99 protein-coding genes and 1 pseudogene (2 of these 100 running past the window's edge) are annotated in these 115,343 nt (G+C 59.9%); 35 read left to right on the top strand and 65 right to left on the bottom strand.

All coding sequences use genetic code 11. The annotated features are described in order from the left end of the window. The 3 genes from HU724_RS00295 to HU724_RS00305 all read right to left on the bottom strand — a co-directional run. A protein-coding gene (locus HU724_RS00295) for a PEP-utilizing enzyme (protein WP_186568796.1) crosses the window boundary here: on the bottom strand, positions 1 to 1,697 show its 5' portion. It extends 754 nt beyond the left edge of the window; the window shows 1,697 of its 2,451 coding nt (coding positions 1-1,697); the start codon lies at positions 1,695 to 1,697; the stop codon falls past the left edge of the window. A gap of 9 nt (positions 1,698 to 1,706) precedes the next feature. Further along, positions 1,707 to 3,101, bottom strand: a complete 1,395-nt coding sequence (locus tag HU724_RS00300; protein ID WP_186568795.1) for a TIGR01777 family oxidoreductase — start codon at positions 3,099 to 3,101, stop codon at positions 1,707 to 1,709. 86 nt (positions 3,102 to 3,187) lie between these two features. Then, positions 3,188 to 3,652, bottom strand: coding sequence for a hypothetical protein (locus HU724_RS00305; protein ID WP_130911199.1), 465 nt, complete (start codon positions 3,650 to 3,652; stop codon positions 3,188 to 3,190). 144 nt (positions 3,653 to 3,796) lie between these two features. On the opposite strand from HU724_RS00305, the pseudogene HU724_RS27465 reads away from it, so the two are divergent. Next, positions 3,797 to 4,050, top strand: a pseudogene (locus HU724_RS27465) (DUF6124 family protein); the annotation flags it as partial. 3 nt (positions 4,051 to 4,053) lie between these two features. Here the strand turns inward: HU724_RS27465 and HU724_RS00310 are convergent. The 28 genes from HU724_RS00310 to tssA all read right to left on the bottom strand — a co-directional run bounded on the left by HU724_RS00310 (position 4,054) and on the right by tssA (position 37,364). Then, the gene (locus HU724_RS00310) at positions 4,054 to 5,421 is read right to left on the bottom strand and encodes a lysozyme inhibitor LprI family protein (RefSeq protein ID WP_186568794.1); all 1,368 of its coding nucleotides are present in this window, start codon (positions 5,419 to 5,421) and stop codon (positions 4,054 to 4,056) included. Between the two features lie 46 nt (positions 5,422 to 5,467). After that, positions 5,468 to 6,595, bottom strand: a complete 1,128-nt coding sequence (locus tag HU724_RS00315) for a lysozyme inhibitor LprI family protein (RefSeq protein WP_130911198.1) — start codon at positions 6,593 to 6,595, stop codon at positions 5,468 to 5,470. A 109-nt stretch (positions 6,596 to 6,704) separates the two neighbouring features. Further along, entirely contained in the window at positions 6,705 to 7,391 is a 687-nt protein-coding gene (locus tag HU724_RS00320) for a hypothetical protein (RefSeq protein ID WP_225927650.1), read from the bottom strand. A gap of 83 nt (positions 7,392 to 7,474) precedes the next feature. Next, positions 7,475 to 10,657, bottom strand: a complete 3,183-nt coding sequence (locus tag HU724_RS27470) for a glycoside hydrolase family 19 protein (protein WP_225927651.1) — start codon at positions 10,655 to 10,657, stop codon at positions 7,475 to 7,477. Positions 10,658 to 10,675: 18 nt separating this feature from the next. Then, the gene (locus HU724_RS00330; RefSeq protein WP_130911196.1) at positions 10,676 to 11,695 is read right to left on the bottom strand and encodes a tetratricopeptide repeat protein; all 1,020 of its coding nucleotides are present in this window, start codon (positions 11,693 to 11,695) and stop codon (positions 10,676 to 10,678) included. 5 nt (positions 11,696 to 11,700) lie between these two features. Next, on the bottom strand, positions 11,701 to 13,737 hold the full coding sequence (locus HU724_RS00335; protein WP_186568792.1) for a type VI secretion system Vgr family protein: 2,037 nt from the start codon (positions 13,735 to 13,737) through the stop codon (positions 11,701 to 11,703). A 28-nt stretch (positions 13,738 to 13,765) separates the two neighbouring features. Next, positions 13,766 to 14,767 (bottom strand): serine/threonine-protein kinase, encoded by a 1,002-nt coding sequence (locus tag HU724_RS00340; protein ID WP_186568791.1) that lies wholly within the window; start codon positions 14,765 to 14,767, stop codon positions 13,766 to 13,768. Continuing rightward, positions 14,764 to 15,492 carry a PP2C family protein-serine/threonine phosphatase gene (locus HU724_RS00345; protein WP_041476618.1) on the bottom strand — a complete coding sequence of 243 codons (729 nt, stop codon included), beginning with the start codon at positions 15,490 to 15,492 and terminating at the stop codon, positions 14,764 to 14,766. The genes HU724_RS00340 and HU724_RS00345 overlap by 4 nt, the downstream gene beginning before the upstream one ends. Next, the gene (tssM, locus tag HU724_RS00350) at positions 15,492 to 19,031 is read right to left on the bottom strand and encodes a type VI secretion system membrane subunit TssM (RefSeq protein ID WP_016772512.1); all 3,540 of its coding nucleotides are present in this window, start codon (positions 19,029 to 19,031) and stop codon (positions 15,492 to 15,494) included. The genes HU724_RS00345 and tssM overlap by 1 nt, the downstream gene beginning before the upstream one ends. 14 nt (positions 19,032 to 19,045) lie before the next feature. Next, positions 19,046 to 19,921: a type IVB secretion system protein IcmH/DotU gene (icmH, locus tag HU724_RS00355; protein ID WP_016772511.1), complete on the bottom strand. Its 876-nt coding sequence runs from the start codon at positions 19,919 to 19,921 to the stop codon at positions 19,046 to 19,048. Between the two features lie 5 nt (positions 19,922 to 19,926). Continuing rightward, complete coding sequence (tssK, locus tag HU724_RS00360) at positions 19,927 to 21,258, bottom strand: type VI secretion system baseplate subunit TssK (RefSeq protein ID WP_016772510.1); 1,332 nt, start codon at positions 21,256 to 21,258, stop codon at positions 19,927 to 19,929. Between the two features lie 2 nt (positions 21,259 to 21,260). Next, positions 21,261 to 21,761 (bottom strand): type VI secretion system lipoprotein TssJ, encoded by a 501-nt coding sequence (gene tssJ / locus HU724_RS00365; RefSeq protein ID WP_016772509.1) that lies wholly within the window; start codon positions 21,759 to 21,761, stop codon positions 21,261 to 21,263. A 5-nt stretch (positions 21,762 to 21,766) separates the two neighbouring features. Then, complete coding sequence (tagH, locus tag HU724_RS00370; protein WP_016772508.1) at positions 21,767 to 22,963, bottom strand: type VI secretion system-associated FHA domain protein TagH; 1,197 nt, start codon at positions 22,961 to 22,963, stop codon at positions 21,767 to 21,769. A gap of 18 nt (positions 22,964 to 22,981) precedes the next feature. Further along, positions 22,982 to 23,122: a hypothetical protein gene (locus HU724_RS00375; RefSeq protein WP_003229566.1), complete on the bottom strand. Its 141-nt coding sequence runs from the start codon at positions 23,120 to 23,122 to the stop codon at positions 22,982 to 22,984. 297 nt (positions 23,123 to 23,419) lie between these two features. Then, entirely contained in the window at positions 23,420 to 24,940 is a 1,521-nt protein-coding gene (locus HU724_RS00380) for a sigma-54 interaction domain-containing protein (RefSeq protein ID WP_122705536.1), read from the bottom strand. Positions 24,941 to 24,950: 10 nt separating this feature from the next. Continuing rightward, a complete protein-coding gene (tssH, locus tag HU724_RS00385) occupies positions 24,951 to 27,608 on the bottom strand; it encodes a type VI secretion system ATPase TssH (protein ID WP_039757338.1) in 2,658 nt (885 codons plus the stop codon). A gap of 11 nt (positions 27,609 to 27,619) precedes the next feature. Continuing rightward, entirely contained in the window at positions 27,620 to 28,627 is a 1,008-nt protein-coding gene (gene tssG / locus HU724_RS00390) for a type VI secretion system baseplate subunit TssG (protein WP_056790879.1), read from the bottom strand. Further along, positions 28,591 to 30,378 carry a type VI secretion system baseplate subunit TssF gene (gene tssF, locus HU724_RS00395; RefSeq protein ID WP_024014825.1) on the bottom strand — a complete coding sequence of 596 codons (1,788 nt, stop codon included), beginning with the start codon at positions 30,376 to 30,378 and terminating at the stop codon, positions 28,591 to 28,593. Before tssF ends, tssG begins: the two co-directional genes overlap by 37 nt. Positions 30,379 to 30,405: 27 nt before the next feature. Beyond that, a complete protein-coding gene (locus HU724_RS00400; protein WP_225927652.1) occupies positions 30,406 to 30,801 on the bottom strand; it encodes a hypothetical protein in 396 nt (131 codons plus the stop codon). Positions 30,802 to 30,823: 22 nt separating this feature from the next. Next, on the bottom strand, positions 30,824 to 31,240 hold the full coding sequence (locus HU724_RS00405; protein WP_186568789.1) for a hypothetical protein: 417 nt from the start codon (positions 31,238 to 31,240) through the stop codon (positions 30,824 to 30,826). Then, a complete protein-coding gene (locus HU724_RS00410) occupies positions 31,237 to 31,614 on the bottom strand; it encodes a hypothetical protein (protein WP_186568788.1) in 378 nt (125 codons plus the stop codon). Before HU724_RS00410 ends, HU724_RS00405 begins: the two co-directional genes overlap by 4 nt. A gap of 48 nt (positions 31,615 to 31,662) precedes the next feature. Beyond that, positions 31,663 to 32,007, bottom strand: a complete 345-nt coding sequence (locus HU724_RS00415) for a hypothetical protein (protein ID WP_186568787.1) — start codon at positions 32,005 to 32,007, stop codon at positions 31,663 to 31,665. Beyond that, complete coding sequence (locus HU724_RS00420; protein ID WP_225927653.1) at positions 31,997 to 32,821, bottom strand: hypothetical protein; 825 nt, start codon at positions 32,819 to 32,821, stop codon at positions 31,997 to 31,999. Before HU724_RS00420 ends, HU724_RS00415 begins: the two co-directional genes overlap by 11 nt. Positions 32,822 to 32,835: 14 nt before the next feature. Beyond that, positions 32,836 to 33,336 (bottom strand): PAAR domain-containing protein, encoded by a 501-nt coding sequence (locus HU724_RS00425; protein ID WP_186568786.1) that lies wholly within the window; start codon positions 33,334 to 33,336, stop codon positions 32,836 to 32,838. An 11-nt stretch (positions 33,337 to 33,347) separates the two neighbouring features. Next, a complete protein-coding gene (gene tssE / locus HU724_RS00430) occupies positions 33,348 to 33,755 on the bottom strand; it encodes a type VI secretion system baseplate subunit TssE (protein ID WP_007920274.1) in 408 nt (135 codons plus the stop codon). A gap of 9 nt (positions 33,756 to 33,764) precedes the next feature. After that, positions 33,765 to 35,240 (bottom strand): type VI secretion system contractile sheath large subunit, encoded by a 1,476-nt coding sequence (gene tssC, locus HU724_RS00435; protein ID WP_016772499.1) that lies wholly within the window; start codon positions 35,238 to 35,240, stop codon positions 33,765 to 33,767. A 25-nt stretch (positions 35,241 to 35,265) separates the two neighbouring features. Next, on the bottom strand, positions 35,266 to 35,769 hold the full coding sequence (gene tssB / locus HU724_RS00440) for a type VI secretion system contractile sheath small subunit (protein WP_016772498.1): 504 nt from the start codon (positions 35,767 to 35,769) through the stop codon (positions 35,266 to 35,268). Between the two features lie 32 nt (positions 35,770 to 35,801). Beyond that, a complete protein-coding gene (gene tssA, locus HU724_RS00445) occupies positions 35,802 to 37,364 on the bottom strand; it encodes a type VI secretion system protein TssA (RefSeq protein ID WP_056790892.1) in 1,563 nt (520 codons plus the stop codon). Positions 37,365 to 38,036: 672 nt separating this feature from the next. On the opposite strand from tssA, the gene HU724_RS00450 reads away from it, so the two are divergent. Next, positions 38,037 to 38,393 carry a hypothetical protein gene (locus tag HU724_RS00450; RefSeq protein WP_071172084.1) on the top strand — a complete coding sequence of 119 codons (357 nt, stop codon included), beginning with the start codon at positions 38,037 to 38,039 and terminating at the stop codon, positions 38,391 to 38,393. 97 nt (positions 38,394 to 38,490) lie between these two features. On the opposite strand, the gene HU724_RS00455 is transcribed toward HU724_RS00450, so the two are convergent. The 3 genes from HU724_RS00455 to HU724_RS00465 form a co-directional block, all read right to left on the bottom strand. After that, positions 38,491 to 38,766 carry an HU family DNA-binding protein gene (locus tag HU724_RS00455; protein ID WP_003213368.1) on the bottom strand — a complete coding sequence of 92 codons (276 nt, stop codon included), beginning with the start codon at positions 38,764 to 38,766 and terminating at the stop codon, positions 38,491 to 38,493. A gap of 190 nt (positions 38,767 to 38,956) precedes the next feature. Then, positions 38,957 to 40,105 carry an NAD(P)/FAD-dependent oxidoreductase gene (locus tag HU724_RS00460; protein WP_186568785.1) on the bottom strand — a complete coding sequence of 383 codons (1,149 nt, stop codon included), beginning with the start codon at positions 40,103 to 40,105 and terminating at the stop codon, positions 38,957 to 38,959. A gap of 20 nt (positions 40,106 to 40,125) precedes the next feature. Continuing rightward, positions 40,126 to 40,293, bottom strand: a complete 168-nt coding sequence (locus HU724_RS00465; protein ID WP_003177199.1) for a rubredoxin — start codon at positions 40,291 to 40,293, stop codon at positions 40,126 to 40,128. Between the two features lie 201 nt (positions 40,294 to 40,494). Here HU724_RS00465 and HU724_RS00470 point away from each other — a divergent pair, with 201 nt between their 5' ends. Together HU724_RS00470 and ubiA are read left to right on the top strand one after the other, a co-directional pair. Beyond that, the gene (locus HU724_RS00470) at positions 40,495 to 41,055 is read left to right on the top strand and encodes a chorismate--pyruvate lyase family protein (RefSeq protein WP_186568784.1); all 561 of its coding nucleotides are present in this window, start codon (positions 40,495 to 40,497) and stop codon (positions 41,053 to 41,055) included. Further along, positions 41,055 to 41,945: a 4-hydroxybenzoate octaprenyltransferase gene (gene ubiA, locus HU724_RS00475; protein ID WP_130888948.1), complete on the top strand. Its 891-nt coding sequence runs from the start codon at positions 41,055 to 41,057 to the stop codon at positions 41,943 to 41,945. The genes HU724_RS00470 and ubiA overlap by 1 nt, the downstream gene beginning before the upstream one ends. Positions 41,946 to 42,062: 117 nt before the next feature. Here the strand turns inward: ubiA and HU724_RS00480 are convergent, their stop codons facing one another. After that, positions 42,063 to 42,446 carry a COG4315 family predicted lipoprotein gene (locus tag HU724_RS00480; protein ID WP_133335608.1) on the bottom strand — a complete coding sequence of 128 codons (384 nt, stop codon included), beginning with the start codon at positions 42,444 to 42,446 and terminating at the stop codon, positions 42,063 to 42,065. Positions 42,447 to 42,597: 151 nt separating this feature from the next. Between HU724_RS00480 and phoB the strand changes: the two genes are divergently transcribed. The 3 genes from phoB (at position 42,598) to HU724_RS00495 (ending at position 46,176) form a co-directional block, all read left to right on the top strand. Beyond that, complete coding sequence (gene phoB / locus HU724_RS00485) at positions 42,598 to 43,287, top strand: phosphate regulon transcriptional regulator PhoB (RefSeq protein ID WP_007896474.1); 690 nt, start codon at positions 42,598 to 42,600, stop codon at positions 43,285 to 43,287. A gap of 138 nt (positions 43,288 to 43,425) precedes the next feature. After that, positions 43,426 to 44,712: a phosphate regulon sensor histidine kinase PhoR gene (phoR, locus tag HU724_RS00490; RefSeq protein WP_189691472.1), complete on the top strand. Its 1,287-nt coding sequence runs from the start codon at positions 43,426 to 43,428 to the stop codon at positions 44,710 to 44,712. A 123-nt stretch (positions 44,713 to 44,835) separates the two neighbouring features. Continuing rightward, positions 44,836 to 46,176, top strand: coding sequence for a hemolysin family protein (locus HU724_RS00495; protein WP_110644534.1), 1,341 nt, complete (start codon positions 44,836 to 44,838; stop codon positions 46,174 to 46,176). Between the two features lie 172 nt (positions 46,177 to 46,348). On the opposite strand, the gene HU724_RS00500 is transcribed toward HU724_RS00495, so the two are convergent. From HU724_RS00500 to HU724_RS00535, 8 genes are all read right to left on the bottom strand, one after another. Further along, on the bottom strand, positions 46,349 to 47,245 hold the full coding sequence (locus HU724_RS00500; protein WP_186568783.1) for a peptidoglycan DD-metalloendopeptidase family protein: 897 nt from the start codon (positions 47,243 to 47,245) through the stop codon (positions 46,349 to 46,351). A 316-nt stretch (positions 47,246 to 47,561) separates the two neighbouring features. Further along, positions 47,562 to 48,506, bottom strand: coding sequence for a response regulator (locus HU724_RS00505; protein ID WP_186568782.1), 945 nt, complete (start codon positions 48,504 to 48,506; stop codon positions 47,562 to 47,564). A 176-nt stretch (positions 48,507 to 48,682) separates the two neighbouring features. Further along, positions 48,683 to 49,444 carry a phosphate signaling complex protein PhoU gene (gene phoU, locus HU724_RS00510; protein WP_016772483.1) on the bottom strand — a complete coding sequence of 254 codons (762 nt, stop codon included), beginning with the start codon at positions 49,442 to 49,444 and terminating at the stop codon, positions 48,683 to 48,685. A 126-nt stretch (positions 49,445 to 49,570) separates the two neighbouring features. Further along, positions 49,571 to 50,404, bottom strand: a complete 834-nt coding sequence (gene pstB, locus HU724_RS00515) for a phosphate ABC transporter ATP-binding protein PstB (protein WP_133335602.1) — start codon at positions 50,402 to 50,404, stop codon at positions 49,571 to 49,573. Positions 50,405 to 50,548: 144 nt separating this feature from the next. Next, on the bottom strand, positions 50,549 to 52,219 hold the full coding sequence (gene pstA, locus HU724_RS00520; RefSeq protein WP_016772481.1) for a phosphate ABC transporter permease PstA: 1,671 nt from the start codon (positions 52,217 to 52,219) through the stop codon (positions 50,549 to 50,551). A gap of 16 nt (positions 52,220 to 52,235) precedes the next feature. Beyond that, positions 52,236 to 54,521, bottom strand: coding sequence for an ABC transporter permease subunit (locus tag HU724_RS00525; protein WP_186568781.1), 2,286 nt, complete (start codon positions 54,519 to 54,521; stop codon positions 52,236 to 52,238). A gap of 220 nt (positions 54,522 to 54,741) precedes the next feature. Next, on the bottom strand, positions 54,742 to 55,740 hold the full coding sequence (locus HU724_RS00530; protein ID WP_016772480.1) for a phosphate ABC transporter substrate-binding protein PstS: 999 nt from the start codon (positions 55,738 to 55,740) through the stop codon (positions 54,742 to 54,744). 233 nt (positions 55,741 to 55,973) lie between these two features. Then, positions 55,974 to 57,272, bottom strand: coding sequence for an MFS transporter (locus tag HU724_RS00535; RefSeq protein ID WP_186568780.1), 1,299 nt, complete (start codon positions 57,270 to 57,272; stop codon positions 55,974 to 55,976). A 377-nt stretch (positions 57,273 to 57,649) separates the two neighbouring features. On the opposite strand from HU724_RS00535, the gene HU724_RS00540 reads away from it, so the two are divergent. Next, positions 57,650 to 58,054: an acyl-CoA thioesterase gene (locus HU724_RS00540; RefSeq protein ID WP_003229628.1), complete on the top strand. Its 405-nt coding sequence runs from the start codon at positions 57,650 to 57,652 to the stop codon at positions 58,052 to 58,054. Positions 58,055 to 58,111: 57 nt separating this feature from the next. Further along, complete coding sequence (locus HU724_RS00545; RefSeq protein ID WP_186568779.1) at positions 58,112 to 59,011, top strand: D-hexose-6-phosphate mutarotase; 900 nt, start codon at positions 58,112 to 58,114, stop codon at positions 59,009 to 59,011. A gap of 202 nt (positions 59,012 to 59,213) precedes the next feature. On the opposite strand, the gene HU724_RS00550 is transcribed toward HU724_RS00545, so the two are convergent. From HU724_RS00550 to HU724_RS00570, 5 genes are all read right to left on the bottom strand, one after another. Continuing rightward, positions 59,214 to 59,750, bottom strand: a complete 537-nt coding sequence (locus tag HU724_RS00550; RefSeq protein ID WP_016772476.1) for a DUF3299 domain-containing protein — start codon at positions 59,748 to 59,750, stop codon at positions 59,214 to 59,216. A gap of 93 nt (positions 59,751 to 59,843) precedes the next feature. Next, positions 59,844 to 60,089, bottom strand: coding sequence for a GlsB/YeaQ/YmgE family stress response membrane protein (locus HU724_RS00555; protein ID WP_016772475.1), 246 nt, complete (start codon positions 60,087 to 60,089; stop codon positions 59,844 to 59,846). Positions 60,090 to 60,200: 111 nt separating this feature from the next. After that, positions 60,201 to 61,283 (bottom strand): 5-(carboxyamino)imidazole ribonucleotide synthase, encoded by a 1,083-nt coding sequence (locus tag HU724_RS00560; protein ID WP_186568778.1) that lies wholly within the window; start codon positions 61,281 to 61,283, stop codon positions 60,201 to 60,203. Between the two features lie 10 nt (positions 61,284 to 61,293). Further along, entirely contained in the window at positions 61,294 to 61,785 is a 492-nt protein-coding gene (gene purE, locus HU724_RS00565) for a 5-(carboxyamino)imidazole ribonucleotide mutase (protein WP_007920220.1), read from the bottom strand. A 335-nt stretch (positions 61,786 to 62,120) separates the two neighbouring features. Next, the gene (locus HU724_RS00570) at positions 62,121 to 63,029 is read right to left on the bottom strand and encodes a LysR substrate-binding domain-containing protein (protein WP_024014837.1); all 909 of its coding nucleotides are present in this window, start codon (positions 63,027 to 63,029) and stop codon (positions 62,121 to 62,123) included. A gap of 180 nt (positions 63,030 to 63,209) precedes the next feature. Here HU724_RS00570 and aspA point away from each other — a divergent pair, with 180 nt between their 5' ends. The 7 genes from aspA (at position 63,210) to HU724_RS00605 (ending at position 76,074) form a co-directional block, all read left to right on the top strand. Beyond that, complete coding sequence (aspA, locus tag HU724_RS00575; RefSeq protein WP_016772472.1) at positions 63,210 to 64,634, top strand: aspartate ammonia-lyase; 1,425 nt, start codon at positions 63,210 to 63,212, stop codon at positions 64,632 to 64,634. Positions 64,635 to 65,192: 558 nt separating this feature from the next. Beyond that, positions 65,193 to 66,641 (top strand): alanine/glycine:cation symporter family protein, encoded by a 1,449-nt coding sequence (locus HU724_RS00580; RefSeq protein WP_016772471.1) that lies wholly within the window; start codon positions 65,193 to 65,195, stop codon positions 66,639 to 66,641. A gap of 171 nt (positions 66,642 to 66,812) precedes the next feature. Further along, positions 66,813 to 67,817, top strand: coding sequence for an asparaginase (locus HU724_RS00585; protein WP_073470874.1), 1,005 nt, complete (start codon positions 66,813 to 66,815; stop codon positions 67,815 to 67,817). 244 nt (positions 67,818 to 68,061) lie between these two features. Further along, positions 68,062 to 69,057 (top strand): AraC family transcriptional regulator, encoded by a 996-nt coding sequence (locus HU724_RS00590; protein WP_110599772.1) that lies wholly within the window; start codon positions 68,062 to 68,064, stop codon positions 69,055 to 69,057. Between the two features lie 155 nt (positions 69,058 to 69,212). Further along, positions 69,213 to 70,238, top strand: a complete 1,026-nt coding sequence (locus HU724_RS00595; RefSeq protein ID WP_186568777.1) for a histone deacetylase family protein — start codon at positions 69,213 to 69,215, stop codon at positions 70,236 to 70,238. Further along, complete coding sequence (locus tag HU724_RS00600; RefSeq protein ID WP_186568776.1) at positions 70,235 to 71,329, top strand: polyamine ABC transporter substrate-binding protein; 1,095 nt, start codon at positions 70,235 to 70,237, stop codon at positions 71,327 to 71,329. Before HU724_RS00595 ends, HU724_RS00600 begins: the two co-directional genes overlap by 4 nt. Before the next feature lie 140 nt (positions 71,330 to 71,469). Beyond that, positions 71,470 to 76,074 carry a dermonecrotic toxin domain-containing protein gene (locus HU724_RS00605; protein WP_186568775.1) on the top strand — a complete coding sequence of 1,535 codons (4,605 nt, stop codon included), beginning with the start codon at positions 71,470 to 71,472 and terminating at the stop codon, positions 76,072 to 76,074. Here HU724_RS00605 and pdxR read toward each other — a convergent pair. After that, positions 76,031 to 77,584 (bottom strand): MocR-like pyridoxine biosynthesis transcription factor PdxR, encoded by a 1,554-nt coding sequence (gene pdxR, locus HU724_RS00610; protein WP_186568774.1) that lies wholly within the window; start codon positions 77,582 to 77,584, stop codon positions 76,031 to 76,033. The genes HU724_RS00605 and pdxR overlap by 44 nt on opposite strands. A 93-nt stretch (positions 77,585 to 77,677) precedes the next feature. Here pdxR and HU724_RS00615 point away from each other — a divergent pair, with 93 nt between their 5' ends. From HU724_RS00615 to HU724_RS00625, 3 genes are read left to right on the top strand one after another with little or no spacing between them, the layout of a single operon-like run. Then, on the top strand, positions 77,678 to 78,301 hold the full coding sequence (locus tag HU724_RS00615) for an FMN-binding negative transcriptional regulator (protein ID WP_186568773.1): 624 nt from the start codon (positions 77,678 to 77,680) through the stop codon (positions 78,299 to 78,301). A 10-nt stretch (positions 78,302 to 78,311) separates the two neighbouring features. Next, on the top strand, positions 78,312 to 78,758 hold the full coding sequence (locus tag HU724_RS00620) for a GNAT family N-acetyltransferase (protein WP_137214449.1): 447 nt from the start codon (positions 78,312 to 78,314) through the stop codon (positions 78,756 to 78,758). 12 nt (positions 78,759 to 78,770) lie between these two features. Then, on the top strand, positions 78,771 to 79,442 hold the full coding sequence (locus HU724_RS00625) for a GNAT family N-acetyltransferase (RefSeq protein ID WP_186568772.1): 672 nt from the start codon (positions 78,771 to 78,773) through the stop codon (positions 79,440 to 79,442). A gap of 120 nt (positions 79,443 to 79,562) precedes the next feature. On the opposite strand, the gene HU724_RS00630 is transcribed toward HU724_RS00625, so the two are convergent. Continuing rightward, positions 79,563 to 80,465, bottom strand: coding sequence for a homocysteine S-methyltransferase family protein (locus HU724_RS00630; protein ID WP_186568771.1), 903 nt, complete (start codon positions 80,463 to 80,465; stop codon positions 79,563 to 79,565). A 112-nt stretch (positions 80,466 to 80,577) separates the two neighbouring features. On the opposite strand from HU724_RS00630, the gene HU724_RS00635 reads away from it, so the two are divergent. Next, positions 80,578 to 81,396 carry an ABC transporter substrate-binding protein gene (locus HU724_RS00635; RefSeq protein ID WP_016772458.1) on the top strand — a complete coding sequence of 273 codons (819 nt, stop codon included), beginning with the start codon at positions 80,578 to 80,580 and terminating at the stop codon, positions 81,394 to 81,396. Then, complete coding sequence (locus HU724_RS00640) at positions 81,393 to 82,229, top strand: amino acid ABC transporter permease (RefSeq protein WP_016772457.1); 837 nt, start codon at positions 81,393 to 81,395, stop codon at positions 82,227 to 82,229. Before HU724_RS00635 ends, HU724_RS00640 begins: the two co-directional genes overlap by 4 nt. Positions 82,230 to 82,236: 7 nt before the next feature. Here the strand turns inward: HU724_RS00640 and HU724_RS00645 are convergent, their stop codons facing one another. Both HU724_RS00645 and HU724_RS00650 read right to left on the bottom strand, forming a co-directional pair. Then, positions 82,237 to 82,515 carry a helix-turn-helix domain-containing protein gene (locus tag HU724_RS00645; RefSeq protein WP_024014849.1) on the bottom strand — a complete coding sequence of 93 codons (279 nt, stop codon included), beginning with the start codon at positions 82,513 to 82,515 and terminating at the stop codon, positions 82,237 to 82,239. After that, the gene (locus tag HU724_RS00650) at positions 82,512 to 83,861 is read right to left on the bottom strand and encodes a HipA domain-containing protein (protein WP_186568770.1); all 1,350 of its coding nucleotides are present in this window, start codon (positions 83,859 to 83,861) and stop codon (positions 82,512 to 82,514) included. Before HU724_RS00650 ends, HU724_RS00645 begins: the two co-directional genes overlap by 4 nt. A gap of 359 nt (positions 83,862 to 84,220) precedes the next feature. Between HU724_RS00650 and HU724_RS00655 the strand changes: the two genes are divergently transcribed. Beyond that, a complete protein-coding gene (locus HU724_RS00655; protein ID WP_186568769.1) occupies positions 84,221 to 86,428 on the top strand; it encodes an autotransporter outer membrane beta-barrel domain-containing protein in 2,208 nt (735 codons plus the stop codon). Positions 86,429 to 86,637: 209 nt separating this feature from the next. Here the strand turns inward: HU724_RS00655 and oadA are convergent, their stop codons facing one another. After that, positions 86,638 to 88,446 (bottom strand): sodium-extruding oxaloacetate decarboxylase subunit alpha, encoded by a 1,809-nt coding sequence (gene oadA, locus HU724_RS00660; protein WP_186568768.1) that lies wholly within the window; start codon positions 88,444 to 88,446, stop codon positions 86,638 to 86,640. An 11-nt stretch (positions 88,447 to 88,457) separates the two neighbouring features. Beyond that, positions 88,458 to 89,873 (bottom strand): acetyl-CoA carboxylase biotin carboxylase subunit, encoded by a 1,416-nt coding sequence (locus tag HU724_RS00665; RefSeq protein WP_024014853.1) that lies wholly within the window; start codon positions 89,871 to 89,873, stop codon positions 88,458 to 88,460. A gap of 190 nt (positions 89,874 to 90,063) precedes the next feature. On the opposite strand from HU724_RS00665, the gene HU724_RS00670 reads away from it, so the two are divergent. Next, the gene (locus HU724_RS00670) at positions 90,064 to 91,026 is read left to right on the top strand and encodes a LysR family transcriptional regulator (protein WP_133335559.1); all 963 of its coding nucleotides are present in this window, start codon (positions 90,064 to 90,066) and stop codon (positions 91,024 to 91,026) included. Here the strand turns inward: HU724_RS00670 and HU724_RS00675 are convergent. The 3 genes from HU724_RS00675 to HU724_RS00685 form a co-directional block, all read right to left on the bottom strand. After that, positions 90,968 to 91,171 carry a PA3496 family putative envelope integrity protein gene (locus HU724_RS00675; protein WP_186568767.1) on the bottom strand — a complete coding sequence of 68 codons (204 nt, stop codon included), beginning with the start codon at positions 91,169 to 91,171 and terminating at the stop codon, positions 90,968 to 90,970. The genes HU724_RS00670 and HU724_RS00675 overlap by 59 nt on opposite strands. A 233-nt stretch (positions 91,172 to 91,404) precedes the next feature. Then, the gene (hexR, locus tag HU724_RS00680; RefSeq protein WP_007962240.1) at positions 91,405 to 92,271 is read right to left on the bottom strand and encodes a transcriptional regulator HexR; all 867 of its coding nucleotides are present in this window, start codon (positions 92,269 to 92,271) and stop codon (positions 91,405 to 91,407) included. Between the two features lie 127 nt (positions 92,272 to 92,398). Then, a complete protein-coding gene (locus HU724_RS00685) occupies positions 92,399 to 95,272 on the bottom strand; it encodes a GGDEF domain-containing phosphodiesterase (protein ID WP_186568766.1) in 2,874 nt (957 codons plus the stop codon). A 256-nt stretch (positions 95,273 to 95,528) separates the two neighbouring features. On the opposite strand from HU724_RS00685, the gene uvrD reads away from it, so the two are divergent. The 3 genes from uvrD (at position 95,529) to HU724_RS00700 (ending at position 99,432) form a co-directional block, all read left to right on the top strand. Further along, complete coding sequence (gene uvrD, locus HU724_RS00690; protein WP_186568764.1) at positions 95,529 to 97,712, top strand: DNA helicase II; 2,184 nt, start codon at positions 95,529 to 95,531, stop codon at positions 97,710 to 97,712. 300 nt (positions 97,713 to 98,012) lie between these two features. Further along, on the top strand, positions 98,013 to 98,888 hold the full coding sequence (locus tag HU724_RS00695) for a Tim44 domain-containing protein (protein ID WP_016772449.1): 876 nt from the start codon (positions 98,013 to 98,015) through the stop codon (positions 98,886 to 98,888). Positions 98,889 to 99,024: 136 nt separating this feature from the next. Next, the gene (locus HU724_RS00700; RefSeq protein ID WP_007954245.1) at positions 99,025 to 99,432 is read left to right on the top strand and encodes an SMI1/KNR4 family protein; all 408 of its coding nucleotides are present in this window, start codon (positions 99,025 to 99,027) and stop codon (positions 99,430 to 99,432) included. A 21-nt stretch (positions 99,433 to 99,453) separates the two neighbouring features. On the opposite strand, the gene HU724_RS00705 is transcribed toward HU724_RS00700, so the two are convergent. Next, on the bottom strand, positions 99,454 to 101,217 hold the full coding sequence (locus HU724_RS00705; RefSeq protein WP_186568762.1) for a cation:proton antiporter: 1,764 nt from the start codon (positions 101,215 to 101,217) through the stop codon (positions 99,454 to 99,456). Between the two features lie 278 nt (positions 101,218 to 101,495). On the opposite strand from HU724_RS00705, the gene HU724_RS00710 reads away from it, so the two are divergent. After that, positions 101,496 to 101,978: an acyl-CoA thioesterase gene (locus HU724_RS00710; RefSeq protein WP_016772447.1), complete on the top strand. Its 483-nt coding sequence runs from the start codon at positions 101,496 to 101,498 to the stop codon at positions 101,976 to 101,978. Between the two features lie 107 nt (positions 101,979 to 102,085). Here HU724_RS00710 and pdxY read toward each other — a convergent pair whose 3' ends face one another. Beyond that, positions 102,086 to 102,958, bottom strand: a complete 873-nt coding sequence (gene pdxY / locus HU724_RS00715) for a pyridoxal kinase PdxY (RefSeq protein ID WP_186568761.1) — start codon at positions 102,956 to 102,958, stop codon at positions 102,086 to 102,088. A 117-nt stretch (positions 102,959 to 103,075) separates the two neighbouring features. On the opposite strand from pdxY, the gene HU724_RS00720 reads away from it, so the two are divergent. Next, on the top strand, positions 103,076 to 103,489 hold the full coding sequence (locus HU724_RS00720; protein ID WP_038861179.1) for a DUF3301 domain-containing protein: 414 nt from the start codon (positions 103,076 to 103,078) through the stop codon (positions 103,487 to 103,489). 6 nt (positions 103,490 to 103,495) lie between these two features. On the opposite strand, the gene HU724_RS00725 is transcribed toward HU724_RS00720, so the two are convergent. After that, positions 103,496 to 104,461 carry a CobW family GTP-binding protein gene (locus HU724_RS00725; protein WP_130928007.1) on the bottom strand — a complete coding sequence of 322 codons (966 nt, stop codon included), beginning with the start codon at positions 104,459 to 104,461 and terminating at the stop codon, positions 103,496 to 103,498. A gap of 40 nt (positions 104,462 to 104,501) precedes the next feature. Between HU724_RS00725 and HU724_RS00730 the strand changes: the two genes are divergently transcribed. Next, on the top strand, positions 104,502 to 104,858 hold the full coding sequence (locus HU724_RS00730; protein WP_186568759.1) for an NADH:ubiquinone oxidoreductase: 357 nt from the start codon (positions 104,502 to 104,504) through the stop codon (positions 104,856 to 104,858). A 3-nt stretch (positions 104,859 to 104,861) separates the two neighbouring features. On the opposite strand, the gene HU724_RS00735 is transcribed toward HU724_RS00730, so the two are convergent. Beyond that, entirely contained in the window at positions 104,862 to 105,512 is a 651-nt protein-coding gene (locus HU724_RS00735; protein WP_186568758.1) for a DUF1826 domain-containing protein, read from the bottom strand. Beyond that, a complete protein-coding gene (gene zigA / locus HU724_RS00740; RefSeq protein WP_186568756.1) occupies positions 105,512 to 106,717 on the bottom strand; it encodes a zinc metallochaperone GTPase ZigA in 1,206 nt (401 codons plus the stop codon). Before zigA ends, HU724_RS00735 begins: the two co-directional genes overlap by 1 nt. 205 nt (positions 106,718 to 106,922) lie before the next feature. Here zigA and HU724_RS00745 point away from each other — a divergent pair, with 205 nt between their 5' ends. From HU724_RS00745 to HU724_RS00765, 5 genes are all read left to right on the top strand, one after another. Next, positions 106,923 to 107,300 (top strand): glutamine synthetase, encoded by a 378-nt coding sequence (locus HU724_RS00745; protein WP_186568754.1) that lies wholly within the window; start codon positions 106,923 to 106,925, stop codon positions 107,298 to 107,300. Positions 107,301 to 107,383: 83 nt separating this feature from the next. Next, positions 107,384 to 108,280 carry a GTP cyclohydrolase FolE2 gene (folE2, locus tag HU724_RS00750; protein WP_186568752.1) on the top strand — a complete coding sequence of 299 codons (897 nt, stop codon included), beginning with the start codon at positions 107,384 to 107,386 and terminating at the stop codon, positions 108,278 to 108,280. Next, a complete protein-coding gene (locus HU724_RS00755) occupies positions 108,277 to 108,945 on the top strand; it encodes a metal ABC transporter ATP-binding protein (RefSeq protein WP_122698756.1) in 669 nt (222 codons plus the stop codon). The genes folE2 and HU724_RS00755 overlap by 4 nt, the downstream gene beginning before the upstream one ends. Next, positions 108,945 to 109,814 carry a metal ABC transporter permease gene (locus HU724_RS00760; protein WP_186568750.1) on the top strand — a complete coding sequence of 290 codons (870 nt, stop codon included), beginning with the start codon at positions 108,945 to 108,947 and terminating at the stop codon, positions 109,812 to 109,814. The genes HU724_RS00755 and HU724_RS00760 overlap by 1 nt, the downstream gene beginning before the upstream one ends. An 11-nt stretch (positions 109,815 to 109,825) precedes the next feature. Continuing rightward, positions 109,826 to 110,701 carry a metal ABC transporter substrate-binding protein gene (locus HU724_RS00765; RefSeq protein ID WP_186568749.1) on the top strand — a complete coding sequence of 292 codons (876 nt, stop codon included), beginning with the start codon at positions 109,826 to 109,828 and terminating at the stop codon, positions 110,699 to 110,701. 83 nt (positions 110,702 to 110,784) lie between these two features. On the opposite strand, the gene HU724_RS00770 is transcribed toward HU724_RS00765, so the two are convergent. Continuing rightward, complete coding sequence (locus tag HU724_RS00770) at positions 110,785 to 111,303, bottom strand: DUF3617 domain-containing protein (protein ID WP_016772436.1); 519 nt, start codon at positions 111,301 to 111,303, stop codon at positions 110,785 to 110,787. A gap of 131 nt (positions 111,304 to 111,434) precedes the next feature. Between HU724_RS00770 and cls the strand changes: the two genes are divergently transcribed. Beyond that, positions 111,435 to 112,874 carry a cardiolipin synthase gene (gene cls, locus HU724_RS00775; protein ID WP_186568747.1) on the top strand — a complete coding sequence of 480 codons (1,440 nt, stop codon included), beginning with the start codon at positions 111,435 to 111,437 and terminating at the stop codon, positions 112,872 to 112,874. Between the two features lie 10 nt (positions 112,875 to 112,884). Here the strand turns inward: cls and cfaB are convergent, their stop codons facing one another. Both cfaB and HU724_RS00785 read right to left on the bottom strand, forming a co-directional pair. Then, a complete protein-coding gene (cfaB, locus tag HU724_RS00780; RefSeq protein WP_186568745.1) occupies positions 112,885 to 114,072 on the bottom strand; it encodes a C17 cyclopropane fatty acid synthase CfaB in 1,188 nt (395 codons plus the stop codon). Between the two features lie 177 nt (positions 114,073 to 114,249). Continuing rightward, positions 114,250 to 115,343: the 3' portion of a cation-translocating P-type ATPase gene (locus HU724_RS00785; RefSeq protein ID WP_186568744.1), read on the bottom strand. 817 nt of this gene lie beyond the right edge of the window; 1,094 of the gene's 1,911 nt are visible here — the last part of the coding sequence; its start codon lies off the right edge, out of view — the gene reads right to left on this strand; its stop codon occupies positions 114,250 to 114,252.

Consider the following 115,343-nt stretch of genomic DNA (forward strand, 5'->3'; position numbering starts at 1 on the left):
TCCCGATCGAAGCGCTGCAAACCGTTTTCAAGATTCAGCAAATGCCCGCGAGCCTTGCGTTGCATACGCAAAAACAGCGGCAACGAACGCAGCAGCTTCAGCGGTTGCCACGGCAGATGCGGGGTCGCGCCGCCGACTTCACCGGCGTAGTTAGCGGCGCTGATGCCCCAGTCGGCCAGCCGGGCGAGAAACAGATCATTGTTGATATAGGACGCGCCACCGAACACAGCGGTGAACGGCTCGTTGTCCTGCAACACTCGCGCATCCCAACGCGCCATGATCGCCGGGATACTCGCTGCCGCGCGGCGCTGGGCGTATTCCACCAACACGCTCGGTCGCGGCGGCAGGATCTCGGCGATGTTGGCGGCGGTCAGGTGGCGGCGCCAGCCGTAGTCGCTGATCGGCCGGTATTGCAGCAGCCACAATTGCGAGCCATCCCAGGCCCATTCGACGTCGCCCGGTACATAGTGAAAGACGCGCAACACGTCTTGCAGAAAGCGCCAGAGCAGGTCTTCGGTTAAGCCGGGGGATGGCATGAACGTGCCGCTGCGCCAAGCATCGCCGAGCCGCGAAAGCGTTGCCCGTGAGGGGCTGACGTGACCGTCGGCGAGCGATTCGAGATGGCCTTCAACCCATTCCAGTTCTACCGAGAGATGGCGCACGAACGCGATCCCGGAAACTAGCGGCGTGATGAATCGCTGCACCACCACTTCCTCGACGCCTTCGGCCGTCAGTTCGGCGATGCGTTTCGGCACATTGGCGGTCGGCTCGCGCAGATAGGTCGTGCTCAAACCGGCATTCGCCAAATCGGCCTGATCCTCGCCATAACTGGAGGAGCGCACCGCCCAGGTCACATCAGGTTGAGCAGCGAGAAATGCCGGCAGACGCGGATCGCTGCAGTCGTTGAGCGTCATCGCCGCCGGCACCGCTTGCCGCGCCAGTTCAGCCAGGCGCAAACGCCCACCCTTGGTATGCGCGACAAACCCGCGCTCGCCCGACTCCAGCCACTGCGCGAACTGCGCGGGCGAGTCGATCCATGGGTAATGACCCCAACCCGGTTTGAGGCTGATGGTCAGATCTGCACGAGCGAGAATCGCCGACCATGCCGCCGCTTGCTCGATGCCGAGCACCGCGTCCTGATCACCCCAAACCAACTCGACCGGATCGCTGATCCACTCCAGCAGTGGCAACGCGGTATCGGCCCGCACCAGATCCCAATGCGGCACGAATGCCCGGCAGCGCGCATAGCCGGCGCCCATGCGCTGGTACTGTGCGGGCGTCCAGGTCTGATTGGAGAACTTGCGCGCGAACAGCGTGGGTTTGTTCGACAGCAGCCAATGAATGGTCTTGCGAATCGGCAGCGGAGACATCAGCGCCGGCAACCGCCGCTGCCACAAAAATGCCCCAACCGGCGCCAACAGAACACTGCGCGAAAAGTGCCCGGGCCGACGTTGCAACGCGTGCAGCACCAGCAAGGCATTGACCCCGACCGCCATGATCGCGCTGCCCTTCTGCGTCATCGCCAACAAAGTCTGCGCGTAGTCCGCCAGATCCTCGCAAGGCGGCTGCGGATTCGCGCCGAAGCCCGGCAACTCCAGCGGCACGACTTCGTAGCGCTGGAAGTGCGGCAGCGCGTCATCCCACCAATCGGCAGCGCTGCCGTTGCCGGCCAGCAGATACATCAAGGGTTTGCTCATGGACGATCCTCAGGTCAGATCGCGCAGAGCAGCGTCGAGAGTTGGATAACGGAATGTGTAGCCGGCCTCGGTCAAACGCTGCGGCACCACGCGCTGACCGTCGAAGAACAACTGCGCCATCTCCCCCGCCAATGCACGCACTGGCGCGGCGGGAATGTGCAACCACACCGGGCGCTTGAGGACCTTGCCGACCTGCTCGGCGAACGCGGCCTGACTGACCGTTTCGGGCGCGACCATGTTGTAGATGCCACGTAGAGTGTCGTCGTTGAAAGCCCGCGCGATCACCTGAAGCACATCGTCGCGATGCACCCAGCTCATGATCTGCCGACCGTCGCCCATGCGCCCGCCGAAACCCAGGCGTAACGGCATCAGCAGCGGCGTCAACGCACCGCCCGGGCCGAACACCACACCGAGACGCAGCACCACCTGACGCACGCCAAACTCGGTGGCCGGTTGCGCGGCGGCTTCCCAACGCGCGCAGAGTTCGGCCATGAAGCCATCGCCCTTGCTGGCGTGTTCGTCGAGGCTTTCGCTGGCATCGCGCACGCCGTAGAAACCGATGGCTGATGCTTGAATCCATAGCGTTGGTTTGTGCTTGGTGTGTTTCAGCCAGGTTATCAACGCTTCGGTGGTGCCGACTCGACTGGCGAGCAGTTGCGCCTGACGTTTGGGAGTCCAGCGCGGGCCGGCGACAGGGGCGCCGGCGAGATTGATCACTACGTCAAAGGCTTCGTCGTGGCTGAGTTCGTTGAGTGAATGCATGCAGCGGATGCGACCGTTGAATAGATTGGCCGCGTTCAACGGATCGCGCGTCAGTACGCTGATGGAGTGGCCCGCGTCGAGTAATTGATTGACCAAGGCTTTACCGATAAATCCGGTGCCGCCGGTGATCAGCACACGTTTGAAAGCGCCACCGGCAAACGGGTTGGACAGGCTCGTTGTCTTTACTGCAGGAGACTTCCGGCGGTCATGCCGATACAGCCAGAACAGTGGCGGCAACAACACCAGCAACGCAAAACCGTCGAGCCACAGGTGCGACCAGACCTGTTGTTGCGCTGAGAGCCACATGTCCTGCGGCGCCCATAACAGGATGCCAGCGGTCAACCAGCCCCACATCGCCGGGGCTTTCAAGCGATTGCCCAAGTGCACCAGCGCGAGCATGTACAACGAATAACTTTGCAGCGTCGCGCCGAATAGCGCGAGCCACCAGACTTGTTGTTCGTGGCCGGCGGTGGGAACCGGATCGGCGCCCCAGAATGCGAGTTCGAGGGTGTGCAGATAGCCGTCGAGTAATCCGGAATGCCCGGCCCACGTCAGGGTGAGGCCGGCAAGAATGTGCACGATTGCGGCGGCGTATAGCCAGAGCACCAACGCTGGGCGAAGGGAGATCGAGGGGGCTGGCATTCCGTGTCCTGAGCGCGTTCCTTGGGGGTGGGGAGTTTAAAGGAAAATGGGTGTTTTCAGTCGCTCGAACACAATACGTTTTGTCGCTATCGCACTGAGTGAGCGTCAATCAAGACGAGCAGCTCCTTCAACCTAGCAATATCCTCCTCATAAAAGGCATTACATTGCGTCACGACCACATATTCATAGCCGGTCGCTTTTTCATGGGTGCTGCATACAATCCCCGGACCTTCCCCGCCATCCTGCCTTCCATACACGACATCCCGCGCATCCGTCAGCACCCAGCCTGACATTGCCAATTTCGTACTGGCTGATTCAGGAAGTCCATCGAAGTGCATGATTGCCTCAGCATTCGGCAGCTTGACAAGCAAGTTGTATGGCGACGATAAAGAACTCATTCCCACAGTTTTCGTGACTTCGGCGAGGTCCTTACCCCGCACGATAAACGTGGGGAGGCCGTCTAGATCACCTTCATAAGTTGACTGATGAAGTGGCGAAAGTTTCAGGACTGCAATTGCGCCCTTGCTGACACAGCTGACGAGCTCCAGCATTGGCTGAACGTCATGAAACTCGCAGGTGGAATCTTGAGCAAACAATGTCGGTGATAGAAGTGTCGTGCAGAATGCGAACACCCACCTCAAACAAGATTGGGGCAAGCTCAACTGAATGCCCCTGTACGCATTTCCATTCACTGAGTGCCACCTGCTCCAATACATTCAATTGAATCGCTGGAATCCAAGAAACTCCACAAAGCCGCCGAACGCGCCATAGACCACCACGTCAAACTGCCCACTGAACCAAACGCAACACGCGAGACCGGCCTCTTTAACCTCTCCCCGGCACCGACGCCGAAGCACTCATGGCCAACGCCTCCGAAGACCGCCTGTCCATAAGCGTCATTGCCTCAGACCTCGCCGACGACCTCCACGGCTCCCGCCGCTCGGTTGCACATTTAGTAGCATTTGCTCGGAGCTATTGGCTCAATCACTTCCGACCGAAGTCGCTTAGCAGCATCGAGACCTGACTCGTATCCCTTGTCGGCGGCTAGCTGATAGCAAGCCAAGGCACGAGGAATATCCTTCTCGCCGAGATCGCCACTCTTCCAGTAGTCACCAAGCGCGACAATTGCATGCGCTGACCCCATGGAGCCGGCACGAATAAGCTCTTTCTCAACATCAATTGGCCGCTGGCACGGTCCGCTTCCGGCCGTTTCATTGCCAAAACAATAGAAGCTTGCCAGACCCTCAGCGCCTCCTGGTGAATTCAAAGCTGCTGCTTTGAAAAGAGCCTCAACTTTGCTGTATTCCAACTGCGGAGCCATACCCGACAGACTCAGCCTAGCCGCAGACTCACTGGAAATAGGATCGCCTGAAGCAGCTGCACACAGGTAATTTTCCAAAGCCGCTTCAAAAAGCTCCACTGTGAGTCGATATTGCTCAAGACCACCCAAACTAATAAACCCTTGTGCACGCTGTGAGCAGAAATTTTCCTCACGACTCAATGAGCGCGTACTGGCTACAGAAAGCTCCTTTTCGGGAATCGACCAATCCTCAACCCCCTCAAGCGTCCAGCAGGCTTTACGCGAAAAGTTGAAGATCTTGATATTGCTGTTTCCGGCACGTTTATCCACAACGTCAACGTGACGATCATCTACCTTCTCGACTTCTATTCCTTCGACTTTCCCATCTGGCACCGCAGCCATTAAGGGAAACGCCATCTCGCGCCCCACCACTGCAGTGACGTGAGTCACTATCCGTCCTATATCCGACGTCCCCTTCAACACCAATAGCTTCACGGCCTGCGCAGTTAGTCGCTTCTGCGATTCGGCATTAGCGGAGAATGCTGGAAGAAACTGTGCAAAGTCTTGCGTAGGGCACGAGCCACGTCCAATTGTCGGGCCACTCCCGATATCGGACGCGATATTGTCCAAAAACACTGAACGGTCACGACTCATACTGGCGATGCAATTGTTCACCGCTGCCACATGCGCCGAAGAGCCCCGTTCCGCCTCCAACGCATCGACCTGGCAATCGGTATCGCGCAGTTTGATCCAGGCGCGCTGAGCCTCCTGAACCGTTGCCTTTTGGCTCGCCGCAAGAACTGGATCAGTTTGATACCCACCTTCGAGCCGAACCATCAGTTCTTGATAACTGGTATTCAACTGCTTATCTGCAGCAACCTTGGCACTCACAGAACATCTTTCCCTCTGAGAGTTCGTAGTGATATCGGCACATGCATCGTCAGCAAATGCATGTCCCCCCAACAGAGATAAACCACCAATCAGCACGGCGGGCAGCACCGGAATAAGATATTTACTCAAAGCAAATTCCAACAATATTTTGCGAAAGTGTATTTTTAATTCGAGCCTATTCTTCAAGGGAGATAGCCATTTTCAGAGTAGATCCATTCAGATAAACGACTGCTTCGCGCCCATTAATATCGACAGGGGTAGGATTCTGGATCATTCCTTCATCACTAGCCTTCGCAATTTTTGTTAACGTCTTATCCGCAACATTGGCACGCCAAATAGTTTCATCACCATTCTTGAAATAAAACGTCGGCCGTGACTTGCTCCAAATCGGAGCATATATATTCCAACCGGCCTCGGGCCGACCAGCCTGCGCTATCGTTTCATACCCTGAGATGTGCGAGTAGTACGCTTGCAATTTTCCATACTCACCACCCCAACCGAATGTCAAACCACTAACAGCATTTTCATCAGCATTTGGCCACTGCTGGAACAGCAAACTGCTTTCCAATGGCGGAGATTTTGAACCGAGCTTATAAACCATCCCCCGCAGCTGATTCTTAGAGAGCTGCTGTCGATAGTAAAACGCCCCATCCAAGATTCCCGCGAATCTTTTCCCTTCGTCGTTTGAACCCAAACTGAAAGCACCATCAAAACCGATATCTTTCGCAATCGTGTGCAATACCGGCCTGTCGTTGCGATCAACGTACTCATATAGATTACCCCGGTACGCAATCATCGCCGCATCAAAATGCCCTTCGAACACGATGACATGCAACATGCCTGAAATTGTTTCAGCGGAGATCACAAATCGTTCAACAGCCCCTTTTTCATTGGGAAGCCATGCTAAATCAATGACCTTCCATGAGCGTTCAAACTGTTTGTAAGGCTTATCCCCCAACATTAACTTAATATCTTTCTGAGTCGGCCTAGGCGCAATAGGAACCGGCGACAGAAAGCGTATCTGCCGAACATAAGAGTCCTCTAAACACTCCACTGACTCACAAGAGTTACGCTCCGACTCAAGCCATTCACTTTCGATTAATTGAAAAACCCGCCGATTTTTTATCGACTTGAATACTTCACTTAGCTTTTCATCCATTGCGGACAAGGAAGGAGAACGACAAATTTTCCTTTCTACGTCCGTTGAAGCTTTGCCACAGTCGGAACTCGCAGAAAATGCCACCGAACTGAAAAGCAAAAAAGCTAACGGTAAAAAGCTAGGGAGCGAATATATATTTTTCATTGATTCACGCTTTCAGGCATTGAACTTCGCAAAGCGGGTTGCGAGATGCTTGGGGCGTTCATTTATCCGCCGCTTCATTTGTTACCCTCTTTGCCAATGCTCGACGACATCAACATCCACCCGCATCGCCACACAAGATCCATCCGCGTATTTCTTTGCCTTTCGGTGTTTTAAACATAATCGAAAGCCAGCCAGCCTCAACAGCCTCCTGCTCAACCCTATCCCCGGAAACCAAATACATACGAGTGACATCGTCAAAAACTGGAGAGCTATAAATTGTAGCTTTTTTATTTATTGTCAGCTGAACCGGCACACCTTCATTCCATTTAGAAAACGCTGGAGTCGCAAGTTTATTACTAACAGACAATTGATCCTTGTAAGGAAATTCATACATTAGATTCTGGTAATCGTCTGCCAATATATCGCCACCCTCACCAAAATATTTGGAGACTCGCTCATCCCTTGAATAACCACTCTCGCTCTTTTTGTAAACATGCACGCTGTAATATTCACCAGAATATCTAACTCCGGTGTCTGAATGTATTCCCACACTGTGTATTACAAAAAGCTCTTTCTCGGAACTACCTTGAACATCAGAAAAAAATGCCGAGCGGACTTTTCCTGTGTCTGCCAAATACGGTAACTGCCCAACGAGCTTCTTAGATTTACTCAAACAATCAACATAGTTAACATCAATACCCACTTGATTGTTCGAATCTTCACTGCTCGCCTCATCCTCTATAGGAACGAGATCAAAAACAATCGCACCGTCTTTTGTCGGGATCGAATGGTACACTTTACTCTCAGGGACCTCGCAAGCTAGCGAAGCCACCGAAGACAGGCAAAATGAAACTAACAATGAAAATTTACATAAGCGCTTCATAACGAACAGCCCCCGAACACAACCTTGAATTTCTCAGCAACTTCTTTAGTAAACTTCTCTCGCTGATCAAGTTCTTTCAGCCCAGAGTTGATAATCCTAGTCACAGATTTAATCTTCGCATCTACATCAGGTGAACTTGCATCCGCAAGTGAACCAATACCTTTCGCCTTCCAAAACCATAGACCAGACTCTAATGCAACCCTCATATTGTCCTGTACCAGGTTCGGATTAGCATCGATATTCACACCTATCGCTACAGCACATTCACGATAGTTAGCATAGTGGGTCAAATGAAGAAGGCCTCTCCCCCTATAGTCGTTATGAGGGTACTGATTGCTACCAAAGCTATGTTTACCATACGCTGGATCGTTTGCAATCAGATGCTGATCTATATACTCAAGCTTCTCTTCTCTGGTTAGTGACATCCCCAGCCTTGCAAAACCATCATTAATAGCGGTTGGCGCCATTCTATATAGTTTCTCGGCTGTGTAGCTACGACGAGTGTAATTTAAACTTTCCCTAAACGCAGAAAATTGAAAAGTCTCGTGCTTACCCTGCCCCATTATATGAAATACCTGAGCACAGGTATTTACTCCATACTTAGGGAAAAGCTCGTTCGCCACCATGACAAACTCACTTACAAAAGTATCCGTTACGGAGGATGGACAAATACTCCGCATCAATGCATTTGTTAATGCTATATTACTGCCACACTTTTTGCAGACATTACTCCCGGACGATGGCATCATATTCCCAATGAGCGCGATTGGATGAAAATGCCATACAACTCCATCGCCTACCCCTTTAGATTGTATAGCTGGATCATCCCAAAATATTAAACTATCTATTCGTTCTTTTTCGTGCTTTAGAACAGATGGATAATTTTCTAGCATCGTGTCCAGCCGCGCCCATTTGGCAGAGTCCGACTTGGATTTCCACTCCGTAGGGTGATATGCAATTAGCTTTGACCAGTGATCTCTTAAATCCAGATTCTTAAGTGCAATCGGAAAATCCTCGGGAGTAACTTTTTGATCATTATTACCAAATCGATCCAAGCCCCTATATAAGTTCTGGAAGAACTCTGGCATATCATCAGGATCCAGAAAACCATCAGAATTTGAATTTAATTCCTTAACGATGCGAAAGCCTAGTTTTTCCCAGTCATGCTGACTAAGAAGCTCCGCGCCTTCTTTTTTGAGCAAACCTGATTTGCTCTCTGTATTATCAAATACGGTTACCTCATACCACTCTTCAGCGTCCTTATAGAGAACAGTTTTCCCGAGCTCTACAAATTTCTCATTCGAGATTGTCACGCTTTCGGTTACAGGAGGCTTACCTTTTAAGGTCGTATTTGCTGGCAAGTGTAAGTATTGCTTCCCTTGCTTCAAAGTTGCTTTATTTTTCAGAAAATCCTCAATTCTCGGATCTGCCGAAAAAATTTCAACGTGAACTTGATAATTTCTCGAAACCCCTCCATCAGGACCTGCTAATGTTTCATTCAAACCAAGAAAACCGATTATGTCACCTGCCTTAATTGCCGTGTCCATCGGCACAACCTTATCAAACTCCGTAGGAACCAACCCCAGCAATTGAACATAAGGCTTTTCAACACAAGCCCAAAAAGTTGCTGGGACAGGAGTAGAATGGCTTTTCAAACCGGTTGTAGCACTGGAAATACTTGGCACGAAGGAACATTCCGCCATTTTGTAAAGTTTAGAACCAATCTTCAGGTTAAAAACTTTTCCACTATCAAATTCTATTACGCTATTTGTACAAAGTACTAAATCTTCGTTTTGCCCCAGACTATTTACCTGTCTCATTGCAGCCCCAGCTACAGCGCCGTTACTCTGGGGTGAGGGGGCTACCCTTAAGGTAAGCCCAGAGCCGGAAACTATCGCTCTGACCTTGCCCTTCCAATAATCTGGCTTCTTCCGCTCCGGTGCAGTTATTGCTTTCCAGCTCGCACTGCCATCACCTCTTGGGTATGCAACACCGTTTTGCTTGTAGGCGAACCAGAAATCCTGTCCTGGCGTGCGTCCACCTACTGTACCTTTAATTAGTTTGCCTTTCGCGTGGATGTGATCAGAGTGCTCTTCAAGTATTTCAATTTCAGTTCCAGCAGAAATCGAACCATATTCGATGCAGCCAGTTGCGCCAGCAACATCGCTTCGAGCTTTAAACCCACTTGCGATCATCTTTATTTTTTGAGGGCCCGTCTGTTCCGGTTCATCCGCGTACCTCTGATATGGCAGCAAATGCATATACAGGCTATAAAATACGAGTTCATTACTAGTATTGGGCACGACCTCTTTATTAGGTGGTGATTTATAGTCGTGCTTGACAAGGCAGAATGAATTTGAGTACTCCAATTCCTCTGTAGCACTCGAACCTTCAAACTCCGTCTTTAAATAATCCTCATTCAATCGATAGGCTACGACGACACCATCTCCAATACAACGAATAGGCTCATCTCTCACACACTGCGGAGCAGTCTTATGCGTGATATGAATACCGCCATGCCAAAATCCATGACTCCCAAGTAAAAAGTTACCTGCGCTTTCACTCTCAAGTGCTTTGAAGATTTCTTCAGCATCCTTAAATTGCGATCCATCCGCTTTTCTAAACGGGTACTGAAAGTTCATTAATGGTGTAGATTCTACCGGTGCAGGTGCAGGTGCAGGTGCAGGTGCAGGTGCAGGTGCAGGTGCGGATCCTTCCCCCGTCCGAGTCGACTCCTTAACCCTTAGAAACTTTGTAGGGACTGGCCAAAAATATGCTTTGCTATAGGCACCAAACTTTGCAGTAGCTGGACCGGAGCTTTGCGCCCCAAAAAACTCACCATATTGAGAGTCCAGCGTACTATCATAGTGTTCTACGATACCCGTATGATTTAGCGTTTTATTATCTCGATTAGAGATTACGTTAATCCAGAGTACGATATCTCCTCGCCTCACATTAGCAGGACTAATTACATCATAGTATTGAAGTGCGGCCGCACTATTTAGCCCCGCCGTGTTCTGGTAAGGAACTTGATATCCAGCACCTGTGAGCAACAGGTTTACCATATGAGAGCAATCGACGATTTTTTTGCCATTTTCTACGACAAAACCATCCCCACCTTCCTTATATCTATAGTTAGCACTCGTATAGTTACTTGATAAATCTAGTGGCTCTGTCATTTCTGCTTCCTGCAATAATCAGTAGCAATAGCTGGCTTTAGTAATTTCAGCGGTCTGTTTATTTAGACGTTCCAAATGTGCGATAGACCCTTTGCTGCCTTTTTTGGCAGCCACTTGGTAGCACGCAACCGCCCGGGACATGTCCTTCGTTACCAGCTCTCCAGTTTCAAAGGCACGCCCGAGTGCATTTATCGCAAAAGCACTTCCCATACGGGCCGCTTGCGTCAGCGCTTCCTCAGCCTGTGCTGGATGCTGGCAAGGGCCATTGGAGGAAATATTGTTTCCATCGCAATAGAACAACGAGAGGCTCATCGCCCCCTCAGGCAGAGTGGTCGCTGCTGCCTTGAATAGCTGCTCAACCTTCTCCGTTTGCAACTGCGGAGCCATTCCGGAAAGACTCAAGCTTGCTGCATTCAAACTAGCCTGGGGATCGCCGGAAGCGGCTGCGCATAGATAGTTTTCCAAGGAAGCTTCAAACAACTCACCTGTGAGTCGGTACTGCTCCAGCCCCCCTAGACCTCTAAAGGCCTCTGCACGTTGAAAGCAAAAATTCTCTGCCTCGCTCATGCGGGGCTTGCTCGTCTCTACGAGATCTTTCTCACTGATCGACCAATCTTCAACCCCCTCAAGCACCCAACACGCTTGGAGAGAAAAGTTAAAAATCTTGATGTTGCTATTACCTGCTCGCTTATCCACTACGTTGAAATGATTATCGTCAATCGCCTCAACCTCTACGCCTTCAGTCTTGTCCGCGCCTACAGGCGCCATCAACGGAAACGCTAAATTGGTGCTAGTAAGCCCCATCGTTTGAGGCTCAAAAACCCCATGATCTCCCACCGGTTTCAAAACCAGCGACTTCACCGTCATTGCAGTCCACCGCTGCTGAGTTTCGGCATTCGCAGAAAACGCTGGCAGAAACTGGGAAAAGTCCTCGGACGGACATTCATCCGCATAAGCGCTGCCATGAAACAGGCTCAACAGCGACGCGGTGAAAACCGCCATCGTGATGCCATTGCTCTTCTTCAAAACACCATTCATGTCGATCACTCAGAAAACACAAAAAAAGCCTTCGGCTTAACCTTCTCAGGCGGCGCATTCAACAACGCCTGATCCATCAAACTCCCCGCCTTATCCTTATCCGCCGCCCCCGGCAGCACTGGCGGTTTAATCCCGATCCCCGTGCCGGACCCAGCCGAGCCACCCGCATTGATCTTGATCACCGGCCCAACCACCGTAACCCCACCGCCATCAAGCTTGATAAAGCTCCCACCCCCAAGAATGGTCAGCTCTGTCCCCGCCTCAATAACGATCTTGTCCCCAGCCTTGAGGTGTATCTCTTTCCCCACGCTGGTCAGCTGCGCAGTCCCCAGCTTCACATGCTGGTTCTGCCCAATCGTCAGGTGATCATCCAGCTTCGCTTCAACCTTGCGGTCGGAAATCGTGGTGCGGTGTTCTTCAGCCTTCAGCTCGGTGTAGGTGTTCTTAACCACCGTGTCATGACGCTCATTCCCGACCCGAATCTTCTGGTCGTGCTCAACGTTCTCATCCCAGTCGCGCTGCGCATGAATGTAGATCTGCTCCGCACCTTTCTTGTCTTCAATGCGCAGTTCGTTATACCCACCGCCACCCGGGGAGCTGAGCGTTTTGAACACACTGCGGGTCTTGTTCGCAGGCAAGGCGTACGGCACCGGGTTTTCCTTGTGGTACAGGCAGCCGGTTACCAGCGGTTGATCGGGGTCGCCTTCGAGGAAGGTGACGAGGACTTCCATGCCGATGCGCGGGATGCTGATGGCGCCGTAGCGGTCGCCGGCCCAGGAGCTGGAGACGCGTAGCCAGCAGCTGGTTTTGTCGTCGGCCAGGCCTTCGCGGTCCCAGTGGAACTGGACTTTGATGCGGCCGTATTGGTCGCAGTGGATTTCTTCGCCTTTGGGGCCGGTGACCATGGCGGTCTGGCTGCCGAGCACGCGTGGTTTCGGGTGTTCGAGGGCCGGGCGGTAGAACACGTCCCACGGGGTGGCGAGGAAGGTGTTGCGGTAGCCCTGGTGGAAGTCGTCCTTGTTGTCGGTGGTGTCGCTGGTCACGCCTTCTTCGAGGACTTGCGGTTGTTTGCCTTCGTGGAAGATTTCGGTGAGCAGCCAGAGGTCGTTCCACTCGCTGCGCGGGTGGTCGGACATTTCCATGAAGTGGCCGCTGACCAGTTTGGTCTGGTCGCCGCGACCTTCGGCCTGGCGGTAGTCGGCGCGGTGGCGTTCGAGGGCGCGCTGGCTGAGGAACTTGCCGCGCGCGCGGTCGATGAAGCGGCCGGGGTAGTCGTAGTCTTCGAGATCTGGCTCAGTGCTCTCGCCGTCCGGTTTGTACGCAGCTTCCATTCGCAGGCGCGGTTTTTCGAAATCGTAGTCGCGGCGCGTGGTGCGCGTGGTGCGGGTTTCCAGGCGCAGTTTGAAGGCTTTGATCACCGGCTCGTCGGCGACCATGCCGCTGCCCTGCACGTACGCAGTCGGCTGGCCGAGGTCGGGGAACACGGTCTGGTCGTCGCCGAACACCAGCAGGTGCGCTTTTTCGCTGTGCTGGAAGTGGTAGTGGATGCCTTCCTCTTCGCACAGACGCTGGACGAAATGCAGGTCGGTTTCGTCGTACTGCACGCAGTAGTCACGATCCGGGCACGGCTGGCTGAGCTGGAAGCTGTAGGCGTTGCTCTTGATGCCGTGCTCTTCGAGGATCAGCGCGATGATTTTCGGCGCCGACATCTGCTGGTAGATGCGCTGGTTGGTGCGGTGATGCAGGTATTGCAGTTGCGGCACGATCGAGACTTTGTAGCGGGTCAGGCGCTTGCCGGCATCGCCCTGGGCGACGCGGTAGATCTGCCCGTGAATGCCCGAGCCCTGTGGATCGAACGCGAGAAACGCCTGCTTGTGCAGCAGTTGTTCGAGGTCCAGATCGGGGTTTTCGCTGACCAGTTCGAGGTCGAAGCGATACGCCTGGCTGATGCCTTCGGTGCCGGTGAACGACAGCACTTGCAGGTCGCCGACGTAGTCTTCGACCTTGAGGCTGAAGTGGGTTTCGTTAGCTGAGTTGAACATCGTGTGCTCCCTGTTCGAATGTCATCCGTTACGCCCGAAGTCGCAGACGTTGCAGCCAGGACGAAGTGGCGCCCAAGGCGTCACGCAATTGTTGGGCAGTGATGGTGCGTTCTGCCGGGTTGAAGCTCAGCGCGGTTCGCAGCGCGTGCCAGCCGTGCTGGGGTAGATTCGCTGGGGCGCGCAGCTCGCGCTCCAGGTGCTCGTCGCGGGCCTGGGTCGAGGGTAAGCGGCGGAACGGGTGTTTGCCGCCCGCCAGTTCGTAGATGACGCAGGCCACGCCGTACACGTCCGCGCTGGCCGACAACGGTTGGCCCTCAAGCAGTTCGGGGGCGGCGTAGCCCGGGGTCCAGGCGTTGAAGCGCTCGCGGCTCAGGTGCGGCAGGCCGGGCAAGATGCCCTCCTCTGCCTGCCCCAGACCGAAGTCGAACAGGCGCAGGCCGTCTTCGCTGAGCATGACGTTGCTCGGCTTCAGATCACCGTGCAGCACGCCGCGACGGTGGGCGTAGGCCAGCGTGTCGAGCAGCGGCAGGACGATGTCGCGCAGTTCTTTCCACGGCAGGCCGAGAGGCCGCTCGCAGAGCAATTTGTCCAGGGTCAGGCCACGCATGTATTCCATGGTGATAAAGGCCCGCTGGCAGTCGGTGTCGACTTCAAAGGTGTGCGCACGCACGACATTGTCGTGGCGCAGACGCCGGGTCAGGGCGAACTCGCTGTAGAGCAAGGCACTGGCGTCCGGCGATTCGGCAAATTCTTCGCTGAGGATTTTCAGCGCAATGTAAGGGTCGGGATCGCCGAACTGCTCATGCAGCAGATCCCGCGCCCGGTAAACGGCGCCCATGCCACCGGCCCCGAGCAGACGCTCGAGGTGGTAGCGACCGGCGAGTACATCCGGCAGCGCACCGATGCTGGCCTTGGTCGGCGCCAGCAACGGTTCGGCCTTGTTGCCCTTGGCGAAGGCGAAGTAGGTCAGGTTGCTGGCCTGTTCTTCGCTGATCAGCAGGTCATCGATGGGCGATTCGAGTTCACTCATTGGCGGATCACCACGGCAGTCAGGTTGTCGCGCGCGGCGCCCCGCAGAGCGCCGTCGAACAAACGTTCCAGCGCCACGTGCGGCGCGCTGAGGCTGAGGGCGTTGCCGAGGGCATCGCTGCTCAGGCCCTGATACAAACCATCGCTGCAGAGCAAGAACACATCGCCCGGATAGACCTCGAGTTCAAGCACATCCAGGGTCAGTGTGTCGGCGGCGCCGACGGCTCGGGTGAGTGCCTGAGCCGCCGGGTGCGCTGCCGCCTGTTCGACGCTCATTTGCTGCTCGTCGATCAGCTGCTGTTGCAGCGAATGGTCCTTGGACAGCTGATACAGCCGCTGCCCGCGCCACATGTAGCATCGGCTGTCGCCGGCCCAGATGCAGGCCGCGCGATTGCCTTCCACCAGCAGCGCGACGACGGTGCTGCCCATGATGCTGTCGTGACGCCCGGCAGTGACCGTCAACTCCTGGCCCAAGCGCCGGTTCAGCCAGTGCAGGCACTGGCGGATGGCTTTGAGGCGTTCGTCGAAGTCCTCGTGTTGCGGCAACTCAGCCAGGCTGGCGACGATCAACTGGCTGGCGATGTCGCCACCCTGATGACCGCCCATGCCGTCCGCGACCACCCACAGCCCGTGCTGCGGGGAGTCGAGGAAGGCATCTTCGTTGCGCGCCCGCACCTTGCCCGGGTCGGTACGCGCCGCGCTGCGCCAGGGACTGGCCACCAGCATCAGAGCTGCACCGGCATACGGAAGGTGCGCAGCACGCCCATGTCGAACGGGTTCGGCGTGCGCTGGCTGGTCAGCAGGTAGTTGGCGCGCAGGCCGCCCACGTCGGCTTTCAGTACCAGCACGTCACGACCGTTCAGGTACTCGGTCTGCATCAGGTCGAACAGACGGAACAGCGACCATGGGCCGGAGTTCTTCTCGATACCGATCGGACGCCCGGCCATCTTGTCCATGACCAGACTGGTGCGACCGTCTTCAGCATCGGTCGGCCACTTGAAGGTCATTGGCAGGATCGGGCCGTGACGGTACTCCATGGTCTTGTCGCCGAACTTGAATTCGGAACGGCTGACCGCCGGATCGAGGGTGTACGGCTCCAGTTTGAACTGCACGGTCGGCTCGGCCGGGTTGATCGAGAAGAAGCTCTGGCGAATGGTCTGCGCCGCCGCCATCTGATCGAGGTAGACCTTCGATACCGGCAGGCTGTGACCGTCGACGCTGCGCATGCGGTAGTTGCCCGGATCGCCGCTGACGAACGGGCGCATGTAGCTGTCGAAGAAGCGGTCGACGGTACCTTGCGCACGGAAGAACTCACGGAAGTCGCTGATCGCCACGTCGCTGGTGCTGCTGGCGCTGAACGGATAGCGCTTGCTGATGGTTTTGCCATACACGCTGTACAGCTCGTTCTGATAACGGCCGTTCAGGTATTGATAGGCATCGTTGAGCACCAGGCGCCACGAGTCTTCGGCCAGCACGTTGAACCACACGCTCAGCGGACGCGGCAGACGACCGGAGGCATTGCGCAGGTTGGTCAGCGCATCACGCTGGCCGCTCATGCGCGTCTTGGCCATCTCGAACGCGGCTTGCTCCGGCGTGCTGGAACGGGCCAGGCCGGCCAGTTGCAGTTGCAGGTCGTTGAGCGCGCTGAACGCTGGCGTCAGGTCAGCGCCCGGGCCGTTGTTGTCATCGAGCAGACGATGCAGCGGTTCGAAGCGGCGTTGCAGGGATTTCTTCGCGGTGTCCGGCAGGTTCTTCGCGACGTTCAGCGCCGAAGCCTTGTCGGCGGCAGCCGCGGCGAGTTTGCCGACCTTGCCCAGTTTGCCTTTCTGCCCGGCCAGCGCATCGGCAGCTTCGCCGGCTTCATCGACCGGATCAGCCGCGGCTTCGAAGCGGGTGTTTTCACGTACTTCGGTGAGCAATGCGAGGACCGGCGAGTTGGCCGACGTCAGGCCCGCCAGTTGCTCGGCGCCTTCGCCGGCGTCGCTGATCGGTGGCAATGCGACCTGGCCAACGGCTTCGCTCCAGTAGTTGGCGTAGTCGCGGAAGTACAGCTGCTCGAGTTCGACCATCAGGCGACGCAAGTCCATGTCGCTGATGCCAGCGCCTTCGCCCAACACCCAGTTGTCACGCAGGATATCGGTGACCAGCGCCGCGCCCTGCACCGAGAAATACTGCTGATAACCCTGCTGGGTGTAGAAACCCGGGATCACGTATTCAGTGCCGATGAACAGCGAACCTTGTGGGCCGAGGTGTTGGCTGAAGCGATAGTCCGGCAGGTTGCGCGCCTGCTCGCGGAGCATGCGGTAAACCACGTTGGCCAACGATTCGCTGCGCAGGACCTGACGCGCCTGCGTGACCAGTTGATCGTTCAGCGGATAAATGAACGGCTGCTTGAGCAAGCGCTCGAGGTGAGTGTTCAGACCGTTCTGCACCGCGGTGTTGCCGGTGTAGCGCTGCGACCAGTCAGTGGCGACCCAGTCCTTGAGCCATGCCGCGTCGCGACGATCCTTCATGTTCAGCATCAGGTACGCGCGCAGGCTGTTGAGCAGGCGATCGCGGTCCTTCATGTTGGCGCGGATCTGCCCTTCGAGCATGGTCGCCACCCGTGGCAGCAACTGCGCTTCAAGCTCACGCTCGTAGGCGGTTTTCACCACCGGGTTGATCTCTTCGCCCTGATACAGGCCGCCACGTTCGTGGTACGACACGTCGCCCTTGCTCGGGAACACCTGAGTCGCTGCGTAGCTGGTGTCGAGCACTTTCAGCACGCCCATGGCGTCATCACGCGGCGTCACGGCCGAGCGTTGCTGAGTCCAGTTCTGCGCCAGCGTGCGCAGGTTTTCCAGACGCTCGTAGTTGGCCGAAAAGCCACCGGCCCAGAGCATGCCGAACAGTGCCAGTGCTGCCAGTGCGCCGACGTACAGCGCGCGCTGGCCCCAATGAATGCGGCTGCGCTCGCGCTTGTCCAGACCGGCCAGATCGGCCTCGGGGAAAATCACTTGGCTGAGCAAGTGGTGGATGAACCGCGAACGGCCGCTGCGCAGGGTCGGCAGCACACCGGCGTTCATGCCCAGGCTGGCGCCGATGCCGGCGGTAGTCGAGTCCATTTCCTGGGTCAGGTGTGGCGCGCTGGTCAGGTAGAAACCGCGCAGTTGCGTGGCGCGCTGATAACGGTTGCCGGTGAACGCCATGTCGACGAACAGGCACAGACGCTCGCCGATCTGCCCCAACTGATGCGGGAAGTCGAGGATGCGGCCACGGCGCTGAGTGTCGCGCTCGGAGTGCATGCGCATGATCACTTGGCTGTTCAGGCGGCGCAGCAGCTCTTCGAACTCGTTGCGCAGGACCGTGACGTCGGTGCCGACCTGATCCTTGCGGAAACTGGTGCCGAGCACCTGATCACTTTCTTCGCGGGTCAGCTGATCGAAGAATTCGTCGAAGCCGAGCAGCTTGTCCGCCTTGCTCAGGACCAGATACACCGGCACATCGACGTGCAGTTTCTGATGCACGTCCTGCAAACGGCTGCGCACCTGGCGCGCGAGGGTCTCGATGTCCTGCTCGCTGCCGCCGGTGAGGGTTTCCACCGGAATGGTCACCAGCACGCCGTTCAACGGACGGCCGCGACGACGCTTGCGCAGCAGCTCCAGCAGGGTTGTCCAGGCGTTGCCGTCGACTTCCGCGTCCGGTTGAGTGGTGTAGCGCCCGGCGGTGTCGATCAGTACACCGTGATCGGCGAAATACCAGTCGCAATGACGGGTGCCGAGGGTGTCGCGGGTCAGCTTGCGGTCGATCTTGTTGATCGGAAATTCCAGACCGGAGAAGTCCAGCAGGCTGGTTTTGCCCGAGGCCTGCGGACCGATCAGCAGGTACCACGGCAAGTCACTGCGCCAGCGCTCGCTGCGACCGCGATACAGGCTCGACGTCTTCAGGGTTTTCAGGGCGTCCTTGAACCGCGCCTTCAACTCTTTCTGTTCTTCGTCGATCAGCTCTTCGCGGCGGATACGGTCCTGGCCGTCCTCGCTTTCTTCTTCGGCTTTCTTGCGGATACCCGCGCGCCAGCTGACGAAGACCATGGTCAGGCCCCAGATCAGGAACAGCACGCTGATGGTCAGCAGGCGCGAGGTCGCGCTTTCCCAGAACTTGTAATCATCGACCGCCAACAACGGGCCGACGAACCACACCAGCAGCGCCACGAACAGCACCAGCAGCAGAGTCCAGACCCAGGTCTGGCGCAGGAAGGCGCCGACTTTCTTGAAAAACTTTTTCATCACACGTCCCTGTTTTACGGCTGCGCCTGCGGTTGCACCGCGGCTGGATCAAGCGGCTGATAAGGATGCAGAACGGTGTCGCGTTGTTCGCTCAGGACCCAGGCGAAGCCCGAATACATCACCACCAGGCAGACCAGAGTAAAGAGCACCACCATCCACGCCGGCACGATGCGCACCAGGTTGCGGCGCTGATCGTTGAGACCTTCCCAGTGCGGCGACAACTCGCGCGGCACGTCGCCACGCAACTGACGGATCTGCCGGTACAAGGCGTCGCGGATGCCTTCAAGCTCAAGCATGCCGCGTGCCTGTACGCGGTACTTGCCCTCGAAACCAAGGGACAGGCACAGGTACATCAGTTCGAGCATCGGCAGGTGCTTGACCGGGTTTTTCGACAGCCGATCGAGCAGCTGGAAAAACTTCTCGCCGCCGAAGGTTTCGTTGTGGAAGCTGCTCAGCAGGCTCATCTGCGACCATTCGCTTTCGTTGCCCCACGGCGTGGTCACGACAGCTTCGTCGACCACGGTGCAGAGCACGTAACGCGCGGCCATTACCTGGCTGCTTTCGGCGCCGTTGTGCAGGGCGCGCACTTCAAACAATTTCAGCCCGGCGGTCAGCCGCTCATTCAGCGCATACAGGTCTTCGCGGGTTTCGCTGTGCTTGAGACGCACCACTTCCGAGAGCAGGTCGGACGAGGCCGCGACCAGCGAGTTGAGGCTGATGTTGAACGCCTCTGCCGGACGCAGGCGCGCGGCGTAGATCATGCGTTCTTCCAGTTGCTCGAAACGCGGCGGCGCGGCGAAGTCGGTCAGCGGACTCGATGCCGGTCCGTGGCCCTGACGGTCGAGCAGGACGGTTTTGTCGTCCTGGTTGTAATCCGTTTCCTTGATCATGTCGGTCAGTTCCTGATGGCCCAGAATTTCAGTTCAAGCTCGGCGAATTCGCCGGACACGTGGAACGCGAAACCGCCGGAGCGCTCGAGTTGTGCCAGGTCTTCGGAACTGAGTTCGAGGATGAAATAGGTTTTGTTCGAGTGGAACGCGATCTGCCGTGGGGCCACCGGCAACGGTTTGACCTTGATCCCCGGCAAGTGCAGGTTGACCAGTTGGCGGATGCGCTCCACCGGGCCGACCTTGAGGTGCTGCGGCAAACGCTGACGCAGTTCTTCGGAGTCGCAGTTGGCACTGGCTGCCAGCACGAACGAGGCCGAGCCGAGCAGTTTGTGGTCGTGCAACGGCGAGACGATGATGCCGTACTGACGCGCCTGCAGGATCAACTCGATGGCGTGCTGTTCGAGCACCATCGACAGCACCTGACGGATCGCTTCCATCAGTTTGCGGAAGCTTGCGCCCTGATCGGCGTGGGAATAGCGGCTGTCCAGACGCGGGCGTTTGCTCTCGCCGGAGAAGGTCGCCAGATCGCCGAGCATGGTCAGCAGCGTGCGGTACAACTCTTCCGGGTGCACCTGCTCAAGCCCGAGGTAATGGCGCAGCAGCAGTTCGGTACGGTTGATCAGTTGCAGCATCATGAAGTCGCCGACTTCAGCGCCGCCGACCTTGCCGTTGGAGCGAATCCGCTCGGCAATGGTGTCGCCACGGTGGCTGAGCATGCTGATGACTTCTTTCAGGCACGACAGCAGGTAGCTGGAGGCGTGGGCCTGAATATAGGTCGGGACGAAATCCGGATCGAGGCTGATCACGCCGTCGGGCGTGGTGTCGAGCACGTCGCAGATTTTCAGCTTCACATAGGCCTGATCGCTCTGCTGCTCGCCGAGCAACAGTTTGAAATCCGGGCGACCGCAGCTGACCTGACTGGCGGAATCGTCGCCGGCGTTGGAATCGGCGACTTCCGCGTCATACGCGGTGTAGCGCGCGAGCACGTCGGATTGCTCCGGGCGCCGGGCCTCGATGTGGTTGCCGGTGACCAGCGGCAGCGCCAGATAGATCGGCGTGTTGCCGGTGTTCGGCGGCACGTCCAGCGCCAGCGGCTCAGTGTTGCCACCGAGTTCGAACAGGCTGCCGTCGGGCAGAATCCCCGAGGCTTCACTGATCACCAGTTTGCCCATGTTGAGGAACTGCAAGTCGATCTCCAGATTGAGGAAACCCCAGGTGTAGCCACCGAGCAATTGCGTGCGGGTTTTCATCTGGTGATCGTAATAGCGATCGTTGTGCTGGAAGTGCTGCGGACGCAGCAGCATGCCTTCCTGCCAAATGACTTTATGGGTGTTCATGATCAGTCATCCGCCTTGGCGAGCACTTGTTGGGTGTTGCGGATACCGGCCTGATCGAGGGTCAGATCAGCCTCGGTGAGTTCCAGCGGAGTGATCTGCACGGTGTGCCGCCATTGGGTATCCGGCAGGTCGCGATAGGCAGCGAGGATGCCTACGTAACGGCTGCCCTCCTCCACGCTGAGTTTCAGTTCCACGGTTTCACCCGGGCGCAGTTCGAGTTCTTCGCTGGCCACAAGATCCGGGTTGAGGGATTCCTTGGCGCGTTCGTAGAGGCTGAAGAAATCAGCGTTCTCGAAGGTCACCGGGTGCTTGAGTTCGAACAGACGCACGACGATCGGCGACGGCCGCCCGTTGAGGTCCGGGTTGAGCTGATCGCTGCCGGTCAGTTTCAGATTGATCTTGGTCACTTTCGAGTACGGCGACAGCGACGAGCAACCGGCCAGCAGCACCAGCACGGTGAGCGCAGTCAGCGTCTTGAAAAAAGCGGTCGAGCGGCGAGACATGCGCATCATCCTTGGTGGTCGGTGTGGAGGGTGGAGATCAGGCGGATCTGTTCTTCGTAAGCCTGGGCAAAGTCGCGGGCCAGCAGACGCTCGCTCCAGTCATCGTCCTGACGCAGCGCCTGGTGATAGCGGCCGAACGCTCTCCAGCGCCCGCCCGAAGTGGCGATCAATGGCTTGCTGTCACGCTCGAAACGCAGGGTCAGTTGCTCTGGCGAGAAGTGCTCCAGCGTGCCACGCACAGCGGCGCGACTGGCGGTCAGAAGAGCCACTTGGTGCGCCTGCAAATCACGGAATGCACGGGAGATCGCTTGCTCGGCCGGCAGATGGCCGGGCTTGCTTGGCTGCAACAGAATCTGCAGTGCTTCGCTCGGATCGACGGCGAATTTCAGCGGGTTCTTGTTGGTGCCTTGCACGGTGGTCTGGGCCAGACGCAGTTCGTTTTTCAGCTCGGAGCGGGTGCGCAGGCTCTGCTGCAAACCGCCGATGCTCTGGCGCAGCAGGCGCGCAGCGTTGAGCGCCAGCGCTTCGCGTTCGTCGTGGCTGAGGCCTTTGACGTCGACGCCCAGCGCCGCGCCGAAGTGTTCCCAAAAACCTTCGCTCTGACGCTCGACGGCTTTCGGCGCAGGCGCCGGCTCAGGTTCGACCGGGGCGGCAATCAGCTCCGGGACCATCAGGCTTTCCATGTCGATGCGCGCGTAGTCGGCACGTTGACGGGAGTCTTCCGGCTTGGCGGTAGGCGACAGCAGTTCGTCGATTTCCGAGTACACGCGCTCTTGCTGTTCGAGGGCGTTGAGCGGGTCGAGGTCAAGAAACGCGTCGTCCGGAATGATGCTGCCAGCGGCGCGCGGGCGGCCGACTTCGCCGTCGAAGGTCGCCGGGTCACGAACCAGCCGCGCACGGATCTCGAAGTCGCCGAGAATGTAGGTGCTGCCGTGCTCGATGCGCACCGGCTCGCCCTTGTGCAGGCGCGCGCCGCTGCTGCCGTCCTGGACACCGTTGCTGCTGGTGTCGGTGAGGAAGAACGAGCCCTCGCGGTAGCTGACAATCGCGTGATGATTGGACAGGTGCCGCTTGCGGTCAGGGATGATCCAGTCGCAGTCCTCGCCGCGCCCGATCACGCCGCCGGCCTGTTTGAAGGTCCGCTGGCACAGCTCGGTGGGCACGAACTGCTTGGTGTTCAGCATTTCGAAAACCAATTCCATGTTTGATGCTCCTTGCGGTCACTTGCCGCGATTGACCGCTTGCGGATCACCCAACGGGCGATAGTCGTTGTCGTTGAATTTGTAATTGCCGCTACAGCCGCCAAGGCCGCATAGAACGACGAGGGTCAGCAGGACAGCGTGCCAGTGACGAACAGACATCAGAGGGTCTCCAGGTGTAGACAAAGCACAAAGCGCCGACCCTTGCGGGCGGCGCTGAAATAAGTTTTTGAGGTGGGCTCGAAGCCTCTAGATCGGGGCCTTGAGCCATAGCCTGGAGGTACGGCGACCTCCCGTGGCGAGGGGACTTGTCCCCCTTGGGGTGCGCAGCGCCCCCATAACCTGCCAGCGCGATTTCTCAGTGAAACCGTATGTACCGGACTGCGACTGCTGCGCAGCCGGACGGGGATAAATCCCCTCGCCACAGGGTATGTGTTGGGTTCGAAGAAGTGCTGTAGCTCAACCATCAAAATCACCCAAATTGATATTCAGGCGCCCGAGGCGGTACAGCAGCGTGCGCCGTGGCAGGCCCAGTTCGCGGGCCGCGAGGGTCTGGTTGCCGTCGTTCTTGCGCAGGCAATCGAGGAGCAATGTGCGCTCGACCTGTTCCAGGCGTTCGCGCAGATTCAGGCCGCTGTTGTCTTCCGGCATCGCTTCCAGGCGCAGAGAAAAATGCTCGGCGAGCAACTCGCCGCCCTCGCAGAGCAACACCGCGCGCTCGACCAGTGCCTTGAGTTCGCGAACGTTGCCGGGGAAGTTGTAGCCGCACAGATGCTCCAGCGCCGAATCCGACCAGCGCACCGGATCACGCTGCAAAAACGTGCAAGTCTTTTCCGCAAAGTGCCGGGCCAGATCGAGGATGTCGCCTTCGCGCTGACGCAGGGCCGGCAGCTCGATCGGGAATTGTGCGAGGCGGTAGTACAAGTCCTCGCGGAACTTGCCTTCGCTGACCAGCGCCGCCAGATCACGGTGCGTCGCGGCGATGATGCGCACGTCAATCTTGTGCGTGTCGTTGGAACCCAGCGGACGAATCTCGCCTTCCTGCAACACGCGCAGAATCTTCGCTTGCAGCGACAACGGCATGTCGCCGATTTCATCGAGCAGCAACGTGCCGCCATTGGCCGCGTCGAACAGCCCGGCGCGATCGCGATCGGCGCCGGTGAAGGCGCCTTTGCGGTAGCCGAACAGTTCGCTTTCCAGCAGGTTTTCCGGGAACGCCGCGCAGTTCTGCACGATGAACGCCTGGGAGCGACGCGGGCCGCAATCGTGGATCGCCCGCGCCACCACTTCCTTGCCGGTGCCGGTCTCGCCACGCAACAGCACGGTGTACGGGCTGTGGAGGATCTTGCTGATCAGCGAGTAGGTCTGGCGCATCGCCGCGCTTTTGCCGATCAGGCCGTAGCCGCTGATGCTCGGCACGCTGCGAGTGGCGGTGGCCGATTCGGCGGCTGGCTGACGCAGGCGTTGCAGCAGATGCAGTTGGCCGAGCACGAACGAGCCGAGCTGGCCAAGGGAGTCGGCGAAACCCTGCAAGTCAGTGCGACGACGACTGGCACACAGCAACAAGCCCTCAACCGACTTGTGCTGATTGACCAGCGGCACGCACAACAGCGACTGCCACGGCGTGCTCGTCGCCGGCAGAAAACTGGTTTCGTGCAGGCTGCCGGTCAGGTCGTCGAGGCACACCACGCGGTTCTGGCACAGGGCGAATTGCAGCAGTTGTTCACCGTTGTAATCCGCCGGCAGGCTCGCCGCCTGACGCGGTTGCAGCGCGCCGTCGAGGCACTCGGCGTTCATCCCCAGGCAGGTGTGGGTGGCGTCGAGCAGATACAGCTGCGTCAGTTCGCAGCCGCTCAGCTCGGCCAGCCCACGGACGAATTCACCCAGCAGCGCAGCACTGTCCGCCGCCCGCGACAGACTGGCGAACTGCGCCAGCAACGCTTCGGCATAGACCAGCGGCTGCGGCACTTGAGTGAACATCACGCCCACCTCAGACGAACTCGCAGGTCACGCTGGAGTTGCCGTCAAGCGTGGCATGCACACGCTTGAGGCTCTCGCCGGTCGCCATCGCATCAAGCAGACGATCGGCGACCAGCGGCAGCACGTGTTGATCGAGCAGATGATCGATCAGGCGCGCACCGCTTTCGCTTTGCGTGCAACGCTCGGACAGGTGATCGACGAGGTTCTGGCACCAGCTGAACTCCAGCTGACGACGGTTCAGGCGCTCGCCGAGACGGCCGAGTTTGATCTCGATCAGCTCGCGCAGCACCGGGCCGCCCACCGGGTAGTACGGCACCACTTTCATCCGCGCCAGCAGCGCCGGTTTGAAGTGTTTGCTGAGTACCGGGCGAATGGTTTCTTCGAGCACTTCGGCGGTCGGCCGCGCGCCGTCTTCGCAGAGTTCGCTGATCTTGTCGCTACCGAGGTTGGAGGTCATCAGGATCAACGTGTTGCGGAAGTCGATCTCGCGACCTTCGCCGTCGTTGGCCACGCCTTTGTCGAAGATTTGGTAGAACAGGTTGAGCACGTCCGGATCAGCCTTTTCGACTTCATCGAGCAACACCACCGAATACGGCTTCTGGCGCACGGCTTCGGTGAGCATCCCGCCCTCGCCGTAACCGACGTAGCCCGGTGGCGCACCAATCAGACGCGAGACGGTGTGCTTTTCCTGGAACTCGGACATGTTGATGGTGGTGATGAAGCGGTCGCCGCCGTACAGCAGGTCAGCCAGGGCCAGCGCGGTTTCGGTCTTGCCGACGCCGCTCGGGCCGACCAGCAGGAACACACCGACCGGTGCATCAGGCTTGTTCAGGCCGGCAGCGGTGGCGCGCATCGAACGATCCAGCGCGTGCACGGCTTGTTCCTGACCACGGATGCGTGTGCGCAGATCGGTGGCGAAACTGGCGACCTTGGCGTTGTGCTCGCGGGCCAGTTGCGCCAATGGCACGCCGGTCCAGGCGCTGATCACTTCGGCAACCAGACGCGGGCAGACTTCGAAGCTGACCAAACGTTCTTTGACTTGCGCAGCGGTCAGTGCGGCGTGGGTTTCATGCAACTGAGCTTCCAGCGCTTCGACGCTTTGGCCTTCTTCAACTTCGGCGACCACGGTTTCAATCACGGTGCCTTCGGCGTCTTCTTCCACGCTGACGGTCGGCTCGACAGCTGCAGCCTCGCGAGCCTTGGCCAGTTGCTGACGCAGTTCCAGCAGACGCTCGGCCAGTGCTTTTTGCTCAGTCCACAGGGTCTCGAGCGCAACCATCTCGCTTTCGGCTTCGTCCAGACGCGCTTCCAATGCTTCCAGCGCTTCGTGGTCGATCAGCAAGCCAGCTTCGGCATCGCGGCGTAGGGCCTGGCGCTGACGGCCGCCTTCAGCCAGTTCGCCACGCAGGCGCTCCAGACTTTCCGGGGCCGCAGCGAGGCTGATGCGCACGCGGGCGCACGCGGTGTCGAGGACGTCGACGGCCTTGTCCGGCAGTTGCCGACCGGCAAGGTAACGCGCGGACAATTCAGCAGCGGACACCACCGCGTCATCGCGCAGATAGATGCCGTGGCTCTTCTCGTAGACCTGAGCCAAGCCACGCAGGATGGTCACCGCTTCGCTGACAGTCGGTTCGTGCAGTTGCACGGGCTGGAAGCGACGGGCCAGCGCCGGGTCTTTCTCGAAGTATTTCTTGTACTCGGCCCACGTGGTCGCGGCGATGGTGCGCAGTTCGCCACGGGCCAGCGCCGGTTTCAGCAGGTTGGCCGCGTCGGAACCGCCAGCGTTGCCGCCAGCGCCGATCAGCGTGTGGGCTTCGTCGATGAACAGGATGATTGGTTTCGGCGAGGCTTTGACCTCGTCGATCACGCCTTTCAAACGACGCTCGAATTCACCTTTGACGCTGGCGCCGGCCTGCAACAGGCCCATGTCCAGCGACAGCAATTCAACGCCTTTGAGTACCTGCGGCACTTCACCGGCAGCGATGCGCGAAGCCAGACCTTCGACGATCGCGGTCTTGCCGACACCGGCCTCACCGACGACGATCGGGTTGTTCTTGCGGCGACGGGCGAGGATGTCGACCATCTGCCGGATCGCGCCGTCACGGCACAGCACCGGGTCGAGTTTGCCGTCGCGAGCCTGCTGGGTCAGGTTGTGGGTGAAACGCTGCAACAGCGATTCGCCCTGCGCCGCCGGTTTGCCGTTAGCCGCCGGTTGCTCTTGTTGCGACAGGGCAAATTCTTTCAGGCGATCGATGTTCAGCTTGGCGAGCAGCGGCTGATAACGGCTGCCGGCATAACGCATCGGGTTGCGCAGCAACGCCAGGATCAGCGCGGCGTCTTCGACCTGGGTCTGGCCCAGCTCGAGGTTGGCCACCAGCAGCGCGTCTTGCAGCCATTGCACCAGTTCCGGGGCGAACACCGGGTTGCGCGAAGCGCTGTGCTCGACCCGCGACTGCAATGCAGCGGTCAGTTCACCGGCGTCGACGTCAGCATCTTGCAGCGCGCGCGACAGCAAGCCGTTCGGGCGCTCGAGCAAGCCCAGCAGCAAGTCTTCGACGAGGATCTTGCTGCCGCCACGGGCGACGCAACGCTCGGCCGAACGTTCCAGATCACGACGGGTTTCGGCGTCCAGCGCCTGGATGAGTTGTTGCAGGTCTACGTTGATCATGGCTCACGTCCTTAATGAATTTTGCTGCCCAGGGTCACCACGCCGTCCGCTTTTTCGCGGCCCAGCCAACTGGTCCAACCGAGGCGACAGGCGTTCTGCTCACCGATGCGCAGTTCGCGGATTTCTTCCTGGCGCAGGACCAGGCGAATGTCGTAATCGAGCGGGTCACGCAAGGTGAACCGCACCAGCGCGCAAAGCGGCTGGTAACCGAAACCGATCGGCAGGAACTCATGGAATCGCTGCCAGTCGAGTTCGGTGATGTGAATGCGGAATTTGCCGCTGCGATCGCGCACGTGTTCGCCCAGCACCAGGTCTTCGCCGAGTACGCTGTTGGCGCGGCCCAAACGATTGCGCTGCTCGTCGAGAATTTCCACGCGGCGCTCGATGCACTGCTCGATGACCAGGTCTTCGTGCTTGAAGTAGTAACGCAGCACGGCTTCGATCAGCGCCGCCGAGTGCGCGCGCAAGCTGAGCAGACCGAGGTACGGCAGCAGGCGTTTCCAGTTGAGTTCCTTGGCCTTGCGGATCTCGTCGCCACCCAGGCCGATCAGCGCAAAAAGTTGCGCCGAGAACGGGTCGATAGCGCCGCTCTGGAAGCTCGCGCGGTAGCGATACTTGCGCCAGATCGGCAGCATCAGCCGTTGCAGGCGATGGTGGAACAGGTCGAGGAAATTGCGCGTCGGGTTGCCGTCCTCGCTGTCGCCCAGAGCCTGTTCGCCATAGAACGCCGGCAGCGGCGAACCGGAGCCGACCAGGCCGATCAGGTTGAAGCGCATGCGGGCGCGCATCTTGCCGTGCTCTTCGAAAAACTCGACGCGATCGACGTCGCTGCGCGGAAAGCCCAGGCTCGGGTTGGCCTGGAACTCGACCTGGTCGTACAGATCGTCTTCGCTCAGATGCGGGTGTGCCTCGCGCAGCCGGTCGATCACCAGCAGCACGGCCTGAAACAGCGAGTACTCGCGTATTACCTTGGTCAGCCCGCTTAAAGCAGGGGCTGCAGGCCCATACGTGGTGTCCATTGGTACACCTCTCCCTGTGTGCTTTTTACCCGCAGCTCATGGAATGAATTGAGACTGGCGTAAAGCGCGAAAAACTCGTTGAGAACCGAAGCGAAGACGAACAGGTCGCCCTCGCCGATATAGCCTTCCGGGTCGATGGTCAGTTCGGTGCGCAAACCGCGCACCGGCAGACCACGATGCAGCCGGTCGACGTGATGATGTTTGATGTGCTTGAGGCCGCCGAGCAGGCGCTTGCTGACCTTCTCCGCGTGCTGGTCGTAGTAGCGCGGCAGGTCGTAGGTTTCCAGAATCACCTTCAACGCATTGACGTCCGCCAGCGACAGATAGTTAAGCGACATGTTGCTGATCAGCTTCCACAGGAAGTCGCGGTTCAGCGGCGGCGCGAAGCTCGGGGTGGCCGGGGTGATGTTGCGGAAACTGAGGAATTCCGGGGTCTGCTCGCTGGCCATGCAGATGTCGCCGAGCTTGAGCTTTTTCGGCAGGTTCTGGTTGGTGCACATCAGCTCGATCGACAGGGTTTCGTGGGCTTCGGTGTGGCGGATGCCGAAGCTCAGGTAAGTGTCGAGGCCGTCGTGCAGCAAGGAAGAACGCTGGCGAATGCTGTAATGCGGACGGCTGTTGGGCACGTCGAAACTTGGGTCGTGTTCGAAGGATTCGAACGGCACGTACTCCTGATAACCGAGGCCGCCGGGCTTCCAGCCAGTGACCGTTTCCACCGAGAACACGCCACAGTTTTCCAGGTCGTATTCGGCCGGCAGCAACAGGTATTCGTCCTGCTTGCCATCGAGACGAATCGGCAGCGCGTCGTGCTCGAACAGATTGACGATCGGCGTGCAGAACAGCTTGACGTTATCCAGGGTCGGCCGCATGCGCATGATGCCGCTCTTGCGAATGTCGAAACGCAATTCGAGGCCGCGCATCTGCTTGAGGGTGTCTTCCGGCAGCGCCTTGAGAATGTCCAGACCGTTGACGTCGACGAACAGGAACTTGTCCTGGAAGGCGAAGTATTCCTGCAGGTAGCGATAGCCACGGAAGGTGTTCAGCGGATACGGGATCAACGCTTCTTCTTCGGCAAAGCCCACCGGTTTGACCCGGTCGCCGGGAATCTTGAACGCCATCGGCTTGCCGCTGACGCCATCAATCGGCTTGCCGGCGCCGTCGAGCGGGATCAGTTCGATGCCGTCGAGGTTGCGCAGCAGGCTCAGGTAGAGCATCTGGCTGATGTAGCGCTCACCGGCAAAGTGCAGGCGCAACTTGCTCAGCTCCAGTTCGCCGAGGTGGCCGTCAGCGCTCATTTCCAGGCGCAGGCTGAGCAGCGAGCCATCGCCCTTGACCGAGTAGTTCAGCGCGGCCAAATCCAGCGGCAAGACTTCGGTCGGGTAGCAAGTGCGGAAGCGGCAGCGCACGTCTTCGATCGGCTTGCTCTCGATCGGCGTATCGCGCTCAACCAGCAGCGCCGGCCCGGAACGCTTGAGCGGATCGAACTGCAGAATGCTGAACGCCGGCAGCGGGCGCATGTAGTTCGGCCACAGCAGTTGCATCAGCGAATGGCTGAGCTCCGGCAACTCGTCATCGAGCTTCTGCCGCAGGCGCCCGGTGAGAAACGCAAAGCCTTCGAGCAACCGCTCCACATCCGGATCCCGCCCGGCCTGCCCCAGATACGGCGCCAGCGCCGGACTACGCTCGGCGAAACGGCGACCGAGCTGGCGCAGTGCGGTGAGTTCGCTTTGGTAGTAGTGGTTAAAGGACACGGGGTACCTGCCTGGTAGTGGAACTCATCAAAAAAATATCCTGTAGAGCGCGACCGTCACGCCGGCACAGACATAGCCGCCAATCAGCAGGAACGGCACAACCGAGATCCAGCCGTACGCCATGTAAGCATCATTCAGCGGTCGGACGATCAGACTGAACAAGCCATACAGCATCCAGGGCACGGCATAGAACGGGATGAACTTCACCGGCGCCCACCAAACCATCCGCAATGCCTGCTGCTCATTCCGGCGCTGCGCCGATCGGGACATCCACAGCGAAAAGCCCAGAAGCCCGGGAATTCCCCACCACAACAGGTATTGCCAATGAATCCCGGACGACTCGGATGTTGAATACTCGCCATTCCAGAGGTCATAGGAAGAAAACGCCAACACGGCCAGCAGTGGCAGCCACAATGCAGCCATGAAGAAGCTCAGTTGTGCGCGGCTAAGCATGGGTAGGGCTCACAAGCGAGTTCCGTCGCATCAGCACACATTTTTCCCAACGCAATTCGATGACCTGCGTGACCAGAATCGCCAACAACGTGACTCCGCCTTGGGCCACGGTGTAGAACAGCGCACGTAGTGGGTTGTGGGGCACCGTTATGAACAGAATCCAGACAACCATCAGAGCAAGCAGACCGAGCTTGGCCCACAGGTTCGGGATAATTGCGGCCAATGCGTTCACCCCGAGAAAGATGTAAATGAACATATAGTGGGCAATACCGTATGCCACACCGCGGGACGTGAATCCGCCGTTGAATGCCTTGTAGGCTACAACGACTGCGTTATTCAGAAACACGTAGGCCACGCAGCCCGCCGCATGGATCGCCAAGCAAAGTGCAAGGCGCAAGTAGATATTCATCGCTGCCCAACTCCCTGTTTTTGCGGCGTGATCGCCACACCCGTATAGACATAGAGCTCTTCACCGCCGTAGCCACCAATGGCCGCAGCGCTGAGTGGATGGCTATCCCGGGTGCCATATCGAACCCAACCCTCAGTCCACATCCCACCATTCTGGTGACGAATTTCAACGTAGTAGTCCGGCGCTTCGTGCTTCGTAATCTCGACGAACACCCCGCCATCCTCGGCCCCAACCCACAATGCATTTGGATGCGCGAACAGCTTTGGTTCGGTCGAGCTTTCCATTCGCAACAGCACAGCGAAGCCGACCAGAATCGTCAGCAAACCGACCGAAGATAGGAACGCGCCAAGGCATTGCCACGCTCTGATTTTCATTGAGCTGTTCCGCAAAAAAAAATCATGGGTAGATCGTTGTCTCGCCGATCATCTCTTCGCGCCTTGTTTCGCACTGCACCATGTTTTGAAATTCAAGCGATCAAATCCCTGGCAAACATTGGCTTTGGAAATAAAAATATAAGGCGCAGCCGCGTCATAAGAAAAATAATAATAATTCTCACCGTCCTGGCCGTAGATCCAATAGGAGGACGACCCTTGATTTATTTCATAGGGTTCGAAGGCAAGGATTGAAGATTCCGCAGGAATAAAATTAACGCGATCCATCAACAGCATCAGCGAGTTAGAGAAAATATTAGTCAACAAGACGCCCCCCAAAACCAAAACTCCGGCAACAAGCGCAATAGTGGTAGACGTCGACAGCTTATTTTTCATAAAAATACAACCACGCAGTGCCTGCTTTCGCTGCGTCTAATAACGCCATCGCATCGCTTGAATATTTTTCGGCAAGCGGGCCAGAACCGTTGTAGGAAGCAATGACTTTTTTCAGTTGATCTGCGGATAATGCCCCGGAATGACAACGAGTCCCGGTAGCCCGGTCAATCAGTTCACGTAGATGGCCGGCGCAATAGTAGAGGTCTGCCTTCCAGTCATCACCCGGGATTCTCGTGTCCTGATTCCAACCAAAAATCCGGTACTGAACGTCTTCGGGCAAAGGTTTCTTGCAGTAATAGTTCTCTGTGTATTTAACAGAGTTCTGCAATGTTGCGCGGCTCATGTTGGCAAAACCGCTGGACCCCCCAGCCAACTTGTCCGGCACGGCGTCAAAAGCCATATTGTCGACAATCGCTAACAGAGTGGTCAGCGACCGTTCGCCGAACTGCATAGTTTGCAGAAATTTACTACCCTTAGGTCCATTCTCCTGCTGAAGAATAACCGCAAGCAAAATATGCGGGATCCCATAATATTCAGCCGCCTGCTTAATCCAGACCCGAATTTCTGTATCAGAGAAACTCGCCTTGAGCATTTCTTTGGTTTTTGGCACATACCACATTATTTGCAACGGGGAAGGCAGCTCACCGGTATAGCTAGCGACACTGTCGTAGCCAGTCAGCGTTGTGACTTCTTTTCCATTACAGCGGCAAACTTGCAACTCTACTGGCGCAACATCAGAGGTTTTCGTGCTCGCGGCCGCGCCCGCTGGCACATATTCCTGCCCATCCTTACTGATTTTTTCAGCCTCGGCCATGAACGAGTACTCCCTCAGCTCTCAATAAAAACTTCAATTTTTTCGGAGGCTGTGTGTGCCTTCACGCGGTGAGTCAGACCCAACTCATTGGTGATTCCGCTTTCGAGAGATCCATCCGCTCGGCGTAGTAAGTACTTGGTATCCGCTAGCGGGTTCCCCAGGCCGTTTTTGAGTTGGAATTGAGCATCAAAGCCCGGAATGATCAAAGGCAACGGCGGCACAAACGGCGCCGGCGTATGCGAATTGCCAATAATCACCGTCCCGGACCCAGCCGTGACCTTGTTGCCGTGAGATCCAACCGAACCTACTGTCGCAGCCGGTTTGCCGTTGATCAAAACGGTAGTGGCAAGGTCGCCGACCAGCGCACCACCACACGCAGAGGCATCGCCTTGGCGGGCGGCCGCGAGGCCGTCGAAGAACACGTCGCCGGAACCGGCGGCGATCGGGTTGGTGCCGTGGCCGGGGAGCGGGCAAGCGGTGGGGTCGGATACGCGTGCTGCGGGTTTGCCAGACATCGGGGATCTCCTTAGGTGACCTTGACTTGACCGCTGCCATCCAGGCGCGCGGAAAAACTGACCTGACGCTTGAACCCTTCAACTTCCAGCAGGCCTTCGATACTGAAGGCCAGGCGCAGTTGATCGTGGTCACGCGGCAGGGAAATGACACGCACATTGCTCAGGCGTGGCTCGTAGGCTTCGATGAAGTTTTCGATAGCCAGACGGGCCTGACTCAGGGAGTCGTGCAGGCTCAGGCGCATGTCATTGAGATCGGGCAACCCGTAGTCGGCCAGCGTTTGCACGCTGCCGGCCCGGGTGCTGAGCATTTTGGCCAGATGGGCAGCCACTGACGCCATGGCACAAGCCTCAAGGCTGTTGCCCTTGCGTAGTTGTGCGTCGCCATTGAGGCGTTCGAACAGGCTGCCGTATCCGTCCATGAGTCGCTCTTACTCTTTGTCCAGCTTGCCAACCAGCGACAGGGTGAAATCGGCGCCCATGTACTTGAAGTGCGGACGCACGTTCAAGCTCACGCGGTACCAGCCCGGCTCGCCTTCAACGTCGCTGACGATCACTTGCGCAGCGCGCAGCGGACGACGGCCACGGACTTCGGCGCTCGGGTTTTCCTGGTCGGCAACGTACTGACGGATCCACTTGTTCAGTTCCAGCTCGAGGTCGGTACGCTCTTTCCACGAACCGAGTTGCTCGCGCTGCAACACTTTCAAATAGTGAGCCAGACGGTTGACGATCATCATGTACGGCAGTTGGGTGCCGAGCTTGTAGTTCAGCTCTGCGGCCTTGCCTTCTGCGCTGATGCCGAAGAACTTCGGCTTCTGCACCGAACTGGCGGAGAAGAACGCCGCGTTGTCGGAGCCTTTGCGCATGGTCAGGGAAATGAAGCCTTCCTCGGCCAGTTCGTATTCACGACGGTCGGAAACCAATACTTCGGTAGGAATCTTGGTTTCGATTTCGCCCATGCTTTCGAAATGGTGCAAAGGCAGGTCTTCAACCGCGCCACCGCTCTGCGGGCCGATGATGTTCGGGCACCAGCGGAATTTGGCGAAGCTGTCGGTCAGCTTGGTGCCGAACGCGTAAGCCGTGTTGCCCCACAGGTAGTGCTCGTGGCTGTTGGCAACGGTTTCCTTGTACACGAACGATTTCACCGGGTTTTCTTCCGGATCGTACGGGTTGCGCAGCAGGAAACGCGGCACGGTCAGGCCAACGTAGCGCGAGTCTTCCGAGGTACGGAAGCTCTGCCATTTGGCGAATTGCGGGCCTTCGAAGTGGTCTTTCAGATCTTTCAGATCCGGCAGGCCGGTGAAGCTTTCCAGGCCGAAGAATTTCGGCCCGGCGGCAGCGATGAACGGCGCGTGGGACATGCACGAAACGCTGGCCACGTACTGCATCAGCTTGACGTCTGGCGAGCTTGGCGACATGTAGTAGTTGGCGATGATCGCGCCCACAGGCTGACCACCGAACTGGCCGTATTCAGCGGTGTAGATGTGCTTGTACAGGCCCGACTGCATGACTTCCGGCGAATCTTCGAAATCGTCCAGCAGGTCTTCTTTGGAGACGTTGAGGATTTCGATCTTGATGTTTTCGCGGAAGTTGGTGCGGTCGACCAGCAACTGCAGACCACGCCACGACGATTCCAGCGCCTGGAAATCCGGGTGGTGCAGGATCTCGTCCATCTGACGGCTGAGCTTGGCATCGATCTCGGCGATCATGCGGTCAACCATGGCTTTCTTGACCGGCTCACCGTTGTTCTGCGGCTTGAGCAGCTCTTCGATGAACGCCGACACGCCACGCTTGGCGATGTCGTAGGCTTCGTCGTCCGGGGTCAGACGGGTTTCGGCGATGATGCTGTCGAGAATGCTGTATTCGCCGCTGGCGGCGCTCTTCTCTTGTGCTGCGCTAGTGCTCATTGTGTTGGCTTCCTTGGCAAGAGTCTCAGGCGTCCGGGGCTGCGGCGTTCAGGCCCAGCTCACCGAGTACGCGACCGCGGGATTCGTCGTCGGCGAGCACGCCTTCGATCGCTTTACGGAACGCAGGTGCGTTACCCAGCGGGCCTTTGAGGGCCACCAGCGCATCGCGCAGTTCCATCAGTTTTTTCAGCTCAGGCACTTGCTCGACCAGGCTGGCCGGGTTGAAGTCCTTCATCGAATTGACGCGCAATTGCACGGCCAGCTCTTCAGCCTCGCCATCTTCCTGCAGACGGTTCGGCACGCTCAGCGTCAGACCCAGCTCTTGCTTGGCCAACACTTCGTCGAAGGTCATCTTGTCGATGCTGATCGGCTTGCGATCTTCGATTTTGCGATCGTCCTTGCGGTGGGTGTAGTCACCGATTGCCAGCAGTTTCAGCGGCAGTTCAATCTCTTCCTGAGCACCGCCGGTGGCGGGTTTGAAGGTGACGTTGATGCGTTCCTTGGGGGCTACCGAGCCTTCTTTGGCCATGGCTTTTCTCCTTGCGGTTGTGGCCCTGGGGCCTATTCGAGTACCACTTCGAGGTCGAGGTGGCACAGCCTGCGATAAATCTCTTCCTTGCTTTCACGTACGGCGTGGTTCTGCGGCAACAACTCGCAGCAACTGTGCAGCAGGTGCAGCACTTGCAATGCAAGATCGGGCTCCCAGGCGTGCAGGCCTGAGTCCTGTAATGTCTGATCGAGGGTTTCGAGCTGGTTCTTGGCCAGTTCGTATTTCTTGGCCAGGAAACACAGCCGCGCGAGGGTGAACTGCCAGAAGAAGCGTTCGCGGCCACCGTGGGCCGATTGCAGACCCTGCTTGAGAATCTGCACGGCCGGCTTCAAACCTTCCTTGCGCAGAATCGGCTGGACTTCCTCGAGGGCCTTTTCCCAGGCGGGCTGGGTTTCGACGTTCTCGCTTTCGACCTTGCGCGGCGCGCTGGCGCTTTGCAGGTGCGGCATGACGTTGGCAGCGATCCACGCCCGGGTGGACGGATCAGCAAACGGCGCGCCGTCATGGAAGCGCAACTCGATAATGCCCGGCAGGCGCTGAATCAAAAGCGCGAAGTGGATTTCCACTTCGCGCATGGCCAGCTCGGCGTTGAGGTTCTGGAGACATTCCCAGACCATCCTCTGGCCATCGAACCAGAACGGCGCCTTCGCCAGGCTCGCCTCCAGTTCCACCAGCAGGTCGGCGTATTTGCCCTGATCGAAACGGTCCTGATAGAGCTTGAGCTTTTCCAGCGGCAGACCGCGCAGCACGGTGATCTGCTCGGCGTTGCGCTCGGGCACCGCGTCGATGGTCATCCACAGCAGCGTGCGATTGAGGCGCAGGGCACGCAGGTCGGTGGCTTTCTGTTTCAGCCACCAGGCACACAATGGCCGGGCGCTGTCCTGCTGGGCGCGCAGGGCTTTGTGCGCATCCCGCTCGTTGTCGATCGGCGCGCCAGGGGTGAGCAGTTGGGTCGCGGCCTGCTTGACCTGCGCCACCGCCGCGCCCACCACGCCGGGCGCCGGCTGGTTGTCGGCGGCGCGCTGAATCATGGTTTTCAGGCGGCGGGAGATCGGCAGCAGCAGCGGCGCGTCATCGCCCAGATGCTCAGTGCACGCGGCCTCAAGGCCGGCCAGGTGCTCGGAGAGCTGCCGGAACATCGGCAACTGCTCTTTGATCGCAATGTTTTCGGTGATGACCTGCTCGAGACGCGGCACCAGCCAGCCGATCGCGGCGGCACGGGTGCGGGGTTTGAGCGGGTGAACGTCGGCCCAGTTGTTTTCCGACAGATGGTGCAGCAGACCGAGGCCGGCGAGCAGCCCGGGGAAGGATTCGCGCTGGTACAGCGACCAGGTCAGCCAGGCGCCGACACGCAGATCCTTGGATTGGGTACGCAGCAGATTTTCGCTGTTTTCGCGGATTTTCAGCCAGTCGATCTGCCCGCTTTCGTGCATCGACGAAGCCTTGGCCAGCTCACTTTCCAGCGCCTCGAACTCGCTCGAAAAACGAACGTCTTCGCCCGCGAAATTCTCTTTGGAAACAGAGACTTTTGCGAGTTCGAGGTAATGGGCGGAAAGTTTGCTTGAGTAGGACATCCATGGCCTTTATTAAGGATTACAGTCATGCGCGCGAATGGAGTTTCAGCAACGCGGGACAGTATCGAAGAGCAGTTCAGCGACTCATCCAATTGAGATGTGCTCTTTCAAGTGGGCGCATCGTAATCACTATGATGGCCACTAGCAAGCATCTGATTAAACAACAAGACGAACTGTTCATTGCGGTCTGTAGGAGATCGCCCTATATGTCGCAGGGGTTTCCCTGAGGCCGATTGATATACAGCGCATTCACCATGGTCCTGCGAAACCATTGATCCAGAGCCTCCCGTTGCAGACGGGCGAGTTTACCGGACGCTCATGTCCTTGAGCGGCGTGCAGCATGACAAATCCGGAAAAAAATAGAAGTAGGAGACTTCTGAATAAAGACCGGCATCTTTTAACCTTTCGCAGACGACAACGAGCAACGAAAAAAGTGCCAGCAAAATGATGGCATTTCACATAATTGAAACTTGTATGTTCAACATATACGCCGCTCCACAGCGAACTCGATAGTTATTGATGTATTTTTCCCCGGCAATGCCTTCACCTCATGCCAGAAAATACTCTGACAAAACTCAGGGATACTTCTTACATAATTCATATCCTGCAGGCTTGGTTAAAGATCCGAGCCCAAGCAAATCCCCTTGAAACGCAGGTCTGGAGCTTTACTTCATGGAACTGAAACCACTGTTTTTCGCCGCGCTCATGTGGCTGCCCATCACCCACGCGTCAGCGGAAACCCCACCATTGGACGGCCATTACTACCTGACCGGCGCAATGGAAATGGGCGCCGAGTTGCTGTTGCGAAAGGACGGCACCTTTGATGCCGGTGTGGCGTATGGCAGCGCCGATGGCTTTGCCAAAGGCACCTGGAAAGTCGAGAACCAGACAGTAGTGCTGGAAAGCAAAACCAAGCCTGCCTCCAACAGCGATCTGGGCGGGCTGTTCCAGGACCTGCAACTGGCGATCGAGCCAAACTGCCTGGCCGTGGATTTCGGCAACGGCAAGGCCTGCTTCCGACGCCAGTAAGCCAACAGACAGCCACAAAAAATGGGCACCCGACCGCAATCGGTGTGCCCATTTCTCATTTGCGGTTCTCCCCGTCATTCAGGGGAGCACGCCGCCATCAAGGATTGACGCTGTCTTTCAACGATTTGCCTGGCTTGAACGCAACGGTGTTGCTGGCCTTGATCTTGACCGGCTCGCCGGTCTGCGGGTTTTTGCCGGTGCGGGCGCCGCGGTGGCGCTGCAGGAAGGTGCCGAAACCGACCAGCGTCACGCTGTCCTTGCGGTGCAGGGCGCCGGTGATTTCTTCGAGGACGGCATTGAGGACGCGGTTGGCCTGTTCTTTGGTCAGGTCGGCCTTTTCGGCGATTGCAGCGGCGAGTTCTGGTTTACGCATTAGTGAAGCCCCTTTGACGGTTTTTTGTTGTTATGTCCGTGCTGTTCTCGTTGGAACAGCGCCCAAGGCGCCGCAGGCTCTACTCTGCGGCAGACGGGAGTGAGAATGGCACGCCGCCAACGGCGGCGCCAGTCTCCCCAAGACCTTTGTCGGGGCAAAAGAGCGGTGTTTGCGACAGAACGACCGGCATTTACGCCAGCAGCGGCGGCAGCTGTTTGTTCAGGGCCAGTTTTTCCATGACCGCCCCGCCGGTCAGGGCGTAACCGAGCAACTGACCGTCGGCACTGTGGCACAGCGCTTTGATGTCGGCGCCCTGCCCTTCGACGCTCCAAATGCCTTCGCTGCCCCGTGGCGGCGGCGAAACCACCAGCGGGCACACCGGGGTTTTCACGGTGATCGGCATCGGACCGTAGCTGACGGCCGTCGGGTTTCCTGCGAGGGTTTGCGCCAACGCGCGCGCGCAACTCATCAGCGGCATCACGTAGAGCAGATTGAGCCCGTCGACTTCGGCGCAGTCGCCCAATGCGTAAATATTGGCGTGGGACGTCTTCAGGTAACGATCGACCATCACGCCGCGATTGATCTGCACGCCGGCAGCCGCTGCCAGATCGATGCGCGGGCGCAGGCCGATCGCCGAGACCACTACATCGCACGGGATGATCTGACCATCGGACAGGTGCGCTTCGAGGCCATCGGCGACTTTCTGCAGCCGGGTCAACACCGGGCCGAGGTGAAACTTCGCCCCGATACTTTCCAGCCCGGCCTGCACGGCCGCCGCAGCGGCGGGATGCAAGAGCATCGGCATGACCTGTTCGCACGGCGCGACCAGTTGCACTTCGTAGCCGCCGAGAATCAGGTCATTGGCGAATTCGCAGCCGATCAACCCGGCGCCGAGCAACAAAACCCGACGCTTGCCCGCCGCTGCGGCACGGAAGCGCGCGTAGTCTTCGAGATCGTTGATCGGGAACACCAGTTCCGCGCCGTCGCCTTCGATCGGCACGCGCACGGTTTCCGCGCCCCAGGCCAGAATCAGGTCGCGATAGGGCACGGCTTCTTCACCGATCCACAAGCGTTTGTGGCCGGCGTCGATGCCGCTGATGCGCGTGTGGGTGCGCACTTCGGCCTTCAACTGCTCGGCCATGACGCCGGGTTCGGCCATGCTCAGGCCGTCGGCGTCCTTGTTCTTGCCGAAACCGGTGGAGAGCATCGGCTTGGAGTAAGAGCGGCCGTCATCGGCGGTGATCAGCAGCAGCGGGGTTTCGCTGTCGAGCTTGCGAAACTCGCGGGCCAGGTTGTAGCCCGCAAGCCCGGTGCCGATGATGACGACTGGTGCGCTCATGCCTTACTCCTCTGATTTGCTTAGTTGATTTCGATCATTTCGAAGTCCATCTTGCCGACGCCGCAGTCGGGGCACAGCCAGTCTGCCGGTACGTCTTCCCAGCGGGTGCCCGGCGCGATGCCGTCATCCGGCCAACCATCGGCTTCGTTATAGATCAGGCCACAGACGATACATTGCCACTTCTTCATTCAGGTACTTCCTCAGGGTTCAGGCGTAGTGCCGGCGCGGACGGTCGATGGGTGCTGCGTTGCCATCCGGCTCAGGGCGTTTTGTACTGAGGGTGCCGCGCAGATGCAAGCCTGTTCGGCGCAACGGCGGCCGGCGCCGCTCAATCCTGTCGCCCGCCATGGTAAGCTCGCCGCCTCATTTGCGGCCAATAATGACTCATTGTGCAACATTCAAATGCCTGCCCCGCCCCGCTCTGGCTGACCCAGCAACGCCTGACGCCCCGCCCCGATCCGTTGACCCTCGACTGGTTGTTCGACGAAGGCTCGCTGACCCGCCGTTTGACCCGTTTGTCCGAGGACGGCTTCAGCGTGTCGCCGCTGTTCGAAGGCTGGGACATCTTGCGCGCTGATGAATGCGCGGCACTGGATCTGGCCGAGGGCAGCGAAGGCTGGGTGCGCGAGGTGTATTTGCGCGGCCACGGCGAGGCCTGGGTGTTTGCCCGCAGCGTTGCCTCACGGGCGGCCCTGCAAGGTGATGGTTTGCACATGGATGAACTGGGCAGCCGCTCGCTGGGCGAATTGCTGTTTTGCGATCGGGCGTTCCAGCGCCGCGCGATTGAAGTCTGCCGCTACCCTGAACAATGGTTGCCGCCAGCGGTGCAAGCCCCTGAGCTGTGGGGCCGGCGTTCGCGTTTCGACCGTGGCGCGCTGAGCGTGCTGGTCGCGGAAATCTTTCTGCCGAGCCTGTGGGACGCCGCCCGCGCCCATCCGGAGAACTGCTGATGTATCAGAGCCTGCTCAAGTCCCTCAACCGCCTGAACCCGCGCGCCTGGGATTTCGTTCAGTTGACGCGCATGGACAAGCCGATTGGCATTTACCTGCTGCTGTGGCCAACGCTGTGGGCGCTGTGGATTGCCGGCAAGGGTTCGCCGTCGCTGGCCAACGTGGTGATTTTTGTTCTTGGCGTAGTGCTGACCCGCGCCGGTGGTTGCGTGATCAACGACTGGGCTGACCGCAAGGTCGACGGCCACGTCAAACGCACCGCGCAACGGCCGCTCGCTGCTGGCCGCATCAGCTCGAAGGAAGCGCTGATGTTCTTTGCAGTGCTGATGGGCATCAGTTTTCTGCTGGTGCTGTGCACCAACGCACCGACGATCTGGCTGTCGCTGGGCGGTCTGGCGCTGGCATTCACGTATCCGTTCATGAAGCGCTACACCTACTACCCGCAAGTGGTGCTGGGGGCGGCGTTTTCCTGGGGCATGCCAATGGCCTTTACCGCTGAGACCGGCGAGTTGCCAGCAGCGGCGTGGTTGCTGTGGATCGCCAATCTGCTGTGGACGGTGGGTTATGACACTTATTACGCAATGACCGATCGCGATGACGACCTGAAGATCGGCGTGAAATCCACGGCGATTCTGTTTGGCGAGGCGGATCGGGTGATCATCCTCAGCTTGCAGGCATTGTCGCTGGCCTGCCTGATTCTGGCCGGGTCGAAGTTCGAGCTGGGGACCTGGTTCCACCTCGGTTTGCTGGTGGCTGCGGGATGTTATGCGTGGGAGTTCTGGTACACGCGCAGCAAGGACCGCATGCGTTGCTTCCAGGCCTTCTTGCACAACCATTGGGCAGGGTTGGCGATCTTTGTCGGGATCGTGCTGGATTACGCACTGCGCTGATGCATGACACCTGTGGGAGCGAGCCTGCTCGCGAAGGCGTCATGTCAGTCACCTCTGCAATAGCTGACACACCGCTTTTCGCGAGCAGGCTCGCTCCCACAGTTTTGTGCGTCGTGGTTACTTGGCCTTGGCGACTTTCCACGCGCCGTCCATTTTGCCGTCGCCGGTCATGTCGCCGGCCTTTTTGTCCATCACGAAGGTGTACAGCGGCATGCCCTGGTAGGCCCACTGCTTGCTGCCATCATCACGAGTGATTACCGTCCAGTCCCCCATCGACTTGTCATTCGCTGTCGCCATTAGCGGCGGCCAGTTTGCCGCGCACTTGTCATTGCACGCGGACTTGCCAGCGGAGTCCTTGGCAAAGGTGTACAGGGTCATGCCCTTGTGGTCGGTGTACATGCCGTCCTTTTCCATCGCCGGATCGGCCGCCATGGCCAGCCCCGGCAATGTCAGGGCCGCGGCCATCAGCAGGGCTTTGAACGAAGCAGTCATCTGAGTCATGGAAACCTTCTTTTGTGGTTGTCAGGATTCGGACTTAGAGCTTAGTCGAGGATGGGTGCAAATGTTGCCGGCCTGAAATACTGTCACACGACTGCAATAATTCCGTTATCTAATGCGGCGCAAGACAGTTAAATGACAAGAGGATTAAGGCATGGTTGGCAGGAGCATTCTGATCGTCGACGACGAAGCGCCCATTCGCGAAATGATCGCCGTGGCGTTGGAAATGGCCGGCTATGACTGCCTTGAGGCAGAGAACTCACAGCAGGCTCACGCCATCATTGTCGACCGCAAACCGGACCTGATCCTGCTCGACTGGATGCTGCCCGGCACCTCGGGCATCGAACTGGCCCGGCGCCTCAAGCGTGACGAGCTGACCGGGGACATCCCGATCATCATGCTCACCGCCAAGGGCGAGGAGGATAACAAGATCCAGGGCCTGGAAGTCGGCGCCGACGACTACATCACCAAACCGTTTTCGCCGCGTGAACTGGTCGCCCGCCTCAAGGCTGTGCTGCGCCGCGCCGGACCGACCGATGGCGAAGCGCCGATCGAAGTCGGCGGCCTGCTGCTCGACCCGATCAGCCATCGCGTGACCATCGACGGCAAACCCGCCGAGATGGGCCCGACCGAATACCGCCTGCTGCAATTCTTCATGACCCATCAGGAACGCGCCTACACCCGTGGCCAGTTGCTCGACCAGGTCTGGGGCGGCAACGTCTATGTCGAAGAACGCACCGTCGACGTGCACATCCGCCGGCTGCGCAAGGCCCTCGGCGACGCTTACGAAAATCTGGTACAAACCGTGCGCGGCACCGGTTATCGGTTCTCTACAAAAGCATAAAAGCAGCTGCAAGCTTTTAGCTACAAGCGGCAAGTAACAGCCGATCCGCTTTAGCTTGGAGCTTGCGGCTTGAAACTTGAAGCTGCGGCTAAGGACGCCTCTGTGAATCAAAACTGGCATGGCACCCTGATTCGCCACATGCTGTTGCTGGTCACCGCCTGCCTGGTGATCGGCCTGATCACCGGCTATTACGGCTGGAGCCTCGCGGCGGGTCTGGGGCTTTATCTGGCCTGGACGCTCAAGCAATTGCTGCGTCTGCACGAATGGCTGCGCCAGCATCAACCCGACGAAGCACCGCCCGATGGCTATGGTCTGTGGGGCGAGGTGTTCGACAGCATCTACCACCTGCAACGCCGCGACCAACGGGTGCGCGGGCGTCTGCAAGCGGTGATCGACCGGGTGCAGGAATCCACCGCCGCGCTGAAAGATGCAGTCATCATGCTCGACAGCGACGGCAACCTCGAATGGTGGAACCGCGCCGCCGAAACCCTGCTCGGCCTGAAGACTCCGCAGGACAGCGGCCAACCGGTGACCAACCTGGTGCGCCATCCGCGCTTCAAGGAATACTTCGAGCAGGACAGCTTCGCCGAGCCATTGGAAATCCCTTCGCCGACCAACGATCGCGTGCGCATTCAGCTGTACCTGACCCGCTACGGCAACAATGAACACCTGATGCTGGTCCGCGACGTGACGCGCATTCATCAGCTGGAACAAATGCGCAAGGACTTCATCGCCAACGTCTCACACGAGCTGCGTACACCGCTGACGGTGATCTGCGGCTATCTGGAAACCCTGCTCGACAATGTCGAGGAAGTGAACCCGCGCTGGAGCCGAGCCCTGCAACAGATGCAGCAACAGGGCGGGCGCATGCAGACGCTGCTCAACGACCTGTTGCTGCTGGCAAAACTGGAAGCCACCGACTATCCGTCGGACAACCAGCCAGTGCAGATCGACACACTGCTGCAATCGATCACCAGCGATGCGCAGCAGTTGTCCGGGGCGAAGAACCAGCGCATCAGCCTTGAGGCCAATGCCGGAGTGCTGCTCAAGGGCAGCGAGGCCGAGCTGCGCAGCGCGTTCTCCAATCTGGTGTTCAACGCGGTCAAGTACACCCCCGCCGAGGGCAACATCCGCATTCGCTGGTGGGGCGACGAGCAAGGTGCGCACCTGAGCGTGCAGGATTCCGGCATCGGCATCGACAGCAAACATCTGCCGCGCCTGACTGAACGTTTCTACCGCGTCGACTCCAGCCGCAACTCCAACACCGGCGGCACTGGCCTCGGCCTGGCCATCGTCAAGCACGTGCTGCTGCGCCACCGCGCACGCATGGAAATCAGCAGCGTGCCCGGTCACGGCAGCACGTTCACCTGTCATTTCGCCCCGGCCCAGGTGGCCAGCGCACGGGCGATCAGCGCCACCGAGTGATGCCGCCCGGCACACGCCACTAGGCAATCGCACGGTCAGCCGCTACATTGGCTGACTTGTGCCTGCCTTTCAGGCGCTGTTTCTCCCTACTTTCGAATCACACGGAACCCGCAAAACTCCATCATGGACCCTTCCCCTGGCTTGTCCCTCGCGACCATTTTTGCCGACTTCGGCATGATTCTTTTTGCTCTGATCCTGGTTTTGCTCAACGGTTTTTTCGTTGCAGCGGAATTCGCCATGGTCAAATTGCGCTCGACCCGGGTCGAGGCCATCGCTGAACAACACGGCTGGCGCGGGCACATCCTGCGCACCGTGCACAGTCAGCTCGATGCCTACCTGTCGGCGTGCCAGCTCGGCATTACCCTCGCCTCTCTCGGTCTGGGCTGGGTCGGTGAGCCGGCGTTCGCGCATATTCTCGAGCCGCTGCTGAGCGCAGTCGGCGTCGAATCGCCCGAGATCATCAAAGGCGTGTCGTTCTTCACCGCGTTCTTCATCATTTCGTACCTGCACATCGTGGTCGGCGAGCTGGCGCCCAAGTCGTGGGCGATCCGCAAACCCGAGCTGCTGTCGCTGTGGACGGCGGTGCCGCTGTACCTGTTCTACTGGGCGATGTACCCGGCGATCTACCTGCTCAACGCCAGCGCCAACGCGATTCTGCGTATCGCCGGGCAAGGTGAACCCGGCCCGCACCATGAACACCATTACAGCCGCGAAGAACTGAAACTGATCCTGCACTCCAGCCGGGGCCAGGATCCGAGCGATCAGGGCATGCGCGTATTGGCCTCGGCCGTGGAAATGGGCGAGCTGGAAGTGGTCGACTGGGCCAATTCCCGCGAAGACCTGATCACTCTGGAATTCAACGCGCCGCTGAAAGAAATCCTGGCGATGTTCCGTCGCCACAAGTTCAGCCGTTATCCGGTGTACGACAGCGAGCGCCAGGAGTTCGTCGGCCTGCTGCACATCAAGGATCTGCTACTGGAACTGGCGGCGCTGGACCACATTCCCGAGTCGTTCAACCTGGCCGAGCTGACCCGCCCGCTGGAGCGCGTATCGCGGCACATGCCGCTGTCGCAACTGCTGGAGCAGTTCCGCAAGGGCGGCTCGCACTTCGCCGTGGTCGAGGAGGCTGACGGCAACATCATCGGCTACCTGACCATGGAAGACGTGCTGGAAGTGCTGGTCGGCGACATTCAGGACGAACACCGCAAGGCAGAGCGCGGCATCCTCGCCTATCAGCCGGGCAAATTGCTGGTGCGTGGCGATACGCCGTTGTTCAAGGTTGAACGTCTGCTGGGCATCGATCTCGATCACATCGAAGCGGAAACCCTCGCCGGGCTGGTTTACGAAACCCTGAAACGGGTGCCGGAAGAGGAAGAAGTGCTGGAAGTCGAAGGCCTGCGCATCATCATCAAGAAGATGAAAGGGCCGAAGATTGTCCTGGCCAAGGTGTTGATGCTGGATTGATGGGAGTTTGGGGGGCTCTTGTGGCGAGGGGATTTATCCCCGTTGGACGGCGCAGCCGTCCCAAAACCATTGAATGCAGTCAGTTAGTACAGAGTTGCAATATTTGGGGCCGCTTCGCGGCCCAACGGGGATAAATCCCCTCGCCACAAAAACCCTCAACACCCTATCGCGCCTACTGTTTGCCCAACGCAAAGTTGGGCAACGCCCCCAGCGGCTGGTTGAACTGATAGGGAATCGACACCAGCCCTTCGCCGGTATTGCGCTGCACCACGAAGTGCAGGTGCGGGCCGCTGCTGTTGCCGGTGTTGCCCGACAGCGCCAGCGGGCTGCCGACCTTGACCCGCTGGCCTTCGCGCACGCTCACCGAACCCTGTTTCAGATGCAGGTACACGCCCATGGTGCCGTCGTCGTGCAGCACCCGGACGAAATTGCCGGAGGCATCGGTGCCGCGCCCGCTCTGGGAGTTCTCGGTCTTGACTACCACACCCGCTCGCGCGGCGATGATCGGCGTGCCCACCGGCATGGCAATGTCCATGGCGTAGCGGTTTTTCGGCCCGTAGTGGCTGTACTGGCCGTTGGCGCCCTGGCTCAGGCGAAACGGCCCGCCACGCCAGGGCAGCGGATAGCGATAGCTCTGCGCGGTGCCTGCGGGGTCGCCCAGCGAATACTGGAACTGCGGCGAATACACCAGCGGCTGGTCACGACTGATCGCCGTCAGCAGCGCCAGCCGCGTGTTGCTGCGCGGTGGCAGCACACGACGGATCGCTCGCGACGGCGCGCCACGCACATTGCTCGTGCCGATGAAGGCCAGGGCAACCTCAACCGGCGCGTACAGATCGTTGCGCGCAAATACCACATCAACGCCCTTCTGCTTCTTGATGTCCAGGTACACCTGGCGCTCGAGGCGCTCGACCATGCGGTCCTGAAACACGAACACTTTCGCGCCTTTGCTCGGGCGGTCGCTGTACGAGACCACGCCGTTGGCGTCGGTGGATTTGTAGATGGTCATGGCCATCGCCAGCTGGGAGGCCAGGCAGAGACCGCAGAAGAACAGCAGGCGCGCGAGCATGGGCAAAAGTCTGTCGAAGGAAGGCCTGGGAATCAGCCTAGCAGCTGAGACAGACCAGGCTAGTCGACAGATGTTTCAAATGATCGTCCCCACGCTCTGCGTGGGGATGCAGCCCGGGACGCTCTGCGTCCCCTGCACAGAGGACGCGGAGCGTCCGGTTGAGGCATTCCTTTGCTGCGCGTGGGAACGATCAGAGCACGGGAGACAAGTGGTGTTTTGGCTGGCCCCTTCGCGAGCAGGCTCGCTCCCACATTTGGAATGCGTTCCAGGGTGGGAGCGAGCCTGCTCGCGAAGGCGCCCTATCGGCCGACGAAGCTTACGCGCCGGGTACGAAGTGCTTTTGCGCCGTGCCACGGGCGATCAGGCGCGAGATGTAGTCGAGCTTCTGCGCATCCTGGTCGACGAAGCGGAAGGTCAGTTGCAGCCAGTCGCTGTCGGCTTTCTGCTCGTGGGCGACGATGGCGTGCAGGTAACCGTTGAGGCGCGCGATCTCGGCGTTGTCACCCTGCTCCAGATCGAGCACGGCGCTGTCGAGGATCTGCGGCAGGGTTTCTGTGCGCTTCACTACCAGCAGGGCTTCCTTGATGCTCAAGGCCTTGATCACGCATTGCTGAGTACCGCTCGGCAGGCGCAACTGGCCCTGACCACGACCGCCCACCGGCGCCTTGGATGCACCGGGCGCCTGAACTGGCGGGCTGTTGAGCAAACCGCGCGACGGCGCAGCGGCTGGAGCGGGGGCAGCAGCGGCAGCGGCAGCGGCAGGCCTGGCCGCAGCGCCGCCGACCACGGCCGGCTTGCCGCCGGTCAGTGCGCTCAGGGAATCGTTGCCGAATGCCGAATTCATTTTGGTCGGCGCGCTGTTCATCAAGGTGTCGAGCTTGCCGACCTTGTTCAGTGCCTGCTTGACCTTGGTCAGCAGCTGCTCGTTGGTGAACGGCTTGCTGACGTAACCGGATACGCCGGCCTGAATCGCCTGCACGACGTTTTCCTTGTCACCACGGCTGGTGACCATGACGAACGGCATGGTCTTGAGGTTGTCCTGCTCGCGGCACCAGGTCAGCAGTTCGAGGCCGGACATTTCCGGCATTTCCCAATCGCACAGCACCAGGTCGAACGCCTCTCGGGCCAGCATGGCCTGGGCCTTTTTGCCGTTGATGGCGTCCTCGGTGCGGATCCCCGGGAAGTAATTACGCAGGCACTTTTTCACCAGGTCACGAATGAACGAAGCGTCGTCCACGACCAATACACTGATCTTGCTCATCCAACACCCCTATTAAAATCCCGGCAAGCATAACGCTGGCTGATGGCACATTGCCAAAACTCTTCAGTCACGCCGGGACCTTTCGTTCGCGGGTGCTGCTTTTGATACGAATCCGCTTCTGAAAAGCAGAAACAAAAACGCCCGGCCAGAGGGCCGGGCGCTTTTCTCAGGCAAACTTACTTATCGTCAGCTTCGCCCGGAACATTAGCGGTTTCAGCGCTTGTGCCTTCAACTTCTTCTTTCATGCGCTTGAGGCCCATGTGGCGCACGTCGGTACCGCGCACCAGGTAGATCACCAGTTCGGAGATGTTGCGCGCATGGTCGCCGATGCGCTCCAGTGAACGCAGGACCCAGATGATGCTCAGCACCCGCGAGATAGAGCGCGGGTCTTCCATCATGTAGGTGGCCAGCTCACGCAAAGCGGTTTTGTATTCGCGGTCGATGATCTTGTCGTACTGCGCCACCGACAAGGCCAGATCGGCGTCGAAACGGGCGAAGGCGTCCAGCGCATCGCGGACCATGTTGCGCACCTGGTCGCCGATGTGACGAACCTCGACGTAACCGCGCGGCGCTTCGCCTTCTTCGCACAACTGGATGGCACGACGGGCGATCTTGGTGGCTTCGTCGCCGATACGCTCAAGGTCAATCACCGACTTGGAAATGCTGATGATCAAACGCAGGTCAGAGGCTGCCGGCTGACGACGGGCGAGAATACGCAGGCATTCTTCGTCGATGTTGCGTTCCATCTGGTTGATCTGGTCATCGATCTCACGGACCTGCTGAGCCAGGCCGGAGTCGGCCTCGATCAGCGCCGTGACCGCGTCGTTGACCTGCTTCTCGACCAGCCCGCCCATGGCCAGGAGGTGGCTGCGCACTTCTTCCAGTTCGGCGTTGAACTGCGCGGAAATGTGATGGGTAAGGCCTTCTTTGGAAATCATTGTTCGCTCCGCGAAAGTTGCAAGCTTCAAGCTGCAAGCTTCAAGCAGTTATGTGTAAGTCCTGATATCGCACCAATTCTTTCTTGCCGCTTGAAGCTTGAAGCTTGCGGCTTGCAGCTGCCTTAATCAGCCATAGCGACCGGTGATGTAGTCTTCGGTCTGCTTTTTCGCCGGATTGGTGAACAGGGTATCGGTGTCGCCGAATTCCACCAGTTTGCCCATGTACATGAACGCGGTGTAGTCGGACACCCGTGCCGCCTGTTGCATGTTGTGGGTAACGATGACGATGGTGAACTTGGACTTCAGCTCGTAGATCAGCTCTTCGACTTTCAGCGTCGAGATCGGGTCGAGAGCCGAGCACGGTTCGTCGAGCAGCAGCACTTCCGGCTCAACCGCGATGGTGCGCGCGATCACCAGACGCTGTTGCTGACCACCGGACAGGCCGAGGGCCGATTCGTGCAGGCGGTCTTTGACTTCGTCCCACAGCGCCGCGCCTTTCAAAGCCCACTCAACGGCTTCGTCGAGGATGCGCTTCTTGTTGATGCCCTGGATGCGCAGGCCGTAGACCACGTTTTCGTAGATGGTTTTCGGGAACGGGTTGGGCTTCTGGAACACCATGCCGACGCGACGACGCAGCTCGGCCACGTCTTCGCCCTTGCGATAGATGTTGTTGCCGTACAGGTTGATCGCGCCCTCGACACGGCAGCCGTCGACCAGATCGTTCATCCGGTTGAAGGTACGCAGCAGCGTCGACTTACCGCAGCCCGACGGGCCGATGAACGCAGTCACGCGCTGTTTCGGGATGTTCATGCTGACGTCGAACAGTGCCTGTTTCTCGCCGTAGTACAGGCTCAGGCCCGGTACTTCGATGGCAACGGTTTCCTGCGCCAGGTCCAGGCTCTGCTTGTCGCGGCCCAGGGCAGACATGTTGATGCCGTGGCTGTGTGTTTCGTGCTGCATGGGAGGCTCCCTGTGCTAACAAATTCGGTTCGGTTTTTGTAGGAGTGAGCCTGCTCGCGATTCAGGCGCTGCGGTTTGTCTATGAAACCGCGGTGATACCTTCGCGAGCAGGCTCGCTCCCACATGGAAATCAGTGCTGCAAAATCAGCTGTCCAGTGCTTTGTATTTTTCGCGCAGGTGGTTGCGGATATACACCGCCGACAGGTTCAGCGTCGCGATCACCAGCACCAGCAGCAGCGCGGTGGCGTACACCAGCGGGCGGGCTGCTTCGACGTTGGGGCTCTGGAAGCCGACGTCATAAATGTGGAAGCCCAGGTGCATGATCTTCTGGTCCAGGTGCAGGTACGGGTAGTTGCCGTCCACCGGCAGCGACGGCGCCAGTTTCACCACACCCACCAGCATCAGCGGCGCCACTTCACCGGCGGCACGGGCCACGGCGAGGATCATCCCGGTCATCATGGCCGGGCTGGCCATCGGGATGACGATTTTCCACAGCGTTTCCGCTTTGGTCGCGCCGAGGGCCAACGAACCTTCACGCACAGTGCGGGGAATCCGCGCCAGACCTTCTTCGGTCGCCACGATCACCACCGGCACGGCCAGCAGCGCGAGGGTCAGCGAAGCCCAGAGCAGGCCCGGCGTGCCGAAGGTCGGCGCCGGCAATGCTTCAGGGAAGAACAAGCGGTCGACCGAGCCACCCAGCACGTAAACGAAGAAGCCCAGACCGAACACGCCGTAAACGATCGCCGGTACGCCGGCGAGGTTGTTCACCGCGATGCGAATGACCCGGGTCAGAGTGTTCTGCTTGGCGTATTCACGCAGGTACACCGCCGCCAGCACGCCGAACGGGGTGACGATCATCGCCATGATCAGGGTCATCATCACGGTGCCGAAGATCGCCGGGAAGATCCCGCCTTCGGTGTTCGCTTCACGCGGGTCGTCGGAGAGGAATTCCCAGATCTTGCTGAAGTAGAAACCAACCTTGGTCAAGGTGCTCATGCCGTTTGGCTGGTAGGCATGCACGACTTTGCCCAGACCGATTTCGATTTCCTTGCCGTTGGCGTCACGGGCGGTCAAGGCGTCGCGGTTGAACTGAGCATGCAAATCAGACAGACGTGCTTCGATATCTTTGTAGCGCGCGTCCAGCTCGGCGCGCTCGGATTCCATGTCCGCTTGTGCGGTGGCGTCGAGCTTGCCTTCCAGCTCGAGCTTGCGCCCATGCAGTCGGATGCGTTCAAGACCGGCGTTGATCGCGCCGATGTCGGTTTTTTCCAGCGTCTTCAGTTGAGCCGCGAGATCGTTCACCCGATCGATGCGCGCTTGCAGTTCAGGCCATGCGGCCTCGCCCTCGGCGATGACCTTGCCATCCTGTTTGACGTTGACCAGATAGCCGTAGAAGTTGCCCCACTCACGACGCTCGATCGCCATCAGCTCGGGCGGCGTGGTCTGCTTGGTCAGCCACTCGCCGACGATCCACGTGAAGTCGTTGCCGTTCAGGTCACGGTTGCCGACCTTGATCAGCTCGCGGGTCATGAATTCCGGGCCTTCGTCAGGCACCGGCAGGCCGGCGCTCTTGAGACGTGCGCGCGGCACTTCTTCTTTCTGCACCACTTCGCCGATCACCAGGTGATTGGCCTGGCCCGGTACGTCGTAGTGAGCGTGGATCAGGTCCGCCGGCCAGAAGTGACCGAGACCGCGCACGGCAATCACCGCCAACAGGCCAATGGTCATGATGACCGCGATGGACACCGCGCCACCGCTGATCCAGACGCCCGGGGCGCCGCTCTTGAACCATCCTTTCAGGGAGTTCTGTTTCACAGACTTCTACCTTTGCTTAAAGCGACGAGTATTTCTTGCGCAGACGCTGACGAATCAGTTCTGCCAGGGTGTTCATGACGAAGGTGAACAGCAGCAGCACCAGCGCCGAGAGGAACAGCACGCGGTAGTGGCTGCCACCGACCTCCGACTCGGGCATTTCCACCGCGACGTTGGCGGCCAGGGTGCGCAGGCCTTCGAACAGGTTCATCTCCATGACCGGGGTGTTGCCGGTGGCCATCAGCACGATCATGGTTTCGCCGACCGCACGGCCCATGCCGATCATCAGCGCCGAGAAAATCCCCGGGCTGGCGGTCAGGATCACCACGCGGGTCATGGTCTGCCACGGCGTCGCACCGAGGGCCAGCGAACCCAGGGTCAGGCCGCGCGGCACGCTGAACACGGCGTCTTCGGCGATCGAGTAGATGTTCGGAATCACCGCGAAACCCATGGCCAGACCGACCACCAGAGCGTTGCGCTGGTCGTAGGTGATGCCCAGGTCGTGGGAGATCCACATGCGCATGTCGCCACCGAAGAACCAGTTCTCCATGAACGGACTCATGTACAGCGACAGCCAGCCCACAAACAGGATTACCGGAATCAGCAGCGCACTTTCCCAACCGTCCGGGACTTTCAGGCGGATCGATTCGGGCAGACGACTGAAGGTGAAACCGGCGACCAGAATGCCGATCGGCAGCAACATCAGCAGGCTGAAGATGCCCGGCAGATGGCCTTCTACGTACGGCGCGAGGAACAGGCCGGCGAAGAAACCGAGGATCACCGTCGGCATCGCTTCCATCAGTTCGATCACCGGTTTGACCTTGCGGCGCATGCCCGGGGCCATAAAGTACGCGGTGTAGATCGCCGCAGCGACGGCCAGTGGCGCCGCCAGCAGCATGGCGTAGAACGCGGCTTTCAGGGTGCCGAAGGTCAGCGGCGAGAGGCTCAGTTTCGGTTCGAAATCGGTGTTGGCGGCGGTCGACTGCCAGACGTATTTAGGCTCGTCGTAGTTCTCGTACCAGACCTTGCTCCACAGCGCGCTCCACGATACTTCCGGGTGCGGGTTGTCGAGCAGCAGCGGTTGCAGCTTGCCGTCGGCTTCGACGATCACTCGGTTGGCGCGCGGCGACAGACCGAACAGGCCTTGGCCATCCACCACCTGATCGACCAGCAACGTGCGGTGTGCGGTGCTGTGGAACACGCCGAGCTTGCCGCTGGCATCAAGGGCGAGGAAGCCTTTGCGGCGCTCTTCGGCAGCGATTTCAACGATCGGCGTGGTGCCCATCTGGAAGGTGCGGATCTGCTTCAGACGCTGCTCGCCATCGGTATCGCGAGCCATGAACCACTGGGCCAGACCGCCCTTGGAATCGCCGACGATCAGCGAAATACCGCCGACCAGCTGCGCGGTGGCGGTGACTTGGGCGTCAGCGTTTTCCAGCAGTTTGTAGCGACCATTGAGGCTCTTGTCGCGCAGGCTGAACACGTCGGCCTGGGCACGCCCGTTGACCACGTACAGCCACTGCTGGCGCGGGTCGACGAAGATGTTTTTCACCGGCTCGGTCATCTGCGGCAGATCGATGCGCGTCTGCTCGTTGGTGACTTCGCCGGTCATCATGTTTTCTTCGCTGGTCAGCGAAAGCACGTTGAGTTGCGAGCCAGTGGAGCCGACCAGCATCAGCGTCGAGTCGGTGGCATTGAGGCTGACATGCTCCAGCGCGCCGCCGCTTTCGTTCAGTGCGATCGGTGCCTCGCCATAGGGATATTCGATGGCCGGGCTGATGGTTTTCTTGCCATCGGGGTAGCTGACTTTATAGGTGTGACGGAACACCAACGCCTGACCATTGGACAGCCCCACGGCCACTAGCGGATGACCCGGCTGGTCTTCGCCAATGGACGTCACGGTAGCGCCCGCAGGCAGCGGCAGATCGACACGTCTCAATTCAGCGCCACTGTCGAGATCGAAGAACAGCGCCTGGCCCTTGTCGGATACACGCATGGCCACCTGATTCTGCTCTTCGAGCGAGATCATCAGGGGCTTGCCCGCGTCCTGCATCCAGGCCGGGGTGATCGAGTCTTTCGCGGTCAGGTCGGCGCCTTGAAACAGTGGCGCAACGACGTAGGCGAGGAAGAAAAAGATCAGGGTGATGGCCGCCAGCACCGCCAGGCCGCCAACGAGGACGTACCAACGGGTGAAGCGATCCTTGAGCGCGCGGATGCGACGCTTGCGTTGCAGCTCAGGCGTATTGAAATCAATGCGCTTGGGAGGGGAAGACGTAGTCATTGGGGAATTGGCCAGATCATTCATGCGCACACCCTAGCGATCCTGTATGACAGAAAGATGACAGTGCAGTGACGCAGCAAATCCGCCAGCCGGAAGTCCGGCAGCGGAGTCGAAAATTTGGTGGTTGCAGGAGCGCTTCTGCTCGCCAAGGCGTCGGGTCAGTCACATCGTTGGTACATGTGACCACCCCTTCGCGAGCAGGCTCGCTCCCACAGGAGTCCGGCTTCAGGCCGGCCTCAGGGTGTTACTTCTTGGCGACAGCGCCGCCTTCCTGCAGACCGAGGTCAGCCAGTGCCTTGGCAGCAACTTTGGCTGGCAGCGGGATGTAGCCGTCTTTCACTACCACTTCCTGGCCCTGCTTCGACAGCACCAGCTTCACGAACTCGGCTTCCAGCGGGGCCAGAGGCTTGTTCGGGGCTTTGTTGACGTAAACGTAGAGGAAGCGCGACAGCGGGTACTTGCCGTTCAGGGCGTTTTCTTCGGTGTCTTCGATGAACTCGCCGCCTTCTTTCTTGGCCAGGGCGACGGTTTTCACGCTGGCGGTCTTGTAGCCGATGCCCGAGTAGCCGACGCCGTTAAGCGAGCTGCTGATCGACTGCACCACCGACGCCGAACCTGGTTGTTCGTTGACGTTCGGCTTGTAGTCGCCTTTGCACAGGGCTTCTTCCTTGAAGTAGCCGTAGGTGCCGGACACCGAGTTACGGCCGAACAGCTGAACCGGCTTGTTGGCCAGGTCACCGGTCACGCCCAGGTCACCCCAGGTCTTGACGTCAGCCTTGGCACCGCACAGACGCGTAGAGGAGAAGATCGCATCGACCTGAGCCATGGTCAGGTGCTTGATCGGGTTGTCCTTGTGCACGAACACCGCCAGGGCATCCACGGCAACCGGGATTGCGGTCGGCTTGTAGCCGTACTTCTGTTCGAAAGCCTGCAGCTCGTTGTCCTTCATCTTGCGGCTCATCGGGCCCAGGTTGGCGGTGCCTTCGGTGAGTGCAGGTGGCGCGGTGGAAGAACCGGCAGCCTGAATCTGGATATTGACGTTCGGGTATTCTTTTTTGTAGTTCTCGGCCCACAGGGTCATGAGGTTGGCCAGGGTATCGGAACCGACGCTGGACAGGTTGCCCGACACACCAGTGGTCTTGGTGTAGCTCGGGATAGCAGGGTCAACAGCGGCGAACGCGTTGGCAGTCGCAACGCCAGCAGCGACAAAAGTCATTGCCGCCATCAAACGCTTCAGTTTCATGCCTTACTCCTAGCAGATAGGGTGTGTTAAGTCGGGGCCAAGTATCAGCAGGCCATGTGAACACTCTATGGCTGAAATATGACAATTGGATGAAAGGCCAGTATGTCGCGACAGATCGTTCCCACGCTCCGCGTGGGAATGCCGCCAGGGACGCTCCGCGTCCGCTTCCAGAGGTGACGCAGAGCGTCACGGGATGCATTCCCACGCAGAGCGTGGGAACGATCAGCCGTTAATCAGCGGCCGTTTTTCCAGAGCCACGCACCGACCACCATCCCCACGCCGCACAACACCGCAACATAGTAAGCCGGCCCCATCGCGCTTTCCTTCAGCAGCAGGCTCACCACCATCGGCGTCAAGCCACCGAAGATCGCGTACGCGACGTTGTACGAGAACGACAAGCCACTGAAGCGAACCACCGGCGGGAACGCTTTGACCATCACGTACGGCACCGCGCCGATGGTACCGACCAGCAAACCGGTCAGTGCGTACAGCGGGAACAGCCAGTCCGGGTGGTCGGCGAGGCTGTGGTAGAAGGTCCAGGAGCTGATCAGCAGGCCCAGGCAACCGAACACGAATACGCGACCGGCGCCGAAGCGATCAGCCAGTGCGCCGGCGCCAATGCAGCCGAGACTGAGGAAGACGATGGCCAGGCTGTTGGCTTGCAGCGCCGTGGTCGCCGAGAAGTGGTAGACCGTTTGCAGCACGGTCGGGGTCATCAGGATCACTACGACGACGCCGGCCGACAGCAGCCAGGTCAGCAGCATCGAAATGGCGATGGCGCCGCGATGATCACGCAGCACCGCGCGCAACGGCACTTCTTCGGCCAGTGCCTTGCGCAATTGCAGTTCGGCGAACACCGGAGTTTCGTGCAGCCAGCGGCGCAAGTACACCGAGAACAGGCCGAACACGCCGCCGAGCAGGAACGGGATCCGCCAGGCGTAATCCGACACTTCAGCTGGCGTATAAATGCTGTTGATCGCCGTGGCGACCAGCGAGCCGAGGAGGATGCCGGCAGTCAAACCGCTGGTGAGCGTGCCGCAGGCATAACCGATGTGCTTTTGCGGTACGTGTTCGGAAACGAAGACCCACGCTCCCGGCACCTCGCCGCCAATCGCCGCGCCCTGGATCACCCGCATCAGCAGCAACAGGATCGGCGCCCAGATGCCGATCTGCGCGTAGGTCGGCAGCAGGCCCATGATCAGGGTCGGCACGGCCATCATGAAAATGCTCAGGGTGAACATCTTCTTGCGCCCCAGCAGGTCACCGAAGTGCGCCATGACGATGCCGCCCAAAGGGCGCGCCAGATAGCCGGCAGCAAAGATGCCGAACGTCTGCATCAAGCGCAGCCACTCGGGCATGTCGGCCGGGAAGAACAGCTTGCCGACGACGGTGGCGAAGAAGACGAAGATGATGAAATCGTAGAACTCCAGCGCCCCGCCGAGGGCGGACAGCGACAGAGTCTTGTAGTCATTGCGGGTCAACGGTCGTGCGGGTTGCTCGGGCTGCGCGAGGCTCGAAGGCGCTGTGGTCATGGCAAGGGCTTCTCTTATAGTCGAATCTGTCGCCACAACAACGCTGGCGGTGGCTCGGACAGGTTCGGCACCATAGCAAATTGTTCGAAAAAGCACATAGAGGCGCGTAATTGACGGTCGAAATCAGAACCGGGTGGTCGTCGCGGGGTCTATCGACCGATATACTCGCCACCTGCGCAGGATTTGTAAGAGGTTGCTGTGCGAAAACGTTGTTGGCCCGTCCTTTGCTCGGGATTTAGCCTTTTTCGCAGAGTTTCCCTTTAGGCGCCTGATGGAAAACGTGACGAACGCAGTGTGTTCGGTGTTGAATCGTTTTTCTTGAAGACGGCTACCACCCGCAATACCCACGAAGAGTCACGGGTCAGAGGCCCCTCGGCATGATAGAGCTCGAACAAGAAGATCCGATCCCACAGGGCGACCTGGCCCTGCAAATCACCGCACTTCCCCGCGAAACCAACGGCTTTGGCGATATTTTCGGCGGCTGGCTGGTCGCGCAGATGGATCTGGCCGGCACTGCCATGGCCAGCCGGGTGGCCGGCGGCCGCGTTGCCACTGTCGCCATCGACCGCATGGCGTTCCTCGTCCCGGTCGCGGTCGGCGCGCAGTTGTCCTTTTATACCCAGACCCTGGAAATCGGCCGCAGCTCGATCCAGATGATGGTCGAAGTGTGGAGCGATGACCCACTGTCCAGCGAATGGCGCAAGGTCACCGAAGCGGTTTTCGTTTTCGTCGCCATCGACGGCAGCGGTCGCACCCGTTCGGTGCCGCCACGCGCGCGTTAAACCTCGCGGCCGTTTTGCGGTCGATAGTCGTCCCCAGTGTCTGATCGAGAGTTGCCCATGAACACGCCCAACGTTGAAGCCGTGAAACAGGATGAACTGAACTGCTGGCGCATCCGCCACGGCAAGGCCGAAGTGCTGGTGGCCCAGCAAGGCGCGCACATCCTCAGTTATCAGATCGACGGCCAGCCGCCGATCATCTGGCTCAACGACAAGGCCGAGTTCAAGACCGGCAAAAGCATCCGCGCCGGCGTGCCGGTGTGCTGGCCGTGGTTCGGCAAATTCGAACGCAACCCGAGCAGCGTGCAGGCCATGTACACCGGCGCGCAACCGGCCCCCGCGCACGGTCTGGTGCGGGCGATGGATTGGCAGTTGGGCAACATCGAGTCAGAGGCTGACGGCATCAAGGTCGAGTTCAAGCTGCCCTACCCGGAAGGTGGCCTGCCGGGCTGGCCCCACGAAGTCGATCTGACCCTGACCCTGCATCTGGCGGATCAACTGCATTACAGCCTGACCAGCCATAACCGTGGTACTGACAGCGTCACGCTGAGTCAGGCGCTGCACACCTATTTCGCCGTGAGTGACGTGCGCAATGTGCATGTCGACGGCGTGGCCGGGCTCAACTACATCGAGACCCTGGATGACTGGAACACGGCCAGCCAGAGCGGCGATCTGCATTTCGCCGGCGAGACCGACCGCATCTACCTCGACGTTCCGCCGCAATTGAGCATCGTTGATCCGACGTGGGAACGACGCATCGTGCTGACCTCTACCGGCTCGCGCACGGCGGTGATCTGGAACCCGTGGATCGACCGCGCCGCCGCTCTGCCGGACATGGACAACGATGGCTGGCAGCGCATGCTGTGCATCGAAACGGCGAATGTGATGGATGATCTGGTGACCCTGGCGCCGGGTGCGAGCCATACGATGGGTGTCAGCGTAGCTGCTACGCCGCTCTAGGAATGTGGCGAGGGGATTTATCCCCGCTGGGTCGCGCAGCGGCCCCCGCTTTTTTTAAATCAAAAGCTGGGGCCTGCTGCGCAGTCCAGCGGGGATAAATCCCCTCGCCACAGATAAATCCCTTCACCACAGATAAATCCCTTCACCACAGATAAATCCCCTCACCACAAAGGCTCGCTCCCAAATTTATGTGCGGCGCGCTTTAGAGATCAGCCTCCTGCACCACCCGCACCTTCTCCGCCTCCAGCGCATACGCCGCATCAGCGAGGTCATTGCTGACCTTCTCGATCTTCAGCGTGCCGGTCACCCACAGCGGTGTGTAGATATCGTCCAGCTTCAAACCCTTCGGATATCGCACCAGCACCAGTTGATTGGGCGGCGGTGGCGGTACGTGGATGCAGGCGCCCGGATACGGCACGAGGAAGAACAACGTGCTGCGGCCCTTGGCATCGGACTCCAGCGGCACCGGGTAACCACCGATGCGGATGTGCTTGTCGTTCATCGACGCCACGGTTTTCGTCGAATACATCACCGCCGGCAGACCTTTGGCCTGCTTCATCCCGCCTTTCTCGGTGAAGGTGCCGGTGGCTTCGGGGGAGTTGTGGTCGATTTCCGGCATGGCCTCGAGGGCCTTTTGATCCGACTTGGGCATCAGTTCCAGCCAGTCGGTTTCCGGCAGTTCGCCGGCGTGGGCGAGATAGCTGCCCAGCAAGAGGAGAGTCAACAGAAGACGGCGCATGAAGGTGCTCGGCAGGCAAAGGAATGGACGGTGAGTCGCCGTGCATTCTAGCCCTCCCGGCCGCGCTGGCCGAGAGGGCTTGGTCGCTTTCGATCAGTTCTTTTTGATCAGACCGTAGATCACCAGCAACACGACAGCGCCGACCAGTGCGCCGAGGAAACCCGCGCCCTCGCCCGCCTGATAGATGCCCAGAGCCTGGCCGCCGTAGGTGGCTGCCAGCGAACCGCCGATACCGAGCAGGATGGTCATGATCCAGCCCATGCTGTCATCGCCCGGTTTCAGGAACCGAGCCAGCAGGCCGACGATCAAGCCGATAAAGATGGTTCCGATAATTCCCATGGCATTTCCCTCTAATTTGGTAGATATGCCAAAGCCTAGACAGACTTTGGCATCCTGCCATGAGAGAACGGCGGCCCCTGAATGGTTCCGCCGCTGCCACATGAAACTGGTTTACTCGGCGATCAGCGCTTGGACCTTGATGATCTGCGCTTGCAGCGTGGCCATGTCGGCGCAGCGCAGGTTGGCATGGCCGACCTTGCGCCCGGCCTTGAAAGCTTTGCCGTAGTGATGCAGATGGCAGTCTTCGATGGCGATGACTTTTTCCACCGGCGGCACTACGCCGATGAAGTTGAGCATCGCGCTCTCGCCGACCTTGGCGGTCGAACCCAGCGGCAGGCCGGCCACGGCACGCAGGTGGTTTTCGAACTGGCTGCACTCGGCACCTTCGGTGGTCCAGTGCCCGGAGTTGTGCACGCGCGGGGCGATTTCGTTGGCTTTCAGGCCACCGTCGACTTCGAAGAACTCGAAAGCCATCACGCCGACGTAGTCGAGATGTTTGAGCACACGGCTGGAATAATCTTCGGCCAGCGCCTGCAACGGGTGATCGGTGCTGGCGACGGACAGCTTGAGGATGCCGCTGTCGTGGGTGTTGTGCACCAGTGGATAGAACTTCGTTTCACCATCGCGGGCACGCACGGCGATCAGCGACACTTCGCCGGTGAACGGCACGAAGCCTTCCAGCAGGCAGGCAACGCTGCCCAGTTCGGCGAAAGTACCGGCAACATCTTCCGGCTTGCGCAGGACTTTCTGGCCCTTGCCGTCGTAACCCAGGGTGCGGGTTTTCAGCACGGCCGGCAGACCGATGAAAGCGACGGCGGCTTCCAGATCGGCTTGCGACTGGATGTCGGCGAAGGCCGGGGTCGGAATGCCGAGGTCTTTGAACATGCTCTTTTCGAACCAGCGGTCACGAGCAATGCGCAGGGCTTCGGCGCTCGGGTAGACCGGCACGAATTGCGAAAGAAACGCCACGGTTTCGGCCGGGACGCTTTCGAATTCGAAGGTCACCAGATCGACTTCATCGGCCAGTTGGCGCAGATGATCCTGATCGCCGTAATCGGCCCGCAGGTGTTCGCCCAGCGCGGCCGCACAGGCGTCCGGCGCAGGGTCGAGAAAAGCGAAGTTCATGCCCAGCGGAGTCCCCGCCAGGGCCAACATGCGACCCAACTGGCCGCCACCGATTACACCGATCTTCATCTCAACAACCTCAGGCAATACGTGGGTCTGGATTGTCCAGGACGCTGTCTGTCTGCTCGGCACGGAAGGTTTTCAGTACCGCGTGAAATTGCGGGTGCTTGGCGCCGAGGATGCTCGCCGAGAGCAGAGCGGCATTGATTGCGCCGGCCTTGCCGATGGCCAGGGTGGCGACCGGAATGCCGGCCGGCATCTGCACGATCGACAGCAGCGAATCGACGCCCGAGAGCATGGCCGACTGCACCGGCACGCCCAGCACCGGCAGGTGGGTCTTGGCCGCACACATGCCTGGCAAGTGGGCTGCGCCACCGGCACCGGCGATGATCACCTCGATGCCGCGGCTTTCAGCCTCTTCGGCGTACTGGAACAGCAGATCCGGGGTGCGGTGGGCGGAAACCACCTTGACCTCGTACGGGATGCCGAGCTTTTCCAGCATATCGGCGGTGTGGCTAAGGGTGGACCAATCGGACTTGGAGCCCATGATCACGCCAACCAGTGCACTCATCGTCGCGCCTCTTCTCTCTGGAGCGCCCGCAGGCGCGTCATAAAACAACAAGCCACGCAGGTTGCGTGGCTTGATTGTACGAAAAATGGCCGGACGTGCCGGCCGAAGGCCGCGCAGTATACCGCAAAGAAAGCAATAAACAGCCCCCGAAACGACCATCTGTCAAATGAGCGAAACGCCCGGTTTTATTGACCTTGAGGTCAGCGAAAGAACACCGCAAAAATCCCCCTGTGGGAGCGAGCCTGCTCGCGAAAGCGTTGCGTCAGACGATACCTCAGCGCCTGAAACTCCGCATTCGCGAGCAGGCTCGCTCCCACACTCGATCTTCATCAGCTTCAAGCGCTTTGTGCGGCACCGCCTTCAAGCTTGCGCCACAGCAACCGCACGTTGGCCTTGCGCACCAGGGCGCAGCGGTACAGACGAATCTCCAGCGGCACATGCCATTGCGGGCCGCCGCACACCACCAGTTCACCGCGGGCCAGCTCTGCGCGCACGCTCAGTTGCGGCACCCAGGCAATGCCGAGGCCTTCCAGCGCCATGCTTTTCAGGCTGTCGGCCATCGCGGTTTCGTAGATCGTGGTGAAGCGCAACTGGCGCTGGCGCAACAATCCATTCACCGAACGGCCGAGAAACGCCCCGGCGCTGTACGCCAGCAACGGCACGCTGGCCTCGCCTTCCAGATCGAACAGCGGTTTGCCATCCAGATCCGCCGCGCACACCGGCAGCATTTCGGTCTGGCCCAAGTGCAGCGACGGGAAGATTTCCGGGTCCATCTGCATCGCCGAATCCGGGTCGTAGAACGCCAGCATCAGATCGCAGCCACCTTCACGCAAAGCGTGCACGGCGTCGCCAACGTTGGTCGCCACCAGCCGCGTGGCGATGTTCAGTCCTTCGTTACGCAACTGGGCGATCCAGCGCGGAAAAAAGCCCAGCGCCAGCGAGTGTGCCGCCGCCACCTGCATCACCTCGCCCTGCCCGCCTTCCAGATGATGCAGATGGCGCAGCACTTCGCCGAGCTGTTCGACCACGGTGCGCGCGGTCACCAGAAACAACTGCCCCGCCGCTGTCAGTTCGACCGGCGTGCGCGAGCGATTGACCAAGGTCAGCCCCAGCGCCGCTTCGAGGCTGCGGATCCGCCGACTGAACGCCGGCTGGGTCACGAAGCGCCGTTCGGCCGCCTGCGAGAAGCTGCGAGTGGCGGCCAGGGCACTGAAGTCCTCGAGCCATTTGCTTTCCAGATTCATCACGTCCTCCCGGACACGCACCAAAACAGGTCACACGTCTGCCGCACAGACGGCGTCACATGGGCATTATGCCGAATGTGCATAGGGCAGTGCTGAACAGCATTGGCCCAAAAATCCCCACAAGCCTAGCATTCGCAGCGTTCCGGCACAGACCGGGTCCTTATCGAGATGATTTCTATCATGTCCTCCGCTGCATCTTTCCGCACAGAAACCGACCTGCTTGGCGCCCTCGAAGTACCGGCCCATGCGTATTACGGCATCCAGACCCTGCGAGCGGTGAACAACTTCCGCCTCTCGGGCGTTCCGATTTCGCATTACCCGAAACTGGTTGTGGGCCTGGCGATGGTCAAACAGGCCGCCGCTGACGCCAACCGCGAGCTGGGTCACCTGAGCGAAGCCAAGCACGCTGCCATCAGCGAAGCCTGTGCCCGATTGATCCGCGGCGATTACCACGAAGAGTTCGTGGTCGACATGATTCAAGGTGGCGCCGGTACTTCCACCAACATGAACGCCAACGAAGTGATCGCCAACATTGCTCTGGAAGCGATGGGCCACGAGAAAGGCGAATACCAGTACCTGCATCCGAACGACGACGTGAACATGGCGCAGTCGACCAACGACGCCTACCCGACGGCGATCCGTCTGGGTCTGCTGCTGGGTCACGACGCGCTGCTGGCCAGCCTCGACAGCCTGATCCAGGCCTTCGCGGCCAAGGGCAAAGAGTTCGACCACGTCCTGAAAATGGGCCGTACCCAGCTGCAAGACGCCGTGCCGATGACCCTCGGCCAGGAATTTCGCGCGTTCGCCACCACCATGGGCGAAGACCTCGCGCGTCTGAAGACGCTGGCCCCGGAACTGCTGACCGAAGTCAACCTCGGCGGCACCGCGATCGGCACCGGCATCAACGCCGACCCGCGTTATCAGGCACTGGCTGTTCAACGTCTGGCTTTGATCAGCGGGCAACCGCTGGTACCGGCCGCCGACCTGATCGAAGCGACCTCCGACATGGGCGCCTTCGTGCTGTTCTCCGGCATGCTCAAGCGCACCGCGGTCAAGCTGTCGAAGATCTGCAACGACCTGCGCCTGCTGTCCAGCGGCCCACGCACCGGCATCAATGAAATCAACCTGCCGGCGCGTCAGCCAGGCAGCTCGATCATGCCCGGCAAGGTCAACCCGGTGATCCCGGAAGCCGTGAACCAGGTCGCGTTCCAGGTCATCGGTAACGACTTGGCGCTGACCATGGCAGCCGAAGGCGGCCAGCTGCAACTGAACGTGATGGAGCCGCTGATCGCTTTCAAGATCCTCGATTCGATCCGCCTGCTGCAACGCGCCATGGACATGCTGCGCGAGCACTGCATCGTCGGCATCACCGCCAACGAAGCGCGCTGCCGCGAACTGGTCGAGCATTCGATCGGTCTGGTCACCGCACTGAACCCGTACATCGGCTACAAAAACGCCACCCGCATCGCCCGTATCGCCCTTGAAAGCGGCCGCGGCGTGCTGGAACTGGTGCGCGAAGAAGGTCTGCTCGACGAAGCCATGCTCGCCGACATCCTGCGCCCGGAAAACATGATTGCCCCGCGTCTGGTTCCGCTCAAAGCCTGAGCCGACGCGAACTTGTAGCACCGCTCACCAGGTCGAGGGACTAGACACCTCTCACCTTTTGAGGGCTTGGGGATTTTGTCCCCGAGCCCTTTTTTTTAACTGTTTGATCCTGAAACCCGAACGTAGAGGACTGAACAATATGCACGTGAGCCCTTGTGGCGAGGGGATTTATCCCCGCTGGGCTGCGAAGCGGCCCCGATACCAACAATAAGGATGTACCAGAAACACCGCGTGCAATGGTTTACGACTGCTTCGCAGCCGAACGGGGATAAATCCCCTCGCCACAAACGCCAAGTGTTTCAAAGCTTCGTTTCGTCGCTTGCACCACTACCGTGCAGACGGGCGCGCCACTGATCGGTATAGTGCCGCCCCTCTTCGCGTGAGCGGTTGTCGGTAACGAGGCCATAACCCATGCGAAACCCGAACTAATAACAAAACCCGCGATATGGATCCGGGACGAAACCTTCGCCTCACCCGTCGTGCCGCGTGCATGCCGGTGTAACACGATGTTTCTCCGATCCAGCATTTGCACCCACAAAAAACAGCGAGGATAAATCCATGCTCGAAGTCATCAACGACTTCCTCTCAGGGAAAGTACTGATCGTGCTCATTGTCGGGCTCGGTAGCTACTTCACGATTCGCTCGCGTTTCGTTCAACTGCGTCATTTCTTCCACATGTTCGCGGTGTTCCGCGACAGCCTCAAAGGCAGCGCCGGGCAACTCAGCTCGTTCCAGGCCTTGATGCTCAGCCTCGCCGGCCGCGTCGGTGCAGGCAACATTGCCGGTGTCGGCATCGCCGTGACCCTCGGTGGTCCGGGTGCGGTGTTCTGGATGTGGGTGACCGCACTGGTCGGTATGTCCAGCAGCTTCTTCGAGTGCACCCTGGCCCAGGTCTACAAGCGCGCCGATGGCGACGGCCTGTACCGTGGTGGCCCGGCGTATTACATCCAGCACGGGCTCAAGCTCAAGGGCATGGCGATAGTCTTCTCCGTTCTGCTGCTGGTCACCTACGGCTTCGCCTTCATCGGCCTGCAGTCCTACACCGTGACCCACTCGCTGCAGAACGCCTTTGACTTCAACCCACAACACACCGGGATCGTCCTGGCGGTGCTGCTGGCCATCACCTTTATCGGCGGGATCAAGCGCATCGCTTCGGTCTCCGACCTGCTGGTACCGATCAAGACCCTGGCCTACATCGGCGTGACCCTGTACGTGATCGGCACCCAGATCGAACACGTACCGGCCATGCTGGAAACCATCTTCAAGAGCGCCTTCGGCCTCGACCCGGCCTTTGCCGGTCTGCTCGGCAGCGCCATTGTCATGGGCGTGAAGCGTGGCGTGTTCGCCAACGAAGCGGGCCTGGGCAGTGCGCCGAACGTCGCCGCTGTGGCCGCCGTCAAGCACCCGGGCGCGCAGGGCGTGGTCCAGGCTTTCAGCGTGTTCCTCGACACCTTCGTGATCTGCACCTGCACCGCGCTGCTGATCCTGCTGTCGGGCTTCTACACCCCGGGCTTCGAAGGTGACGGCATCGTCCTGACCCAGAACTCGCTGGCTGCCGTGGTCGGTGACTGGGGTCGCATGTTCGTCAGCGTCGCGCTGTCGCTGTTCGTCTTCACCTGCATCCTCTACAACTACTACCTGGGCGAGAACAGCTTGCAGTTCCTCAGCCGTAACCGCGCCCTGCTGATGCTGTTCCGCGGCCTGGTGCTGGCGCTGGTGGTGTGGGGTTCGATGCAGGACCTGACGACAGTGTTCGCCTTCGCCGACATCACCATGACCTGTCTGGCCTTCGTCAACCTGGTGGCCCTGGCCATGCTGTTCAAGGTCGGCCTGCGGGTGATGCGCGACTACGATGAGCAGCGTCGCGCCGGCGTCAAACAGCCAGTGTTCGACTCGAGCAAATTCGCCGACCTGGATCTGGATCGCAACGCCTGGCCGGTGAACCCGCCAGCAGCGGCGGGCCAGACTGAAACTGCGCCGCAAGGCGTACCTGCAGCGCAACGCTGACAGGTGAATGACGGGCGCATCCCCTGCGCCCGTCAGTTATTGTGATGCAATAACCTGTAGGAGTGAGCCTGCTCGCGATGGCGGACTTTCAACCAACATCAGTGTTGAATGACACACCGCTTTCGCGAGCAGGCTCGCTCCCACAGGACCCTCATCGTTTCGGAGAATCCTATGAGCTCGTCGACCTATCCCGCCGCTCAACACGTCATGGTGCTCTACACCGGTGGCACCATCGGCATGCAGGCCAGCGCCAACGGGCTGGCCCCGGCGTCCGGTTTCGAAGCGCGGATGCGCGACTACTTGCACAGCCAGCCTGAGCTGGTAGTGCCGCAGTGGCAGTTTCGGGAAATGTCGCCGCTGATCGACAGCGCCAACATGACCCCGGCCTACTGGCAGCAACTGCGCGAAGCGGTGGTCGATGCCGTGGACGTGCAAGGCTGCGACAGCGTGCTGATTCTGCACGGCACCGACACGCTGGCGTACAGCGCGGCGGCGATGAGTTTTCAGTTGCTCGGCCTGCATGCCCGCGTGTGTTTCACCGGCTCGATGTTGCCGGCGGGCGTGACCGACAGCGATGCCTGGGAAAACCTCGGCGGCGCGCTGGTCGCCCTCGGCCAGGGCCTGGCGCCGGGCGTGCATTTGTACTTCCACGGTGAACTGCTGGCGCCGACCCGCTGCGCGAAAGTGCGCAGCTTCGGCCGCCATCCGTTCAAACGCCTGGAGCGTCAGGGCGGTGGTGTGAAGGCGCCGTCGATCCCAGTCGCGCTGAACTACAACCAGCCGAAGCAACTGGCGAAAGTCGCGGTGTTGCCGCTGTTTCCCGGGATCAGTGCCGAGGTTCTCGACGGTCTGCTCGACAGCGGCATTCAAGGTCTGGTGCTGGAATGCTACGGCAGCGGGACCGGGCCGAGCGACAATCCAGAGTTCCTCGCCAGCCTTGGCCGCGCACGGGATAACGGCGTGGTGGTGGTTGCAGTGACGCAATGCCATGAAGGTGGGGTCGAGCTGGATGTCTACGAGGCTGGCAGCCGCTTGCGAGGTGTTGGCGTGCTGTCCGGTGGCGGCATGACGCGCGAGGCGGCGTTCGGCAAGTTGCATGGGTTGCTGGGGGCCGGGCTGGAAACGGCTGAAGTGCGTCGATTGATCGAACTGGATTTGTGTGGTGAGTTGATCTGAGCACGGCGCTGGATTGCCCCTCACCCTAACCCTCTCCCAGAGGAAGAGGGAACTGATCGTAGTGTCTTGCGCTATACACCGACCTGATAACAGTGTCGATTATGGATTCGGCGGCGGTGTCTCACGTCGGTGTATTTCTGCAATATCCCCCGTTCGGCCCCCTCTCCCTCTGGGAGAGGGCTGGGGTGAGGGCCTGCGGCATGCAACTTGCTGCGTTCCAGCCACCTCCAGGCTGGAAGATCCCATGCTCCACTCCCACCTCACCACCCTCAACGCGGTCTCGCTGATCCTCAACACGTTCAAGGCCGAAGGCCTGTCGAGTGAGGCGCTGCTGGCTGGCAGCGGCATCGTGGCGGCGGATCTGCAGCGTGCCGATACGCGCATCACCACCCATCAAGAGATGCAGGTCTGCACCAACGCGGTTGCGCTCAAGCGTGACATCGGTCTCGAATTGGGCCGGCGCATGCACGTGTCCTGTTACGGCATGCTCGGTTACGCCCTGCTGACCTGTGCCACCTTCGGTGACGCTTTGCGGCTGGCGATCCGTTATCCGGCGCTGTTGGGCACGTTGTTCGAACTGAGCCTGGAAGACGATGGCGAGCAGGTCTGGTTCGTCGCTGCTGATTACCGTGAAAGCCCGGCGATGGCGGTGTTCAACGCCGAATTCTGTCTGGTGTCCCTGAAAGTCATCTGCGACGACTTGCTCGGCCATCCGCTGCCGCTACGCGCCACGCGCTTTGAACATGCAGCGCCGGACTATCGCGCCAGCTACGCCGAACCCTTCGACTCGCCGCTGCACTTTTCGGCCAAGGACAACGCCTTCGCCTTCGACCGCCACTGGCTCGAGCAGCCGCTGCCGCTGGCCGACGCGATCACCCATCAGGCCATGGCCGAGCGCTGCCGCAAACAGAATCTGGAGTTCACCGGACGCCAAGCCTGGCTGGGGCGGATTCGTCAGTTGCTCAGCGCACAATTGAATGCCGCGCCGGGACTGGAAGGTCTGGCACAGCAGATGAAGTGCTCACCGCGCACCCTGCGCCGGCATTTGAAAGACATGGGCAGCAGCTATCAGGAACTGCTCGATGAACTGCGCTTCGAACGGGCCAAGCAGATGTTGTGTGAGGATCAGCTGCCGATCTATCGGATCGCCGAGACGCTGGGCTTCAGCGAGACCGCGAGTTTCCGCCATGCGTTTGTGCGCTGGAGTGGCGTGGCGCCGAGTCAGTTCAGACCGCATTGATGGCTGCTCCAGGCATGAGCCTGCATGAACAAGGGGCGAATTGCGGTCAGAGGTTTTGGCCATATCGATCCCCTTTTGGCCGCTCTCGACGTTCTCCGTTTCAAGTTGCGCCGCAACACTGGACGTCACCGAATCAGCCTTGCGGAGAACAACAAATGCTGACGATCTACTCAGACGATCACCACTTGCATCATGGCCGCTGCGAACTCATCGATGGCCAGCTCAAACCGTGCTTCGAGATGCCGTCGCGTGCCGACCATGTGCTGCAACGCGTGCAGAAGCAAAACCTCGGTGCGGTCGAAGCGCCGAAGGATTTCGGCCTGGAGCCGATCGCGCGCATTCACAGCCGTGACTATCTGGAATTTTTCAAAGGTGCATGGCAACGCTGGAGCGAGTTCAACACTGACGGCGACTTGCTGCCCTACACCTGGCCGGCGCGCACGCTGCGTGCGATCAAACCGACCAGCCTGCACGGCCAGCTCGGTTATTACAGCTTCGACGGCGGCGCGCCGATTACCGCCGGCACCTGGCAAGCGGCCTACAGCGCGGCGCAAGTGGCGCTTACCGCGCAGGCTGAAATCCAGCGTGGCGCACGCGCGGCCTTCGCCCTGTGCCGTCCGCCGGGACATCACGCCGCCAGCGACTTGATGGGCGGTTATTGCTACCTCAACAACGCCGCCATCGCCGCTCAGGCCTTTCTCGATCAGGGCCACAAGAAAGTCGCGATTCTTGACGTCGACTACCACCATGGCAACGGCACCCAGTCGATTTTCTACGAACGCAGCGACGTCCTGTTCACTTCGATCCACGGCCACCCGGAAGCGGAGTTTCCGTTCTTCCTCGGCTACGACGACGAGCGCGGCGAAGGCGCCGGTGAAGGTTTCAATTTCAACTATCCGCTGCCGGCCGGTTCCGGCTGGGATGTGTGGAGCGCGGCGCTGGATCAGGCCTGCGACGAGATCGATCGCTATGGCGCCGACATCATCGTTGTCTCTCTCGGGGTCGACACGTTCAAGGACGACCCGATCTCGCAGTTCAAACTCGACAGCCCGGATTACCTGGCCATGGGCAAGCGCATCGCCGCCCTCGGCAAGCCGACCCTGTTCGTCATGGAAGGTGGCTACGCGGTGGAAGAAATCGGCATCAACGCAGTGAACGTGCTGGAAGGTTTCGAACAATGAAAAAGCGACTGATCGCCTCGGCGCTGTGCGCGGCCCTGCTGAGCGCTGGCGCCCACGCCGAAGAACGCACGCTGCGCGTCTACAACTGGTTCGACTACATCACGCCCAAGGCGCTGGACGACTTCAAGGCACAGAACAGCCAGACCAAACTGATCTACGACATCTTCGACACCAACGAAGCGCTCGAGGCCAAGCTGCTCACCGGCAACTCCGGCTATGACGTGGTGGTGCCGTCCAACGTGTTCCTCGCCAAGCAGATCGAGGCCGGGGTGTTCCAGCCAATGGATCGCAGCAAGTTGCCGAACTGGAATCATCTCGATTCGAAACTGATGAAGCTGATCGAGGCCAACGACCCGGGGAACAAGTTCGCCGTGCCGTACATGTACGGCACGATCCTGATCGGCTTCAACCCGGCCAGGATCAAGGCAGCATTGGGCGATAACGCGCCCGTGGACAGTTGGGACCTGATCTTCAAAGAGGAAAACATCAGCAAGCTCAAGCAGTGCGGCGTCGCCCTGCTCGACTCGCCGTCGGAAATTCTGCCGCTGGCTCTGCAACACCTCGGCCTCGACCCCAACAGCAAGAAGCCAGCGGATTACGCCAAGGCCGAAGCGCTGCTGATGAAGATCCGCCCTTACGTGACCTACTTCCACTCCTCCAAATACATGGCCGACATTGCCAACGGCGACATCTGCGTGGCCGTCGGTTATTCCGGCAGCTTCTCGCAGGCGGCCAACCGCGCCAAGGAAGCGAAAAACGGCGTGGTGGTCGATATGCGCTTGCCCAAAGAAGGCGCGCCGATCTGGTTCGACATGCTCGCGATTCCCAAAGGCGCGAAGAACACCGAGGACGCCTACACCTTCATCAACTACCTGCTGCAACCGGCGGTGATTGCCCCGGTCAGCGATTTTGTCGGCTACCCCAATCCGAACAAGGACGCCACTGGCCTGGTCGATCCGGCGATCCGCAACAACCCGAACCTGTACCCGACCGACGCGGCAATGAGCACGCTCTACACCTTGCAACCGCTGCCGCGGGATGCCGAACGGGCGCGCACGCGGGCCTGGACCAAAATCAAATCCGGGACCTGACACCCGCCCCTTGCACGGAGACCCGCACATGCGGGTCTTTTTTTGCCTGGCAGATCTATGTACCGCACGCCCAAGCGGCGCGCCTTTTACCTTGCGCTGATCCGTCGCCCTTCCGGCGCGCCGACAGAGCAGGAATCGCCATGCCCGAAATCCCTAAAGCCAGTGCCGTCGATATCGTCACCCAACTGGTCACCGGCCCTTCGCTTCGCGAAGTCGCTACGAAAACGCTGCGCCAGTCCCTCAGAACCCTGTATCCGAACCTGGACATTGACCCGCGCCTGACCATGGTCGTGCAGCCTGCGTGGATCATCGAGGGCGAGGAAGTCGTCTCCGGTCGCCCGAAGGTCGAATCGCTGACCGATGCACTGGTGCGTCTGGGTCTGTCCGGCACGACCGTGACGTACCTTGATGGTGAAGATTATCTGACCCAGCAACCCGGTTGGCCGGCAGCCGTGAAACTGCCGGTGCGGATCGATGCCATCGGGTTGCTGCTCAATGAACTGGCACCGCTACTGTTCATTGCTTACAAGGAACAGCACGTTGATTACTGGGACGAGTTCACCTATCCCGGGCAGCCGCGCTGGCAACAGCTGTCGCAAGCGTTGCGCAACTTGTGGCAGCCGGATTCAAGCCTTGGCTGGGACGCCGATCAGATCGCCATGGCTCTGGCGGTGTACACCGAACCCGATCCGCAACAGCGGCTGGCGCCCGCCCCATATGCGGTCCGAGCATGCCTGATTGATCTTGACCGGGGAGACGGCGATCAGCGGGAGCACTGTGCCCTGCTCGACACAGCGGTCCTGATCGGCACGGTTGCACAGCGCACGCTGATCCTCACCTACGCCGTGACCCAGGGTTTTCAGCACTTCGACTCGCTGCAAGAGCTCGGCGCAGATCTGCTGCAACGTTTCGGTTCAACTACAGCGGGCGAAGACCTCAAATGGCGACTGGTCGAACCCCAGGGCAATTTCTTCGACCATCAGGCCTGCGCCCTGATCTCACTGGAGGCCGACGCTCTGGGCGAGATCAGTTTTTTCCAGGATTCGCCGCTCAACCGGGTCTATCCGCATACCGGCACGGCCGGCAAACCCGCGCAACCGCCAGCGCGCCTGGAACCACACTTCGAACGTCTGCGTCCGATGCTGCCGGACTGGCTGAACGACGCTTTGCCCATGGACCAGACCCGCTACAGCCGACACCTGCTGAACCTGACAACGGTGCATCACGAAAACCACGGCAAGTCCTTTCAGGATGAGGTCGTCAGCCTGCAGACCTTCGCCCGTAACGCCCTCAAGCAGCAGCTGCTCAAGGAACAGCCAGGCGCGAAAGACATCAAGATCGATGACATTGAAATCACCATCACCAGCCTGGTGGTCTGGGGCACGTTCGTGTTGCCGGGTCACACTCAGACGCAAACCCTGACCCTGCTGGAACTGGCCTTGCAAAACCTCGCAGGACTGCCACTGGGCAACAAGACCGTGCGCTACAAGAGCGGCGGCGCCTTGCCCGACTGGATGACGGTGGCCTGCCTGGAAAAGCTGGTCAGCACTGTCGACATTGGCAAGACCTACCCGGCGCACTTGAAGGCGCTGCTGATCGACGACGCAGAACAAGCATCGGCGCTGCAAACGCTGTACACCAGCCAGCTGCGCATCGAGCTGCCGCTGCTGGCGTTGCAACACAAGATTCAGCACAAGGCCGGCATTGATGAAACGGGTTATCGATACGTAGTGGCAGCACTGGCCACGACGGATGCGGAACGCCATGTCGACGGCGAGGAAATCGTCATTCGGCCGTTGGCGTTCATTGCTCGTCGCAGCAGCTCGACCGCTGACCGCGTCGCCAACATGTACGTCATCGGTCCGCGCGAAGCGAACAAAGGGCCATGCGTGCTCTATCGCCCGTTGTTCGACATGGCACTGCTGCAATATCCGGGGCACGCCAATCTGCTCTATGCGATCCAGCACTCGCGGCATTTGCGCGACTCGGTATTGGCCTGGCTGCCGGACGACGTACGCTTCAATTACAGCCAGTTCGTCTTTACCGCGAGGCTGCCGTCGGTGTGGACGATCCCGCAATTACTGGTCAATCCCACCACCGCGCTCGATATGTCCGGCCCCGTCGAGCTGGGCACTGAGGTGATAGCCCGCGATGTACCGGCGACGTTGCATGAAAACAACGTACAGGCCCTCATTACGCAGGCCGACCGGCAATCGGTCTCCGATGCCGAGGCTCGCTGGGCAACGCTCAAACAGGGTGGCTGGTTGATGCTCAACGCCGCCCTGCCATTCCTGGGCCGCAGCGTCGGCGCGGCAGCGTGGATCTGGCAGATCATGGACGACTTGCAGGAAGTCACTGACGTGGCCAATGAATCGTCCGGCAAGATCGCCTGGACCGCGATTGCCGACATCCTTCTCGCGTTGGGCATGGTCCTGGCGCACCGTGCGGCGGTCAGCGCCGCACCGGAATTGAAATCCATCGCTGCGATAGAGGAACCAACGACCACGGTGAATCCCGTCGGCAAGGTTGTCAAAGCGTTGCGCCTGCCAGACCTGGCCAGCGGCGAGTTGCCCAGCGCCCACACCACGTCCATCGACATCGTCACCGCACTGAAACGTTCCCCGGCAGCGCTTGCCGCGCTTCTCGACGCGTTCAAGGTCGACAAACCCAAAGGCCTGGGCGCAGCCGCCCGCGAAGGTGCGCATCGAGGCCTGTATGAACTTCAGAAAAAATGGTTCGCACAGGTTGGCGAGCGGTGGTTCGAAGTCACGCGCAATGAGCAGGGTCAGGTACAGATCATCGATTCAGGCCGGCAACCACAACGTACCGGCCCGACACTGGCGCGTACCGCCGGCGGTGAATGGGTCATAGATCTGCGTCTGCGCCTGCGTGCTGGTGGTCTGGAGAGCGTTCGCCGGGTAGCGCGAGGAAGCCGGGAGAAAGATGCGAAAGCTTTATACGACAAAAACATCGTGTTCGAAAAAATCCTGCCGACCAGGCAAACCCGTCTCGAAGCGGATCGCACCGCTCTGCGCGATGCGTCCTCACAGGATCAGGTAGAGGCTCGCAGGCGTTATATCGACACCCTGGAAGCGCAACACAAGGAATACGCAGCCAACATCCAGTTGATCAAGGAGCTCAATCTCAAGGAGCCCATTCCCAACTATCGCACCGTGATGAGCGAGCGCCTGCAGATGCAGCTGCTCATTGGGCATGAATGGCTTGAGCAGCATTCAACGGATTTTCAGCGGCGCGTCCTGGCGATGCAGACCATGGCCGGCGTCGACACCGGATCAGGATCAGATGCATCTGTTCGGCCTTACCTGGAAATGTCTGATATCACCGAAGGCATCATCGAAAAAATGGAGGCGGCACAGAGCTGCTTCAATGACATGACCCTGTTGGGAAAAGAAGCCGTCGAGGCAATGCGCGACTATAAGGACGCCTGGCCGGATTACTCGGTGACCGAGCTCAAGCAATTGCAGATCAGTCTGGGTCAGGAAGTCTGCATCAAGCCCGGCGACACCCAGCTCCACACGGACGCCTATCATGCACTGGCCAACGTGATCGCCGATGCCGCGCTCAATATCCAGAGTTCGCTTGACCTGAGCGCTGATGAAAGCCTGAGCAATCTGCGAGATCGCATCGACGCCCTGAGTAACGTCAGCGAACAGTTCTCCGCCGTCGACCGGCGCTTCGATGATCTGCTCATCGAGTACCCTGAACACATTTACCTGGACCGACTCAAGCGAGTGCAGACGCGCGTGCTCGCGTTCAAGGCCAGCGCTGACAGCAAACTGGCCGAGCTGCTGCGCTACCGGCATCTGCTGGTGCCGCAGGCCGGCTCGTCGCGACCCTCGGCGTCATCCTCGAATCGACGGATCATTCAGACCCGATCAAGGGGGACGCTGGTTGGCGAACGAAAAAAGAGTCTCGACGGACATGACACCGATCTGATCGAAGTACGCTCCAGCCTGACAGGCGTCATCGCTACGTTCGAAGAGCAAACCCCCGGTCTCTGGGTGGAGCAACGCACGGCGCCAGCGACACCGCCGACAGTCGCGGTCAGCCTGAGTAACGCCGTAACCGAAGGTCAGGCGCTGATTGACGGTCTGGCCGCATTTCACCGGCGCATCGAGGCGCGCCTCAAACGTGGCTCGCGGATTCCCGTGGAGGTCGAAGAGGAATATCACAACCAGGCCGCGCTGCTGCGCAAAGCCAATGCCGCGATCGATGAGGCGCTGACCGCCAGCAACCTCACCGCCAGCCTGCGTGAACCCTCTGAAACGCTCAACCACGCGCTCGACAAAGCGGCAAAGACGCTGGAGGAAAAAGGCACCAGCACGCGTATCCGGCTGGTCAAGCAGCAACCGCCGACGGCGGCCGGGGTCCAGTGGCTCAAGGACAAGGGGGAAGTGAAGATCTCCAAAATCCTGACCCGACGTCGTCTGCGCCGCCATGAGCATGACTTTCTCGACGAATATGAGGTTCGTGATGCTCACACCGCCAAGGTCCTTTGCTACGCGCACTTCCACTACAGCAGCGTCGGCGCCGCCCTTGGAGCCTTCGTGCGCGGACACATGAAAACAGTCGCTCAACAACGAATGGGTGGCGCTTACGCGCCGGGTCTTCTGGATAATCAGGCGCTGATCCAGATCCATCGCAGCGAGATTTCCAGTCGCTCGGCCGAGGCACTGTTCTTCACTCCCGCCACGCCTGTCGCAACCGCGTCAGCGCCGTTCTGATCGCAGGCTCCGGCACGGCGGCAAAACCCAGCACCAGTCCCGCGCGCTGATCCATGGCCGTGGACGAATCCGGTAGCCAGTAACTGCTCAAGCCGTTGATCTCGACATCGACATCAGCGGCTTGCGCGATCAGTTGTTGCTCGCGCTCGACGCTGTCGACCGGCACGGTCAGGTGCAACCCGGCAGACACGGCAGGCAGCCGGCCGACACCGGCGATCACAGTCGGCCAGCCTTCGAGCAGGCAATTGCGCCGACTCAGTGCCGCCCGACGCATGCGGCGGATATGCCGCTGAAAATGCCCGGCGGCCATGAATTCGGCCATCACCGCTTGCGTGCTGACTTCCGAATGCCGCACATCGACGGCGCGGCGTTGCGCGAACGCATCGACCAATGCTGGCGGCAACACCAGGTAGCCAAGACGCAGCGCCGGAAAGGCGACTTTGCCAAATGTGCCGACATAGAGCACGCGGCCCTGGCGATCCAGTGCTGCCAGTGGCGCGAGCGGTGCGCCGGTGTAGCGGTATTCGCCGTCATAGTCATCTTCGACGATCCAACCGCAGACACGTTCGGCCCAGGCGAGTAATTCAAGACGCCGGGCGAGGCTCATGACCACACCGGTCGGGTACTGATGCGAGGGTGTGACGTAGGCCACACGGCAGTCAGTGAGTCCAGCCATTGCGCTGCAATCAATGCCGTCGCTGTCCACCGCCACCCCATGCAATTTCGCCCCCGCTACAGCGAAGGCATGTCCGGCGGCGCGATAGCCCGGATTCTCGATCACCACGCCGTCCCCAGGCTCGACCAGCAGCTGTGCACAAAGGCTGATGCCCTGCTGCGCGCCACTGGTGATCACAATTTGCTCAGCCGTGCACTGCATGCCGCGCGAACTGCGCAAATACGCAGCAATCATGCCGCGCAGCCGCGCGTCCCCGGCCGGGTCGCCGTAACACAACTGCTGTAGATCCGGTTTACGCCAGAAAGCCGCGTTGAGCTTGGCCCAGACCTCGAACGGAAACAGATCGAAGGCCGGCACACCCACCCGAAAAGCCCGCGGCGGACCGCTCGGTGGTCGCGGCAAATGATGCTTTTCAATGCGGGAAAATCCGTCACTGTGGATAACTTTGCTGGATGGATTCACAGGTAAATCCAGCCAGTTTGTGGATAAGGCTGTGGGTAAGCCTGTTGACAAGCCTGTGGATGAATTTGTGGATAGTTTTTTCTCAGGCGTGGATGCGTGAGCCAATTGCGCCACGTAAGTACCGTCGCCCACGCGCCCTTCGATAAAGCCCTCGGCATACAACTGATCGTAAGCGCGCACCACGCTGTTGCGGGAAATGCCCAGCGCCGAGGCCAGATCTCGGCTGGCCGGCAATCGCGTGCCACTGGCCAGACGCCCATCCAGCACCCGCAGGCGCAAAGACTGATAGAGCTGGCGACTCAGACCTTGGCGGCGATCAAGCTCGATACCGGCCGGATTGAAAGGCATCGACAAGGGTGGCAAATCAGGCATGGCGAATGGACCTATGAAATGGCTCAGCAATGGCTCTTACAACGGACCAATAGCCTGCCTAGGATGCAGGCATTCGCCAAGGAAAATCTGTCCATGTACACGCCACGCGCCTTTGCCATCGAAGACTTGTCCCAATTGCACGAACTGATCCTCGCCACGCGCCTGGCCATTCTGGTCAGCCACGGCGAAAGCGGCCTGCAAGCCAGCCACGTGCCGGTGCTGCTGCATCGCGAGCAGGGTGAATACGGCACGCTCTACGGCCATCTGGCCAAAGCCAATCCGCAGTGGAAAGACCTGCGTGACGGCGCCGAGGCCATGCTGATCTTTGCCGGCCCGGACGCCTACGTCAGCCCGGGCTTCTATCCGAGCAAGGCCGAGCACGGCAAGGTCGTGCCGACCTGGAACTACATCGCCGTGCACGCCTACGGTCAGGCCGAGACCTTCAGTGATGGCGGCCGCTTGCTCGACATCGTCAGCACCCTCACTGACCGTCACGAAGCGGGCCGCGCCCAGCCATGGTCGGTGGACGATGCGCCAGCCGAATACATCGACGCCATGCTCAAGGCCATCGTCGGTTTTGCCATTCCCATCGACCGCCTCGAGGGCAAACGCAAGCTCAGCCAGAACCGCAGCGCCGAAGATATTGCCGGGGTGCGCGAAGGTCTCGCCGCCAGCCCCGACGCCAATGATCAAACCCTCGCCCGCTTGATGCGCTAAGGAAATCCGCATGACTCAGATCGATATTCGCCCGGTCAGCGCCAACGACCACGCCGCTTGGCTGCCGCTGTGGCAGGCGTACCTGCGCTTCTACAACACGGAACTGCCGGACGCTGTCACCCAAAGCACCTGGCAGCGTTTTCTCGACCCGAACGAACCGACCCACGCCGCCCTCGCCTGGGCCGATGGCAAAGCATTGGGCATGGTGCATTACATCTATCACCGCTCGAACTGGAGCATCGAAAACTCCTGTTATCTGCAGGATCTACTGGTGGTGCCCGAGTCCCGTGGCACCGGTGTCGGTCGGCTGTTGATTGAGCATGTCTACGCTACCGCCAAAGCCGATGGTTGCTGCAAAGTCCACTGGCTGACCCATGAAACCAACGCCACCGCGATCCAGCTCTACGAGCGCATCGCTGAACGCCCGGGCTTCATCCAATTTCGCAAGGCACTGTAAGGAGACGCGCACATGACCGCTTCACTCGCTGACTGGAAAGGCGTCCCCGCCCCTTCCACCACCCTCCTCGAAGGCCGTTTCATCCGCCTGGAAAAACTCGACCCGGCGCGCCATGCCGAGCAGCTTTACGCCGCCCTCCAAGGGCCGGGTGCCGATCCGAAGCTCTGGGATTACTTGCCTTACGGTCCGTTTCGCGAGCGCAGCGCGTTCAACGACTGGCTGAACAATCATGCGGCCAACAGCGACCCATATTTCTTCAGCGTCATCGACCGCGCGACTGGTCAGGTGCAAGGCATCCTCAGCCTGATGTCGATCGTCCCGGCGCAGGGCCGCATCGAAATCGGCCACGTCACTTTCGGTGCGCCAATGCAACGCTCGCCGAAAAGCACCGAGGCGGTGTACCTGCTGGCCAAGTATTCGTTCGAGCTGGGTTACCGGCGCCTGGAGTGGAAGTGCAACAACGGCAACGCCCGCTCCAAATACGCGGCCGAGCGTCTGGGCTTCAGTTTCGAAGGCGTGTTTCGCCAGCACATGGTGGTCAAGGGGCAGAACCGCGACACCGCGTGGTATTCGATTCTGGATGCGGAATGGCCGGCGATCGGTGCTGGGTTCGAGCGCTGGCTGAGCGATGAAAACCAGACGCCTGATGGCCAGGTGAAAGGCTTGGCCGAGTGCCGTAGCTGATCATCACAAAGCCCCTGTGGGAGCGAGCCTGCTCGCGAAGGCGCTGTGCCAGTCACTGAAATATTGACTGACTGACCGCTTTCGCGAGCAGGCTCGCTCCCACAATTGGCGGGGTCTTTCTTAACGACGCAGTTCTTGCGCCAGCACCGCAATGTGCTCCGGGCCGATCCCGCAGCAACCACCCAGATGACTGGCGCCGCGCTGTTGCCAGTCCAGCGCCCAGTGCAGATACCCCGGCGGATCGAGATCGTCACGCAACGGGTCGAGCCCGTCGTTGGCCGTGGCTTCTTTCGGTTGCGGAGGAAACGCGTTGGCATACGCGCCGATATTGATCGTGACGCCGAGACGCTCAAAGGTTGCGCGCGCCGCGTCGATGGCCGCGCCAATCACTTCGGGCTGACTGCAGTTGAACAGCAGGGTTTCGACGCCGAGTTCAGCCGCCAGCGCAGCCGCTTCGGCTACCGGCTCACCGGAGCGCAGGCGTGGCACTTCATCGGTGTCTTCATCCTTGAGGGTGAACGACAGCCAGAACGGTTTGCCGTCCTTCGGCAACCCGGCGTGAATGGCCCGCGCCTCGATAATCGAACTCTGGGTTTCCGCCAGCCACAGATCAACATGCGAGGCCAGCCCATTGATCAGCGGCGTCAGCAGCTCGCTCACGCGATCCGCTTCGAACAGATCCGGACGATACGAACCAAACAGCGGCGGCAACGAACCGGCAACACGCACTGACTTGCCGGATGCCTGCACCGCCCGCCGTGCCAACTCCCCCGCCAGTGCCGCAAGCGCCTGGCCTTCAGCCGCAAAGCGCGCTTCGCCAATGTGAAATGGCACCACCGCGTAACTGTTGCTGGTGATCACGTCCGCGCCGCTGTTGATGTACGCGGCATGCACCGCCTCGACCGCCTGCGGCGCTTCACTCAGCGCCAGTGCCGACCACTCCGGTTGGCGAAACGGCGCGCCGGCGCGTTGCAACTCGCGGCCCATGCCGCCATCGAGAATGACCCTGTTTGCTGCGCCCATATGCTTTTCACTCATATGCTTATGAAAATAACTCACTATCAGAGTCGTTCTTATAACTATTTAATACGCACCACTCGGTTAATAACAACCTCTTTTTCAACAGGAAGCGACTGTGAAACTCCAACCGCTATTGGCCCTGGGCCTGACCATTCTGGCCTCCACCCAAGCCTTCGGCGGCGCAACGCTGGATCGTGTCGAACAGAAAAAAGAGCTGGTCGGCGTGCTCATGGAAAGCTATCCGCCCTTCTCGTTTCTCAATGAGCAGAATCAACTCGACGGTTTCGATGTCGACGTTGCCAAAGCGGTGGCGGACAAGCTTGGCGTCAAACTGCGTCTCGAAACGCCGTCCTGGGACGTGATCGCCGCCGGCCGCTGGAGCGGGCGCTACGACATCTGCATCTGCTCGATGACCCCGAGCAAGGCCCGCGCCGAAGTGTTCGACTTCCCTGTCGAGTATTACGCTTCGCCAGCAGTGATCGTGGTCAACGCCAAGGACGATCGCATTCACAGCGCCAAGGACCTGAGCGGCAAAAAGGTCGGCCTGACCAGCGCCTCCAGCTACGAAAGTTATCTGAACAAGAACCTGGTCATCGAAGGCGCCGAGGATACGCAGTTGCAGTATCCGTTCGAGGATGTGCAGATCGCTCCGTACGACACTGACAACGTCGCCTTCCAGGATCTGGGCCTGGGCGCCGGCGTGCGCCTGGATGCGATCCTCACCAATCTGGTCACCGCGCAGCCGCGCCTGAACCAGGACCAGCGCTTCAAACTGGCCGGCGAACCGCTGTACTCGGAACCGAACTCGGTGGCCATCGAAAAGGGTGACCCGCAGTGGGACGCCAAGGTACGCGAGGTGTTCGCGCAACTGAAACAGGACGGCACCCTGAGCAAGCTGTCGCAGAAATGGATCGGCGCCGATATCAGCCAATGACTTCCTTTCCGACCCCGCCACAGCCACCGCAACCGGTGGCTGAAACACGCCTGCAAAAGCTCTTTGGTTTCCGTACGCGCCTTTACCTGACGTGGGCGGCGCTGTTCTGCCTGTTCGCCGGATTTTTTCTCAGCTTCGATCTGAAGTTCGCGATCATCCTCGACAAGCTGCCCAACCTCGTTGGCCTGAAGCTGGCGCCGAACGGCTTCCTGCAAGGCGCAGCGCTGACGCTGTTTCTCTGCGCCTGCTCGATCATCGCCTCGTCGCTGCTCGGTTTCATCACCGCGCTGGCGCGCCTGTCGAACAGCGCCGTGGCATTTGGCATCGCCAGTTTCTACACCTCGTTCTTCCGTGGCACGCCACTGCTGATCCAGATCCTGCTGATCTACCTCGGCCTGCCGCAACTGGGCATCGTCCCCGGCGCCATCGTCGCCGGCATCATTGCCCTGTCGCTGAACTATGGCGCCTACCTGAGCGAAATCTTCCGCGCCGGCATCCTCGGCGTCGATCACGGCCAACGCGAAGCATCCCTGGCGCTGGGCCTGCGCGAAAGCGTGATCTTCTGGCGCATCACCCTGCCCCAGGCCATGCGCACAATCATTCCGCCGACCACCAACCAGTTCATCTCGATGCTCAAGGACTCGTCGCTGATCTCGGTAATGGGTGTCTGGGAAGTCATGTTCCTCGCTCAGTCCTACGGGCGCTCAAGTTATCGCTACATCGAAATGCTCACCACGGCGGCGATCATCTACTGGCTGATGTCGATCGGGCTGGAGCTGATTCAGGCACGGATGGAGCGGCATTACGGCAAGGCGTATGTGCGGCGTGGCTGAAGCGTATTCAAACGGTGTCCCGACGTATCCGCACAACGCCCATTTTCATGCCGAACGGGCGGAACACCGCGTTCAGCGACTTCAGCGTCTGATTGCCTTCGCCATGTTCGATATGCACCAGCGTGCGCACTGAAATCTTGCACATCTTCGCGAACTGAGTCTGATGCAGACCGGTGACTTCGACCCGTAAACGGCGCACGGCGTCACCGATTTCCAGAGTGCCTTCGGCCAGTGATTGCTGAATGCTTTCGATGAGCGCCGTGCGCTCGAGGACGGTCAGACTCATTGCAGGTCCCACTCTTTCAAACGTTGCTCGAGGTTTTTCAGATGAACGCTCGGGTGATTCATGGTTCTGGCGGGCAAACCGCTGGCCGCAAGAATATCCGGCAGTGCGGCCAGACGGCGGGCATCCGCGCGCAGGCCTTCGAACAGCGCCGAGGCATCCAGCCTCGCCAACGAATCGTGCGGATCTGCGCTATCGGCCAATACGCGGCAGACACCTCGCCAATCGACATCGCCCGCCCGCTCCAACTCTCTTGGCCATTTGGTCGTACGAGTCACGCCTTCGTCATCCATGACCATCGGGGCGAGGTCATAAATCGGCGCGAGCTGGAAAGCGTTCTCTTGCCGGATGATCGCCGTGTTACGACCGTGGTTATCGGAGTTTCCGAGGATTTTATTGATCAGGTCGCGACGCAGATAATCGGCGACGAGGACGGGAATCTGGCTGGCCTGACCCGCTTTGCGCCAGAGCCCGGCGAGCATGCGGATCACTTCCAGATGATTCATGGCGCTGCCTGGCGTCGTCACTTCTGCCAGCGAATAAATCGATTCGACGGCAAAACGCGACACCGCCCCATCTTTCACTTGCCGATCAAAACGCCGCATCCACAAACTCGGTTTGTTCGCCTCTTCCAAGGCCAGGCCTTCTGCCGCGACCGTTTCGATGCCCAATGTCTGCAGCGCTTTGTAGTAATGGAATTCGCTGCGCAGGATGTCTTGGTCGGTCTGCCCGCCCCTGTTTCTGGCAAATTTCACGAACCAGTGCTGTCGCACTTCTTCATCGTCCAGTACCGCATCGGGATACAGAAGCCCGGCGCTGTTCTCTGCCAGTAATAGCTTCGGCGCTTCACCACCTGCCCCCGTCGCGCCACCGATGGCCGCGCCTAGCTCGTAGGCATATTCAAGAAAGCGGTTGTCGCGGCTAATGACCTCCTCGCGCTTGAATCCGATCGGCTTTCTTTCATCGACTGCTTCCGCCGATTCCTTTATTCGCATGTTGCCAATGGGAGCTGGTGTACTGCGGCCCAGCAGAAACAGATCGGCGCTGATCTCGACGGGTCTTTCCTGACCCAGGCGGGCGAGCAGAAACCGCTTGGCTGCGCCTGCCGGTGCGATGTCGTGGACAAAGGCTGGCGTCTTCGCGCGCCGACCTTCCCAATCCAGCGGGTACAGGGCACTCACGGCTTGGGAAAAAGGCGACCCGATCGACTCGATGTTTTCCACCAGATAGCCCGCTTCATAACCAAAACTGCAGCGGCTTTCGAAGCCTTTTTCCGGATCATCGAAGTCAAGAATCATCGCGTCGTGCCATTGCCCGGCGGTGAAGATCTGAAGCGTCAGTTCGTACATGTTGATTCCATGTGCATTTTAATGCATTTCAACGAGGAAGGATCTCTTACACATGCAATATAGTGCATTCAAATAAGCCCATGCACCGCAAAATCTGCAACAAAATGCAGATTAACTCTCGCGATCGGATTTATGGCTGCAAAATAATGCAGATACGCGATTGAGGTCACGCCGTCATTAGTAGAAAGCCGTAGGAAAAAGAACGGATGACGCTGCGCAAAAGCGTCGTTTGCCCAGCCCGCTGAGAGTTTTTCTACAGAGCCATCCGATGTCGCCTGCGTGGATGCGCGAAGCGGCCGACATCGGTTTTTTTCGGGCAGCAATAGAGTTGGGTCTTCTCGATAAGGAGGTCGAACTTGATGCCCACTCAAAACCTATTCGCACCAAAACACCTGGCTCTGGCTATTTCACTGGCGCTCGGTGGCGTAGCACTGGCTAACGCCGAGCAATCCACTGAAGCAATAGAGCAGCCCCCAAGCGTGGAAGCGACGGAGCAGCTCGAAGCCAACCCCAAACAACAGGCGATGGAACGGCTCCAGGGTTTTCTCCACGACGCGAGCACCGTTCCGATCACCTTCACGACACCGGAAACCGTGTTCAAAGGGACTGACGTCAACGACTTGATTACCCTCACAGACGGCGCAAGCTTCACTGGCCGGCTGGATGGCGGCAAGGGCGATAACGTGTTGTTCCTGAATGCTGCGGATGGCGGCGCGTTGAACGACACGCGCAACTTCAATGGGTTATTCGTCGCCCAAGGCAACTGGACGCTGAGCTCAAAGGGTGATTTTCATGAAGGCGTCCTGGTCAACAGCGGTGGGGCAATGACCAACCTTGGCAGCATCAAGGGTGATGTGTATGTCCAGAATGGCGGCAGTTTCGCCGGTAAAGGCACGGTGGGAAATCTTGAGGTGGGTGGGCTGCTCACCGTCAATGCAGCGCTTGGCGCACCTCGAGTGAAGGGTAATTTGCACTTGGCGCCTGGTGCCGAATTGGCTTACGAGGTCACTCCCGCTGGTGGTCAGACGATCAAGGTCGACGGCACAGCTCAGCTTGACGGCGCCACCCTGAAAGTCGTCGCGGCGGGTGAATATCCGCAGAGCAGCCAATACAAAATCATCGAAGCCCGTGAGGTGAAAGGCGAGTTTGGCCGGATCGAGAACGATCTGGCGTATATGACGGCCACGGCTCAATACAACAAGAAATCGGTTGGGCTGACTTACGCTCGAAATGATGTACCGCTTGAAAGCTTCGCGCCTACAGAAAATGCAGAAGCACTTGCAGGCAGTATTATCGGGCAAGAAGCGTTAACTCCACCCGATGCACCGGCCTCAGCACCTACATCGCCAACGCCCGCTCCAACTTCAGTTGCAGCGGTGATCGAATTGCCAGTGCCAGTCCTGACCTCAGTCGCAGACTCAATTGAAGACTCCGCGCCAGCGGCATTATCGATACCAAACGAAAGCGTGGCTGCGCAAACCGGCGAAACTGCTGCACAACCCGCGCCTGAGCTTGCAAAACCTGCTAACGCAGCCGTCGCCGCATTGCTGATCAGCGACAAAGCCACGGCGCCCATCGCCCTCGACCAACTCGCAGCCGGCAGCAACGCCAACCTCGCCAAAGCCACGCTGAGCAGTATCACGCCGGTCAGTACGAGCATGCTCTCGGCGATGCGGCAGCTGGACAACCGTTCCGGCTCTACTGACGGCTCGCGCAGTTCACCGCGTCAGGCCGCAGGCAACGAAGACTCCGGGCGGGTGTGGATTCAGGCGTTGGGCCACGGCGGCAAGGTTGATCGCGACGCTGACGGCATCCTCCAACATGCCACGCAAGGGCTGGTCGTGGGCGCTGACTGGCGTCTCGATGAGCACTGGCATGTCGGCGTGCTCGGCGGCAAATCGCAGACGAAATTCGATGCCCGCCAGTACGACGGCGACCTCGATAGCTGGCACTTGGGCGCCTACGCCATGCGTCAGGATGGCCCGCTGTCACTGCGCCTCGGCGCGACCTACGCCAGCCATGACGGCAGCAGCAAACGGCGGGTCGCGTTCAAGGGTTTCAGCGATCGTCTCAAGGGCAACTACGACGCCCATACTCAACAGGCATTCGCCGAAGCCGGGTTCAATCTGGGCCGGGATAGCGTCACCCTCGAGCCCTACGCCAGCCTCGGCTATCAGCGTTATCAACGCGACAGCTACAACGAAAAGGGCGGCGACGCGGCACTGAAAGTCTTCGGGCAGACTCGCGACAACTTCAGCAGCACCTTTGGCCTGCGGCTTGCGCAGATCAATACGCTGGATAACGGCATGCATTTGACCCCGCGCTTGAGCGCAGGCTGGAAACATACCTTCGGCGAGATCGACAGCGACACCCGCCAGCAACTGCGCAAGGGCGGCAAGCGCTTTGAAGTGACCGGGGCGGCACTGGATCGGAACAGCCTCGCGGTGGATGCGGGGCTCGACCTTGGTCTTTCGGCGGCGCACACACTGGGCGTGGGCTTAACGGGTGAGCTGGGTAATGACAGCCGATCGTATGGCGTGGCGGGTCAATGGCGCATGGCGTTCTGATGCATTAAGCACGCCTCCTGTGGGAGCGAGCCTGCTCGCGAAAGCGCTGGATCATGCAAAGATGCTATTGGCTGACCTGGCGCATTCGCGAACAGGCTCGCTCCCACATGTGATCCCTGGCAATGACCTGACAAGGTCGAAAATTACAGGCAAAAAAAGGGGAGCACATGCTCCCCCGAGGTTTAAAGCGTTGGATCGCGACTGTTATCTCAGCCTTCGATCTCGATGAGGATTTCGCCCGGGTTGACCCGGTCGCCCTTGGCCACATGAATCGCGGTGACCTTGCCGGCAATGGCGGCCTGGACTTCGGTTTCCATCTTCATCGCTTCGGTGATCAGTACCGCCTGGCCAGCCTTGACGGTGTCGCCCTCCTTGACCAGCACATCGACGATGTTGCCGGGCATGGTGGTGCTGACATGGCCTGGTGCCGAGGCCTGTTTGCGTTTGCTGCTGCCGCCGCCAACGAATTCGTTGAGCGGTTCGAACACCACTTCTTCCGGCATGCCGTCGATGGACAGATAGAAGTGGCGCTTGCCTTCAGCCTTGACGCCGACACCGGTGATGTCGACGCGATAGGTCTCGCCGTGGACGTCGATGACGAACTCGGTCGGCACGCCTTCGCCGCCCGCCGAGGCAACGGCGCCCGCTTCCGGGATCGGCAACAGCACTTCCGGCGTGAGGGTGCCGGCGGCACGCTCCTCGAGGAACTTGCGGCCGATGTCCGGGAACATGGCGAAGGTCAGTACGTCTTCTTCGGACTTGGCCAGTGCGCCGATATCGGCACGCAACTTGGTCATTTCCGGCTTGAGCAGATCGGCCGGGCGCACGTCGATGACGTCTTCGCTGCCGATCGCCTGACGCCGCAGCTTTTCATTGACCACGCCCGGCGCCTTGCCGTAACCGCCCTGCAGATACAGCTTCACTTCGTTGGTGATGGTCTTGTAGCGCTCGCCGGCCAGCACGTTGAAGAACGCCTGGGTGCCGACGATTTGCGAGGTTGGGGTCACCAGCGGCGGGAAGCCGAGGTCTTCACGCACGCGCGGGATTTCTGCGAGCACTTCGCTCATGCGGTTCAGAGCGCCCTGCTCTTTCAACTGGTTGGCGAGGTTGGAAATCATCCCGCCCGGCACCTGGTTGACCTGCACACGGGTGTCGACGGCGGTGAATTCGCTTTCGAACTGGTGGTACTTCTTGCGCACGGCATAGAAGTACAGGCCGATTTCCTGGAGCAGTTCCAGATTCAGGCCGGTGTCGTACTCGGTGCCCTTGAGCGCGGCGACCATTGATTCGGTGCCCGGGTGGCTGGTGCCCGAGGCGAAGCTGGAGATTGCGGTGTCGATGTGGTCGGCACCGTTTTCGATCGCCTTGAGCTGGCACATGGCGGCCAGACCGGCGGTGTCGTGGGAGTGGATGAACACCGGCAGCGACTGCTCGGCTTTCAACGCGCGCACCAGTTCACCGGTGGCGTATGGAGTCAGCAGACCGGCCATGTCCTTGATCGCCACCGAGTCGCAACCCATGGACTCCATTTGCTTGGCCTGGGTGACGAAAGCATCGATGGTGTGCACCGGGCTGGTGGTATAGGCGATGGTGCCTTGCGCATGTTTGCCGGCCGCCTTCACCGCTTCGATGGCCACGCGCAGGTTACGCACATCGTTCATCGCATCGAAGATGCGGAACACGTCGATGCCGTTCACCGCTGCCTTGGCGACGAAAGCTCTGACCACGTCATCGCTGTAGTGGCGATAGCCGAGCAGATTCTGCCCGCGCAGAAGCATTTGCAGACGGGTGTTGGGCAGCGCCGCACGCAGTTGGCGCAGGCGCTCCCACGGGTCTTCCTTGAGAAAGCGCACGCAGGCGTCGAACGTCGCGCCGCCCCAGCATTCCAGCGACCAGTAGCCGACCTTGTCGAGCTTGTCGCAGATCGGCAGCATGTCTTCGGTGCGCATGCGGGTGGCGAGCAGCGATTGGTGAGCGTCGCGCAGGATGGTGTCTGTTACGAAGATTTTCTTGCTCATTCTTGTATTCCTCACAGGCCTGCGTGGGCGGCGATGGCGGCGGCGATGGCCAGGGCCAGCTCTTCGGGTTTGCGCTTGATCGAGTAGTTGGTCAGTTCCGGGTGGCTTTCAACGAAGCTGGTGTTGAACTGGCCGCTACGGAATTCCGGGTTGCGCAGGATTTCCTGGTAGTAGGCGGCGGTGGTCTTCACGCCCTGCAAACGCATGTCATCAAGGGCACGCAAGCCACGGTCCATCGCCTCTTCCCAGGTCAGCGCCCAGACCACCAGTTTCAGGCACATCGAATCGTAGAACGGCGGAATGGTGTAGCCGGTGTAGATCGCCGTGTCGGTGCGCACGCCCGGGCCGCCGGGGGCGTAGTAACGGGTAATCTTGCCGAAGCTCGGCAGGAAGTTGTTCTTCGGGTCTTCGGCGTTGATACGGAACTGCAACGCAAAGCCACGGTGCTGGATGTCTTCCTGCTTTACCGACAGAGGCAGGCCGGAAGCGATGCGAATCTGTTCGCGGACGATGTCGATGCCGGTGATTTCTTCAGTGATGGTGTGTTCCACTTGCACCCGCGTGTTCATCTCCATGAAGTACACCTCGCCCTCGGCGAGCAGGAACTCCACGGTGCCGGCATTCTCGTAACCCACTGCCTTGGCCGCACGCACCGACAGGTCGCCGATATAGGCGCGTTGTTCCGGGGTCAGCTGCGGGCTTGGCGCTATCTCGATGAGCTTCTGGTTGCGGCGCTGGATCGAGCAGTCACGTTCGAACAGGTGCACGACGTTGCCGAAGCTGTCGCCAAGGATCTGCGCTTCGATGTGCTTGGGATTGACGATGCATTTTTCCAGGAACACTTCCGCCGAACCGAACGCCTTGGTGGCTTCGGAGATGACCCGGGGGAAGTTCTGTTCGAGTTCTTCGCGGCTGTTGCAGCGACGGATACCGCGACCGCCACCACCGGAGGTGGCCTTGAGCATTACCGGGTAACCGATGCGGTCGCCCTCAACCAAGGCTTCTTCGATGCCGGAGACGTTGCCCTCGGTGCCGGGCGTCACCGGTACGCCGGCCTTGATCATGCTGCGCCGCGCTTCAGTCTTGTCGCCCATGCGCCGGATGACTTCCGCCGACGGGCCGATGAATTTGATACCGCGTTCAGCGCAGATTTCCGCCAGCTCGGCGTTTTCCGACAGGAAACCGTAGCCGGGGTGCAGCGCATCGCAGCCGGTTTCCACGGCGAGGTTCACCAGCTTGCGCGGGTTCAGGTAACCGGCCAGTGGCTCGGCACCGACGCTGTGGGCCTCGTCCGCACGCTTCACATGCAAGGCATGGCGATCGGCGTCGGAGAAAATCGCAACCGAGCGAATGCCCATTTCGGCGCAGGCTCGTACGATGCGTACGGCAATCTCACCACGGTTGGCGATCAGGATCTTTTTTATCACTTGGAGGTTCCCTTGAGCCGGTGGCACCACGACCTGCTGGAGCCAGGTCGACGCGTGACCAAATGTTTCAATTCAGTCGCAGGTCCACACTAGCGCCGCTGAGGGATTAACAAAAATGAATAAAAATTGGGTCAGGCATAAGTAAACACTTATAGTCGGAACATCCGTGTGCCTTGAGAGCCTGAATAAAATGCGTAAGTCATTGATGCGTATGACATTGCGTCAGTTGCAGATCTTCAATGAGGTGTGTGATCTACGCTCCTACAGCCGCGCCGCCGAGGAAATGTCCCTCACACAACCGGCCGTGAGCCTACAGATTCGGCAGCTTGAAGAGCTGATCGGTCAGCCGCTGTTCGACTATGTCGGCAAAAAACTCTACATGACCGAGGCGGCGGAAGCGCTTCAGCGTGCCAGTCGCGACATTTTCGGGCGGCTGGAAAACCTCGATATGCAACTGTCGGACATGCAGGGTTCGCTGCAGGGTCAGCTGAAACTGGCAGTGGAATCGAGCGCCAAATATTTCGTGCCGCATCTGTTTGCTGCGTTCAAGCGCCAGCATCCGGAAGTCAATTTGCAGCTGACCGTGGTCAACCGTGGCCAGGTCATCCGCCGCCTCTCGGACAACCGCGATGATCTGGTGATCATGTCGATGGTGCCGCAGGACATGGGCCTGGAATTTCTGCCGTTTCTCAACAATCCGATTGTCGCCGTGGCGCGCCCGGATCACCCGCTGGCGCACATGGGCCCGTTGCGCTTGCAGGATCTGGAGCCGTATACGCTGCTGATCCGCGAGACGGGTTCTGGCACGCGTCTGGCCTGCGAGGAATACTTCAAGGAAAAGCGCGTGCACTTCACCCAGACCCAGGAGGTAGCGTCCGCCGAAGCCCAGCGCGAATGCGTGGTGGCGGGTCTGGGCCTGGCGCTGCTGACGCGCCACGCCCTGAACCTGGAGCTGGCGACCGGCGGCTTGGTCGAGCTGCCGGTCGAAGAGTTGCCGCTGCTGCGCAGCTGGTGTCTGGTGCAGGCCAAAGCCAAGCGGCTGTCACCGGTGGCGCACGCCTTCCTGGCGTTCATCCGCAGCGAGCGGGCGCAGATTATTGCGTTGGTTGAGCGTTTCGACGGGAAGCTGCGGGCGTCGCCTGCCAGTGCGTGATCTCGGGAAAATCGCCGATCTCGGCCTGAAGCTGGCGAAGTTGGAAGCGATCTTCGATTGCGCGGCGAAATTCCATGCGGCGCTGATCTTCCTGCTGACGACGGGTTTTCGCGGCGCTGTTGCGTTCTTCGTAGGGCTGAGCCATTTCGAGTCTCCCAGGGCGAGTACGGGAGTTTCACGATAGGCGTGGGGGATGACGGTTTGGCTGCGCGGGGATGACAATGTGATGAAATGTGCGCAGGGATGTGCTGTTGTTGAAGACGCTTTCGCGAGCAGGCTCGCTCCCACATTTGATCCCGTTATGACCCAGAGTTTGTGTTCTCGGGAGGTCCCCTGCGGGAGCGAGCCTGCTCGCGAACAAGGTTGGAACGACCTTGCTCAATCATCCAGGGCTTTCACGGCTTTTGGAGACAAACGCAAACTGCGCAGACTGCGCTTGACGCTCTTGAGGTGATTGACCAGGCTCGGCCCGCGCGCCATGGCCACGCCCATCGCCAGCACGTCGATCACCACCAGGTGCGCGATTCGCGAGGTCAGCGGCGTGTAGATCTCGGTGTCTTCGTGCACATCGATCGCCAGATTGACGGTCGACAGTTCGGCCAACGGCGTCTGGCTCGGGCACAGGGTGATCAGCGATGCCCCGCTCTCGCGAACGAGGTTAGCGGTGATCAGCAAATCCTTGGAGCGCCCTGACTGGGAAATACAGATCGCCACATCGGTAGGCTTCAGCGTCACAGCCGACATCGCCTGCATGTGCGGATCGGAATACGCCGCCGCGGTCAGCAGCAAACGGAAGAACTTGTGCTGTGCATCCGCGGCCACCGCACCGGACGCTCCAAAGCCGTAGAACTCGACACGCTGCGCCTGGGACATCAACGTCACCGCACGCTGCAACTCCACCGGGTCGAGCTTCTCGCGCACTTCCATCAGGGTGTGCAGCGTGGTGTCGAAAATCTTCAGGCTGTAGTCGGCGACGGAGTCGTCTTCGTGGATCGCGAACTGGCCGAAGCTGGCGCCGGCGGCCAGGCTTTGCGCCAGTTTCAGTTTGAGATCCTGAAAGCCGGAACAACCGATGGCGCGGCAGAAGCGCACGATGGTCGGCTCGCTGATGCCGACGCTGTGAGCCAGGTCGGCCATGGAACTGTGCATCACTGCCGCAGGGTCAAGCAGCACGTGGTCGGCGACCTTGAGCTCCGACTTGCGTAACAGGTGACGTGACTGGGCAATGTGTTGCAGCAGATTCAAGGGGCTGGACTCTTCTTGTGGGCAAGGATGTAGCAAGCTTGTAGTTATACTACATGAATGGGCATTTTGCCTGCTCAATGCGTAACTCAATGTCCCGGCATCAGGCACGCTGAGGAGCATGTAGCCCTTACTGCGGGTTTTTCTGATCACGCAAAAGCCCGGCCAGACAAGCAGCGTCTACCGGCCGGCTGATCAGATAACCCTGCACCTCGTCGCAGTGTTCGGCGCGCAGAAATGCCAGCTGATCCTCACGCTCGACGCCCTCGGCCACGACTTTCAGGGCCAGCCCGTGGGCCATGGCGATGATCGCGCGAGTGATCGCTGCGTCCGCACTGCCCTCGCTCAAGCCGCGAATGAACGCCTGATCGATCTTCACGTAATCCACCGGAATGCGCTTGAGGTAACTCAACGACGAATACCCGGTACCGAAATCATCGATCGCCAGTTTCACTCCCAGATCGCGCAGTTGCTGGAACGTCGCAATGATGTGTTCGACGCTGTCGAGCAAATGACTTTCGGTCAGCTCCAGCTCGAGGTAGTGCGGCGCCAGCCCGGTTTCTTCCAGCACCTGCCGGACCAGACTGACCAGTTTGCCCTGGCGCAGCTGATGCACCGACAGGTTCACCGACACGCGGATCGGCGCCAGGCCCTGACGCTGCCATTCGCACGCTTGCCAACACGCCTGGCGCAAAACGAATTCACCGATCGGCCCGATCAGACCGGTCTCTTCGGCCAGGCCAATGAAATCCGCCGGCGGCACCTGGCCCATGCCCGGATGATCCCAGCGCACCAGCGCTTCAGCGGCATTCATGCGGCCGGTTTGCAGGCACAGTTTCGGTTGGTAGAACACCGTCAGTTGCTGTTCTTCAATGGCTCTGCGCAGGTGGTTTTCCAGCTGCAAACGTTCGAGTGTGCTGGCTTGCAGACTGTCGGTGAAGAACTGGAAATTGTTGCCGCCCAGATGTTTGGCATGCTGCATGGCCATGTTCGACTGGCTGACCAGCGCCGAGATCTCACGCGCGTTGTCCGGCAACAGGCTGATGCCCATCGAAGCGCTGACCACCAGTTCATGCCCGTCAACGCTCAGCGGCAAACGCAGCTTGGCCGACAACCGCGTCGCGACCCGTGCGAGGCTCGACAGATTGCCGTAGGCATCGAACAGCACGGCAAATTCGTCACCGGACAGGCGCGCAATGGTGTCGGCTTCCGGCAAGGCATTGACCAGCCGCCGGGCCATCTTCTGCAGGAGCTGATCGGCGACTTCATGGCCGAGACTGTCATTGAGCAATTTGAAGCGATCGAGATTGATGTGCAGCAGCGCCAGACTGCGGCGCCCGCCCTGGCGCACCCGCTGATGGGCTTCGTGCAGACGCTCGCGGAACAGTGACCGGTTGGCCAGGCCGGTGAGCTCGTCGTAATGGGTCAGATAGCGCAGGCGTTCTTCCGAGGCCCGCCGCGCCGAGAGATCGGCGAAGAAGCCGACGATGTGGCTGACATTGCCACGGCTATCACGCACGGCATTGAGTTGCAGCCACTGCGGATACAGCTCGCCGTTCTTGCGGGTTTCCACGAGTTCGCCCTGCCAACTGCCGTACTGCTCCAGCGCATGACGGATCGCCACGTAGTGACGACGGGCATCGCGGCTGCACGGCAACTCGACGACGTTGCGCCCGAGCATGTCGTCTATCTCGTAACCGGTAACCCGGCTGAAAGCCTGGTTGATCGCGATCAGCGCGTATTCCGGGTCAAGAATCACGATGCCTTCGCTGGCCGCTTCGAACACCGTCGCCGCCAGCCGCTGCTGCTCTTCGAGGCTTTTGCTGGCGCTGATATCGCGGCGAGTGCCGACCATGCGAATCACCCGGCCGTTGGCGCTGCGTTCTACGGCGCGGCCACGGTCCTCGATCCATACCCAATGGCCGTCGCCGTGGCGCAGGCGATATTCGACCTGATAATCCTCGGTGCGCCCCTTCAGATGCTCGACCAGGGCGAACTTGAGTGACGGCACATCTTCAGGATGCAGTCGTGGCTTGAGGTCGCGCAGCAGCGCGGTGACGTATTCCGGGGCGAGGCCGAACAGTTCCTGAATCTGTGTGTGGTGGACTTCGTCGGTCTGCAGGTTCCAGTCCCACAATCCGAGCTCACTGGCCTTGAGCGCCAGCGCCAGGCGCGCTTCGCTTTTGCTCAGGGCCTGATTGGCGGCATCCAGTTCGCGGCTGCGCTGGGCCACGCGATCTTCCAGATCGACCTGCGCTTCACGCAACTGCGCCTCGGCACAGCGGCGCTGTTCGATCTCTTTGCCCAGCTCCTGATTGAGTTGTTCGCTGCGCGTCTGCGCTTGCTGCAAATGCTCGATCAGGTGCTGATTCTGGAAACGCCGAAGCAATCCACGGTCGATCAGCCGATTGACCTGCCACGCCACCACGCTCAACGAACCGAGCAGGATCAGACCCAGCCAGCCCCAGCCCCGGGCCTGATCGTCGCCGCCCCAGAACAGGTAGCCGATCGCTGGCAGCAGGCACGGCAAGGTAAACGAGAGGAACGCCGGCAGGCTCACCGCGTAGGCGACACTGGCCGACAGCGTTGCCGCGCCGATCAGGCCGAACACCCAGGCTTGCTGCATGAAGTTGTCAGCGGGTACCAGAGCGATGCCGGCTCCGGCCAGCGTCAGACCGGTCATGGTCGAACCGAGCAGGAACATGCGGAACCAGATCGGCTGGGCCTGACGATCGGGAATCGCCGAATCGAACGCGGCTACCTGAATCACCCGCAGCGCGACCAGCGACAGCAGCCACACCAGCCAGACGCTGACCACGAAGTAGCGCTGCGGGCTCCAGAGCAAAGCGGCGCAGACCAGACCATTGATCAACATGAACAGCGTGGGCAACAACGAGCCCTGATACAGCAGACGCGTGCGCTCCACCGCCATTTCGACGGCATAGTGCTTGCGGATCACCCGGGGGTCCACGGAGGGCCCCGACAGTTCGGCGCTGAGGATCATGGGCAACGTTCTTGTTCTTATAGGAGGGCGTGCGCCCGAAACGTGCACGGAGCATACACAAGCCGATCCCGATGCCAAACTGCTGCGGATGACAATTGCAGGGAAATTTTCCGCCGCTTGCGCACCGCTGCAACCCCTCAGGCGAGACGGGCCGAAGCCTGCAGCCAGTGACCGACCGGTCGTCATCGGCAGCACATTCATCGGCTAATGCAACGCACGGTTTGCCCGGGCCTGCGGCGCACCCTAGAATGCCCCGATGCGCGATGATCTCTCCCTTCTGCTGAACTCCCTCAACGATGCCCAACGCCAGGCCGTAGCGGCCCCCGTTGGCCGTCAGTTGGTCCTGGCCGGCGCCGGTTCCGGTAAAACCCGAGTGCTGGTGCACCGTATCGCCTGGTTGATCCAGGTCGAAAACGCCTCGCCTCACTCCATCCTGTCGGTGACCTTCACCAACAAGGCCGCTGCCGAGATGCGCCATCGCATCGAGCAGTTGCTGGGCATCAACCCGGCCGGCATGTGGGTCGGCACCTTCCACGGCCTCGCGCACCGCTTGCTGCGGGCGCACTGGCAGGAAGCGGGCCTGAGCCAGACCTTCCAGATTCTCGACAGCGATGACCAGCAGCGTCTGGTCAAGCGGGTGATCCGCGAGCTCGGTCTGGACGAGCAACGCTGGCCGGCGCGTCAGGCGCAGTGGTTCATCAACGGCCAGAAAGACGAAGGTCTGCGGCCGCAACACATTCAGGCCAGCGGCGACCTGTTCCTGGCCACCATGCGCGGCATCTACGAAGCCTACGAGGCGGCGTGCCTGCGGGCTGGCGTGATCGATTTCTCCGAACTGCTGCTGCGCGCCCTCGATCTGTGGCGTGATCACCCGGGTCTGCTGGCGCACTACCAAAAGCGCTTCCGGCATATTCTGGTCGACGAATTCCAGGACACCAACGCCGTGCAGTACGCCTGGTTGCGCCTGCTCGGCAAGGGCGGCGACAGCCTGATGGTGGTCGGCGACGACGACCAGTCGATTTACGGCTGGCGCGGGGCGAAGATCGAGAACATCCATCAGTACTCTTCCGACTTCCCGGACTCCGAAACGATTCGCCTGGAGCAGAACTACCGATCCACTGCCGGCATCCTCAAAGCCGCCAACGCGCTGATCGCCAACAACACCGGGCGTCTCGGTAAAGAGCTGTGGACCGACGGTGGCGATGGCGAAGCGATCAACCTGTACGCCGCGTTCAACGAGCACGACGAAGCCCGTTACGTGGTGGAAACTATCGAAAGCGCGCTGAAAACTGGTCTGGCCCGTAGCGATATCGCCATTCTGTACCGCTCCAACGCCCAGTCGCGGGTGCTTGAAGAAGCCCTGCTGCGCGAGCGCATCCCGTACCGCATCTATGGCGGTCAGCGCTTCTTCGAACGCGCGGAAATCAAGAACGCCATGGCCTACCTGCGCTTGCTTGAAGGTCGCGGCAACGACGCGGCGTTGGAGCGAGTGATCAACGTACCGGCGCGGGGCATCGGCGAGAAAACCGTCGAAGCGATTCGCGAGCATGCGCGACACAGCGACGTATCGATGTGGGAAGCGATGCGCCTACTGGTGGCCAACAAAGGCCTGACCGGTCGCGCCGCCAGTGCGCTCGGTGCGTTCATCGAACTGATCGAGAACCTCGCCGCCAAGTGCGCCGAGATGCCGCTGCACCTGATGACGCAAACCGTCATCGAGCAGTCCGGCCTGATCGCTTATCACGAAGCGGAAAAAGGTGAGAAAGGCCAGGCCCGGGTAGAAAACCTTGAGGAACTGGTCAGCGCCGCACGCAACTTCGAGAACACCGAAGAAGACGAAGAACTGACGCCACTGGCGGCGTTCCTCGGCCACGCTTCGCTGGAGGCCGGCGACACTCAGGCCGACGAGCACGAAGACAGCGTGCAGCTGATGACCCTGCACAGCGCCAAAGGCCTGGAATTCCCTTACGTGTTCCTCGTCGGCATGGAAGAAGGCCTGTTCCCGCACAAAATGAGCCTGGAAGAACCGGGGCGTCTTGAAGAGGAACGGCGTCTGGCTTACGTCGGTATCACCCGGGCGATGCAGAATCTGGTCATGACCTACGCGGAAACCCGGCGCCTGTACGGCAGCGAAACCTACAACAAGGTGTCGCGTTTCGTACGGGAAGTGCCGAAAGGCCTGATTCAGGAAGTGCGTCTGTCCAACAGCGTCAGCCGACCGTTCGGCGGCAACCAGTCGATGAGCGGCAGCAATCTGTTCAGCGGCAGCGAGATACCGGAAACCGGTTTTGTGCTCGGTCAGGCCGTACGCCATTCGATCTTCGGCGAAGGGGTGATCCTCAACTTCGAAGGTTCCGGCGCCCAGGCCCGGGTACAGGTGAACTTCAGCGAAGGCAGCAAGTGGCTGATGCTCGGCTACGCCAAGCTGGAAGCGATCTAATCACCGGCACTCAACCCATGTGGGAGCGAGCCTGCTCGCGAAAGCGCTGTCACATCAAGCAATCATTTGCCTGACACGACGCCTTCGCGAGCAGGCTCGCTCCCACAGGTTATGCGGCGCAAGTGCATCAATCCCTCTGAACCTATCGCCTTTTCCTACAGACAAAAGTACATCGGCTGATTGCCTCGCCAAGCTGAACGCGACCTGTCAGGCAAAAGCCCGAAACACTCTCTCGCTAGCCAGTAACACTTCAGCTGTGCAACATGGCGCGCGTGTCTCCACAAAACGGGAATACCCTTTATGAAACGTTTTCTTAGCATCGCCATGGCGTTGTGCATCGGCCTGACGATGAGCCTCGACGCCAACGCCAAGCGCTTTGGTGGTGGCAAAAGCGCCGGCGCTGCGCCGACGCACCAGACCAGCCAGATGGCTCCTTCTTCTCCAGGCGTGGGCGGCGCAGCAGCGACCGCTGGCGCTGCCGGTGCTGCTGGCGCCGCGGCCAAGGCCGGCGGTGCGTCGCGCTGGCTCGGCCCATTGGCGGGCATCGCCGCCGGTGGCCTGCTCGCGTCGATGTTCATGGGCGACGGCTTCCAGGGCATGCAGATCTTCGACATCCTGATCATGGCGCTGATCGCGTTCGTGATCTTCCGCTTCATCGCCGCCCGTCGTCGCAAGCAGCAGGAGCAATTCGCTCCGGCCGGCGCGCCGATGCAGCGTGAAGTGTTCGAGCAGAAGCCTGCCGCCATGGGTTCGATCTTCGGTGGTTCGGCTGCTCCGGCTGCCGCCCGTCCAGTGATCAACGCACCGGCCTGGTTCAACGAAGAGCGCTTCCTTGAAGCTGCGCGCAGCCACTTCCAGTCGCTGCAGCAGCACTGGGACGCCAACGAAATGGACAAGATCGCCGAGTTCGTGACCCCGCAAATGCTTGAGTTCCTCAAGCGTGAGCGTGCGGATCTGGGCGACGGCTTCCAGTCGACCTACATCGACAACCTGCAGGTGCAGCTGGACGGCGTCGACGATCGTGCCGACAAGACCATCGCCACCCTGACCTTCACCGGCGTGTCGAAAACCTCGCGTTTCGACCAGGGCGAAGTGTTCAGCGAAAGCTGGAACATGGAACGTCCGCAGGGCGACAACCAGCCTTGGCTGGTCGCCGGTATCCGCCAGAACGGCTGATCCCTGCTGCGCTTCACTTGCGGTAACAGAACCCCGGCCTCGGCCGGGGTTTTTCATTTCACGGTTGCATCTATGGCGAGCTACTGTATAAACCGGCCCATATAAACCGCGCCATTCAAGCAAGAGGATCCCGGACGTGGAAGAAATCATCGAACAACTGCGCGAAGCCAACGAACCCGTGCCGGTTCCATTGGAATTGCCAGACGAAGACCAATTGGTGGAGATCGAAGAAGAACTCTTCATCAACATTCCGTTCGTCTTCAAAGAGTTTTTGCTGACCGTCAGCGACGTGGTCTATGGCAGCCTCGAGCCGGTGACCGTCACCGACCCGCAATCGCACACCTATCTGCCGGACGTTGCCGCCAATGCCTGGGACGCCGGCGTGCCGCGCGACCTGATCCCGATCTGCCAGGACGGCGACGACTACTACTGCGTTGAAGAAGACGGCACCGTGGTGCTGTGGTCCGGCGAAGAAGAGCTGATCACCGAAGAATCATGGGAATCGGTGTGGCACTGGGCGCGGGACGTCTGGCTGGAAAGCTGATCCGCCACACGCCCCGGCAGGTCAATGCCCCGACGACTCCTTATGGTTGTCGAGGGTTTCCAGCAGCGCCACCTGCATGCGCGTATGCACGCGGATGAACCAGCGCCAGAGCAGCGCCGCCACGGCGGCCGCGACGACGGCGATCAGCACCAGCAGCTTGTTGGTCGGCAGGATACTGGCCGACAAGGCTGCCAACAGCAGGAAAATCACCAGCAGCGAGAGAATCGGGATCACTTCGGCGATCACCCGGCGCACTCGCTGCGTGTGACGCCCGGCCATCTCCGGCTTGACGCCCATCTCCGCCAGCAGCATCGACAGCGCCTTGAGCTTGCGATAAGCCGCGATCAGAAATGGCAGCGAGACCAGCAACGCCCCGCCCCAGATCAGTGCCTTCTGCCAGCTCGGATCGCTGATCCAGTCCTGCAGCCACAACGAGATGCGCTCGGCGAAGTATGCGCCGGCAAAAAAGATCGCAATCACCAGAGCCAGATTGACCCCGACCTGCAACAGGATCCGCCGGATCATCGACGCCAGCAGCGCACCCTCGCCCTGCGGTTGAATACTGCGCAACCATTCGCCATACATGCCGAGCACCCGCCCGAGCCGCTTGGGCACAGCGGCCGAGAGCTTGATCGACAACGGATCCGCCGCGCGAATCAGGTACGGCGTCAGCAGTGTGGTGATCACAGACACGGCTACGGCGACCGGGTAGAGGAAGTTGCTGGTCACCTGCAAGGTCATGCCCAGCGCGGCGATGATGAAGGAAAATTCGCCAATCTGTGACAGACCCATGCCGACTCGCAGCGAGGTCCGTCCGTCATTGCCGGCGATAAACGCACCGAGGCCGCAGGACAACATCTTGCCCAGCACCACGGCCACGGTGATCACCGCGATCGGCCAAGCGTATTCAATGAGAATCAGCGGATCGAGCATCAGCCCGATGGCGACGAAAAAGATTGCGCTGAACAGGTCGCGGACCGGCTCGACCAGCCGTTCGATTTTCAGCAATTGCCGGGACTCGGCCATGATCGCGCCGATCAGGAAAGCCCCGAGCACCATGCTGTATTCAAGCTTGACCACCAACAGGCAGAAGCCGAAACACAGGCCGAGCACGGTGATCAACAGCATCTCGTTGCTTTCGAATTTCGCCACATAAGCCAGCAGACGCGGCACCAACAGAATGCCGATGACCAGCGCGACGATCATGAACAGCGACAGCTTGCCGACCGTGGAAAACACTTCACCCGAACTCACCGTGCCGCTGACGGCGATGCTCGACAGCAGCGCGATGATGCCGATGCCAAGGATGTCCTCGACAATCAGCACACCGAAGATCAACTGCGCAAAGCGCTCGTTCTTCATCTTCAGGTCATTCAGCGCTTTGACGATGATGGTGGTGGAGGAGATCGCCAGAATCGCGCCGAGGAACAACGAATCCATGGTGTTCCAGTCGAACCAGCGGCCGATTTCGTAGCCGATCCAGATCATCAGGATGATTTCGAGAAACGCGGCAATGAACGCCGTGGCGCCGACCTTGAACAGCTTGCGCAGGCTGAACTCCAGGCCAAGGCAGAACATCAGGAAGATCACCCCGAGTTCGGCCAGGGTCTTGATGGTTTCTTCGTCGTGAATCAGGCCGAACGGCGGCGTATGCGGGCCGATGATGAAGCCGGCGACGATGTAGCCGAGCACCACCGGTTGCTTGAAACGATGAAACAGCACGGTTACCACCCCCGCGACCAGCATGATCACTGCCAGATCCTGAATGAAACTGATGGCATGCATGGCGTGGGCTCCTTGATGACGAGGCGCGCGGACAGACGTCAGACATTCTGCGCGAGCAGGGTAAAAATCCGCTTTTAATGTAGGAATTGCCCTTGGGCAGGGCTTTTGCAGGTTAACACCGCGACTTCGCTCTGGAAGCCGGTGCAATATATGGAAACAGATCGCTACCAGCGTGACGGCGGCCCGCCGCGCGGCGTCCCGATAACGGTGCTTTTTGAAAAGCCACCAGGTGCCCGCAGAGGCGCTTCCTGCAATCAGCCTTGATCCGTGAGAACGTTATGGAACCCGGAAACGCCCAGCTGTCGATGACGGTACTGATGACCCCCGACATGGCCAACTTCTCTGGCAATGTCCACGGCGGCACCCTGCTCAAATACCTCGACGAAGTGGCCTACGCCTGCGCCAGCCGTTATGCCGGGCGCTACGTGGTGACCCTGTCGGTGGATCAGGTGATTTTCCGCGAGCCGATTCATGTTGGCGAACTGGTGACGTTCCTGGCCTCGGTCAACTACACCGGCAACACGTCGATGGAAGTTGGCATCAAAGTGGTCACCGAAAACATCCGCGAACGCTCGGTGCGCCACACCAACAGCTGCTTCTTCACCATGGTCGCGGTGGATGATCAGCGCAAACCGGCCGCCGTGCCACCGCTGCAACCGCAGAACAGCGAAGACAAGCGCCGCTTCATGCAGGCGCAGCAGCGCCGGCAGATTCGCCAAGAGCTGGAAAAGCGTTATCAGGAAATCAAGGGCGACGCCTGAAACGGATAGCGCTCAATTGATCGCTTTCGCGAGCAGGCTCGCTCCCACATCTGGAATGCATTCTTCCTGTGGGAGCGAGCCTGCTCGCGAATAAAGACGACTCGGTCTCAGAGACTGATCGCTGTAGCCTCGAACTTCACCCGCGGATGCGCAATGCGATCCTGCGCCCGCACCAGTTGCAGCTCATAACTGGCGCACGCCTGGGTTTCCAGCAACACCTCATGCACTGCTGCTGCGGTGAATTCGAATGCCGCCAGCAGGCTTTCGCCCAGCAACACCCGCGCCAGGAACAGACCAGAGGTCAGATCGCCGACGCCCACTGGCTGACGTGGAAACGCCAGCAATGGACGGCGCAGATGCCAGCTGCCCTCGGCGGTCACCAACAACATTTCGAAGCCATCCGCCGGTTTGCCCGGATAATCCAGATGCTTGACCAGTACCGCTTTCGGCCCGCGCGCCAGCAGCGCCCGTGCCATCGCCAGGCAATCGAACAGCGACTGCGGCTTGCGCCCGGAAAAACTGTCCAGCTCCAACTGGTTCGGGCACATGATGTCCGCCACGGCCGCGGCCTCATCCAGGAGGAAGTCGCTGACCTCGGTGGGCACGCTGCAGCCTTTCTCCGGATGGCCCATCACCGGATCACACAGATACAGCATCTTTGGATTGACCGCTTTGATCCGCGCCACACCGCTGAGAATCGCCCGTCCCTGCGCGGCGCTGCCGAGGTAACCGGAGAGCACCGCGTCGCAATTGCCCAGCTCGCCAATCGCAGCGATGCCTTCGATCAGCTCGGGAATCTGCCGCGGTGCCAGCACTTCACCGGCCCACTGACCATACTGGGTGTGGTTGGAAAACTGCACGGTGTTGAGCGGCCAGACGTTGACCCCGACCCGCTGCATCGGAAAAACCGCAGCGCTGTTGCCGGCGTGGCCAAACACCACGTGGGACTGGATGGCGAGCAGATGAGGCGTACGTTTCATTCGGGTCATTCCGTAAAACGATTGAAATTCAAGCCGCGCAGTATGCGACGAAACACAGCCTGTACGACAGACCGGCGAGACAGTTAAGCTGACGCCATCTTTTGGAGTTCGATGTCGATGCTGACCCTGGAAAACATCTTCGTGCTGATGCTGTTCGCCGCCGCTGGTGCCTGGCTATGGCACAACCACGGCTTGCGCGAGCGCGCGCTGGAGCGGGTCAAACAGCATTGCACCAATGTTGGCGTTGAACTGCTGGACGGTAACGTCGCGCTAAAAAAGATCGGGCTGATCAGGGATGCCAACGGTCGCCGACGACTGGCGCGGGTCTACAACTTCGAGTTCACCGTGACCGGCGAAAGCCGCCACAACGGCACCGTCACCCAGTTCGGCGCGCACAGTGCGCAGATTGAACTGGCGCCCTACCCGGCGCCGTTCGACGACACGCCGCCGGTGGTCGAAGTGCACAAGCCTCGCGCCGAAGTCATCGAGCTGAGCCAGTGGCGCCAGGAACATACCAAGTGGAAGCCTTGAGCTGACTCACTGAATCCGGCATTCAGCCAAACCGGCTTGCAGCTGTTCGATGTTCTGCGGTTCAGCGAAGATCAGCTCGATTCTTGAGTCTTTTCGCCATTCGCTGGCTTGCCAACTCAGCTCGGCATGCTCCAGCGCATTGCCCGCAACCCAGCCATCCGTGCTGTGGATAACCAGTTTCGCCCGCTTCCAGTCAAGCGCGCTCAGCCAATAGGCGATGCGTACTTGATCAAATACCTGCCGCGGATGCCAGCGCCAACCGATGCTCCACCCACCCTCCTGCGCCTGACTCAGGCAAATCGGTTCGGCCGGATCGCTCCAGACCGCTGGCAGCTGTGCCAATCCAGTGGGCAGCGGCAGATGCCCTGCGCCTTCGTTTGCTTTTGCTTTCAGACCCGGCAGCTCGCTCAGAGGCAGTTGCGCTTGCTGCGTCCAGATCAGCCTGACGGGCGGCAACTGGCTGGCGATTTTCTCTCGAACCGCTTCATCGAGATCTTCGGCCTTGTTCAACAACAGCAAACCCGCGCTGGCCAACGCTTGCTGCTGAGCGTCCGGCAGGGTTCTACCCGCGTGCAGTGCCTGAGCGTCCAGAACCAGCACACATGGCTGAACCGCCAGCACGCCCAGCCACGGCGCCTCGTTCAATTGCTTGAGCAACTGCGCCGGATGGCCCAGCCCGGATGGCTCGATAAACAGTCGATCCGGTCTGGCCTTGCGCAGCAGGCGGCCGAGGCCGATCTGGAATGGCGCGCCATTGACGCAACACAGGCAGCCCCCGGCCACCTCACCCAGTGCGATACCATCGGCGTCATTCGTCAGCAATGCAGCATCCAGACCGATCTGGCCGAACTCGTTGATCAGCACCGCCCAGCGCTCGTCCGCAGGCCGTTGCGCCAGCAACTGGCGAATCAGGCTGGTCTTGCCGGCGCCCAACGGGCCGGCGATGACGTGGGTCGGAATGTTCTGCAACATGGCGGGTACTTTCTGCGGACAGTTATTGAGGAGATCGAAGATGCGCTGGTCGGGATGGTCGTTGCTGTTGGCGCTGCTGTCGAGTGAAGCGTGGGCCGAGGCCTGCGTGGTGCACACGCAGGGCGAACGGCTCGACGTCAAAGTCTGTCAGCAGAACCGGACGATTCCGCAGAAATTGTTCAATGACGGCTTCTGCCAACCGACGCTGGCCGGGCAGAAGGTCGAGGTGCAATACGTCGACCAGTGCCCCAGCGGCGCTTTCGGCGTGTGCAGCAACGCGCAAGTCGCCAATATGCCCTATCGCCAGGATATCCACTATTACGGCGTGGCCACTGACGCTGCGTATCTCAAGCCGTATTGCGAAGGCCAGAGCCAGGGCGCCTGGCGCAAGCCCTGAATTTCAGCCGAGCCAGTCGAGGGTCAGCAGCAGACGGCGCTCACCGGGCGCCGGTTGCGGCGAACGATGGATCAGGCCGAAGCCTTCATTGCCGTGCCATTTTTCGCCTTTGAGCAACGCGACGTCGCCGCTGTTGAGCTGGCGAATCGACGCTGCACCTTGCGGTTCGGCATCGGCCTGGCCAAGTTGCAGGCGATCCATCGCGCCCTCCTCAAGCCATTGGCTGCCGATGCCAGCGTAAGTAGTGATCAAGCGCACCGGCACGTGATCGACGTGGAAACGCGGACACATGGCCTTGTCCAGCACACGCAAACGCACGCCGATACGCCGCGCACCGAGCAGGCAGGCGAAGGCACTGATCAGCCATTTAAAATCGCTCACGAAACCTTCGAAACCTTGCAGATCACGCAGCCCTGCAGCCAGACCGGCGAGATCCGGTTCGGCATCTTCGTCGGGCAATTCCAGACACAGCGACTCGGCCAAGGGCTCGTTGAGTGACAGCACCAATTGCGCAAAATCGGCAATGTGCACGGGTAGCTGGCGCTGCCAGACGGCGAGATTGGTCTGGTCTTCCAGGATTCGCGTCAACGTTTGCGGTGTCACACCCTGGTGCTGCTGACGGGTAAGAAGCGACTGATCTTGGAGTGCGAGCATCAGGCGGCCTCTTCGTGCCAAGGGCCGAATGGATCAGGCAGCGAACGCCAGCCTTCTACACCCATGGCCATTTCTTCGTCGGTCAGCAGACAGGCATCGAGTTCGGCGGAGAGCTGTAGGAAATCTATGTTCTGACCGATGAAAACCAGCTCCTGGCGGCAATCTCCTACGCTTGGAATCCAGTTTCCCATGATCGCCTGGGCGCTTTCCTGATCTTCGGGCCATTGATTCTTTGGCACGAAACGCCACCAGCGACCGGCGAATCCATGACGCATCAAGCCACCGGCCTGGGACCAGCTACCGGCATCGGTGGGTTTGCTGGCGAGCCAGAAGAAGCCTTTGGAGCGCAGCAGCTTGCCGTTCAGCCAAGGCCGATCAATGAAGCTGAAGAAACGTTGCGGGTGAAATGGCCGGCGCGCGCGGTAGGCCGTCGAGGCGATGCCGTATTCCTGTGTTTCCGGGACGTGCTCACCGCGCAATTCCTTTAGCCATCCGGGCGCTTGTGCGGCCTGATCGAAATCGAAACGATCGGTGTTGAGGATTTTTTCCAGTGGGATTTCGCCCATCACCATTGGAATGATTTCAGCCTGGGCATTGAGGCGCTTGAGGATGGCGGTGAGTTCTTCACGCTCGTGCTGGCTGATCAGGTCGATTTTGCTGATCAGCAGGACGTCGGCAAACTCGATCTGCTCGATCAACAGATCGGTGATGGAACGCTCGTCTTCTTCACCGAGAATCTCGCCGCGAGAGGCGAGGCTTTCGGCCGCCTGGTAATCGAGCAGGAAATTCACACCGTCGACCACGGTGACCATAGTATCGAGGCGAGCAATGTCGGCGAGGCTTTGCCCCTGTTCATCGCGGAAGGTGAAGGTTTCAGCGACCGGAAGCGGTTCGGAAATGCCGGTTGATTCGATCAGCAGGTAATCGAAACGATCCTCGCGAGCGAGTTTGCTGACTTCTTCAAGGAGGTCTTCACGTAACGTACAGCAGATACAGCCATTGCTCATTTCGATGAGTTTTTCCTCAGCGCGGTTCAGGCTGACATCACGCTGGACTTCACTGCCATCGATGTTGATCTCGCTCATATCGTTGACGATCACCGCAACGCGCAAGCCGTCTCGGTTACGTAGTACGTAATTCAAAAGTGTACTTTTTCCCGCGCCGAGAAATCCTGAAAGTACGGTGACGGGCAATTTGGCTGACATTGGATAATCCTTATAAATGGCAGCCGATTTGCGCTTTGAGGTGCGCTTGGCGTGTTGCGCTTCATTTAACCGGGTCAAAGAAGGCATACGATTGATCGGCAGCTCAGGCTGGTTGCTGCCTATGTTATAGTATAACAACTCGAGCTTGCCAGTCCGACGCAGGAGATTTCGCAAATTGCCGCACCACCGATCGTGGAAACTCGCGATGAACAATGCTCTGAAATACTTGCTTTTGAGCTTTGCTACGTCGCTGGCCGGTCAAGCCCAAGCGCAAATGCCGGCGCTCGCGCACTGCACACGCAGCGCTAATCTGCTGGCCTGTGTAGACGCCGACGGCAATGCCTATAGCGTCAATACGGTAGGTTCCACGCTTTACCTGCGCGGATTCGAGAAGGACGGCCATCGCTATTGGGCGCAGACCAACAGCCGCTTCGGCCAATTAACCTTTTTTACCGGGATTGCCTCCGATGGCGAGGCTTGGGTTGGCTACACCCGTCGTGTCGGCTGGACGACCATCAACCGTTTTTCCAGCTCGGGAGGGAGCAGCGCCAGATTCACTTGCAGCCGGATGACGGGCTGCTAGTGAAAACCTTTTCATGAAAAAAGCATCGCTGAATGGATTGTTATAATGTAACGTAAATAGAGATCAACACGACGGTCTCAACCATGAATGCTCTTACTCTCCCGGATATCGCCGCCCAATCTGCGCGTCAGGCACTGCCACTCGATTGGGTAGGCATGCGTGGGATTGCTCTACCCGTTGTGCTTGAAGGCCACCGCCTCAGCGCCAGAGTCGACGCTGGCGTGAGTCTCGATGATGGTGAAGCGCGTGGCATTCACATGTCGCGCTTGTATCTGGCACTCGAAGCCCTCGAACAGCGAAGCCTTTCTCCCGCTCTATTGCACCAAATACTCGGGTGTTTTTTGGCAAGCCACCAAGGCTTATCCGAGTGCGCATATCTGAATATTCACACCGAATTGTTGCTGAAGAGACCCGCCTTGGTCAGCCCCTTGGCTGGCTGGAAATCCTATCCGGCGACGATTTCAGCAAGCCTGAAACAGCAAATGTTCCACGTGGAACTAAAAATTGAACTGCCCTATTCCTCGACATGCCCGTGCTCCGCAGCCTTGGCAAGGCAATTGATCCAGCAGCAGTTCGTCGATGATTTCGCCAACAAGTCTCTGCAACACGCGGATGTCTTGGCATGGCTCGGCTCAACCAAAGGGATCGTAGCGACACCGCACAGCCAGCGCAGCTATGCGCAACTGCACCTGCATCTCGACAATTTCATCGACGAGCTACCGCTGACCGCGATCATCAATGACGCTGAAGCAGCCCTCGGCACCGCCGTGCAGACCGCAGTGAAGCGCCCCGACGAGCAAGCCTTCGCACTCGCCAATGGGCAAAACCTGATGTTCTGCGAAGACGCCGCGCGCCGCCTCAATCTGGCACTGCAGCGCACGCCCGGCATCAACCAATTCCACATCCGCGTGATCCACGCCGAAAGCCTGCATGCCCATGACGCCGTCGCCGAAAGCAGCTGGCGACGGGAGCAAAAATGATCCGCTGCCAATCCTTGGTATGGGGCGCACCCGGCCAACCGCTGACGACGCCTTTGAGTCTTGAGTTCGAAAGCGCCAGCCTGACCGCAATCATCGGCGCCAACGGCTGCGGCAAAAGCAGTCTGCTGAAAGTCATCGCCGGTTTGCAGAAGCCCTTGGCCGGCAAGGTGGAAATGGCTGTTCCACGCCAAAGCGGCATTTCCTTTCTGCCGCAACAGCAACATTTGGATCGGCAGTTTCCAATCAGCCTCGAAGAGCTCATCGCCGCAGGTTTCTGGGGCCGTCGGCTCTCGACACAGCTGCGCACGCAGCGACTGAAAAACGCATTGGAAGACTGGCATTTGAGTGGGCTCGAACAGCGTCCGTTGATGGCCCTGTCCGGCGGTGAGCTACAACGTGCCCTGCTCGCGCGACTGAGCCTTGCTGACGCCCCGGTGCTGTTGCTGGACGAACCGCACGCCGCACTCGACGAACTCGGCCAGCAATTGCTCTGGCAACACATTCACCACTGGCACGCCGAGGGCCGGACACTGCTTGTGGTCTGCCATGACCTGGCGGCTGTCCGCCAACACATTCCGCATACCCTGCTGATCAAAAACGGCCACTGCGTGTACGGAACCAGCCGAGAACTGATCCAGCCAACACCGCACATGCAGGTCGCCTGATGCTCGCCACCGTCAGCCATTTCTGGCAGCCGTTCAGCGAATTCGTGTTCATGCGCCGCGCCTTGCTCGGCGGCCTGGTGCTGGCATGCAGCACGGCGCCCTTGGGTGTTTTTCTGATACTCAGGCGTATGAGTTTGATCGGTGACGCCGTCGCCCACGGCATTCTCCCTGGTGCAGCGCTGGGATTCTGGTTTGCCGGTTTGAGTCTTCCCGCACTCACCCTCGGTGGCTTGGGAGCCGGGCTGAGCATGGCCGGACTCGCGGCCTGGATCACCCGGCGAACGGGGTTGCGAGAAGATGCCAGCCTCGCCGCGATCTATCCGATCTCACTGGCCAGCGGCGTTTTGATCCTTGGCATCGCCGGCAAGCGCCTCGACCTTCTGCACTTGCTGTTCGGCTCAGCGTTGGCCGTAGACGGGCCGACACTGACCGGCATGCTGTGGGTCTCGGCGGTCAGCCTCATGGCGATGGCGGCGATCTACAAACCTCTGCTGCTGGACACACTGGACCCATTGTTCTTGCGCACGGTCAGTCGCCTCGGGCCGCTGGCTCATGGCGTGTTCCTGACTCTGGTCGTGCTGAATCTGGTGATCGGCTTTCAGGCCATCGGCGCACTGATGGTAGTCGGCCTGATGATGCTTCCGGCTGCTGCGTCGAGATTTTGGAGTCGCCGCCTACCGCTACTGATCGCCATCGCCGCGGTCATGGGCTGCGTGTCTGTGTGGCTCGGCTTGCTGCTGTCGTTCTACTACTCGCTGCCCAGCGGCCCGGCCATCGTGCTGGTCACGGGGGTCGGCTATCTGCTGTCGGTGGTGTTCGGACCGGTTCACGGTTTGCTGCGCCGCCCGCCTTTGCTCACATCCCAATGAGGTGTTTCCCGATGCGCGCTCTACTCGTGCTGTTCAGCCTGATGCTGTCGATGTCCTTGTCAGCCGCCGAAAAACTGCCGGTGGTCACCAGCTTCAGCATCCTTGCCGACATGGTTCATCAGGTCGGCGGCGAGCACGTTGAGATCACCAACATGGTCGGCGCGGACGCCGATGCGCACACCTACGAGCCGACACCGGACGATGCCAAGGCGTTGCTCAAAGCCAAAGTGATCATCAAGAACGGCCTCGGTTTCGAACCTTGGCTGGATCGCCTGGTGACCAGCACCGACAGCAAGGCAACGGTGATCAGTGCCAGTCGCGGGGTGATTCCACGTTCGCTCGATGAAGATGGCGAAACCGTTCCGGATCCACACGCCTGGCACAATCTGGCGAACGCTGAGTTGTACGTCGCCAACATCACCAAGGCGCTGATCGCCGCCGACCCGGCCAACAAGGCTGACTACGAGCGCAACAGCCAGACCTACCTCAAGCAGATCTATGCCCTGCTCGCCGAAGCCAAAAACAAACTCGGCGCGCTGCCGCCGGGTAATCGCAAGATCGTCACCAGCCACGATGCCTTTGGCTATCTGGGTCAGGCCTATGGCATCGACTTTATCGCGCCACAGGGTTTATCCACCGAACGCGAACCCTCCGCCGCCGAAGTGGCTGCGCTGATCAGGCAGATTCGCCAGGCCAAGGTCAAAGCGGTGTTCATGGAAAACATCAAGGACGCGCGCCTGCTCAAGCAGATCGCGGATGAAAGCGGCGCGCACATTGGCGGCACGCTGTACTCGGATGCACTGGCGGCGAGCGGACCGGCGAGCACCTTTACCGGACTGTTCGAATACAACCTCAATACGCTGTACAAGGCGTTGAGTCAGCCATGACTTGAGGTGCACTTCCGATCTATTCGCGAGCAGGCTCGCTCCCACAGTTGGAATGGGTTCCAACTGTGGGCGTCGCAGAGGGTTTAAGCGCGGGGTTTTACCGTGCCGCAATCCTGACCCAGCCACACCGCACGGGTTTCGAGACTGCCCTTCTGGTTGATGCCGATGGCGTTGAAGGTGCCATTGGCAACGGTGGTGAATTCGCGGTCACTGAGGAATGTCGCCACGCCTGTGCCCTGGGCTTTCGGGCAGCTGAAGCGGAATTTCCACTGGTTGCCGGTGCGCTCGGTGATTTGCTGCTTGCAGCCCGATTGCGGGTCGGCCAACGGGATGTCGTTGGTCGCAACCTGCTGCGGCGTCAGGCAAGCGCGGATGCCTTTGCCGCCGATGTTGATGCCGTTCTTCTCCAGCGCCGCGCGCTGCTGCGGGGTGATCTGGCCTTGAATCTGGCCAAGGATCGATTGCACATCCATGGCCTGATCATCGACCTTCAGATTGCTCGAAGACATTTCCCACAACCCCGGCTGCAGCATTTGCGCCTGCGCAACCACCGGTAATGCCAAACCCAGGCCCAGCGCCAAACCCAGCAGACGAACGTTCATCGAGTAACTCCTGATCAGTTGTGGCCGTTAGACGCCGGCCGGTTGCGTCGGTTCATGCACCGATTAAATGGAGACATTCGCCGCAGAACATGGTCTGTTAAGCATTGCATCTCACGGAGCAAGGCTGCCCCATGGATTTTTTCGGACCGCACATTTTCGGTTACCTGATCGCCCTGTTGCACACACTCGGTTCGATCGCTGCGATCCATGCGGTGCTCACCGTGCGCACTGCGCAAGGCTCGATCGCTTGGGCATTGTCGCTGATCTTCATTCCCTACCTCACGCTTATTCCATATCTGGTATTTGGTCGCAGCACCTTCGATGGCTACATCAAGGCGCGGCGCCAGGCCAACGAGCAGATGCGCCTGGCCATCTCAGAATTGAACTGGCGCCCATGGGTTGAAGAAGCCCTGGCCGCTCGCGCGTCGAGTGCCTACGCCTCACTGCGCGCAATGCCGAAACTGGGGCGCATGCCGTGCCTGGCGAACAACGAGGTGCAACTGCTGGTGAACGGCACCGCGACTTTCGATGCGATTTTTCAGGCGATCGCACAAGCGAAGGAAGCCGTGCTGATCCAGTTCTTCATCATTCACGACGATCGGCTGGGCCAGCGTTTGCGTGATTTGCTGTTGAAGAAAGCCGCCGAAGGCGTGTCCATTCATTTGCTCTATGACCGCATTGGCAGCCATGCCCTGCCCCATCATTACGTGCAGGCGCTGCGTGATGCCGGCGTCGAGGTCAAAGCCTTTGCCACGCGCAGCGGCTGGCTCAACCGCTTTCAGGTCAACTTCCGCAACCACCGCAAAATCGTTGTGGTCGATGGCGTAGTCGGCTTTGTCGGCGGGCATAACGTCGGCGATGAATACATGGGTGAGAAGCCACCATTGGCGCCGTGGCGTGACACCCACGTCAAAGTCCGCGGGCCGGTGGTGGCCTGCATGCAGGAATCGTTCGCCGAAGATTGGTTCTGGGCTGCTCGTACTCTGCCGCCGTTGATCCTTCCGGATACATACCCGGAGGATGGCGTGCTTTGCCAATTGCTCGCCAGCGGCCCGGCGGATGCCTACGAAACCTGCTCGCTGTTTTTCGTCGAAGCCATTCACGCAGCAACGCAACGCGTATGGATCACCAGCCCTTACTTCGTCCCGGACGAAGCGGTGTTCGCGGCATTGAGGTTGGCGGTGTTGCGTGGTATCGATGTGCGCCTGCTGTTGCCGTCACGGCCTGATCACCGCATTGTCTATGCCGCGTCCAGCCTGTATGCCTTCGAGGCGGTGCGTGCCGGCGTGCGGGTGTTCCGCTATCGACCGGGTTTTCTGCATCAGAAAGTGGTGTTGATCGACAGCGAAATCAGCGCCATCGGCAGCGCCAATCTGGACAATCGCTCGTTCCGCCTGAATTTCGAAGTGATGTTGCTGACCGTCGACAGCGAGTTCGCCGCCGCCGTGGAACACATGCTCAATGACGATTTCGCCCTGGCCGATGAAGTGGCCAAAGAAGAAAGCCGGGAGATCCATCGCCTGCAACAGGTCGGCATGCGGATCGCCCGGCTGATTTCGCCGATACTCTGAGCGCCCCGTTTCAGGGGTGGTAGATGTCGTCGCGGGTCCAGGGCAGTTCGTGGCTGCCATCCGGATGCGCTTTCACGGCGAGGATCTGATGCAGGTTGATCCAGCCCCGGGCAAAGGCGTACGCGCAACCGGCCAGATACAGACGCCAGATACGCAGTGCTTGCTCAGGCACCAGTTTCGCCGCAGCTTCGAGGTTATCCTCCAGTCGCTCACTCCAGTGATCGAGCGTGCGCGCGTAGTGCAGGCGCAAGCTTTCGACATCGACGATTTCCAGCCCGGCTTCACTGATCTCGGCTGAGATCATAGCCAGATGCGGTAGCTCGCCGTTAGGGAACACGTATTTTTCAATGAAGTCGCCAGCGCCCCGTCCAACCGGGCGGCCATCGGTGTGCTTGGCGGTGATGCCGTGGTTCATCACCAGGCCGCCCTCCTTCACCGCGCCGAACAGCGTTGCGCAATACTCGGCGAGATTGGCATGACCAACGTGTTCGAACATGCCGACGCTGACAACCTTGTCGAAGCGGCCGTCCTGCGGCAGATCGCGGTAGTCGACCAATTGCAGTTCGACCTGATCTTCCAGACCTTCGGCCTTGACCCGCTCCTGCGCCAGCGCCAACTGTTCCTTGCTCAAAGTAATACCGAACACCTTTACGCCGAACTCTCGCGCCGCATACCGCGCCAGACCGCCCCAACCACAGCCGACATCCAGCAGATACTCGCCTGGCTGCAAGCGCAGCTTGCGGCACAAATGACGGAATTTGGCTTGCTGCGCCTGCTCGAGGGTTTCGCTACCGGTTTCGAAATAGGCACAGGAATACACCATGTCGCTGTCCAGCCACAGCTGGTAGAACGCATTCGACAGGTCGTAGTGATAGGAAATGGCCTTGGCGTCGGTGTCTTTGTCGTGATGCGCACGCACCGGCTGACTCTCTTCGTCTTCGTCGAGCAGCGCATTGCTCAATTCATCGCAAACCCGGATGACCTCGCTGATCGAGCCCTCCAGTTCCAACTTGCCTTCGACGAACGCCGCACCCAGCGCATCCAGGCTTGGGTGGGTGAATTGAGTAACCATCTGCGGATCCTTGACGACGATGGTTACGCTGGGCGTCGGCCCTAGATTGAACTCGTGGCCGTCCCAGAGTCGCAGGCGAAGCGGTAACTGCAGATTCTGTAAGGCCGGTGGAAGTTGCGCGAGCATGGAAAATCCCCCCTTGTTTCAGACGTCTGATCTGAGGGTAGACCAACCTGGAAAAATAGCAGGCTATCGATTCGATCAGCCTTGTCTATCGTGATCGGCACATCGGCTGAACGCCACAGACGACGCGCCTTACGATAGATGACTGCCTGCGCACTCGGCGGTTCGATGAATTTTCTTTCATTTATCCCGAGGGTCGAGCCTGAGCAATGGCTCCTGAAAGCGCAGCAAACGTCCGGCGTTGCCCAACACCAACAGGGTGCTCAGGTTATGCAGCAGCGCCGCGATCATCGCCCCGGCCGCACCAAGCCAGCCGAACGCCGCGAAGACCACGATGGCCAGCGTCCAGCCGAGGCCGATAATCACGTTGACCTGCAAAGTACGCCGGCACTGACGACTCAAGCGCACGCAAGTACCGAGGCGACGCAAGTCGCTGCCGATCAACACGATGTCCGCCGACGCCAAGGCAATGTCGGCCCCGCCAGCGCCCATCGCCACGCCGACCACGCCGGCCTTGAGCGCGAGTGAATCGTTGATGCCGTCGCCTACCACCATCGGACGAAAGCCGTGATCGATTTCCTTGAGCACGCGATTGAGTTTGTCCTCCGGAAGCGCTTGCGCCTGGACTTCGTTCAGCCCGACTTCCAGCGCCAACGTTCGCGCAACGCTCTGGCGATCGCCCGTCAGCAGGAGCTGGCGTCCCAGCCCCAGTTCACGCAATTCGCTCAAGGCAAAGCCCGCCTCCGGTTTGATGCTGTCGGCGAGCAAAAGCCAGGCGAGGAATGCACCGTTCAAAGCCAGGCCGGCAATCGGGCCATCGTGCTCAGGAACAAGGGTGGTTGTGATACCCAGTTGCGCGAACAACTCTGGACGACCGAGCGCAGCTTCGCCCCTCTCTGTCGTCGCCACTACGCCCAGGCCTTGGCGCTCATGGATGTTGGTCAGAGGCCAATAGGCTTCCTGATCAACCAGCCCAGCGAGTGCTCGGCTCACCGGATGACTGCTTGCCGCGCCAAGACTGGCGGCCAGTGTCTGCACTTCGGCGGTGTCCGCATCCAGGCTGTCGATCGACTGCAAACGCAAGGTGCCGTACGTCAGCGTGCCGGTCTTGTCGACCACCAGCGAGGTCAGATCGGCGAGTTCTTCGAGGAACGCCGAGCTGCGAATCAGAATCCCGTGACGCGCGGCGACGGCGACACCGGCAATCGCCGTGGCCGGCGCCGACAGCACCAACGCACACGGACACGCCGCCACCAATACCGCGAGCATCGCCT

The sequence above is a fragment of the Pseudomonas iranensis genome (assembly GCF_014268585.2).
In the GTDB taxonomy this organism is placed as follows: Bacteria; Pseudomonadota; Gammaproteobacteria; order Pseudomonadales; family Pseudomonadaceae; genus Aquipseudomonas; species Aquipseudomonas iranensis.

Excerpts from the sequence above, each read along its gene's own strand:
- pstB (WP_133335602.1), bottom strand. The coding sequence starts at position 50,404 with ATGCAGCACGAAACACACAGCCACGGCATCAACATGTCTGCCCTGGGC.
- HU724_RS00765 (WP_186568749.1), top strand. The coding sequence starts at position 109,826 with ATGCGCGCTCTACTCGTGCTGTTCAGCCTGATGCTGTCGATGTCCTTG.
- cls (WP_186568747.1), top strand. The coding sequence starts at position 111,435 with ATGGATTTTTTCGGACCGCACATTTTCGGTTACCTGATCGCCCTGTTG.
- HU724_RS00480 (WP_133335608.1), bottom strand. The coding sequence starts at position 42,446 with ATGACTCAGATGACTGCTTCGTTCAAAGCCCTGCTGATGGCCGCGGCC.
- cfaB (WP_186568745.1), bottom strand. The coding sequence starts at position 114,072 with ATGCTCGCGCAACTTCCACCGGCCTTACAGAATCTGCAGTTACCGCTT.
- HU724_RS00720 (WP_038861179.1), top strand. The coding sequence starts at position 103,076 with ATGCTGACCCTGGAAAACATCTTCGTGCTGATGCTGTTCGCCGCCGCT.
- HU724_RS00745 (WP_186568754.1), top strand. The coding sequence starts at position 106,923 with ATGAACAATGCTCTGAAATACTTGCTTTTGAGCTTTGCTACGTCGCTG.
- ubiA (WP_130888948.1), top strand. The coding sequence starts at position 41,055 with ATGTATCAGAGCCTGCTCAAGTCCCTCAACCGCCTGAACCCGCGCGCC.
- HU724_RS00770 (WP_016772436.1), bottom strand. The coding sequence starts at position 111,303 with ATGAACGTTCGTCTGCTGGGTTTGGCGCTGGGCCTGGGTTTGGCATTA.
- HU724_RS00545 (WP_186568779.1), top strand. The coding sequence starts at position 58,112 with ATGAACACGCCCAACGTTGAAGCCGTGAAACAGGATGAACTGAACTGC.
- tssH (WP_039757338.1), bottom strand. The coding sequence starts at position 27,608 with ATGATCAACGTAGACCTGCAACAACTCATCCAGGCGCTGGACGCCGAA.
- HU724_RS00655 (WP_186568769.1), top strand. The coding sequence starts at position 84,221 with ATGCCCACTCAAAACCTATTCGCACCAAAACACCTGGCTCTGGCTATT.
- HU724_RS00760 (WP_186568750.1), top strand. The coding sequence starts at position 108,945 with ATGCTCGCCACCGTCAGCCATTTCTGGCAGCCGTTCAGCGAATTCGTG.
- HU724_RS00535 (WP_186568780.1), bottom strand. The coding sequence starts at position 57,272 with ATGACCACAGCGCCTTCGAGCCTCGCGCAGCCCGAGCAACCCGCACGA.
- HU724_RS00460 (WP_186568785.1), bottom strand. The coding sequence starts at position 40,105 with ATGAGCGCACCAGTCGTCATCATCGGCACCGGGCTTGCGGGCTACAAC.
- HU724_RS00375 (WP_003229566.1), bottom strand. The coding sequence starts at position 23,122 with ATGTCTGTTCGTCACTGGCACGCTGTCCTGCTGACCCTCGTCGTTCTA.
- aspA (WP_016772472.1), top strand. The coding sequence starts at position 63,210 with ATGTCCTCCGCTGCATCTTTCCGCACAGAAACCGACCTGCTTGGCGCC.
- HU724_RS00725 (WP_130928007.1), bottom strand. The coding sequence starts at position 104,461 with ATGTTGCAGAACATTCCGACCCACGTCATCGCCGGCCCGTTGGGCGCC.
- HU724_RS00415 (WP_186568787.1), bottom strand. The coding sequence starts at position 32,007 with ATGAAAAATAAGCTGTCGACGTCTACCACTATTGCGCTTGTTGCCGGA.
- purE (WP_007920220.1), bottom strand. The coding sequence starts at position 61,785 with ATGAGTGCACTGGTTGGCGTGATCATGGGCTCCAAGTCCGATTGGTCC.
- tssG (WP_056790879.1), bottom strand. The coding sequence starts at position 28,627 with ATGGACACCACGTATGGGCCTGCAGCCCCTGCTTTAAGCGGGCTGACC.
- HU724_RS00550 (WP_016772476.1), bottom strand. The coding sequence starts at position 59,750 with ATGCGCCGTCTTCTGTTGACTCTCCTCTTGCTGGGCAGCTATCTCGCC.
- HU724_RS00560 (WP_186568778.1), bottom strand. The coding sequence starts at position 61,283 with ATGAAGATCGGTGTAATCGGTGGCGGCCAGTTGGGTCGCATGTTGGCC.
- HU724_RS00495 (WP_110644534.1), top strand. The coding sequence starts at position 44,836 with ATGGACCCTTCCCCTGGCTTGTCCCTCGCGACCATTTTTGCCGACTTC.
- HU724_RS00600 (WP_186568776.1), top strand. The coding sequence starts at position 70,235 with ATGAAAAAGCGACTGATCGCCTCGGCGCTGTGCGCGGCCCTGCTGAGC.
- HU724_RS00625 (WP_186568772.1), top strand. The coding sequence starts at position 78,771 with ATGACCGCTTCACTCGCTGACTGGAAAGGCGTCCCCGCCCCTTCCACC.
- HU724_RS00570 (WP_024014837.1), bottom strand. The coding sequence starts at position 63,029 with ATGAATCTGGAAAGCAAATGGCTCGAGGACTTCAGTGCCCTGGCCGCC.
- tagH (WP_016772508.1), bottom strand. The coding sequence starts at position 22,963 with ATGGAATTGGTTTTCGAAATGCTGAACACCAAGCAGTTCGTGCCCACC.
- HU724_RS00330 (WP_130911196.1), bottom strand. The coding sequence starts at position 11,695 with ATGAATGGTGTTTTGAAGAAGAGCAATGGCATCACGATGGCGGTTTTC.
- HU724_RS00405 (WP_186568789.1), bottom strand. The coding sequence starts at position 31,240 with ATGAATATCTACTTGCGCCTTGCACTTTGCTTGGCGATCCATGCGGCG.
- HU724_RS27470 (WP_225927651.1), bottom strand. The coding sequence starts at position 10,657 with ATGACAGAGCCACTAGATTTATCAAGTAACTATACGAGTGCTAACTAT.
- HU724_RS00685 (WP_186568766.1), bottom strand. The coding sequence starts at position 95,272 with ATGATCCTCAGCGCCGAACTGTCGGGGCCCTCCGTGGACCCCCGGGTG.
- HU724_RS00630 (WP_186568771.1), bottom strand. The coding sequence starts at position 80,465 with ATGGGCGCAGCAAACAGGGTCATTCTCGATGGCGGCATGGGCCGCGAG.
- HU724_RS00455 (WP_003213368.1), bottom strand. The coding sequence starts at position 38,766 with ATGCGTAAACCAGAACTCGCCGCTGCAATCGCCGAAAAGGCCGACCTG.
- HU724_RS00650 (WP_186568770.1), bottom strand. The coding sequence starts at position 83,861 with ATGTACGAACTGACGCTTCAGATCTTCACCGCCGGGCAATGGCACGAC.
- phoU (WP_016772483.1), bottom strand. The coding sequence starts at position 49,444 with ATGATTTCCAAAGAAGGCCTTACCCATCACATTTCCGCGCAGTTCAAC.
- HU724_RS00380 (WP_122705536.1), bottom strand. The coding sequence starts at position 24,940 with ATGTTCACTCAAGTGCCGCAGCCGCTGGTCTATGCCGAAGCGTTGCTG.
- HU724_RS00615 (WP_186568773.1), top strand. The coding sequence starts at position 77,678 with ATGTACACGCCACGCGCCTTTGCCATCGAAGACTTGTCCCAATTGCAC.
- pdxY (WP_186568761.1), bottom strand. The coding sequence starts at position 102,958 with ATGAAACGTACGCCTCATCTGCTCGCCATCCAGTCCCACGTGGTGTTT.
- HU724_RS00705 (WP_186568762.1), bottom strand. The coding sequence starts at position 101,217 with ATGCATGCCATCAGTTTCATTCAGGATCTGGCAGTGATCATGCTGGTC.
- HU724_RS00670 (WP_133335559.1), top strand. The coding sequence starts at position 90,064 with ATGCGTAAGTCATTGATGCGTATGACATTGCGTCAGTTGCAGATCTTC.
- HU724_RS00585 (WP_073470874.1), top strand. The coding sequence starts at position 66,813 with ATGAGCTCGTCGACCTATCCCGCCGCTCAACACGTCATGGTGCTCTAC.
- zigA (WP_186568756.1), bottom strand. The coding sequence starts at position 106,717 with ATGTCAGCCAAATTGCCCGTCACCGTACTTTCAGGATTTCTCGGCGCG.
- folE2 (WP_186568752.1), top strand. The coding sequence starts at position 107,384 with ATGAATGCTCTTACTCTCCCGGATATCGCCGCCCAATCTGCGCGTCAG.
- HU724_RS00525 (WP_186568781.1), bottom strand. The coding sequence starts at position 54,521 with ATGAATGATCTGGCCAATTCCCCAATGACTACGTCTTCCCCTCCCAAG.
- HU724_RS00580 (WP_016772471.1), top strand. The coding sequence starts at position 65,193 with ATGCTCGAAGTCATCAACGACTTCCTCTCAGGGAAAGTACTGATCGTG.
- HU724_RS00300 (WP_186568795.1), bottom strand. The coding sequence starts at position 3,101 with ATGCCAGCCCCCTCGATCTCCCTTCGCCCAGCGTTGGTGCTCTGGCTA.
- oadA (WP_186568768.1), bottom strand. The coding sequence starts at position 88,446 with ATGAGCAAGAAAATCTTCGTAACAGACACCATCCTGCGCGACGCTCAC.
- HU724_RS00465 (WP_003177199.1), bottom strand. The coding sequence starts at position 40,293 with ATGAAGAAGTGGCAATGTATCGTCTGTGGCCTGATCTATAACGAAGCC.
- HU724_RS00425 (WP_186568786.1), bottom strand. The coding sequence starts at position 33,336 with ATGTCTGGCAAACCCGCAGCACGCGTATCCGACCCCACCGCTTGCCCG.
- tssK (WP_016772510.1), bottom strand. The coding sequence starts at position 21,258 with ATGAACACCCATAAAGTCATTTGGCAGGAAGGCATGCTGCTGCGTCCG.
- HU724_RS00345 (WP_041476618.1), bottom strand. The coding sequence starts at position 15,492 with ATGCTGGTGGCCAGTCCCTGGCGCAGCGCGGCGCGTACCGACCCGGGC.
- phoB (WP_007896474.1), top strand. The coding sequence starts at position 42,598 with ATGGTTGGCAGGAGCATTCTGATCGTCGACGACGAAGCGCCCATTCGC.
- HU724_RS00420 (WP_225927653.1), bottom strand. The coding sequence starts at position 32,821 with ATGGCCGAGGCTGAAAAAATCAGTAAGGATGGGCAGGAATATGTGCCA.
- tssM (WP_016772512.1), bottom strand. The coding sequence starts at position 19,031 with ATGAAAAAGTTTTTCAAGAAAGTCGGCGCCTTCCTGCGCCAGACCTGG.
- tssB (WP_016772498.1), bottom strand. The coding sequence starts at position 35,769 with ATGGCCAAAGAAGGCTCGGTAGCCCCCAAGGAACGCATCAACGTCACC.
- HU724_RS00335 (WP_186568792.1), bottom strand. The coding sequence starts at position 13,737 with ATGTTCAACTCAGCTAACGAAACCCACTTCAGCCTCAAGGTCGAAGAC.
- HU724_RS00755 (WP_122698756.1), top strand. The coding sequence starts at position 108,277 with ATGATCCGCTGCCAATCCTTGGTATGGGGCGCACCCGGCCAACCGCTG.
- HU724_RS00540 (WP_003229628.1), top strand. The coding sequence starts at position 57,650 with ATGATAGAGCTCGAACAAGAAGATCCGATCCCACAGGGCGACCTGGCC.
- tssE (WP_007920274.1), bottom strand. The coding sequence starts at position 33,755 with ATGGACGGATACGGCAGCCTGTTCGAACGCCTCAATGGCGACGCACAA.
- HU724_RS00315 (WP_130911198.1), bottom strand. The coding sequence starts at position 6,595 with ATGAAAAATATATATTCGCTCCCTAGCTTTTTACCGTTAGCTTTTTTG.
- HU724_RS00410 (WP_186568788.1), bottom strand. The coding sequence starts at position 31,614 with ATGAAAATCAGAGCGTGGCAATGCCTTGGCGCGTTCCTATCTTCGGTC.
- HU724_RS00640 (WP_016772457.1), top strand. The coding sequence starts at position 81,393 with ATGACTTCCTTTCCGACCCCGCCACAGCCACCGCAACCGGTGGCTGAA.
- HU724_RS00450 (WP_071172084.1), top strand. The coding sequence starts at position 38,037 with ATGGAACTGAAACCACTGTTTTTCGCCGCGCTCATGTGGCTGCCCATC.
- phoR (WP_189691472.1), top strand. The coding sequence starts at position 43,426 with ATGCTGTTGCTGGTCACCGCCTGCCTGGTGATCGGCCTGATCACCGGC.
- HU724_RS00730 (WP_186568759.1), top strand. The coding sequence starts at position 104,502 with ATGCGCTGGTCGGGATGGTCGTTGCTGTTGGCGCTGCTGTCGAGTGAA.
- HU724_RS00605 (WP_186568775.1), top strand. The coding sequence starts at position 71,470 with ATGCCCGAAATCCCTAAAGCCAGTGCCGTCGATATCGTCACCCAACTG.
- HU724_RS00400 (WP_225927652.1), bottom strand. The coding sequence starts at position 30,801 with ATGGCTGCATTGTGGCTGCCACTGCTGGCCGTGTTGGCGTTTTCTTCC.
- HU724_RS00710 (WP_016772447.1), top strand. The coding sequence starts at position 101,496 with ATGGAACCCGGAAACGCCCAGCTGTCGATGACGGTACTGATGACCCCC.
- uvrD (WP_186568764.1), top strand. The coding sequence starts at position 95,529 with ATGCGCGATGATCTCTCCCTTCTGCTGAACTCCCTCAACGATGCCCAA.
- icmH (WP_016772511.1), bottom strand. The coding sequence starts at position 19,921 with ATGATCAAGGAAACGGATTACAACCAGGACGACAAAACCGTCCTGCTC.
- pdxR (WP_186568774.1), bottom strand. The coding sequence starts at position 77,584 with ATGCCTGATTTGCCACCCTTGTCGATGCCTTTCAATCCGGCCGGTATC.
- HU724_RS00500 (WP_186568783.1), bottom strand. The coding sequence starts at position 47,245 with ATGCTCGCGCGCCTGCTGTTCTTCTGCGGTCTCTGCCTGGCCTCCCAG.
- HU724_RS00735 (WP_186568758.1), bottom strand. The coding sequence starts at position 105,512 with ATGCTCGCACTCCAAGATCAGTCGCTTCTTACCCGTCAGCAGCACCAG.
- HU724_RS00555 (WP_016772475.1), bottom strand. The coding sequence starts at position 60,089 with ATGGGAATTATCGGAACCATCTTTATCGGCTTGATCGTCGGCCTGCTG.
- HU724_RS00505 (WP_186568782.1), bottom strand. The coding sequence starts at position 48,506 with ATGAGCAAGATCAGTGTATTGGTCGTGGACGACGCTTCGTTCATTCGT.
- HU724_RS00305 (WP_130911199.1), bottom strand. The coding sequence starts at position 3,652 with ATGCTGGAGCTCGTCAGCTGTGTCAGCAAGGGCGCAATTGCAGTCCTG.
- HU724_RS00340 (WP_186568791.1), bottom strand. The coding sequence starts at position 14,767 with ATGAGTGAACTCGAATCGCCCATCGATGACCTGCTGATCAGCGAAGAA.
- HU724_RS00595 (WP_186568777.1), top strand. The coding sequence starts at position 69,213 with ATGCTGACGATCTACTCAGACGATCACCACTTGCATCATGGCCGCTGC.
- HU724_RS00645 (WP_024014849.1), bottom strand. The coding sequence starts at position 82,515 with ATGAGTCTGACCGTCCTCGAGCGCACGGCGCTCATCGAAAGCATTCAG.
- HU724_RS00695 (WP_016772449.1), top strand. The coding sequence starts at position 98,013 with ATGAAACGTTTTCTTAGCATCGCCATGGCGTTGTGCATCGGCCTGACG.
- tssJ (WP_016772509.1), bottom strand. The coding sequence starts at position 21,761 with ATGTCTCGCCGCTCGACCGCTTTTTTCAAGACGCTGACTGCGCTCACC.
- HU724_RS00590 (WP_110599772.1), top strand. The coding sequence starts at position 68,062 with ATGCTCCACTCCCACCTCACCACCCTCAACGCGGTCTCGCTGATCCTC.
- tssC (WP_016772499.1), bottom strand. The coding sequence starts at position 35,240 with ATGAGCACTAGCGCAGCACAAGAGAAGAGCGCCGCCAGCGGCGAATAC.
- tssA (WP_056790892.1), bottom strand. The coding sequence starts at position 37,364 with ATGTCCTACTCAAGCAAACTTTCCGCCCATTACCTCGAACTCGCAAAA.
- HU724_RS00530 (WP_016772480.1), bottom strand. The coding sequence starts at position 55,740 with ATGAAACTGAAGCGTTTGATGGCGGCAATGACTTTTGTCGCTGCTGGC.
- HU724_RS00620 (WP_137214449.1), top strand. The coding sequence starts at position 78,312 with ATGACTCAGATCGATATTCGCCCGGTCAGCGCCAACGACCACGCCGCT.
- HU724_RS00675 (WP_186568767.1), bottom strand. The coding sequence starts at position 91,171 with ATGGCTCAGCCCTACGAAGAACGCAACAGCGCCGCGAAAACCCGTCGT.